Annotated in this window: 105 protein-coding genes, 3 tRNA genes and 1 pseudogene (2 of these 109 running past the window's edge); 58 read left to right on the top strand and 51 right to left on the bottom strand. The window is 62.3% G+C overall.

From position 1 onward, the window contains the following. Positions 1-371 (bottom strand): annotated as a pseudogene (gene ctrA / locus AC72UB_RS06110) (response regulator transcription factor CtrA); it reaches 336 nt to the left of the window's first position. Between the two features lie 94 nt (positions 372-465). Continuing rightward, on the bottom strand, positions 466-744 hold the full coding sequence (sciP, locus tag AC72UB_RS06115; RefSeq protein ID WP_463290521.1) for a CtrA inhibitor SciP: 279 nt from the start codon (positions 742-744) through the stop codon (positions 466-468). 159 nt (positions 745-903) lie between these two features. Between sciP and mnmA the strand changes: the two genes are divergently transcribed. Next, a complete protein-coding gene (mnmA, locus tag AC72UB_RS06120; protein WP_505188987.1) occupies positions 904-2,037 on the top strand; it encodes a tRNA 2-thiouridine(34) synthase MnmA in 1,134 nt (377 codons plus the stop codon). Between the two features lie 54 nt (positions 2,038-2,091). On the opposite strand, the gene lpxB is transcribed toward mnmA, so the two are convergent. The 13 genes from lpxB to pyrH all read right to left on the bottom strand — a co-directional run bounded on the left by lpxB (position 2,092) and on the right by pyrH (position 14,261). After that, a complete protein-coding gene (lpxB, locus tag AC72UB_RS06125) occupies positions 2,092-3,216 on the bottom strand; it encodes a lipid-A-disaccharide synthase (protein ID WP_505188988.1) in 1,125 nt (374 codons plus the stop codon). Beyond that, positions 3,204-3,998, bottom strand: a complete 795-nt coding sequence (locus AC72UB_RS06130) for an LpxI family protein (protein ID WP_505188989.1) — start codon at positions 3,996-3,998, stop codon at positions 3,204-3,206. Before AC72UB_RS06130 ends, lpxB begins: the two co-directional genes overlap by 13 nt. Continuing rightward, a complete protein-coding gene (gene lpxA / locus AC72UB_RS06135; RefSeq protein WP_505188990.1) occupies positions 3,995-4,792 on the bottom strand; it encodes an acyl-ACP--UDP-N-acetylglucosamine O-acyltransferase in 798 nt (265 codons plus the stop codon). The genes AC72UB_RS06130 and lpxA overlap by 4 nt, the downstream gene beginning before the upstream one ends. A 4-nt stretch (positions 4,793-4,796) precedes the next feature. Further along, the gene (gene fabZ, locus AC72UB_RS06140; RefSeq protein ID WP_463290526.1) at positions 4,797-5,255 is read right to left on the bottom strand and encodes a 3-hydroxyacyl-ACP dehydratase FabZ; all 459 of its coding nucleotides are present in this window, start codon (positions 5,253-5,255) and stop codon (positions 4,797-4,799) included. Between the two features lie 98 nt (positions 5,256-5,353). Beyond that, complete coding sequence (locus tag AC72UB_RS06145) at positions 5,354-5,941, bottom strand: OmpH/Skp family outer membrane protein (protein ID WP_505188991.1); 588 nt, start codon at positions 5,939-5,941, stop codon at positions 5,354-5,356. Beyond that, positions 5,941-8,277 carry an outer membrane protein assembly factor BamA gene (gene bamA, locus AC72UB_RS06150; protein ID WP_505188992.1) on the bottom strand — a complete coding sequence of 779 codons (2,337 nt, stop codon included), beginning with the start codon at positions 8,275-8,277 and terminating at the stop codon, positions 5,941-5,943. The genes AC72UB_RS06145 and bamA overlap by 1 nt, the downstream gene beginning before the upstream one ends. 171 nt (positions 8,278-8,448) lie before the next feature. Continuing rightward, the gene (locus AC72UB_RS06155; RefSeq protein WP_463290529.1) at positions 8,449-8,586 is read right to left on the bottom strand and encodes a hypothetical protein; all 138 of its coding nucleotides are present in this window, start codon (positions 8,584-8,586) and stop codon (positions 8,449-8,451) included. Positions 8,587-8,681: 95 nt separating this feature from the next. Then, positions 8,682-10,034: an RIP metalloprotease RseP gene (gene rseP, locus AC72UB_RS06160; protein ID WP_505188993.1), complete on the bottom strand. Its 1,353-nt coding sequence runs from the start codon at positions 10,032-10,034 to the stop codon at positions 8,682-8,684. Continuing rightward, positions 10,034-11,215 carry a 1-deoxy-D-xylulose-5-phosphate reductoisomerase gene (dxr, locus tag AC72UB_RS06165; RefSeq protein WP_505188994.1) on the bottom strand — a complete coding sequence of 394 codons (1,182 nt, stop codon included), beginning with the start codon at positions 11,213-11,215 and terminating at the stop codon, positions 10,034-10,036. The genes rseP and dxr overlap by 1 nt, the downstream gene beginning before the upstream one ends. A 3-nt stretch (positions 11,216-11,218) precedes the next feature. Then, positions 11,219-12,031 carry a phosphatidate cytidylyltransferase gene (locus AC72UB_RS06170; RefSeq protein WP_505188995.1) on the bottom strand — a complete coding sequence of 271 codons (813 nt, stop codon included), beginning with the start codon at positions 12,029-12,031 and terminating at the stop codon, positions 11,219-11,221. Next, positions 12,028-12,705, bottom strand: a complete 678-nt coding sequence (uppS, locus tag AC72UB_RS06175) for a polyprenyl diphosphate synthase (protein ID WP_505189139.1) — start codon at positions 12,703-12,705, stop codon at positions 12,028-12,030. Before uppS ends, AC72UB_RS06170 begins: the two co-directional genes overlap by 4 nt. A 147-nt stretch (positions 12,706-12,852) precedes the next feature. Continuing rightward, positions 12,853-13,416 carry a ribosome recycling factor gene (gene frr, locus AC72UB_RS06180; protein ID WP_463290534.1) on the bottom strand — a complete coding sequence of 188 codons (564 nt, stop codon included), beginning with the start codon at positions 13,414-13,416 and terminating at the stop codon, positions 12,853-12,855. Positions 13,417-13,526: 110 nt separating this feature from the next. Next, positions 13,527-14,261: a UMP kinase gene (pyrH, locus tag AC72UB_RS06185; RefSeq protein ID WP_463290535.1), complete on the bottom strand. Its 735-nt coding sequence runs from the start codon at positions 14,259-14,261 to the stop codon at positions 13,527-13,529. Between the two features lie 133 nt (positions 14,262-14,394). Here pyrH and miaA point away from each other — a divergent pair, with 133 nt between their 5' ends. From miaA to AC72UB_RS06215, 6 genes are all read left to right on the top strand, one after another. Beyond that, positions 14,395-15,264 (top strand): tRNA (adenosine(37)-N6)-dimethylallyltransferase MiaA, encoded by an 870-nt coding sequence (miaA, locus tag AC72UB_RS06190; protein WP_505188996.1) that lies wholly within the window; start codon positions 14,395-14,397, stop codon positions 15,262-15,264. A 159-nt stretch (positions 15,265-15,423) separates the two neighbouring features. Next, on the top strand, positions 15,424-16,221 hold the full coding sequence (locus AC72UB_RS06195) for a helix-turn-helix domain-containing protein (protein ID WP_505188997.1): 798 nt from the start codon (positions 15,424-15,426) through the stop codon (positions 16,219-16,221). Positions 16,222-16,607: 386 nt separating this feature from the next. Then, positions 16,608-18,257, top strand: a complete 1,650-nt coding sequence (locus tag AC72UB_RS06200) for an ABC transporter substrate-binding protein (protein ID WP_505188998.1) — start codon at positions 16,608-16,610, stop codon at positions 18,255-18,257. A gap of 132 nt (positions 18,258-18,389) precedes the next feature. Beyond that, positions 18,390-19,475: an ABC transporter permease gene (locus AC72UB_RS06205; protein WP_505188999.1), complete on the top strand. Its 1,086-nt coding sequence runs from the start codon at positions 18,390-18,392 to the stop codon at positions 19,473-19,475. Positions 19,476-19,487: 12 nt separating this feature from the next. After that, complete coding sequence (locus tag AC72UB_RS06210) at positions 19,488-20,651, top strand: ABC transporter permease (RefSeq protein ID WP_505189000.1); 1,164 nt, start codon at positions 19,488-19,490, stop codon at positions 20,649-20,651. A gap of 81 nt (positions 20,652-20,732) precedes the next feature. Beyond that, the gene (locus AC72UB_RS06215; RefSeq protein WP_505189001.1) at positions 20,733-22,820 is read left to right on the top strand and encodes a dipeptide ABC transporter ATP-binding protein; all 2,088 of its coding nucleotides are present in this window, start codon (positions 20,733-20,735) and stop codon (positions 22,818-22,820) included. Positions 22,821-23,026: 206 nt separating this feature from the next. Here AC72UB_RS06215 and AC72UB_RS06220 read toward each other — a convergent pair whose 3' ends face one another. Next, entirely contained in the window at positions 23,027-23,638 is a 612-nt protein-coding gene (locus AC72UB_RS06220) for a lytic transglycosylase domain-containing protein (RefSeq protein WP_505189002.1), read from the bottom strand. A gap of 225 nt (positions 23,639-23,863) precedes the next feature. On the opposite strand from AC72UB_RS06220, the gene ssb reads away from it, so the two are divergent. The 6 genes from ssb (at position 23,864) to AC72UB_RS06250 (ending at position 28,315) form a co-directional block, all read left to right on the top strand. Then, positions 23,864-24,397: a single-stranded DNA-binding protein gene (ssb, locus tag AC72UB_RS06225; protein ID WP_505189003.1), complete on the top strand. Its 534-nt coding sequence runs from the start codon at positions 23,864-23,866 to the stop codon at positions 24,395-24,397. A 135-nt stretch (positions 24,398-24,532) separates the two neighbouring features. Beyond that, positions 24,533-24,895, top strand: coding sequence for an SUF system Fe-S cluster assembly protein (locus AC72UB_RS06230; RefSeq protein ID WP_463290544.1), 363 nt, complete (start codon positions 24,533-24,535; stop codon positions 24,893-24,895). A gap of 75 nt (positions 24,896-24,970) precedes the next feature. Further along, a complete protein-coding gene (locus tag AC72UB_RS06235) occupies positions 24,971-25,330 on the top strand; it encodes a HesB/IscA family protein (protein WP_463290545.1) in 360 nt (119 codons plus the stop codon). Between the two features lie 77 nt (positions 25,331-25,407). Continuing rightward, positions 25,408-26,151 carry a triose-phosphate isomerase gene (gene tpiA, locus AC72UB_RS06240; protein ID WP_505189004.1) on the top strand — a complete coding sequence of 248 codons (744 nt, stop codon included), beginning with the start codon at positions 25,408-25,410 and terminating at the stop codon, positions 26,149-26,151. Between the two features lie 59 nt (positions 26,152-26,210). After that, a complete protein-coding gene (locus AC72UB_RS06245; protein ID WP_505189005.1) occupies positions 26,211-27,143 on the top strand; it encodes a DMT family transporter in 933 nt (310 codons plus the stop codon). After that, entirely contained in the window at positions 27,143-28,315 is a 1,173-nt protein-coding gene (locus AC72UB_RS06250) for a cytochrome P450 (protein ID WP_505189006.1), read from the top strand. The genes AC72UB_RS06245 and AC72UB_RS06250 overlap by 1 nt, the downstream gene beginning before the upstream one ends. Before the next feature lie 88 nt (positions 28,316-28,403). On the opposite strand, the gene AC72UB_RS06255 is transcribed toward AC72UB_RS06250, so the two are convergent. Then, positions 28,404-28,865 carry an Lrp/AsnC family transcriptional regulator gene (locus AC72UB_RS06255; RefSeq protein ID WP_505189140.1) on the bottom strand — a complete coding sequence of 154 codons (462 nt, stop codon included), beginning with the start codon at positions 28,863-28,865 and terminating at the stop codon, positions 28,404-28,406. A 145-nt stretch (positions 28,866-29,010) separates the two neighbouring features. Between AC72UB_RS06255 and cobA the strand changes: the two genes are divergently transcribed. The 6 genes from cobA (at position 29,011) to AC72UB_RS06285 (ending at position 33,828) form a co-directional block, all read left to right on the top strand. After that, entirely contained in the window at positions 29,011-29,772 is a 762-nt protein-coding gene (gene cobA, locus AC72UB_RS06260) for a uroporphyrinogen-III C-methyltransferase (RefSeq protein ID WP_505189007.1), read from the top strand. Next, the gene (locus tag AC72UB_RS06265; RefSeq protein ID WP_463290549.1) at positions 29,769-30,071 is read left to right on the top strand and encodes a DUF2849 domain-containing protein; all 303 of its coding nucleotides are present in this window, start codon (positions 29,769-29,771) and stop codon (positions 30,069-30,071) included. Before cobA ends, AC72UB_RS06265 begins: the two co-directional genes overlap by 4 nt. 9 nt (positions 30,072-30,080) lie before the next feature. Next, positions 30,081-31,748 carry a nitrite/sulfite reductase gene (locus AC72UB_RS06270; RefSeq protein WP_505189008.1) on the top strand — a complete coding sequence of 556 codons (1,668 nt, stop codon included), beginning with the start codon at positions 30,081-30,083 and terminating at the stop codon, positions 31,746-31,748. Beyond that, positions 31,738-32,487, top strand: a complete 750-nt coding sequence (locus AC72UB_RS06275; protein ID WP_463290565.1) for a phosphoadenylyl-sulfate reductase — start codon at positions 31,738-31,740, stop codon at positions 32,485-32,487. Before AC72UB_RS06270 ends, AC72UB_RS06275 begins: the two co-directional genes overlap by 11 nt. Further along, positions 32,484-32,870, top strand: a complete 387-nt coding sequence (locus tag AC72UB_RS06280) for a DUF934 domain-containing protein (RefSeq protein WP_505189009.1) — start codon at positions 32,484-32,486, stop codon at positions 32,868-32,870. Before AC72UB_RS06275 ends, AC72UB_RS06280 begins: the two co-directional genes overlap by 4 nt. A 145-nt stretch (positions 32,871-33,015) precedes the next feature. Continuing rightward, positions 33,016-33,828 (top strand): ferredoxin--NADP reductase, encoded by an 813-nt coding sequence (locus AC72UB_RS06285; RefSeq protein WP_505189010.1) that lies wholly within the window; start codon positions 33,016-33,018, stop codon positions 33,826-33,828. A 112-nt stretch (positions 33,829-33,940) separates the two neighbouring features. Here the strand turns inward: AC72UB_RS06285 and AC72UB_RS06290 are convergent, their stop codons facing one another. Next, positions 33,941-34,372, bottom strand: a complete 432-nt coding sequence (locus AC72UB_RS06290) for a hypothetical protein (RefSeq protein WP_463290553.1) — start codon at positions 34,370-34,372, stop codon at positions 33,941-33,943. 241 nt (positions 34,373-34,613) lie between these two features. Between AC72UB_RS06290 and infC the strand changes: the two genes are divergently transcribed. Next, a complete protein-coding gene (gene infC, locus AC72UB_RS06295; RefSeq protein WP_463290566.1) occupies positions 34,614-35,102 on the top strand; it encodes a translation initiation factor IF-3 in 489 nt (162 codons plus the stop codon). Between the two features lie 48 nt (positions 35,103-35,150). Here infC and AC72UB_RS06300 read toward each other — a convergent pair whose 3' ends face one another. From AC72UB_RS06300 to rpiA, 9 genes are all read right to left on the bottom strand, one after another. Continuing rightward, positions 35,151-36,131, bottom strand: coding sequence for a hypothetical protein (locus AC72UB_RS06300; protein ID WP_505189011.1), 981 nt, complete (start codon positions 36,129-36,131; stop codon positions 35,151-35,153). After that, positions 36,131-37,132, bottom strand: coding sequence for a molybdopterin-binding protein (locus AC72UB_RS06305; RefSeq protein WP_505189012.1), 1,002 nt, complete (start codon positions 37,130-37,132; stop codon positions 36,131-36,133). Before AC72UB_RS06305 ends, AC72UB_RS06300 begins: the two co-directional genes overlap by 1 nt. Next, positions 37,129-38,103 (bottom strand): XdhC family protein, encoded by a 975-nt coding sequence (locus tag AC72UB_RS06310; protein ID WP_505189013.1) that lies wholly within the window; start codon positions 38,101-38,103, stop codon positions 37,129-37,131. Before AC72UB_RS06310 ends, AC72UB_RS06305 begins: the two co-directional genes overlap by 4 nt. Positions 38,104-38,259: 156 nt before the next feature. Further along, on the bottom strand, positions 38,260-39,705 hold the full coding sequence (locus AC72UB_RS06315; RefSeq protein WP_505189014.1) for a DegQ family serine endoprotease: 1,446 nt from the start codon (positions 39,703-39,705) through the stop codon (positions 38,260-38,262). Between the two features lie 175 nt (positions 39,706-39,880). After that, positions 39,881-40,075 (bottom strand): DUF2065 family protein, encoded by a 195-nt coding sequence (locus AC72UB_RS06320; protein ID WP_463290558.1) that lies wholly within the window; start codon positions 40,073-40,075, stop codon positions 39,881-39,883. Beyond that, positions 40,072-40,968 (bottom strand): protease modulator HflC, encoded by an 897-nt coding sequence (hflC, locus tag AC72UB_RS06325; protein WP_505189141.1) that lies wholly within the window; start codon positions 40,966-40,968, stop codon positions 40,072-40,074. The genes AC72UB_RS06320 and hflC overlap by 4 nt, the downstream gene beginning before the upstream one ends. After that, positions 40,965-42,143 (bottom strand): FtsH protease activity modulator HflK, encoded by a 1,179-nt coding sequence (gene hflK, locus AC72UB_RS06330; protein ID WP_505189015.1) that lies wholly within the window; start codon positions 42,141-42,143, stop codon positions 40,965-40,967. The genes hflC and hflK overlap by 4 nt, the downstream gene beginning before the upstream one ends. Positions 42,144-42,231: 88 nt before the next feature. Then, on the bottom strand, positions 42,232-43,593 hold the full coding sequence (gene gor / locus AC72UB_RS06335; protein ID WP_505189016.1) for a glutathione-disulfide reductase: 1,362 nt from the start codon (positions 43,591-43,593) through the stop codon (positions 42,232-42,234). A 75-nt stretch (positions 43,594-43,668) separates the two neighbouring features. Further along, positions 43,669-44,457, bottom strand: coding sequence for a ribose-5-phosphate isomerase RpiA (gene rpiA / locus AC72UB_RS06340; RefSeq protein WP_463290561.1), 789 nt, complete (start codon positions 44,455-44,457; stop codon positions 43,669-43,671). Here rpiA and AC72UB_RS06345 point away from each other — a divergent pair. From AC72UB_RS06345 to AC72UB_RS06360, 4 genes are all read left to right on the top strand, one after another. Next, positions 44,456-45,316, top strand: coding sequence for a glutathione S-transferase family protein (locus AC72UB_RS06345; protein WP_505189017.1), 861 nt, complete (start codon positions 44,456-44,458; stop codon positions 45,314-45,316). The genes rpiA and AC72UB_RS06345 overlap by 2 nt on opposite strands. A 132-nt stretch (positions 45,317-45,448) precedes the next feature. After that, positions 45,449-46,111: a glutathione S-transferase family protein gene (locus AC72UB_RS06350; protein WP_505189018.1), complete on the top strand. Its 663-nt coding sequence runs from the start codon at positions 45,449-45,451 to the stop codon at positions 46,109-46,111. Positions 46,112-46,130: 19 nt separating this feature from the next. Next, positions 46,131-47,510, top strand: a complete 1,380-nt coding sequence (locus AC72UB_RS06355) for an L-serine ammonia-lyase (protein WP_505189019.1) — start codon at positions 46,131-46,133, stop codon at positions 47,508-47,510. A 298-nt stretch (positions 47,511-47,808) separates the two neighbouring features. Beyond that, on the top strand, positions 47,809-48,729 hold the full coding sequence (locus AC72UB_RS06360; RefSeq protein ID WP_505189020.1) for a DMT family transporter: 921 nt from the start codon (positions 47,809-47,811) through the stop codon (positions 48,727-48,729). On the opposite strand, the gene AC72UB_RS06365 is transcribed toward AC72UB_RS06360, so the two are convergent. After that, the gene (locus AC72UB_RS06365; RefSeq protein ID WP_505189021.1) at positions 48,668-49,345 is read right to left on the bottom strand and encodes a thiamine diphosphokinase; all 678 of its coding nucleotides are present in this window, start codon (positions 49,343-49,345) and stop codon (positions 48,668-48,670) included. The two genes, AC72UB_RS06360 and AC72UB_RS06365, sit on opposite strands and share 62 nt — an antisense overlap. 141 nt (positions 49,346-49,486) lie before the next feature. On the opposite strand from AC72UB_RS06365, the gene AC72UB_RS06370 reads away from it, so the two are divergent. Continuing rightward, positions 49,487-51,886 (top strand): hypothetical protein, encoded by a 2,400-nt coding sequence (locus AC72UB_RS06370; RefSeq protein WP_505189022.1) that lies wholly within the window; start codon positions 49,487-49,489, stop codon positions 51,884-51,886. Between the two features lie 88 nt (positions 51,887-51,974). Here the strand turns inward: AC72UB_RS06370 and AC72UB_RS06375 are convergent, their stop codons facing one another. Further along, positions 51,975-52,211, bottom strand: a complete 237-nt coding sequence (locus AC72UB_RS06375; RefSeq protein ID WP_505189023.1) for a DUF2842 domain-containing protein — start codon at positions 52,209-52,211, stop codon at positions 51,975-51,977. 62 nt (positions 52,212-52,273) lie between these two features. Beyond that, positions 52,274-53,566 carry an adenylosuccinate synthase gene (locus AC72UB_RS06380; RefSeq protein WP_505189024.1) on the bottom strand — a complete coding sequence of 431 codons (1,293 nt, stop codon included), beginning with the start codon at positions 53,564-53,566 and terminating at the stop codon, positions 52,274-52,276. Positions 53,567-53,654: 88 nt separating this feature from the next. Between AC72UB_RS06380 and AC72UB_RS06385 the strand changes: the two genes are divergently transcribed. The 3 genes from AC72UB_RS06385 (at position 53,655) to pyrG (ending at position 56,388) form a co-directional block, all read left to right on the top strand. Further along, entirely contained in the window at positions 53,655-54,044 is a 390-nt protein-coding gene (locus AC72UB_RS06385) for a VOC family protein (RefSeq protein ID WP_505189025.1), read from the top strand. A 194-nt stretch (positions 54,045-54,238) separates the two neighbouring features. Beyond that, complete coding sequence (gene secG, locus AC72UB_RS06390; RefSeq protein WP_505189026.1) at positions 54,239-54,595, top strand: preprotein translocase subunit SecG; 357 nt, start codon at positions 54,239-54,241, stop codon at positions 54,593-54,595. A 149-nt stretch (positions 54,596-54,744) separates the two neighbouring features. Further along, the gene (gene pyrG, locus AC72UB_RS06395) at positions 54,745-56,388 is read left to right on the top strand and encodes a CTP synthase (protein ID WP_505189027.1); all 1,644 of its coding nucleotides are present in this window, start codon (positions 54,745-54,747) and stop codon (positions 56,386-56,388) included. A gap of 67 nt (positions 56,389-56,455) precedes the next feature. Here the strand turns inward: pyrG and AC72UB_RS06400 are convergent, their stop codons facing one another. Next, positions 56,456-57,517 carry a type I restriction endonuclease gene (locus AC72UB_RS06400; protein ID WP_505189028.1) on the bottom strand — a complete coding sequence of 354 codons (1,062 nt, stop codon included), beginning with the start codon at positions 57,515-57,517 and terminating at the stop codon, positions 56,456-56,458. Between the two features lie 97 nt (positions 57,518-57,614). Here AC72UB_RS06400 and AC72UB_RS06405 point away from each other — a divergent pair, with 97 nt between their 5' ends. Continuing rightward, positions 57,615-57,902: a DUF1330 domain-containing protein gene (locus AC72UB_RS06405; RefSeq protein ID WP_505189029.1), complete on the top strand. Its 288-nt coding sequence runs from the start codon at positions 57,615-57,617 to the stop codon at positions 57,900-57,902. A gap of 98 nt (positions 57,903-58,000) precedes the next feature. Here AC72UB_RS06405 and epmA read toward each other — a convergent pair whose 3' ends face one another. Then, positions 58,001-59,035 carry an EF-P lysine aminoacylase EpmA gene (gene epmA / locus AC72UB_RS06410; protein WP_505189030.1) on the bottom strand — a complete coding sequence of 345 codons (1,035 nt, stop codon included), beginning with the start codon at positions 59,033-59,035 and terminating at the stop codon, positions 58,001-58,003. 99 nt (positions 59,036-59,134) lie between these two features. On the opposite strand from epmA, the gene efp reads away from it, so the two are divergent. From efp to AC72UB_RS06480, 14 genes are all read left to right on the top strand, one after another. Continuing rightward, a complete protein-coding gene (gene efp / locus AC72UB_RS06415) occupies positions 59,135-59,704 on the top strand; it encodes an elongation factor P (protein ID WP_463291270.1) in 570 nt (189 codons plus the stop codon). Between the two features lie 63 nt (positions 59,705-59,767). Continuing rightward, entirely contained in the window at positions 59,768-60,541 is a 774-nt protein-coding gene (locus tag AC72UB_RS06420; protein ID WP_505189031.1) for a 23S rRNA (adenine(2030)-N(6))-methyltransferase RlmJ, read from the top strand. 252 nt (positions 60,542-60,793) lie between these two features. Then, entirely contained in the window at positions 60,794-61,228 is a 435-nt protein-coding gene (locus tag AC72UB_RS06425; protein WP_505189032.1) for a tellurite resistance TerB family protein, read from the top strand. Positions 61,229-61,299: 71 nt separating this feature from the next. Further along, complete coding sequence (locus AC72UB_RS06430; RefSeq protein ID WP_505189033.1) at positions 61,300-61,992, top strand: phosphate/phosphite/phosphonate ABC transporter substrate-binding protein; 693 nt, start codon at positions 61,300-61,302, stop codon at positions 61,990-61,992. Between the two features lie 110 nt (positions 61,993-62,102). After that, positions 62,103-62,882: an ABC transporter ATP-binding protein gene (locus tag AC72UB_RS06435; protein WP_505189034.1), complete on the top strand. Its 780-nt coding sequence runs from the start codon at positions 62,103-62,105 to the stop codon at positions 62,880-62,882. 125 nt (positions 62,883-63,007) lie between these two features. Beyond that, positions 63,008-63,760: a transporter substrate-binding domain-containing protein gene (locus AC72UB_RS06440; protein WP_463291275.1), complete on the top strand. Its 753-nt coding sequence runs from the start codon at positions 63,008-63,010 to the stop codon at positions 63,758-63,760. Between the two features lie 68 nt (positions 63,761-63,828). Next, the gene (locus tag AC72UB_RS06445; protein WP_505189035.1) at positions 63,829-64,707 is read left to right on the top strand and encodes an ABC transporter permease; all 879 of its coding nucleotides are present in this window, start codon (positions 63,829-63,831) and stop codon (positions 64,705-64,707) included. A gap of 2 nt (positions 64,708-64,709) precedes the next feature. Then, a complete protein-coding gene (locus tag AC72UB_RS06450) occupies positions 64,710-65,537 on the top strand; it encodes an ABC transporter permease (RefSeq protein ID WP_505189142.1) in 828 nt (275 codons plus the stop codon). Between the two features lie 155 nt (positions 65,538-65,692). Next, entirely contained in the window at positions 65,693-67,030 is a 1,338-nt protein-coding gene (locus AC72UB_RS06455; protein ID WP_463291305.1) for a glutamine synthetase family protein, read from the top strand. Between the two features lie 129 nt (positions 67,031-67,159). Further along, a complete protein-coding gene (locus tag AC72UB_RS06460; RefSeq protein WP_505189036.1) occupies positions 67,160-67,858 on the top strand; it encodes a type 1 glutamine amidotransferase in 699 nt (232 codons plus the stop codon). A 39-nt stretch (positions 67,859-67,897) separates the two neighbouring features. Then, complete coding sequence (locus tag AC72UB_RS06465; RefSeq protein ID WP_505189037.1) at positions 67,898-69,253, top strand: glutamine synthetase family protein; 1,356 nt, start codon at positions 67,898-67,900, stop codon at positions 69,251-69,253. 9 nt (positions 69,254-69,262) lie between these two features. After that, a complete protein-coding gene (locus AC72UB_RS06470) occupies positions 69,263-70,564 on the top strand; it encodes an NAD(P)/FAD-dependent oxidoreductase (protein ID WP_505189038.1) in 1,302 nt (433 codons plus the stop codon). A 104-nt stretch (positions 70,565-70,668) separates the two neighbouring features. Further along, the gene (locus AC72UB_RS06475) at positions 70,669-71,868 is read left to right on the top strand and encodes a DegT/DnrJ/EryC1/StrS family aminotransferase (RefSeq protein ID WP_505189039.1); all 1,200 of its coding nucleotides are present in this window, start codon (positions 70,669-70,671) and stop codon (positions 71,866-71,868) included. Between the two features lie 75 nt (positions 71,869-71,943). Then, a tRNA-Gly gene (locus AC72UB_RS06480) sits at positions 71,944-72,018 on the top strand. A 70-nt stretch (positions 72,019-72,088) separates the two neighbouring features. Here AC72UB_RS06480 and AC72UB_RS06485 read toward each other — a convergent pair. Then, a complete protein-coding gene (locus AC72UB_RS06485) occupies positions 72,089-72,913 on the bottom strand; it encodes a DUF6671 family protein (protein ID WP_505189040.1) in 825 nt (274 codons plus the stop codon). Between the two features lie 345 nt (positions 72,914-73,258). Between AC72UB_RS06485 and AC72UB_RS06490 the strand changes: the two genes are divergently transcribed. From AC72UB_RS06490 to AC72UB_RS06505, 4 genes are all read left to right on the top strand, one after another. Continuing rightward, positions 73,259-73,333, top strand: a tRNA-Gly gene (locus tag AC72UB_RS06490). Positions 73,334-73,435: 102 nt separating this feature from the next. Further along, positions 73,436-74,449 carry an NAD-dependent epimerase/dehydratase family protein gene (locus AC72UB_RS06495; protein WP_505189041.1) on the top strand — a complete coding sequence of 338 codons (1,014 nt, stop codon included), beginning with the start codon at positions 73,436-73,438 and terminating at the stop codon, positions 74,447-74,449. 57 nt (positions 74,450-74,506) lie between these two features. Further along, positions 74,507-74,580, top strand: a tRNA-Cys gene (locus AC72UB_RS06500). Between the two features lie 134 nt (positions 74,581-74,714). Further along, positions 74,715-75,608, top strand: a complete 894-nt coding sequence (locus tag AC72UB_RS06505; RefSeq protein WP_505189042.1) for a DNA adenine methylase — start codon at positions 74,715-74,717, stop codon at positions 75,606-75,608. Between the two features lie 12 nt (positions 75,609-75,620). Here AC72UB_RS06505 and AC72UB_RS06510 read toward each other — a convergent pair whose 3' ends face one another. The 8 genes from AC72UB_RS06510 to tpa form a co-directional block, all read right to left on the bottom strand. Further along, positions 75,621-76,493, bottom strand: a complete 873-nt coding sequence (locus AC72UB_RS06510; protein WP_505189043.1) for a dimethyl sulfoxide reductase anchor subunit family protein — start codon at positions 76,491-76,493, stop codon at positions 75,621-75,623. Continuing rightward, complete coding sequence (locus AC72UB_RS06515; RefSeq protein WP_505189044.1) at positions 76,493-77,227, bottom strand: 4Fe-4S dicluster domain-containing protein; 735 nt, start codon at positions 77,225-77,227, stop codon at positions 76,493-76,495. Before AC72UB_RS06515 ends, AC72UB_RS06510 begins: the two co-directional genes overlap by 1 nt. After that, positions 77,227-80,076: a molybdopterin-dependent oxidoreductase gene (locus tag AC72UB_RS06520; protein ID WP_505189045.1), complete on the bottom strand. Its 2,850-nt coding sequence runs from the start codon at positions 80,074-80,076 to the stop codon at positions 77,227-77,229. The genes AC72UB_RS06515 and AC72UB_RS06520 overlap by 1 nt, the downstream gene beginning before the upstream one ends. After that, entirely contained in the window at positions 80,073-81,164 is a 1,092-nt protein-coding gene (locus tag AC72UB_RS06525; RefSeq protein WP_505189046.1) for an acetate/propionate family kinase, read from the bottom strand. The genes AC72UB_RS06520 and AC72UB_RS06525 overlap by 4 nt, the downstream gene beginning before the upstream one ends. Then, positions 81,165-81,911: a sulfite exporter TauE/SafE family protein gene (locus AC72UB_RS06530; protein WP_505189047.1), complete on the bottom strand. Its 747-nt coding sequence runs from the start codon at positions 81,909-81,911 to the stop codon at positions 81,165-81,167. Next, on the bottom strand, positions 81,908-83,683 hold the full coding sequence (xsc, locus tag AC72UB_RS06535; RefSeq protein WP_505189048.1) for a sulfoacetaldehyde acetyltransferase: 1,776 nt from the start codon (positions 83,681-83,683) through the stop codon (positions 81,908-81,910). Before xsc ends, AC72UB_RS06530 begins: the two co-directional genes overlap by 4 nt. 174 nt (positions 83,684-83,857) lie before the next feature. Continuing rightward, a complete protein-coding gene (pdxR, locus tag AC72UB_RS06540; protein ID WP_505189049.1) occupies positions 83,858-85,324 on the bottom strand; it encodes a MocR-like pyridoxine biosynthesis transcription factor PdxR in 1,467 nt (488 codons plus the stop codon). A 202-nt stretch (positions 85,325-85,526) separates the two neighbouring features. After that, positions 85,527-86,906 carry a hypotaurine--pyruvate aminotransferase Tpa gene (gene tpa / locus AC72UB_RS06545; protein WP_463291291.1) on the bottom strand — a complete coding sequence of 460 codons (1,380 nt, stop codon included), beginning with the start codon at positions 86,904-86,906 and terminating at the stop codon, positions 85,527-85,529. Between the two features lie 196 nt (positions 86,907-87,102). Here tpa and AC72UB_RS06550 point away from each other — a divergent pair, with 196 nt between their 5' ends. Continuing rightward, positions 87,103-87,525, top strand: a complete 423-nt coding sequence (locus AC72UB_RS06550) for a hypothetical protein (RefSeq protein WP_505189050.1) — start codon at positions 87,103-87,105, stop codon at positions 87,523-87,525. Positions 87,526-87,533: 8 nt separating this feature from the next. Here AC72UB_RS06550 and AC72UB_RS06555 read toward each other — a convergent pair whose 3' ends face one another. Next, positions 87,534-88,202 (bottom strand): TetR family transcriptional regulator, encoded by a 669-nt coding sequence (locus AC72UB_RS06555; protein WP_505189051.1) that lies wholly within the window; start codon positions 88,200-88,202, stop codon positions 87,534-87,536. Between the two features lie 198 nt (positions 88,203-88,400). Here AC72UB_RS06555 and AC72UB_RS06560 point away from each other — a divergent pair, with 198 nt between their 5' ends. From AC72UB_RS06560 to AC72UB_RS06570, 3 genes are all read left to right on the top strand, one after another. Continuing rightward, entirely contained in the window at positions 88,401-90,581 is a 2,181-nt protein-coding gene (locus AC72UB_RS06560) for a dehydrogenase E1 component subunit alpha/beta (RefSeq protein ID WP_505189052.1), read from the top strand. Continuing rightward, the gene (locus AC72UB_RS06565) at positions 90,578-91,579 is read left to right on the top strand and encodes an ACP S-malonyltransferase (protein WP_505189053.1); all 1,002 of its coding nucleotides are present in this window, start codon (positions 90,578-90,580) and stop codon (positions 91,577-91,579) included. Before AC72UB_RS06560 ends, AC72UB_RS06565 begins: the two co-directional genes overlap by 4 nt. A gap of 112 nt (positions 91,580-91,691) precedes the next feature. Beyond that, the gene (locus AC72UB_RS06570) at positions 91,692-92,825 is read left to right on the top strand and encodes an aromatic ring-hydroxylating oxygenase subunit alpha (protein WP_505189054.1); all 1,134 of its coding nucleotides are present in this window, start codon (positions 91,692-91,694) and stop codon (positions 92,823-92,825) included. 149 nt (positions 92,826-92,974) lie between these two features. Here the strand turns inward: AC72UB_RS06570 and AC72UB_RS06575 are convergent, their stop codons facing one another. The 3 genes from AC72UB_RS06575 to AC72UB_RS06585 form a co-directional block, all read right to left on the bottom strand. Beyond that, the gene (locus AC72UB_RS06575) at positions 92,975-94,198 is read right to left on the bottom strand and encodes a Tm-1-like ATP-binding domain-containing protein (protein ID WP_505189055.1); all 1,224 of its coding nucleotides are present in this window, start codon (positions 94,196-94,198) and stop codon (positions 92,975-92,977) included. Positions 94,199-94,294: 96 nt separating this feature from the next. Beyond that, a complete protein-coding gene (locus AC72UB_RS06580; RefSeq protein ID WP_505189056.1) occupies positions 94,295-95,782 on the bottom strand; it encodes an aldehyde dehydrogenase in 1,488 nt (495 codons plus the stop codon). Between the two features lie 61 nt (positions 95,783-95,843). Beyond that, complete coding sequence (locus AC72UB_RS06585) at positions 95,844-97,280, bottom strand: APC family permease (protein WP_505189057.1); 1,437 nt, start codon at positions 97,278-97,280, stop codon at positions 95,844-95,846. Between the two features lie 208 nt (positions 97,281-97,488). Between AC72UB_RS06585 and AC72UB_RS06590 the strand changes: the two genes are divergently transcribed. Both AC72UB_RS06590 and AC72UB_RS06595 read left to right on the top strand, forming a co-directional pair. Continuing rightward, positions 97,489-98,274, top strand: a complete 786-nt coding sequence (locus tag AC72UB_RS06590) for an IclR family transcriptional regulator (RefSeq protein ID WP_505189058.1) — start codon at positions 97,489-97,491, stop codon at positions 98,272-98,274. Positions 98,275-98,302: 28 nt separating this feature from the next. Beyond that, positions 98,303-99,655 (top strand): aminotransferase class III-fold pyridoxal phosphate-dependent enzyme, encoded by a 1,353-nt coding sequence (locus AC72UB_RS06595; protein ID WP_505189059.1) that lies wholly within the window; start codon positions 98,303-98,305, stop codon positions 99,653-99,655. 871 nt (positions 99,656-100,526) lie between these two features. Here the strand turns inward: AC72UB_RS06595 and AC72UB_RS06600 are convergent. Together AC72UB_RS06600 and thyX are read right to left on the bottom strand one after the other, a co-directional pair. After that, the gene (locus AC72UB_RS06600; protein WP_505189060.1) at positions 100,527-101,396 is read right to left on the bottom strand and encodes a hypothetical protein; all 870 of its coding nucleotides are present in this window, start codon (positions 101,394-101,396) and stop codon (positions 100,527-100,529) included. Position 101,397: 1 nt separating this feature from the next. Further along, on the bottom strand, positions 101,398-102,303 hold the full coding sequence (thyX, locus tag AC72UB_RS06605) for an FAD-dependent thymidylate synthase (RefSeq protein ID WP_505189061.1): 906 nt from the start codon (positions 102,301-102,303) through the stop codon (positions 101,398-101,400). A gap of 195 nt (positions 102,304-102,498) precedes the next feature. Here thyX and AC72UB_RS06610 point away from each other — a divergent pair, with 195 nt between their 5' ends. The 3 genes from AC72UB_RS06610 to AC72UB_RS06620 all read left to right on the top strand — a co-directional run bounded on the left by AC72UB_RS06610 (position 102,499) and on the right by AC72UB_RS06620 (position 105,423). Continuing rightward, positions 102,499-103,524, top strand: coding sequence for a hypothetical protein (locus tag AC72UB_RS06610; protein WP_505189062.1), 1,026 nt, complete (start codon positions 102,499-102,501; stop codon positions 103,522-103,524). 4 nt (positions 103,525-103,528) lie between these two features. Further along, the gene (locus AC72UB_RS06615) at positions 103,529-104,920 is read left to right on the top strand and encodes a surface lipoprotein assembly modifier (protein WP_505189063.1); all 1,392 of its coding nucleotides are present in this window, start codon (positions 103,529-103,531) and stop codon (positions 104,918-104,920) included. A gap of 74 nt (positions 104,921-104,994) precedes the next feature. After that, positions 104,995-105,423 (top strand): VOC family protein, encoded by a 429-nt coding sequence (locus AC72UB_RS06620; RefSeq protein ID WP_505189064.1) that lies wholly within the window; start codon positions 104,995-104,997, stop codon positions 105,421-105,423. 323 nt (positions 105,424-105,746) lie between these two features. On the opposite strand, the gene ribD is transcribed toward AC72UB_RS06620, so the two are convergent. From ribD to AC72UB_RS06635, 3 genes are all read right to left on the bottom strand, one after another. Beyond that, positions 105,747-106,823: a bifunctional diaminohydroxyphosphoribosylaminopyrimidine deaminase/5-amino-6-(5-phosphoribosylamino)uracil reductase RibD gene (ribD, locus tag AC72UB_RS06625; protein ID WP_505189143.1), complete on the bottom strand. Its 1,077-nt coding sequence runs from the start codon at positions 106,821-106,823 to the stop codon at positions 105,747-105,749. A 14-nt stretch (positions 106,824-106,837) separates the two neighbouring features. Then, complete coding sequence (gene nrdR, locus AC72UB_RS06630; protein ID WP_505189065.1) at positions 106,838-107,305, bottom strand: transcriptional regulator NrdR; 468 nt, start codon at positions 107,303-107,305, stop codon at positions 106,838-106,840. A 261-nt stretch (positions 107,306-107,566) separates the two neighbouring features. After that, entirely contained in the window at positions 107,567-108,787 is a 1,221-nt protein-coding gene (locus AC72UB_RS06635; protein ID WP_505189066.1) for an acyl-CoA dehydrogenase, read from the bottom strand. Between the two features lie 102 nt (positions 108,788-108,889). Between AC72UB_RS06635 and AC72UB_RS06640 the strand changes: the two genes are divergently transcribed. Then, positions 108,890-109,777 carry a LysR substrate-binding domain-containing protein gene (locus AC72UB_RS06640; RefSeq protein WP_505189067.1) on the top strand — a complete coding sequence of 296 codons (888 nt, stop codon included), beginning with the start codon at positions 108,890-108,892 and terminating at the stop codon, positions 109,775-109,777. Here the strand turns inward: AC72UB_RS06640 and AC72UB_RS06645 are convergent. Next, positions 109,767-111,104 carry a flavin monoamine oxidase family protein gene (locus tag AC72UB_RS06645; protein WP_505189068.1) on the bottom strand — a complete coding sequence of 446 codons (1,338 nt, stop codon included), beginning with the start codon at positions 111,102-111,104 and terminating at the stop codon, positions 109,767-109,769. The genes AC72UB_RS06640 and AC72UB_RS06645 overlap by 11 nt on opposite strands. 124 nt (positions 111,105-111,228) lie before the next feature. On the opposite strand from AC72UB_RS06645, the gene AC72UB_RS06650 reads away from it, so the two are divergent. Next, positions 111,229-111,858, top strand: partial view of a glutamine synthetase family protein gene (locus AC72UB_RS06650; RefSeq protein ID WP_505189069.1) — the start only. It continues 726 nt past the right edge of the window; the window shows 630 of its 1,356 coding nt (coding positions 1-630); the start codon lies at positions 111,229-111,231; its stop codon lies off the right edge, out of view.

The following is a 111,858-nucleotide window of genomic DNA, read 5'->3' on the forward strand; positions in this document are numbered from 1 at the left end:
TGGCTGTGCCCCTTGGACCGGCGAATGATGGCGTGAATCCGAGCCACCAATTCCTCACGGTGGAAGGGTTTGGTCAGGTAATCATCGGCCCCAAAGCCGAACCCTTTGATCTTACTGTCGGTATCATCCGACCCGGACAGGATCAGGATCGGGGTTTCGACCCGTGCAAGGCGCAACTGGCGCAACACCTCTTGGCCGGACATATCGGGCAGGTTCAGATCCAAAAGGATCAAATCGTAGTCATAAAGCTTGGCCAGATCGATCCCATCTTCGCCCAGATCGGTGCAAAAGACGTTCAGATTGGCATGTGTCAACATCAGCTCGATACTGCGCGACGTCGTGGGATCGTCCTCAACCAAAAGAATACGCATTGTTTAAAACTCCGTCACAGGCATCTTCGTTAACGACTTTGGCGGCCAATGGTTAACGTGAGGTTACTCTGCCAGAACGAAAGTAGAAAACAATCTAAAGTTGTCTGTATTTCTGCAAAGTGGTTACCCGCAAAGCCTTGTCGCCATGGCGTGCCACGGCGTCGCGCCAAAGGGTAAACTCTTCCTCTGACAGGGAATATCGCTCCAGCGCCTCCGCTTGGGTGATCAGACCAGAGATCACGGCCTTGACGACAATCGCCTTGCGGCTGGCCACCCAGCGGCGGGTGTCGGCGGGCGGCAGGTCGGCGCGGGTCAGGATGCTGCCATCCGGCAAGGTCACCTGTCGCGGACCATCAACGCGTTTGAGAAACATAATCGCTCCGTTTTCCATCGCACCAAGGATGACCCGACGTCCTTAAGCGATCGTGAAGCCAGGGGTTGAGACTGCGCAGCATTTTCCTATATTGCGCAACATCCGCCGTTGTTCCGCATCCCTGCCCTGATCTGCCCCCACCCCCCGAAAGTGCACACCATGCTTGACCAAAGGCTCAACTCGCTTGGCCTGCCCAAACCGCCTTCGGAAACCCGCGTGGTGGTGGCCATGTCGGGCGGTGTGGATTCGTCGGTGGTGGCGGCCATGCTGAAGGACGAAGGCTATGACGTTGTGGGCGTCACCTTGCAGCTTTACGACCACGGCGCGGCCTTGGCGAAAAAGGGCGCCTGCTGTGCGGGGCGCGACATTCATGATGCGGCGCGGGTAGCCGAGGCGATGGGCTTTCCGCATTACGTGCTGGACTACGAAAACACCTTCCGCGAGGCGGTGATCGAAGAATTCGCCGATGCCTATCTGGCCGGGGCGACCCCGGTGCCCTGCATCCGCTGCAATGAGCGCGTGAAGTTCAAGGACCTTTTGGCCACCGCCAAGGACCTCAACGCGGATTGCATGGCCACCGGGCATTACATTCAGCGCAAGATGGGCACCGGGCCAGAACTGCATATGGCGACGGATGCGAACCGCGATCAAAGCTATTTCTTGTTTTCCACCACGGCCGAACAGCTGTCTTACCTGCGATTTCCCTTGGGGCATCTGGGATCCAAGGCAGAAACCCGGGCCTTGGCGGCCAAATACGGGCTGAGCGTGGCGGACAAGCCCGACAGTCAGGACATCTGCTTTGTGCCCAATGGCGACTATGCCGCCGTGATCGAAAAGCTGCGCCCCGGCGCGGCGGATCCGGGTGAGATTGTCGATCTGGCCGGCAAGGTGGTGGGCCAGCATCGCGGCGTGATCCACTACACCATCGGCCAGCGCAAAGGTTTGGGCATTGGAGGCTTGGAAGAGCCGGTCTATGTCGTACGGCTGGAACCAGAAACCCGGCGCGTCGTGGTGGGTCCGAAAACCGCGCTCTCCACCCGCACGATCCCGATCCGCGAGATCAACTGGCTGGGCGATACCCCCTTTGACAGCCGTGCCGAATGGCATCTGAGCGTCAAGGTCCGCTCCACACGCCCGCCACGTCCGGCGGTGATCCGGCCCTTGTCGGCGACCGAGGCCGAGGTGGAGCTGCTGGACCCAGAAGATGGCGTCTCAGCCGGGCAGGCCTGCGTGTTCTATGCCCCCGAAGGCGGCCGGGTGTTTGGCGGCGGCTGGATCTGGCGCGGGCGGTAAGGCCCCAAAAACCTGCGAAGGTTTTTGCAATTTTCTGTAAAGAAAATTGGAAGGTCAGAGCGCCGCAAGCACCGAGCGCGCCGCGCGCAAGCCGGGCGGATCACCACCCTGCCCCAGCCGCTGCATCGTGACTTGCATTGCCTGCGTCTGGCCGGACGGGTCGGCCAGCAGTGCCTCAAGCGCGGGCGCAATCAGATCAGGCCGACAGCGCGCGCCGATAAACTCGGGCACCACACGGGTTTCTGACACAAGGTTGACCAAGGTCACCGTGTCCACCTGTGCCGCGCGGCGCATCAGCCACAGGGTCAGGCGGTTCATATCATAGGCGATCACCATCGGGCAGGCGTTGGCGGCCAGCTCCAACGACACCGTGCCTGACGCCGCCAGCGCCACATCTGCCAAGGCAAACGCCGCGCGTTTCTGGGCCGCATCAGTGATGATCTGCGGTGCCACGGCCCAATCACGGGTCAGCTCGCGCACAAGGGGTTCCACGCCACGCACGGTGGGCAGGGCCACCCTCAACGTCGGGTGCTGGGCCTTAAGCCGCGCGATGGTGGCCCCAAAGACCGGGCACAGGCGGCTGACCTCCCCCTTGCGACTGCCGGGAAGGGCCAGCAGAAGCGGCCCCTCGCCCACCATCACAGCACGCTCCTCAGGGCTGGCCAGCGGCTCACTCACCACCGGATGGCCGACGAAATCGCAGGTCATGCCAGCGGCCTGCATATAGGGCGGCTCAAAAGGCAACAGCGCCAGCACATGGTCGATATCGCGCGCCATCTTGGCCGCCCGACCCGGGCGCCAAGCCCAAACCGAGGGTGCGACGTAATGGATGGTGCGCAGGTCGGGGCGGGACTGCTTCACCAAAGCGGCGACCCGCAGGCAGAAATCGGGGCTGTCGATGGTGATCAGCGCGGCAGGTTGCGCGGCCAGCACATCGGCGGTGGCCTCGGCAATCCGACGCTTTAGGGCACGGTACTTCGGCAAGACCTCCACCAGACCCATGATGGACAGCTCTTCCATCGGGAACAGGCTGACCATGCCTTCGGCCTGCATCAAAGGCCCACCGATCCCGTGAAACTCCACCCCCGGTGACAGGGCTTTCAGCCCCGCCATCAGCGCCGCGCCCAAACGGTCACCCGAGGGTTCCCCTGCGATCAGGTAAAGCCTTAGCGCGCCCACAGGAACAGGCCCAGAGCTTCTGCCTCGGCTTGGCACGCGGGCAGGTCAAGACAGATCACCCCACCGGCCCGCCAGCACAGCCCGCCAAGGCCCGCGGCGGCGGCATTGCGGATGGTCTGCACTCCCAAGGCGGGCAGGTCAATCCGGCGGTCCTGAGCCGGTTTGGGGGCCTTGTAGACCAAACCCTTCACAGGGCGCAGGGCCGCAGGGATTTGCGCCACAAACCCCAGCATGGCATCGGTGCCGGGCAAGGCTTCCACGGCAAGGCACAAGCCCCCCGCCACAACGCAAGCCTGCCCGACATCCACCGCCCCGAGCGCCGCCACGATCGCCTCGGCGCGGGCGGCGTCTTTTTCATCCTGCGGGCCGATGGTTCCGGCGTAAATCCCCGGACCCGGCACCAGATTCGGCGCAATCTCGGCCACGCCTTTCAGTGCAAAGCCGCTTTCCTCAAAAATCGCCAGAACCTCGCGCAGGGTGGCGTCATCGCCCTGCCCCATGGCAGCCAGAAGGCGCGGCACCATCGTGGCCGTTGCGGGATCAAAGACCGAAGGATCAAGCCGCGGGCGCTGCACAGCACCGGCAAAGCAGACTTCGGTCACTCCTTGATCTTCCAGCCAGCGCAGGAAGAGGGCCAGCCGTTCGACGCGGAAACTCTGGTCTGGCGTCAGGCCCGCCGGGGCAAAGCCCTCCAAAGCGCAGATCAATGGGCGGTCAGGACAGGCGGCGACCAGCGCGGCAGGCAGGCCTCCTGCCCCGGCAATGATCGCAAGCTTGGTCATTTTGGCGTCAGGAAGTTGCGGTCCGACGCGCTGAGGATGAAGTCAGTCATCTCGCGCACGTAAGGACTGTCGGTTTCCTCAGCCAGCCTGCGCGCGCGATCGAGGAACGACCCCTCACCCTGTGCCAGCATCTGAAAGGCCGCACGCATGGCGGTGATATCGGCGCGATCCACCCCCCGGCGTTTCAGCCCGACAAGGTTCAGCCCGTCCAAGACGCCGCGCGGGCCTTGGACAAGGCCGTGGGGCAGAACGTCATTGGTCACCATGGTCAGCGCGCCAATGATCGCCCCCTGCCCGATGCGGACAAACTGGTGAATTCCCGACAGGCCGCCGATGATGACGTCATCGCCAATCTGGCAATGGCCCGCGATGGCGACCTGATTGGCCAAGATCACCCGGTTGCCGACATGGGCATCATGGCCGATATGCGCGCCCGTCATCAACAGGCAGTCATCCCCCACCGAGGTCAGCCCGCCGCCGCCTTCGGTACCCGTGTTCAGCGTGGCCCCTTCGCGGATCCGGCAGCGCGCGCCTACGGTCAGCCGGGTGCGCTCGCCCTTGAACTTCAGATCCTGCGGAATCTCACCCACCGTGGCGAAAGGAAACACCACGGTGTCTTCGCCAATCTCGGTCCAACCGGTGACCACGGCGTGTGATTTCAGTGTCACGCCACGCTGCAGCACCACTTCGGCGCCCACCAGACAGAACGGACCGATCTGGCACTCAGGCCCGATGGTCGCGCCCTCCTCAACATAGGCCGAGGGGTGGACAACAGCGGTGGGATGAATGGACATGGGCTTAGGCCTTCGGGACGTCGAACATGGCCATAAACTCGGCCTCGCAGGCCAGTTCCCCTTCCACCATGGCGCGGCCGGCAAACTTCCAAACCCGGCCGCCACCGCGCAGGGCGGTCACATGCAATTCCATCACATCACCCGGCACCACCTTGCGGCGGAACTTCACGGCATCGACGCCCATGAAGAACACATTGGCGTTCTTATCGACCAGATCCATCGACAGACCAACCAGAATGCCCGAGGTCTGCGCCATGGCCTCGATGATCATCACGCCAGGAAACACCGGCATGCCGGGGAAATGGCCCTGAAACTGCGGCTCGTTGAAGGTGACATTCTTGATCCCGATACAGGATTTGTTCAGATGAATGTCGCGCACCTTGTCGACCAGAAGGAACGGATAGCGGTGCGGGATAATGCGCTGGATCAGCGCCAGATCGGCGGAAAGCGGGGCGTCGGTCATGCTGTCTCCTCGGGTGGGGCGCGGCGCGATGGCCCCAAGTCTTGTCGGTTGGCACCCTGACTAGCAAGGCCAGCGCCGCGAGACAAGCCGGGCGGGGCTTAAGGCGCGCCGGGGGTCAGTCGGCCCTCGTCTACGGCCGCATCCAGCCGGGCAATCGCCTCGTCCGTGATGTCGATGTTTTCGAACCCGACAAATACAGCGCGGCTGTCAATGATCGCAACCGCCCCACGCGCGGCCATCACCTCTGCCAGAATGGGCCGGGCGACCTCCAAGAAGCGCTGGCGGTCGCTCTCGAACTTGCGCTGCAGCTCGCGGGTCTTGGCGTCTTGGGCCTTGCGGATGCCTTCGACCTTTTCGTTGAACGCCTCGGAAAGTGGCGCGAATTCCTCGCGCGGCATCAAGGCGCGACGATTGGTCAGATCTTTTTCCTCGGCCTCAAGCGCGGCCTCGATCCGACGGTTTTCATCGATCAGCGCTTTGCTATCGGCATCCTGACGGGCGATGACCGCCTTACCAAAGGCCGAGCCGGTGAACAGTCGTTCATCGTCCAGGGTCAGGATTGCGACTGAGGGCGGCGCGACCAAGGCGTCTTGCGTCACCGCATCTGACGCCTCTGCCTCTTGCGCCACGCCGGGCTGGGCCAAAAGGCACAGCGCGGCGCAGGCAAGGGCAAGCACAAGACGCATCAGAACTTCGTCGAGATCGTCAGATCGAAGTTTTGCTCTTTGTCGTAGGACTCTTTGCGCAGCGCCTTGGAGAAGTTAAAGCGCAAGGGTCCAAGCGGGGTGTCCCACAGCACCGAGACCCCGACAGCCGAGCGAAGCTTGGCGGAATCGTCGACAGTGCCCAAGGTATTGTCCAGCCCCCAAACCGATCCTACATCGAGGAACGCCCCGCCCTTGATGCCGTATTCCTCGGGCAGACCGAGCGGGAAATCAGCCTCGAAGCGCGCCACGGCAAAGATATTGCCGCCCAGCGCATCTTCGTTGGGAGCGTTTTCATCCCGGGGACCGATACCATTGGGATCAAAACCGCGGATCTTACTGTTTCCGAAATAGCGGTCGGTAACACGGCTGGTGTAGCCGCCTGCTGTTGCGATTGCACCGCCTTCGAAAACGGCGCGAAGTGTGACTTCCTCATTCAGGATCTTGGTTTCGGCCACGGCCAAAGCCTCAGTCTTGAGGTATTTTACATCGCCACCCAAGCCCGCGAAATCCTGGCTAAAGCGCAACAGGATGCGGTTGTTAGGGTTCAAGCCCCCGATCTTGTTGTCGTAGCTGTAAGCATAGCCAATCGAGGATCCGATAGGGGAATCCACGGTTCCTTCGGCCTGCAAAATGGCTGAGGAACCTCCGTCCACATTCTTGAGCTGGTCCGAGAACAGCCGATAGCGCAGTTCCAACCGGCCAAAATCGCTGATCGGGAATTCCAACGCGGGCGAAATCGCAAGCGATTGAGTGTCATAGAAGGCGTCGGCGTTATCGCTGGTGCGATAAAAGGCGCCGAACTTCAGCCGCAAATCCCGGCCCAAAAGTGCGGGCTCAACGAAGTTGATCGAACTGTCCACGGTGTCAGCGCCCGTGGTGATGTCGATCCCCACCTTCTGACCACGGCCAAGGAAATTGTCTTCCGAGAAGCCAAGGGTCAGGCCCGCGCCTGAGTTAACGCTGAAAGAGGCGCCGATGTTCAAAGACCCGGTCGGCTGTTCCTCGACGTCGACGTTGACCACCACTTGCTCACCGTCACTGCCGGGGGCCGCTTCGACATTCGCATTGCCGAAATAGCCCAAGGCGCGGATACGTTCAGCGGCCTGCCGGATTTCACGCGGGTTGAAGGGGTCGCCTTCGGCAGTGCGGAATTGGCGACGGATCACCTGATCAAGGGTGGTGGTATTGCCCTCGATGTCGATGCGTTCCACGAACACCCGATCGCCACGCGAGAGCACGAATTCGATGTCCAAAGTCTGATCGCGTTCGTTGCGCGTCAGCACCGGTTCGATGCGCACGAAGTTCAGGCCCTTGTTCAAGGCCAGCGTCTCCATGCGCGCGATGTTGTTTTCAATCAGCGCGGGGGAATAGACAACGCCCGAGCGCAGACGCTGCGCGTCGGCAAACTCCGCCTCGTCCAGACCTTCGATGGTCGAGACCGTGCTGACCGACCCGATGCGATACTGCTGGCCTTCGCGCACGGTGATGGTGACAAAGCTTGCGTCCCGCTCAGCGGCCAACTCACCCGTGGCGTCCAGCACCTCGATGTCGATATATCCGCGCGACAGGTAGAAATCGCGCAAGAGCTGCTTGTCCAACTCCAGCCGCTCAGCCACGAAGGTGTCGCGCCCGATGATCTGGCGCAAAATGCCGGCCTGCTTGGTTTCCAAGACCTGCCGCAGGCGACGGTCGGAATAGGCACGGTTGCCCACGAAGGACAGACGCTCCACCTCAACCGGCTTGCCCTCGTTGATCTCGAACACCAAATCGACGCGGTTGTCGGACCGGCGGATGATCTTGGGGTCAACCGTGGCGGCCAAACGGCCCTCCACCCGGTACGCCTCGGCGATGGCAGCAGCGTCGGCCTCGGCCGTGGCAGGGTTGTAGACGTTGCGCGATTTGGACTTCAACAGGTCCTTCAGTGCCTCATCCTTGAGGCGCTTGTTGCCCTCAAGGTCTACCACGTTCAGCATCGGCAATTCTTTGACAACGATCTTGAGCGTGCCGCCCTGAGGCAGAAATTCCACAGTTTCAAACAGACCAGAGTTCACGATGCGCTGATAGGCGTCGTTCAACTGCCCCGTGTTCAGCGTCTGACCGCGACCGATTCCCGCATAAGACAGGATGGTGGCAGCATCGACCCGAGTGTTGCCTTCGATGGTGACATCAGAAAAGCTGTAGCTTTGCGCCAGAGCCGGTGTGAAGAACGGCACGGAAATGACTGTTCCGCATAGCAGAAGCGCCAAAGCCGCTGGCCGCACAACCCCAAGGAAGCCCGGCTTACCTTTGCCTTTCGCATCTGCAAAATTCCGCATCGCCAGCCCCCGGGTGTCACAAAATCATGTGTTCCTGACTAGCTTGAAGCGCAGGGCTTGTCAAAAGGCCAAAGGACGATCAAGCAGCTTCGGCGGCCCTTTCGCTGCGACATTTTCAAGCGCGGGCCATCCCTGCGCGTGGCACGCCCTGCCTGAGGGCCAGCGAAGGGATCAGGGCTGGAGGAGCGCCGATCCCAAGAAAGCGCCCGCCAAAAGACCGACAAGCACGGTGCCAAGGCTGAACAGCCGGTCAGCATTCAGCCAGACCAGCAGGGAAACGGCCTTATAGCCATTTACGACAGCATCCATCTTTGCGCCCTCAACTGAAGGTGGTGAGCCGTCAGGATGCCCATCGAATATGGCCGTTTTCAGGCGAAACCGTGCCCTTGGGGCGGCAATGGCCCTTAAGGGCAGGTCACGTCATTGGTCAGCGCATAGGCCATGAAGCCCAAGACGATGATCAGCCCCATCGTCATCAGCACCTTCAGCGCCCCATCCGGCGGCGGGCGGCGGAACACGGCCTCATAGGCGTGGAACACGAGATGGCCGCCATCCAGAACCGGGATCGGGAAAAGGTTGATGAGCCCAATTCCCAAGGACATCACCGCCAGCATGGTGATGTAATACTCAAGCCCTTGCGTCGCCGCCTGCCCCATCACCTGCGCCATGCCAATCGGGCCGGAAATATTGCACGAGCTGATGGTGCCTGTGACCACATTCCAAAGCCCCGAGAGCGACATGACACCCGCAAACCAAGCATTCTCGGCCGCAAGGCCCAGCGCCTCGAACACACCGGGCCGACGCAGTTCCGGTTCAAACAACAGCCCCCCCGTCAGCCCGATCAGCCAGCGAGTTTCAAATCCACCCTCGGCCTTCGGCAGATCGCGGCGGTTGGGCGTGATGGTGATGTCAAAGACCTTGCCCGTCTCGCTGCCATCGGCGCGCCAGACCGTCAGTGGCACGGGCGCCCCTGCCAGCCCTTCAACGATGGGGGGCAGCTCGGCAAAGGCGGTGACGGGTTGGCCATTGGCGGCCAAGATCACATCGCCTTCTTCCAGCCCTGCCGCGATGGCGGCGGATTTTAGCTGCACCGAAGCCACCAGCGGCGGCATCGGATGGGCGGCGGTCACCATCTGCTCGGTCCCGTCGCGCAAGATGCGATAGTTGACGCTGGCGGCCGCCGGCAGATCGCGCGCGGCCAGAAGGTAGCTTTCCAGATCCGGTGTCTCGACCCCGTTCAGGGTAAGCACCTGATCCCCCGAGGCCAAGGGCTGGGCTGCGCCCGGCAGCGTGGCAACGGTGCCGATCACCGGGCGCTCAGTCGCGACCCCGGTCCACAGGATCAGGCCCCAATAGACCACGAGGGCCAGAATGAAGTTAAAGATCGGCCCCGCCGCCACCGTGGCCGAGCGCGCCCAAAGCGGCGCACCGTGCATGGTGTGGCGCTTTTCGTTCGCCGAAAGCCCGGCGATGGCTGCGGCATCCTTGCCCGAGGCCGCATCAGAATCCCCTTTGAACTTCACATAGCCGCCCAAGGGAATGGCCGCGATTTGCCAGCGTGTGCCGCGACGGTCGATGCGGTTGAAGAGCACCGGGCCAAAGCCAAGGCTGAACACTTCGGCATGGATCCCGCTCCAGCGGCCCACGATGTAATGGCCGTATTCGTGGACAAAGACGATGATGCCGATGGCCAGAATGAAAAAGGCCAGCGTCCAAAGAAGGCCGCCCGTGCCCAGCAGCGTCGCCAAAATGTCCACTAGCCGATCCTTATCTGTTGGGCCAATTCGCTGGCCCGCACCCGTGCGAGATGGTCCATCGCCAGAACATCTTCAAGGCTTTGGGCGGCATTTCCAAGGCGGGTTTCGGCCGAAAGCCGGTCAAGCGTTGCCTCAACGAGGGCAGCCATCTGCATAAACCCGATATGGCCTGCGATGAACTGATCCAGCGCGATTTCCTTGGCCGCATTGAACGCCGCCCCTGTAAGGCCGCGCACCTCCATCACCTCGCGCGCAAGGCGCAGCGCGGGATAGCGCGTCTCATCGGGGGCGCGGAAGGTCAGTTTGCCCAAGGCGGCAAGGTCCAACTTCGCCACGGGCAAAGGTTGGCGCTGCGGCCAATTCAGCGCATAGCCGATGGGGTGGCGCATGTCGGGCGTCCCCAGATGCGCCATCACCGCGCCATCGGTGAAGCCGACCATGGAATGGATGATGGATTCGGGGTGAATGATCACCTCAATCTGATCCGGGCGCACACCGAAAAACTCACGCGTTTCAATGATTTCCAGCGCCTTATTGAACATGGACGCCGAATCGATGGTGATCCGCGCGCCCATCGCCCAATTCGGATGCGCCAAGGCCTCGGCCACCGTGGCATGGGCCAACCGCTCCAGCGGCCAATCGCGCAAAGCCCCGCCCGATGCGGTCAGGATGATGCGGTCAAGCGCGGTCAGATCCTCGCCCACAAGGGCCTGAAAGATGGCCGAATGCTCGCTGTCCACCGGAAGAATGGTGGCCCCATGCACGCGGGCGGTCGCCAAAAGCAACTCTCCGGCGGTGACAAGGCTTTCCTTATTGGCAAGGGCAAGCGACGCCCCATGTGCCAAGGCACGCATTCCTGGCACAAGGCCTGCCGCCCCGACGATGCCGCTCATCACCCAATCGGCGGGGCGGTCAGCCGCCTCGGCAATGGCCTGCGCCCCGGCGGCGGCGTGAACACCACTGCCGGCAAGGGCCGCGCGCAAAGCGGGCAGGTTTTCCTCATGCGCTGTCACGGCGATCTCGGCGCGCAGGATCACGGCCATTTCCGCCAACCGGGTCACATTATGACCGCCGGTCAGGGCGACCGTGTGGAACGCCTCCGCGCCGCCCATGCGGCAGATCAGATCAAAGGTGCTTTCCCCGATCGAACCGGTCGCGCCAAAAATCGAGATGCGACGCATCGGTCAGCCCTTCACAAGAGGAAACAGCGGCACCAAGACATGCAGCGCCGCCGTGGTAATTGCCGCAAAAGCCAAGGCGTCAAACCGATCCAACAGACCGCCATGACCGGGGATCAGGTTGGAGCTGTCCTTCACCCCAGTGCGGCGCTTGATGGCGCTTTCAGCGATATCGCCCATTTGCCCGGCAAAGGCGACAAAGGGCGAGGCCCACAACAGATGCCAGGCGCCAAACCCTGCCGCCCAAAAGCCATACCCCACGGCCACTGCACCGAGCCACCCGGCTACGGTGCCGGACCAGGTTTTCTTGGGGCTGATGGCAGGCCAGAACTTCGGTCCACCCAGCATCCGCCCGGCGAAATAACCCATCACATCCGACACGATCACTACGGCAAAGACCCACAGCACAGGCGCCAGACCAAGGCTCTCGCGCAGCATGACAAGGCAAAGCCCCGTGGCCATGATGACAAGCGCATAGCCAAAGAACATCTTGCGCTTGGTGTTTTGGATCATCGCACCGGCCACCGCAGGCACCACAAGGCCCACCAGCATCCAAGGTGAAGGCGACCACAGGTTGACCGCCAGCATCCCCGCCGCGAGCGAGCCAAGCCACAGCGACAGATCGCGCCCGGGATCGGCGGTCATCCGCGCCAGTTCCCACATCATGCCCCCGGTCAAGGCCACGACCAAAAGCGCAAAGGGCGCGCCTCCCAGCCAAACCTCGACGCCGCCGATTACCAACATGACAATCGCCGATAAGACGCGCGGCCTTAGGTCGCCCCAATCTACGCCGCCCGCGGCACCTTGGCCTGCTGTCATGCCGTCACTACCCCGCCAAAGCGCCGCTCGCGCTGGCCAAAACGACCTACGATCTCGGCCAGATGCTGGGCGGTAAAGTCGGGCCACAGCGTTTCGGTGAATTCATACTCGGCATAAGCCGCCTGCCAAGGCAGAAAGTTTGACGTCCGCGTCTCGCCCGAGGTGCGGATCACCAGATCCGGGTCGGGCAGATCGGCGGTATCAAGGTGCTGGCTGATCAGCTCGTCGGTGATTTGATCGGCCGTCAGCCGCCCTTCCGCCACGGCGCGGGCAATGTCGCGGGTGGCGCGGGTGATCTCATCACGCCCGCCATAGTTGATGCCCACGGTCAGGTTGAGCCGGTCATAGGTGGCGGTGCGGGCCTCGATCGAGGTTTGCAGCCGCTTCAGCCGCGGGTTGAGCATGGAACGATCGCCAATAAACCGCATACGCACCGATTCGGCGGCCATGCGGTCCGCCTCTCGCTCGATATAGCGCGAGAAGATGGCCATCAGACCCAGAACCTCTTCGGTGGTGCGCTTCCAGTTCTCAGTCGAAAAGGCATAGATGGTCAGCCATTTGATCCCAAGCTCTGGTGCCGCGCTCACGATTTCCTTCACCCGCTCGGCGCCCTTCCGGTGCCCCACCAGCCGGGGCCAACCGCGCTGGGTTGCCCAGCGACCATTGCCATCCATAATGATGGCGACGTGTTGGGCCTGGCGGGGACTTTTGCTATCTGCAGCCACGTCTCGTCTTTCTTTGCTTTGCCCCTAATTGGAGGCGGATCCATCTCAAATAACCGGGATCAGAGGCGCCCGGACGCCTTGAAGGTATTGCTTGGCTTAGATCTGCATGATTTCGGCTTGCTTGGATTCAAGCACCTTATCGACGGCAGCAACCTGCTTATCCGTCATCTCCTGCACCTCGTCGGACCACATTTTCTGGTCATCTTCCGACATCCCGGCGGCCTTGGCCTTTTTGATTTGATCCATGCCATCGCGGCGCACGTTGCGGATCGCCACCTTGGCGCTTTCGGCATATTGCGCCGCGACCTTGGTCAGCTCCTTGCGGCGCTGCTCGTTCAACTCGGGGATCGGCAGGCGGATCAGCGGGCCGTCGGTGACCGGGTTGATGCCAATGCCAGATTCGCGGATCGCCTTTTCAATCTTGCCGATCATCGCCTTGTCCCAGACGTTGATCACCACCATGCGCGGCTCGGGGACGTTCACGGTGCCAAGCTGGTTGATCGGGGTCATCTGACCATAGGCATCGACCTGAATAGGCTCGACGATGGAGGCCGAGGCGCGGCCGGTGCGCAAGCTGGCAAATTCCTGCTTGAGCGCGTTCATCGCGCCATCCATCCGGCGCTGAATGGCATCAAGGTCAATCTCAAGATCGTCGGACATCGGGTCTTCCTTTGGGTCTTAGGGTCTGCGGCCAGACCTCTGCTTTGCGCCCTTCTACTCAATGCTGGGGCGAAAATAAACTGGGGCTTTGAGTGGGAACCGCGCAGACGTCAGTCTTGCACGCGGGTGTAGGTGCCCTTGCCTTCCAGAATTCCGCGGAAGCCACCGGGCTCATCCAACGAGAACACAATAATCGGCAGGTTGTTGTCACGCGCCAAGGCAATGGCCGAGGCATCCATGACGCCGAGGTGCTTTTGCAAAACCTCGTCATAGGTCACATGCGTGTAGCGCGTGGCGTCGGCGTGTTTCTTGGGGTCTTTGTCATAGACCCCATCCACCTTGGTGCCCTTGAAAATGGCCTGACAGGCCATCTCGGACGCGCGCAGCGTAGCCGCGGTATCGGTGGTGAAATAAGGGTTACCGGTGCCGGCGGCAAAGATGCAGACGCGCTTTTTCTCAAGGTGGCGCACGGCGCGGCGGCGGATATAGGGCTCGCAGACCTGATCCATCGGGATGGCCGAGATCACGCGGGTGTAAACGCCGATCTGCTCCAGCGCAGACTGCATGGCCAGCGCGTTCATCACGGTGGCCAGCATGCCCATGTAATCGGCAGTGGTCCGCTCCATCCCTTGGGCCGACCCTGCCAAACCGCGGAAGATATTGCCGCCGCCGATCACCATGCAAACCTCGACCCCCATATCGCGGACCGACTTCACCTCTTGGGCAATCCGCGCCACGGTCGGGGGATGCAGGCCATAGCCCTGATCGCCCATCAGCGCCTCGCCCGAGATTTTGAGCATAACGCGGTCGTATTTGACCCCCGGTTCGGTGGTGGCGTTGGACATGGTTTTTCCCTGTATGTGGGTGTGATCTTGGATTAACGCGCAAAATGTCGCAAAACACGGGAAGGATCAACCGCTGAAACGCCACGGTGGGGGTTTCAGCCCCCTGCCCCCACCTGAGACTAGAATGGGACAGATGAAGCAGATCAGCGGCATTTCGCGAGAGGCCCCGGTGTTGATCGCCGGGCCGACGGCCAGCGGCAAATCTGCCTTGGCGATGGAGATCGCTGCGCGCGATGGCCGGGTCATTGTGAATGCCGATGCGTTGCAGGTCTATGGCTGCTGGCGGGTGTTGACTGCGCGCCCAAGCCTCGCCGATGAGGCCGCCTTGCCCCATGCCCTTTACGGCCATGTGGGGCGGCAAGAGAGCTACTCCACCGGGCGCTGGCTGCGCGAGGTGGTGCCCTTTTTGGCGCAGCCTGTGGTCATCGTCGGTGGCACCGGGTTGAACTTTTCGGCACTGACCGAGGGTCTGGCCGATATTCCAGCCGTTCCGCCCGAGGTGCGGGCCGAGGCCGATGCGCGGGTGACCGCCGAAGGCTTTGCCGCCCTGCGCGGCGAACTGGACGGCGCAACGCTGGCGCGAATTGACCCGCAGAATGGCGCGCGGATCCAGCGCGCTTGGGAGGTTTTGCGCAGCACCGGACGGGGGCTTGCGGCGTGGCAGCATGAGACCCCGGCCCCGGCCCTGCCGCTGACGCAGGCCGAAGCCCTGGTGCTGCGCCCCGAGGTCGGCTGGCTTGATGCGCGAATCAATCGACGCTTTCACGCAATGCTGGAGGCAGGCGCCTTGGAAGAGGCCCGCGCCGCCCTGCCCGACTGGCAGCCGCGCCTGCCCTCATCGCGCGCGATCGGTGGGCCTGAACTGATTGACTTTTTACAAGAAAAATCAACACTCTCCGAAGCGATTGACGCATCCATTCTGGCCAGTCGGCGCTATGCCAAACGCCAACGCACTTGGTTTCGCTCGCGCATGGGCGCTTGGCAGGAGTTTCCCTGCAGCTAAGGCGGATGTCCGCCATCCATGGCTTTGCCCACACTCTTTCTGCGCCAAAGTCTGTGCCAAAGGGTGATTCGGAAAAATCAAGCAATCTTTTTGCTTGGGTCGGACGCAAACCCCTGCCACTGTAGGGAAACACGTGAAAAGACCTGACCGAGCACTCGAATGACAGCCCAGATCGAAGCTTCTCAGACGCGACTCGTCGCTTTACCGCGGCTGGCTGCGGCTGGCCGGTGGCGTGTCGAAGCGATGCGCACGCTGAGTGAGCCGTGCTTGTTGTGGTTCACCAAGGGTCAAGGCCGTATCACCGTGGCGGGCGTTACCCGGGGTTATACAGCCCACAATGCGATCTACATTCCCGCAGGCGTGATGCACGGCTTTGAAGTCGGCCCGCAGGTCTTTGGAACGGCTGTGTTTTTCGGCCGCGACAATGCGGTGACACTGCCCGATCAGCCCCAACATTTGCGCATCCGCGAAGTGCATGCCCAGCAAGAGGTGAATGTCATCCTCGACATGATCCAGCGCGAGATGGACAGCACCACCCCCGCCCATGACCGCGCCGCCGGGCATTATCTGGGGCTTTTGGGCGTCTGGCTCGAGCGTCAAGTCGTGCGCGCCGCGCCCGAGACCGCACCACCCGATGCCGCGCGCCGACTGGTCGCCCGCTTTACCCAACTGATGGAACGCGAGTTCCGCAAAGGTCTGGGCGTGGGCGAGATGGCCGCCAAACTGGGCGTGACACCAACCCACCTTACACGCTGCTGCCGTGAGACCTGCAGCCGTTCGGCGATTGATCTGCTGCAAGACCGCCGGATTTTTGAGGCGCTGCGCCTTTTGTCGGAAACCGACACCCCGGTTGGGCGCATTGGCGAAAGCCTTGGCTTCAACTCACCGGCCTATTTCACCCGCGCTTTCCAAAACATGACCGGTGTCTCGCCCACCGCCTTTCGCCGGTCTTTGTGACCGCCTAAAGCCCGAGGGCCTGCGCCAACCGAACGCCCCCCCCTCGCAGGGGCGGCGGCCTTGGTCTGTAAAGAGGCCCCAGGGCAGAGAATCGATCCGGTTTCTCCGGCCTTGTGGATGCGCCTCCGCCGGAGCGGAAATCGCCTTGCAAAACCTGACACCTGTGTCGTGCACCGATTCACCGTCATTATGTCGTGAACAGAGCGTCATTCGCCGAATCTTGTCGTTGACGCGCGGCGCGAAAAAATGCGGAATACGACAGTGACGATCGCTGCCCTGCACCGTCGGTTAAGTACGCCTTACACAGGCGTGCAGTCCGGAACAGAACAGGGTGTGAAGATTGCAGCCAACTCGAAAACAAGGCTCAGCCTGACAGGGAGACGAAGATGAAAGACACCTTTGAGACCAATACGCTGCATCCCGCAGCGAAGATGTATGCTGAAGAGGTCCGCGCCGGCCAGTTGAGCCGCCGCGAATTCCTCGTCCGCTCGACCGCACTGGGCGTGTCGGCTGTTGCAGCCTATGGCCTGCTGGGCCTCGACGCCCCGGCTCAGGCTCAGGACGCCCCGGCTCAGGGCGGCACCCTGCGCATGAACATGGAAACCAAAGCGCTGAAAGACCCGCGCACTTGGGACTGGTCGGAACTCGCGAACTTCGGCCGCGGCTGGCTGGAATACATGGTGGAATACAACAGCGACGGCACCCTGCGCGGCATGCTGATCGAATCGTGGACCGTCAACGACACCGCCACCGAATTCACCCTGAACGTTCGTCAGGGCGTGAAGTGGTCGAATGGCGATGATTTCACCGCTGACGACGTGGCATTCAACATCAGCCGTTGGTGCGATGGCAACGTTGAAGGCAACTCGATGGCCGGCCGTATGGCTTCGCTGCAGGATCCGGCCACCAAGCTGGCTCGTGAAGGCGCGATCACCGTTGTCGATGCCGCCACCGTCAAGCTGACCACCCAGTCGCCCGACATCACCATCATCGTTGGCATGGCTGACTATCCCGCTGCTGTCGTTCACAGCGGTTATGACGGTGGTGATCCGGCTGCTAACCCGGTTGGCACTGGCCCGTTCAAGCCCGAAACCAACGAAGTTGGCGTCAAGCAGGTTCTGGTCCGCGCTGACAACCCCTGGTGGGGCACTGAAGTCTATGGCGGCCCCTACCTGGACCGCATCGAATACATCGACTTCGGCACCGATCCGGCCGCTGTCGTTGCCGCTGCAGGCGGTGGCGAGATTGACGCCGTTTACGCCTCGACCGGCGAATACATCGACCAGCTGGACGCTCTGGGCTGGACCCGCTCGGAAGCCGTGACCTCGGCCACGCTCGCCGTGCGCTTCAACCAGCAGCAAGAGCCCTACACCAACCGCGACGTGCGTCGCGCGCTGATCAAGGCCGTCAACAACGCTGTTGTTCTGGAACTGGGCTACTCGAACCGCGGCACCGTGGCCGAAAACCACCACGTCTGCCCGATCCACCCGGAATACTTCGCGCTTCCGGCGCTGGTGGTCGATCCGGCTGCAGCCAAGGCAGAAATCGAAGCTGCCGGTCACGGCGCGACCGAGTTCGAACTGATCTCGTTGGATGATGGCTGGCAGGCTCCGACCTGTGACGCTGTTGCGGCCCAAATCCGTGACGCAGGCATCAACATCAAGCGCACCGTTCTGCCGGGCTCGACCTTCTGGAACGACTGGACCAAGTACCCGTTCTCGGCCACCGAATGGAACATGCGCCCGCTTGGCGTGCAGGTTCTGGCGCTGGCTTACCGTTCGGGCGAAGCTTGGAACGAAAGCGCCTTTGCGAACGCTGACTTTGATGCCGCACTGGCCGAAGCTCTGTCGATCGCTGACGTTGAAAAGCGCCGCGCCGTGATGGAAAAGGTCGAGCGGATCATGCAGGACGAAGGCGTTATGATCCAGCCCTACTGGCGCTCGATCTACCGTCACTTCGATCCGAAGGTGAAGGGTGCTGACATGCACTCCACCTTTGAGCATCATCACTACAAGTGGTCGATCGCAGCCGCATAAGGCCAGCAATCGAACCATAATCGGGGCGCGCGGGATATCCCTCGCGCGCCCTTTCTTCTGAGCCAAGCCGCCTTGCAGGCGACCGGTATGGTCCGGTCGTCTCTTGTTGCCAGCCCGGACGGGACCACGCCCATGCTGCTGTTTATCATTCGCCGCCTAGGTGTCATGCTCTTGACCGCCTTTGCGCTGACCTTCATCGTCTTTTACCTGACCAACCTGCCGCCCAACCTTGAAAAGCTTGCGAAATCCGAAGCCTCGGTCCGCATGAGCGACGAGGACGTGGTGAAATGGATCGACAACAATGGCTATTCGACGCCGATCTTGTCGCGCTACGGGCAGTGGCTTGGCGTTTTGCCGGGCTGGGTCAAGACGTTGGAATCGGGCGAAGTGCGCGGCCGCTGCATCGCCAAAGGGCAAGACCCCGCCGAAGCGGAAAGCTTTTGCGGGCTGATGCAGGGTGACTGGGGCAACTCCACAGTCTTCAAAATTCCGGTCACCGATGTGCTGGCCCGTTCGCTGGGCCACACCGGTTGGCTGATGCTCTCGGTCATGCTGGTCATGGTGCCGGCCTCACTCCTCTTGGGCGTGCTGTCAGGCATGCGCGAAGGCTCGCGCACCGACCGCGTGCTCTCCACCGTCGCCATCGTCACGACCGCGACGCCGGAATATGTCTCGGGCGTTATCTTTATCGCCCTTCTGGCCTCTGCCACGGGCGGCATCTCGCCCATGCTGGCGGAATGGGGCTGGATCGAGGGCAAAACCCTGTTCATGGGCACCGCCACCAGCGCCATGGACAATATCACCTTCTGGAATTTCTCCCTGCCCGTCATGACCATCGCACTTTATGGCATTGGCTACATCGCCCGCATGACCCGCGCCTCGATGACCGAGGTGATGACCGCCCAATACATCCGCACCGCGCGACTGAAAGGCGTCAGCTTCCGTCAGGTCGTGATGCGCCACGCACTGCGCAACGCGCTGATCGCCCCGTTCACGGTCATCATGCTGCAATTCCCATGGCTTTTGAACGGCGTCGTGATTGTCGAGACCTTGTTCAACTTCAAGGGCTTTGGCTGGACGCTGGTCCAAGCCGCTACCAACAATGACATCGAGCTTTTGCTGGGCTGTTCGGTCATGGCCGTGGTTCTGGTGCTTATCACACAGCTGATTTCCGATATCGGCTATGTGTTCCTCAATCCCCGCATTCGTTTGTCGTAAGGAGAACGCCTCATGGAACCGCTCTCCTGGCTTGAGATTTTCGCCGCCATGGCTGGCCGCTTTCTGCCGGTCTGGGTGGCGCTGGTTGTCACCTTCGCGCTGTCGATCAGCTTCAAGCGTCGCCTTGGCCTGTACGGCAAACTCTTCGACAGCCCCGTCGGCATGATCGGCTTTGGCATCGTGATGTTTTGGGTCTTCACGGCAATCTTTGCTGATCTCATCGTCACCATGGATCCCTTGGCGCAGTTCTCCGGCTCTAAGAACGCCGTGCCGGGCTCGCCTTTGAAAACCCCTGTCGAGGGGGCCTTTACGCACCTTCTGCTGGGCGCCGACCACGTGGCGCGCGACGTCTTCTCGCGCATGGTCATGGGCTCACGCGAGGTCTTGAAAATCGCACCAGCAGCAACCCTTTTCGCCTTTATGGTTGGCATCACCCTTGGCCTGCCCGCCGGTTACATCGGCGGTAAGTTGGACACGGTGCTGTCCTTCCTTGCGAACCTGGTGCTGGCCTTCCCGGTGATCTTGCTCTTTTACCTGCTCGTGACCCCGGAAATCGTACTGACGGGCATCCCAACCTACTTCGCGGCCTTCCTGTTCCTATTCCCGATAGTGTTTCTGGTCCTGCTCATCAACTCGCGCTTCTTCACCAACCCAATGCAGCGCAACCTCTATGTGGGTGGCGTGCTTTTGGTCGGGCTTTGGGCCTATTCGGGCCTTGCCTTCAACTTGGACCCCTTGGGCGTCTGGTCGATGGGCCCGAACATGCTCAACGTCTTTGTCTCGGTGGTCTTTGTGAACTCACCCGGCGTGTTCCGCATCGTGCGCGGCATGGTGATGGACATCAAGACGCGCGACTATGTGGCCGCCGGCCAGACCCGCGGCGAAGGCGCTTGGTACATCATGCTGTGGGAAATTCTGCCCAACGCCCGCGGGCCGCTGATCGTCGATTTCTGCCTGCGCATCGGCTACACCACCATCCTTCTGGGCACGCTTGGCTTCTTCGGCCTCGGCGTCTCGCCTGAAAGCCCGGATTGGGGCTCCACCATCGACGACGGGCGCAAGCTCTTGTCGATTGTCCCCCACCCCGCGCTGGTGCCCGCCTTTGCCTTGATGAGCCTTGTCCTTGGCCTGAACCTTCTGGCCGATGGCTTGCGCGAAGAAAGCCTGAAAGACTGATGCCTTCAATGTGGCCCAAATATCCCGGGGGTGCGGGGGCTGGCCCCCGCTCCCAAACGCCCAGCCAAAGCGAGATTTGCCATGACTGACACCACCTGGGATCCCTCTAAACCCATCCTTGAGATCGAGAATCTCTCGATCAGCTTCTTCACGCGCCTGCGCGAAATCCCGGCGGTGATGGATTTCTCCTGCACCGTGATGCCGGGCGAAGCGATGGGGCTGGTGGGCGAATCCGGCTGCGGCAAATCCACCGTGGCGCTGGCTGTGATGCGCGATCTGGGCAAAAACGGCCGGATCGTGGGCGGGTCGATCAAGTTCAAGGGCCGCGACCTGACGACCATGGGGGAAGAAGAGCTGCGCCATATCCGTGGCTCGGAAATCGCCATGATCTATCAAGAGCCAATGGCCTCACTCAATCCGGCCATGAAGATCGGCGCGCAACTGGCCGAAGTGCCGATGATCCATCAAGGCATGTCCAAAGACGACGCTTGGGCCTTGGCCCGCCAGATCGTCGCCGATGTGCGCCTGCCCGACCCTGACCGCATCATCAACGCCTATCCCCACCAACTGTCGGGCGGCCAGCAGCAGCGTATCGTGATTGCGATGGCCCTGATGTCAAAGCCCGCGCTGTTGATCTTGGATGAACCGACCACCGCACTGGATGTGACGGTTGAGGCGGGGATCGTCGATCTCGTGAAGGATTTGGGCGAGAAATACGGCACCTCGATGCTGTTCATCAGCCACAACCTTGGCCTTGTGATGGATGTCTGCGACCGGCTTTGCGTGATGTATTCCGGCGAAGCGGTGGAAACCGGCAATGTGGTCGAAGTCTTCGACAAGATGCGCCACCCCTATACCCAAGCGCTCTTCCGCTCCATCCCGCTGCCGGGGGCCGACAAAGCCTCGCGCCCGCTGGTCGCCATTCCCGGCAACTTCCCCCTGCCCCATGAACGCCCCTCGGGCTGCAACTTCGGCCCGCGCTGTGACTATTTCGAAAAAGGCCGCTGCGACGCGGGCGACATTGCCATGTCCACGGTTCCCGAAGGCGACCGCCACGGCTCGCGCTGCCTGAAATGGGCCGAAATTGACTGGGACGCGCCCTTGAAGGCCCGCGTCCTCAAGGAACGTGCCGAGATCGGCCGCGTGGTCCTGAAGATGCAGGATCTGAAGAAGTATTACTCGGTGTCCGGCAGCGCCTTTGGCGGCGGCATGAAGAAAGTGGTTAAGGCCAACGAGACCCTGTCGTTTGAAGCGCGCGAAGGCGAAACGCTGGCCATCGTGGGCGAAAGCGGCTGCGGCAAGTCGACCTTCGCCAAGGTCCTGATGGGACTTGAAACCGCCACCTCGGGCGAGATCATGCTGTTTGATGAAAACGTGCAATCGACCCCGATCACCCAGCGCAGCACCGACACCGTTTCCTCGCTGCAAATGGTGTTCCAAAACCCGTTTGACACGCTGAACCCCTCGATGACCGTGGGGCGCCAGATCATCCGTGCGCTTGAAATCTTCAAGCAAGGCAATTCGGACACCGAACGGCACGAGCGGATGCTGGAACTTCTGGACTTGGTCAAACTGCCGCGCGCCTTTGCCGAGCGGATGCCGCGTCAGCTGTCAGGCGGGCAAAAGCAGCGCGTCGGCATCGCGCGGGCCTTCGCAGGCGGCGCCAAGGTTGTGGTGGCCGATGAGCCGGTCTCGGCCCTCGACGTCTCGGTGCAGGCCGCGGTGACAGATCTTCTGATGGACATCCAGCGCGAGAACAAGACGACGCTCTTGTTCATCAGCCATGACCTCAGCATCGTGCGCTATCTCTCGGACCGGGTGATGGTGATGTATCTTGGCCATGTGGTCGAAATGGGCACAACCGACCAAGTGTTCCAACCGCCCTATCACCCCTATACCGAAGCGCTGCTCTCCGCCGTGCCGATCGCAGACACCAAAGTCGTGCGCAAACGGATTGTGCTGGACGGCGACATCCCATCGGCGGTCAACCCGCCGCCCGGCTGCCCGTTCCAGACCCGCTGCCGCTGGAAGTCTCACGTGCCGGGCGGACTTTGCGACCGCGAGATGCCGCCAGTTCAAGTGCTTGAGGGCGGACATCAGGTTAAGTGCCACCTCTCGGCGGATGTTCTGGCGACCATGGAGCCGGTCATCAAGATCGCCGCCGAATAGGTCCAAAACCCAAAGCTGCGTAGGCTGTCAAACTCAGAAGGGGGGCTGTCTGCCCCCCTCGCCGCAAGCGGCTCACCCCCCGAGAGTATTTGGAAAGGCGCAATGCAAAGCAAAGCCTGCTCCAAGGTTTTGCGCCTTTTACAATACTCTCGGGGGGGTGAGGGCGTAGCCCGAGGGGGGCAGACGGCCCCCCTTTTGCGACAGGATCAGCCGAGGATGGCCTTCACGTAATTCCGCGTCTCGGGAAAGGGTGGGATGCCGCCGTGCCGCTCCACAGCACCAGGCCCCGCGTTATAGGCAGCCAGCGCCAGACGCCAATTGCCGAACTTGGCATACATCATGGCAAGATAGCGCGCGCCGCCATCCAGGTTCTGGTGCGGGTCTTTCGGATCCACCCCCAGCTTGGCCGCCGTACCCGGCATAAGCTGCGCCAGCCCCTGGGCCCCTGCATGCGACACCGCATGCGGGTTCCAGCCAGATTCCTGCTGCACCAGCCGCAAGAACAGATCCTCAGGTATGCCATGCTTGCGCGCCGCCGCCTTGGCCACCTCTAGATAGGCCCCCTTGTAATTGCCTTTATAGCGCGGCAGGGCCGTTGTCTCGACGGAGGCCCCATCCTTGGGCGCGTTGGGCTTCAAGCGGTTGGAGAAGCCGTATTGCTTGGCCAAACGCCCATCCAAAAGCGCGGCCTGCGAGGAGAACAAGGCCGTACGATTTTTCTTTGAACCAGACAGTTTAAGCCCTTCAGCCTGTGCCAAGCCCGCCGTGGTCAAAGAGGCGCTTAGCGTCAGGGCAAAGATCACACGTAACAGCAACATTCGGTGGTCCGTTCCTGAGGTTTTCGGCAATCTACAGGAAATGGTCCCCAATTGGCCAGACCCTAGCGTGTCACATGGCCAGATTCCAAAATGTCTGCCGGTTCAGATGCGGGTTATCCGGCTGTGGGCGCCGGCGTTGGTTGCAGGGCCGGGACTGCGGCCTTATAGGTTTTGTTAACCAGCTTCCGGCACGCTGCCGGACAAACGGGAATCAGGGAGGTCTTCATGGCAGGGTCGGTGAACAAGGTTATTTTGGTCGGCAATCTCGGGCGCGACCCTGAGGTGCGGTCGTTTCCCAATGGCGGCAAAGTGGTGAACCTGCGCATCGCCACCTCGGAAACCTGGCGCGACAAGCAAAGCGGTGAACGGAAAGAGCGTACCGAATGGCATTCGGTCGCGATTTTCAACGAAGCCTTGGGCAAGATTGCCGAGCAGTATCTGCGCAAAGGTTCGACCGTTTATATCGAGGGCCAGTTGGAAACCCGCAAATGGCAGGACCAGTCGGGTGCGGACCGCTACACCACCGAGATCGTGCTGCGCCAGTATCGTGGCGAGTTGACGCTGTTGGGCGGACGTGACGGCGGCGGTGCCGCCGGTGGGATGGATGATCGCGGCTCGGGCGGCGGCTATGATGATTACCAAGGCGGTGGCGGTCAGGGCGGTGGCGCACAGGGCGGCGGTTATGGTGGTGGCCGGAGTGGCGCAGGCGGCGGCGGGGGCGGCGGGCGCTCTGATCTCGACGACGAGATTCCGTTCTGATCTGCACATCTGACGCCTAGGCAGGATGCGGCATGGAAACTGAAGGCGGGCCAGAGGGCCCGCTTTTGCGTTCTGCCACTAGACCTTTGCGGAAAATTCCCTATATATTTGGTCAACTAACCGAATGAGACCGGAATGAACCAGCCGCAGGACCACATGGAAGGCGCGCCCCTGATCCGCCCTTCGACCACCGACCACCCGCTTTACGGCAACGTGGTGGACGCATGTCGCACGGTGTTTGATCCCGAAATTCCAGTGAACATCTTTGATCTGGGTTTGGTCTATACCATTGAGATCACGGATGAAAACGCGGTTTCAATAATGATGACACTGACCGCGCCGGGTTGCCCCGTGGCGGGCGAAATGCCCGGTTGGGTGCAAGACGCGGTCGAGTTGGTGCCGGGCGTCAAGCAGGCGGAGGTCGGCATGACCTTTGATCCGCCTTGGGGCATGGACATGATGTCGGATGAGGCGCGGCTGGAACTGGGCTTTATGTGATCGGCCGCAATTGGCCCCGATCTTGAGAAGTGCTGCCTGAATTCCTATATTCAGGCCAAACCAATGAGGTCCAAGATGTTCGGAATTCCCGGCAAAGCAGCTGTGACCCTGACCCCCGCCGCCACCCGGCAGATCGCGCGGCTGATGGCCAAGCAAGGCTCGGCGGGCTTGCGCATAGGCGTCAAGAAGGGCGGCTGCGCGGGCATGGAATACACCATGGACTATGTGGCCGACCAAAATCCGCTCGATGAGGTGGTGGAGCAGGACGGCGCGAAGGTGTTCATCGCGCCCATGGCGCAGATGTTCCTGATCGGCACCGAGATTGATTATGAGATGGATCTGTTGCAAGCCGGGTTCAAATTCCGCAATCCCAACGTGGCCGAAGCCTGCGGCTGCGGCGAGTCCATCAAGTTCAAGGACGCGCCCGCGGCCTAATCGGGCGGCCCGTTTAGTGGGCCCTTCCCCCTGCACGGCCAAAGCGTTACCTCTGGTGACATCGTCAGGAGGGCATCATGCGCAAACTCGCGGCAGGCAATTGGAAGATGAACGGCACAGTCGCGTCGCTCGCCGAAGTGGCAACCTTGATCGCCGCTCAGCCTGATCCGAGCTGCGAGATGCTGCTTTGCCCCCCTGCCACGCTGATCTCCGCCATGGCACAGGCCGCGCGCGGATCGGGTTTGCAGGTTGGCGCGCAAGACTGCCACCCCAAGGCATCGGGCGCGCATACTGGTGATCTTTCCGCGCCGATGCTGGCCGATGCGGGCGCCAGCCATGTCATCCTTGGCCATTCCGAACGCCGCGCCGATCATGGCGAGACGGATGCCTTGGTGCGCGCCAAGGCCGAGGCTGCAATTGCGGCGGGGCTGGTGGCCATCGTCTGCCTCGGTGAGACCGAAGCGCAGCGCGATGCGGGCACCACGCTGGAGGTGATCGGAGCGCAGTTAATCGGCTCGGTCCCGCCCGCCGCCACCGCCGCCCAGCTTGTCATCGCCTATGAGCCAGTCTGGGCCATTGGCACCGGTCGCACCCCCACCCCCGATCAGATCGCCGAGGTGCACGCCTTACTGCGCGCCCGTCTCGCAGACCATATCGGGGTCGAGGCCGCCAAGGTGCGGCTCCTTTACGGTGGATCGGTGAAACCCTCGAATGCGGCCGAGATCTTTGCCCTGCCCCATGTCGATGGCGCGCTCGTCGGCGGGGCCAGCCTAAAGGCCGCCGATTTCGCCTCCATCGTCGCCGCCCTTTCCGCCGCCTGAGTGGCGTTTCTGTCGCAAACAGCCGCGCGGGACATGCCCGGCCCTGAAAGATTGCCTTCATGACTGACACGCCCCAAACCCGCCAATCCAGCCTTTTGACCGCCAATCTGATCTGCATGGGCTCTATGCTGATCTGGGCGGCAGGCCTGCCTGCGGCGGATCATCTGATCCCACTCTTGATACCAGAGCAGCTGAACGCGCTCCGCATGCTGCTGGCGGGGGGCTTTTTGGTAGTAGTCTGGGCGCTTTTTGAGGGTTTTGCTCCCTTACGCGCCACCAACTGGCTTAAGGGCATTGCGGTGGGCAGCCTGATCGGCCTCGGTGCATGGTTCCTCATCAAGGGGCAGGCGATTGGAGGGGCGGTCACGGCAGCGGTGATTTCGTCAACACTGCCCGTTGTTGGTATCGCGCTGGAGGTGGCACTGGACGGGCGCAAGGTGACGCTCGCGTTGGTCTTGGGGCTGATACTGTCGCTCGCAGGCGGCGTCATGGCGCTGGACTTGGGCGCAGGTGGCGCGGGCGGGGGCCTGTCGCTCGCTTGGGGGGCGTTCTTGTGCTTTGGCTCGGTCGTCAGCTTTACCATCGGCTCGCGCCTGACCGTCACCGCTTTTCCCAAGGAAACTCCGCTCGGGCGGACGGCCGTTACACTGACCGGGGCTGCGATTGCTGCCCTTATCGTCGCGGGCGGTCAGGTTGGCCTTGGGGGCGAGATGCCCTCCTTTGCCGCTTGGGGATGGAAGGAAATCGGGGCGATTTTGCTCTTTTCGGTTGGGGCCTTGGGCATCAGCCAAGTCATGTGGATCATGTCGGTCGAACGGCTCGGCATCGGCCTGTCGGCGCTGCACATCAACGCAGCCCCCTTCTATGTCATGCTGATCCTCTTTGCGTTGGGCGGGCTTTGGAACTGGCCGCAAGCCTTTGCCGCCGCCCTCGTCGGCCTTGGCGTCTTGATCGCCCAAGGCATCCTGCCCCTGCCCTTCGGACGTCGCTGATGGAGACATTGCACCAATCGCCCACCGATCCTGGGTTTGTGCAAAATCCCTATCCGTTCTATGAGACGGCCCGCCAATGTGGCCCCTTTTTCCACTGGGCTGACTATGGGCTGACCTGCACCGGCAATTGGGCAGCCGTCAGCGCCATCTTCCGCGACCGCCGCTTTGGCCGCGAAGTGCCCAGCGAACTGGCCCCTGTGATCCCCGACCATCTGCGCCCGTTCTACGCGGTTGAAGCGCATTCGATGCTGGAGTTGGAGCCACCGCGCCACACGCGACTTCGCTCCTTGGTGCTGCGCGCCTTTACCACCCGCCGCATCAACGCGCTTCAGCCTGAAATCGCCCACCTGTCGCATCAGCTGATCGACGCCTTTCCGCCGGGCGAGTTTGACCTGCTGAAACACTTTGGCCAGAAGTTGCCCGTCATCATCATCGCCCGGCTGTTGGGTGTGCCCGAGGCGATGTCAGACGACCTTCTGCGCTGGTCGAATGCCATGGTCGGCATGTATATGGCCGGCCGCACCCGCGAGACCGAAGACCGCGCCGTGGCCGCGACCGAGGCGTTTGTTGCCTTCCTGCGCCAATATGTCGACGCCCGCCGCAATGATCCGCGCGATGATCTGATCACCGAATTGATCGCCGCCGAGGAAGCTGGCGAGAAGCTCACAACGGATGAGCTGATCACCACCTGCATTCTGTTGTTGAACGCAGGCCATGAGGCGACGGTGCACACCATCGGCAATGGGGTGAAAACGCTTTTGCAGACCGGCCACGGCATCACCGTGGACACTGCCGAAACCACGGTCGAAGAAATCCTGCGCTTTGATCCGGCGCTGCATATGTTCACCCGATATGCCTATGAGGACATCGAGGTGATGGGCCACACCTTCCATCGCGGCGATCAGGTGGGGCTCCTCTTGGCCGCCGCCAACCGCGACCCCGGCCAATGGGACGTCCCGGCGCAATTCCAGCCAAACCGCGCCGTGAAGCCCAATGCCAGCTTTGGCGCGGGTCTGCATTTCTGCGTCGGCGCCCCCTTGGCGCGGCTGGAACTGGCAACCGCCCTACCGATCCTGTTTAACCGCCTGCCGGGGCTAAAGCTGGTGGGCAAGCCGCAGTATGGCGATGTCTATCACTTCCACGGGCTAACGCAGCTGATGGTTCAGGGCTGACGGCGCAGCCCCAAGCTCCTTGAGCACGTCCTGCACGCGTCGCATCCGCCCACGACGCGTGCACGCAGTGCTCAAGGAGTTCGCGGTCCTAAAGCGGCAGCACGGTCGTCGACTTGATCTCTTCCATGCTCAACAGCGCTGTCACGTTGTGAATCTTCACCTCTGAAATCAGCGCCTGATAGAACTGGTCATAGGCCCGCGCGTTCTTGACGCGCACCTTTAGGATATAGTCGATGTCGCCCGCCAAGCGGTGCGCCTCCAAGACCTCGGGGCGGCGGCGCAGCACATCCAAGAACCGGCGCTGCCAGTCGGCCTCATGTTCAGATGTGCGCACCAGCACGAAAAAACACGCCTCAAGACCCAAGGCTTCGGGGTCCAGAATGGCGGTCTGGCGGGTGATGACGCCGGTTTCCTTCATCCGCTTGATGCGGTTCCACACGGGCGTCTTGGAACTGCCCACCTTGCGCGCGATTTCGTCCAGCGACTGGCTGGCGTCGGCCTGCAACTCGGCAAGGATTTTCCGGTCAAGATCGTCAATCCGGTCAGACATTCGCGCGAACCCCATTTTGGCGGAACCCCGTTCCATTGGGCGAGAATATCGGAACAAATGTCCTTATTGGCAAGGGTGTCTGGCGGAAATACGGGAAAATCTCCTATATTCATCCCATAAATCCTAGGGACACCCCGAGACCGCCATGACCGCCCCACAGCCCCTCTCTCCCGTCTTGTTCGTCGGCGCCGGTCCCGGTGCCGCGCGCCATCTGACGCTGGGCGCCTATCAGGCGCTGCAGGCGGCCGAGGTGGTGATCCATGACCGCCTCGTCGGTCCCGAGATCATGGCGCTGATCCCGGCCACCGTGCGCCTTGTGGATGTGGGCAAAGAGGGCTTTGGCCCTTCGACCAAGCAGGTCGAAATCAATGCCGTTCTGGTGGCGCATGCCCTCACCGGTGCGCGTGTTGTGCGCCTGAAGGGCGGCGATCCGGGCATTTTCGGGCGGCTGGATGAAGAGATTGAGGCGCTTGAGGCCAACGGCCTGCCTTATGACATTCTGCCCGGCCTGACCTCGGCCACGGTGGCGGCGGCCTCGATCGGCCAAAGCCTGACGAAGCGCGGCCGCAACGCGGCTTTGCGCATCGTCACCGGGCATGACATGGCGGGCTTTGCCGAACAGGACTGGCGCGGCCTTGCCCGCGCGGGCGAAGTTGCGGCGATCTATATGGGCAAGAAATCGGCCCGATTTATCCAAGGTCGTCTGATGATGCACGGCGCGGCGGGCGACACCCCGGTCACGCTGGTTGAAAACGTCAGCCGCGCCGATCAGCGCGTGCTGGCCACCACCCTCTCCGCCCTGCCCGACACCGTTGCCCTTTGCGACGGCCCCGCCATTATCCTCTACGGCCTCGCCCCGCGCGCCGCCGCCCTTGCCATCCCCGCTTTGAACGAGGCCACCGCATGAGCCGCTTTACCCCCAAAGTCGTCACCGCAAATCGCCTGCGCGAAGGCGATGTGGTCTACCTGACCGCCGATGACCGCTGGACGCCTTTCCACCATGAGGCCGAGTTCATCGAAGACGAGGCCCATGCCCAACTGCGCCTTCTCGATGCCGCCGCGCAAAAGCTGGTGGTCGTGGGCGCTTACCTCGCCGATGCCAAGTCTGGCCCAAGCGGTCCCGAACCCACCCACTTCCGCGAGGCCTTCCGCACCCGTGGCCCGTCGAACTACAACCACGGCAAACAAGCCGATTACGCGATCTAAGGTCCTGAGATGTACAGCTATTCCGACTTCGATGAATCCTTCGTTCGCGCCCGTGTGGCGCAGTTCACCGATCAGGTGACCCGCCGTCTTGACGGGTCCTTGACCGAGGAGGAGTTTCGCCCCCTGCGTCTGATGAACGGGCTTTATCTGCAATTGCACGCCTATATGCTGCGCGTGGCCATTCCTTATGGCACCATCAGCCCGCATCAGATGCGGCAGTTGGCCACCATCGCCGACACGTGGGACAAGGGCTATGGCCACTTCACCACCCGGCAGAACATCCAGTTCAACTGGCCGAAACTGCCCGACGTGCCCGCAATCCTGTCGGCCTTGGCCGATGTCGAGATGCACGCCATACAGACCTCTGGCAACTGCGTGAGGAACGTCACAGCGGATCATTTCGCAGGGGCAGCGGCGGATGAAATCGAAGACCCCCGCCCCTATGCCGAGCTTTTGCGCCAGTGGTCCACCGACCATCCGGAATTCCAATTCCTGCCCCGCAAGTTCAAGATCGCCATCACCGGCGCCCCGAATGACCGCGCGGTGACCAAGGCGCATGACATCGGCCTGCGCATGGTGAAGAACGCAAAGGGCGAGACCGGGTTTGAGGTGATCGTCGGTGGCGGTCTTGGCCGTACGCCCATGGTGGGCATGGTGGTGCGGGACTTCTTGCCCATTGAAGACCTGCTGCCCTACGTCGAGGCCGTGCTGTCGGTCTATAACGTGCTTGGTCGGCGCGACAACAAGTACAAGGCCCGCATCAAGATCACGCTGCATGAAACCGGCAAGCCCGAGATCACCCGCCTGATTGAGGAACGCTTTGACGAGTTGAAGCCCTTGTTCGTCGGACACGATCAGGCGCTTTTGGCCGATATCCGGGCGGCCTTTGCTTCGCCAGCCTTCCGCAACGCGCCTATCGATGCTTATGACGCCTTCTACAAGGCGGACCCTGCTTTCCGGGCTTGGGCCGATACAAACCTCGCACAGCACCGCAACGATCAATACGCCATCGTCACCGTTTCGGTGAAAGCGCATGGGCAAACCCCGGGCGATGCGACATCCGACCAGATGCGCGTTCTGGCGGATCTGGCGGAAACCTATGGCCATTCCGATCTGCGCATTTCGCATGAGCAGAACGTGATCCTGCCACATGTCCACAAATCTGACCTGCCGACGGTGCATGCGGCCTTGGTCAAGGCCGGGCTTGGCACCGCCAATGTCGGGCTGATCTCCGACATCATCGCCTGCCCCGGCATGGACTATTGCGCGCTGGCCACCGCACGCTCGATCCCGGTGGCGCAGGAAATCGCCGTCCGCTTTGATGAGCTTAAGCTGGAGCATGACATCGGCCCCCTGAAGATCAAGATCTCGGGCTGCATCAACGCCTGCGGGCACCACCATGTCGGCCATATCGGCATCTTGGGCCTCGACCGCGCGGGGGTGGAGAATTACCAAATCACGCTGGGCGGCGATGGCAGCGAAGACGCCACCATTGGCGAAAAGACCGGCCCCGGTTTTGCCTATGATCAGGTGGTGCCGGCGGTGGAACGCATCGTTCTGGCCTATCTGGAGGTGCGCCAAGACCCGGCAGAGACCTTCTTGCAGGCCTATCGGCGGCTCGGCATCGGGCCCTTTAAGGCCGCGCTTTACGAGACGGACGCGCAGGATGCTGCTTAGGCTTGAACAGCCCAGCGTCGCCGATCGCGTGGCGGCGCTGAATACGCGCTATCGCCACCATTCGGCGACGGCGGTGCTGGAACATGCCCTCAATGACCCCGAACTCGGTCGGGTGGCGTTGGTGTCGTCCTTTGGCGCGGAATCGGTGGTGCTGTTGCACCTTGTTTCGGTTCTTGCCCCGCAAACCCCGGTGATCTTTGTCGACACGCGGATGCTCTTTCAAGAAACGCTCGACTATCAGCGCGAGTTGGCGGAACGGCTGCACCTGTGCGACATCCGCACCATCCGTGCCCGCAAGACCCGGCTGGATTTCGAAGACCCCGATGGCACGTTGCACCAATTCTCGACCGACGCCTGCTGCAATCTGCGCAAGGTGGAACCCTTGGAGCATACGCTGCAAGGCTTTGATGGCTGGATCACCGGGCGCAAGCGGTTCCAAAACGCGGATCGCGGCACCATCGACTTCTTTGAAAACGAAGGCGATTTTCGCATCAAGGTGAACCCCTTGGCCCATTGGGGCCGCGAGGATCTGGACGACTATATCACCAACAATAACCTGCCCCGTCACCCGCTGGTGGCCAAGGGCTACCCCTCCATTGGCTGCGCGCCCTGCACCAGCCCTGTCAAGCCCGGCGAAGACCCGCGCTCGGGCCGCTGGCGTGGGCAGGCCAAAACCGAATGTGGCATCCATTTCGTGGGCGGAAAGCCCGTGCGAACGACAAAGGACAATGCGCTATGAGCGTTCTCGTGACCGACACCGGGTTTCAGCCCGTCCCTGCCCTGCCCGCCTCTGGCGTGGCCGATTTGGCCCATACCGATGATCCGGCCAGCCTTGATCTGGCGGGCCTCACACTGATCCGCGTGCATGTGCCCGCCTTCAACGATGGGCGCGGCTTTACCGTGGGCCGCCGCTTGCGGATGCTGGGATATAATGGCGAGTTGCGCGCCGTGGGTCCGATGATTGCCGACCAATACCCGATGGCCCGCCGCGTGGGCTTTGACGCGGTTGAGATCCCCGATGACATCGCCGCCCGCCAGCCCGAGGCGCAATGGCGCGCGCGGGCCGATTGGCAAGCGCATGACTATCAGGCGCGTCTGGGCCACGCCCGCACCCGCGCCTGAGGGGTTTTGGCCCCTTGGCCCGGCCCGCGCTGGACCGGGCGCTGAAGAACTTGTAGCTATAAAACCGAAATCTGCCGCAGCGGCGCGGGCTTTCCCAGATGCCGTTTCTGCCCTATGACCATCGGGTCACCAGACGGAGCTGACGATGAACGCCCCCGCACCTGCCACTGCCAAGCCCCATTTGCCCGACGCCCAGATCGTCACGCAGGTGACCCATTGGACGGACCGCCTCTTTTCCTTTCGGGTGACACGACCGCAATCCCTGCGCTTTCGCTCGGGCGAGTTCGTGATGATCGGGCTGATGGGTGACACCGGCAAACCGCTTTTGCGCGCCTATTCCATTGCCTCACCCGCTTGGGATGAGGAGTTGGAGTTCTATTCGATCAAGGTCCCCGATGGCCCGCTGACCTCAAAGCTGCAGCATATTCAGGTCGGCGACGAGATCATCCTGCGCCCCAAGCCCGTGGGCACGCTGGTGCATGACGCGCTTTTGCCGGGCAAGCGGATTTACTTCTTGTCCACCGGCACCGGCTTTGCCCCCTTCGCCAGCCTTCTGCGCGAGCCGGAGACTTATGAGAAATACGAACAGGTCATCATGATGCACACCTGCCGCGAGGTGGCCGAACTCGAGTATGGCCGTCAGCTGGTGGAAAGCCTCAAGGATGATCCCCTGATCGGTGAGATGGTGGGCGACAAGCTGAAGTATTACCCCACCACCACCCGCGAGGCGTTTCACCACATGGGCCGGGTGACGGACAATCTGTCCTCGGGCAAGGTGTTCGCCGATCTGGGCCTGCCGAAGATGAACCCTGAAGAGGACCGCGCGATGGTCTGCGGGTCCTTGGCCTTCAACGTGGATGTGAAAGCCATTTTGGAAGGCTTCGGTCTGGTCGAAGGCGCGAATTCTGACCCCCAGCAATTCGTGGTGGAAAAGGCCTTCGTCGGCGACGGGATCTAAGTCAGGCTCATCGTGCCCCTTTGCAAGGGGCCTCTTCGCGAGTGCATCCCCCAGACATGAAAAAACCGCCGTGGATCGCTCCACGGCGGTTTTTCTTTGGCTTTACAGCCGATTACATGCCCATTGCGGCTTTGACAGCGTCAATCGCGCCCTGCACCAGTGCGGGGTTGGTCGCAGCGGCATCCACGCCGGCCTTCAACGTTGCCTTGGTGGCATCGTCCAAAGTCGAGGCGGCGATCATGGCGTTGATCTTGGCAGCGTCGAAGGCGGCCGGGTCCAGCACGGCGGCGGCTTCGGCAGCGGCAGCTTCGGCAGCAGCCGCAGCTTCGGCGGCAGCAGCAGCGGCTGCGGCAGCGGCGGCAGCGGCCTCTTCCTCAGCGGCCTTGGCGGCAGCGGCGGCGGCCTCTTCGGCAGCTTTGGCTTCGGCAGCAGCAGCTTCGGCAGCGGCGGCAGCCGCTTCCTGTGCGGGTTTCACAGAAAACTGGTAATAGCCGCCAGCGGCAGCAGCAATCAGCACGAGGCCGATGAGAATATTCTTGTTCATGTCATTTTCTCCCATGACCGAAACACTCGGTTGCCGGCGGTATGCCAGAATCAACCGCAGAAGAAAAGAGCCCGCCTGCGGCAGCGCAGCAACGCGCCGATCCTCACGCAGCAGCACGGTTGATTCCGGTTGAAGCCCGGCGCGCCAAGCCTTAGATTGCGCCAGTCTCAACTGAACAAGGACCACGACCATAGCCCGTCGCCCACACAACGCCCCGCCGCAACGCGAAACCGGCCCGCGCATCAACGATCGCATCCGGTCCCCGGAAATCCGCCTGATCGGGGCGGATGGCGAGAATGTCGGCGTGGTGACCCCCGCCCGTGCCATGGCCATGGCTGAAGAGGCCGGACTTGATCTGGTGGAAATCTCGCCGAACGCGGAGCCGCCTGTTTGCAAGATCATGGACTTTGGCAAGTTCAAATACGAGACGCAAAAGCGTGAGGCGGAAGCCCGCAAGAAGCAAAAGATCATCGAGATCAAGGAAATAAAGTTCCGTCCCGGAACCGACACCCATGACTATGACGTGAAAATGCGCTCGGTTCTGAAGTTCTTGGGTGAAGGCGACAAGGTGAAGGTCACCCTGCGCTTCCGCGGTCGCGAAATGGCGCACCAGGATCTGGGGTTGGAGCTGTTGAACCGTGTCGCCGCCGATGTGGTGGAGCATGGCAAGATCGAAGCCATGCCCAAGCTTGAAGGCCGTCAGATGGTGATGATGATCGGGCCGAAGTAAGGCTGATCTGACGGAATGACCAAACAAAGGGGCCTGCGGGCCCCTTTTCTATTTCAACCCGCTGCGCTCTTCGGCACCGCGTTGAAGCAAATCCGCCAGACATTGGTCCATCAATGCCGGACCCTGCGGGTCGGGGTCTGGCAACAGTCGGACAAAGGCGGCCTTGCCCTGCGCCGAGGTGACCCAGCGGTCCGGGGCAATCAGCGCCTCGGCGGGTGGGCCAAGATCAGCCAGCCCCCACCAACCGCCCAGCATATCGAGTGCAGCCGCCAGCCGTTTGGCGCGCGTGGCGGCGTCACCGGAGTTCGGGCACAGCGCCACCAGATGGCGGTCCAACATCCCCAGCGCCGGGTCGGTTTCGGCCAGTGCCAAAAGCGCCAAAGGATCGGGCTGATACGGCCCAATCAAGGCGCGGCCCGGTTCGGCAAGGGGCAACGCCTCTTGCGCGGCCTCGGCGCGCGCGGGATCAGTTTTCTGCCAATCGCGAATGGCCAAACCCATAGCAAATAGGGGAAAATCCGGGTCATCGGCCAGCGCACCAAACCCTTTGGCATCGCGCCGGGCCAAGCGCTTGGCCGCGGTGCGCGTGGCGCTCTCCTCACCCAGACGGGTGAAGTAGAGCATCACCCCGGCTTTGGCATTGCCATCCCAAAGCTGCACCCAAGCTGCGGCCAGCGGTTCATCTGCGGCGGCTGCGCGGAGCCAATTCTGTCCCGAAACACCACTTGATCCGACGGACGACGCGCGCATCAGCGCGACGCGCTCGGGTCGGGGCAACGCATAAAGCCAGCGGCCCTGATACTGCGGGGTCACGTCGATCAGGCCCAAAAGCACCTGCGCCGCCCGGTTGTCTGCGGCTGCCAAACCGGCCAGCACCGGCAAGGCCTTTGCCTCATCGTCCGACAGCCACACCTCCAGCGCGCCCTGAAAGGCTGGGTCCCGTTGTCCAGCCAAGGGCCGGACCTCGGCCTTCAGCGGCAAGGCCAGCGCCATCAGGGCGGCAATCGCCCAGAGCGCCAGCCGGCCCATCAGCGCGGCTCGCGCAGTTGCGGTCGGCTGGGGATTTCCTTCAAAAGACCCCCCACCCCCATGGCCGCGATGTCATCGCCCGTCACCGCCACCCCACAGGCCAACCGCTCCAACACCCAATCCGCGCCGTTGAGCGCGGGCGAGCGGGCGCAGCCGGGCAGGCCCAGCACCGGGCGGCCCGCCTGTTCGCCCAAGAACAAAAGATTGCCAGGGTCCACCGGCATGCCAAAGCGCGCCACGGTTCCACCTGCCGCGCGCACCGCCTGCGGTGCGGTGTCGTAAAGATCCGATGTCGCGCTGCCGGTCAGGATCAGCGCGATCTCCCCCGGCAGATCACGCAAGGCACCTGCCAGTGCCGCCTCGTCATGCGGCACCTCACGCACCGCCTGCAATGGGATACCCAAGGCCGACAGGCGCGCCTCAATCACCCGGCGGCCTTTGGCGTTAAGCTTGGGGTCTTGGCCGGGCACGGCCGTCAGGATCAGCCCGGCATGGCGCAAAACCACCGGGCGCACCGTCAGCGCCGCGCAGGCAAGCGCCGAGGCGCGCTCAACCGCAGCCCCCGCCACGCCATAGCTGATGATCTTGACCGTCCCCACCAAAGTGCCCGCCTCAACCCGGCAAAAGCGCGGCAGGGTAGCCAGTGTGATGGCGGGATCCACCCGGTTCAGATCATGGATCGCTGCGGCGTCGAGATCGACAATTCCGGGGCCGGTGGCGTTCAGGTTCACCCGTCCGGTGAAGGCGTCAGAGCGGTTGAGGCCCTGCGCCACCGGGTCAGGCACCAATGCCTCGGCCAGACGTGCGGCGGCGGTGTTTTCGTCCAGATCCCCCGGCTCCAGCCGCGCTACCACTACGCTGGAACAACCCTCAGCGGCCAAGGCGGCCAGATCGGCGGCCTCCAGCACGCGGCCCTTGCGCAAGCGCCCTTCAGCACCGGGGTGCGAATGGGCCAAAATCGCGCCCAAAGCCGTGTCCAAGGGGACAGGGCCGAACTTCATCCCGGCCTCCGCAGGACTTGGGTGATCTGGGCGAGCACCGAAAGCGCAATCTCGGCCGGGGTCTTGGCCCCGATATCCAGACCCACGGGCGCATGGATGCGGGCGATTTCAGCCTCGGAATACCCCGCCTCATGCAGCCGCGCGACCCGGCTGGCATGGGTCTTTTTCGACCCCAGACAGCCGAGATAAAACACCGGCGAGCGCAGCGCATACCGGATCGCAGGATCGTCAAGCTTGGGGTCATGGGTCAGCGTGACGATCGCCGTCCGGCTGTCCGGCGCAAGGGCCGCAAGCGCCGCATCGGGCCAATCATCGAGCACCGTCTCTCCCGGAAAGCGGTCGGCGGCGGCGAAGGTGTCGCGCGGGTCAATCAGCGTCGGGGCATAGCCGCAGGCGCGGGCCATGGCGACCAAGGGCTGCGCGATGTGCACCGCGCCCACCACGATCAGCCGCAAGGGCGGATTGTGCGGCGCGATAAAGCGGCCATCTTCTTCAAACCCGGCCTTGTCAGAGCGCAGCCGCAGATCGGCTGACCCATCCTGACCGGGCCGATACAGCGCCCGCGCCCCGGTTTCGGGATGCACGGCATAGGCCACCGGATGATGCGCCGCGCGTGCAGCCACCAGATCGGCCAGCATATCTTCGGGAAGTGCCTTACCCACGGGTTCCACCAGCACGCGGATCGTGCCGCCACAGGCGAGGCCTACGGCAAAAGCGGTCTCGTCGCTGACGCCAAAGGACAAAAGCCGCGTGGCACCATCCTCCATCGCCTCAAGCGCCTCGGTGACCACCGCGCCCTCAACACAGCCGCCCGAGACTGACCCCATGATCTGCCCCTCGCCGGAAATCGCCAATTGGCTGCCGGGCTGCCGAGGGGCTGAGCCCCAAGTTTCCACAACGGTGGCCAGCGCGGCCTTACGTCCGGTGCGGTGCCATTCCAGCGCAATCTCGGGAATTTGGTCGTGGTCCATGGGTCCTCCTGTTGCCCCCATCATGGCTGAGCGGGCTGAGTCTTACCATTGTCCAATGGTCGTGAAGGCAAAAGAAGGCATCGGAATTGAAAGAATAGCGGCAAAAGAAAAAGGCGGCAGGTTGCCCTGCCGCCCCAAACTGTCATTCCATTGGCTTTACTCGACCGACAGCGCCACAAAGCGCGGATCACCATCCCGGCGCACGAGCAAGAGCATCGACTTGCGCCCGCCGGCCTTGGCCTCTTCGATGCGGTCGTTCAGGTCCTTGAGGCTGGTGACAGGGCGCTGCCCGGCCTCCACGATGATATCGCCGCGCGACAGACCCTTGGCTGCCGCCTCAGACGCGGCATCGACATTGACCACAGCCAGCCCCTCGCTGCCCGCAGGCAGGCCCAATTCTTGGGCGGTGGGACCATCAATGGGCTTCAGCGTCATGCCCAGCACTTCGGACTGCACCGGCGCTTCGGGAACCGCACCCAGTTCGCCCTCGGCCTCTGCCTCGCCTTCGGCGGTCTCGCGACGGCCAAGCGTGACATCAATGGTCATCTCATTACCTTCGCGCAGCACAACCACCGGCACAGCTTCGCCAATCGGGCTGTCGGCCACGGTGCGGGTCAGATCGCGCACATCGGTGATGGTCTTGCCGTTGAAGGTGGTGATGACATCACCCGCGAGCAGCCCCGCATCCTTGGCCGGACCTTCGGGCACATCGGTGATCAGCGCCCCTTGGGCGACCGAGAGGTTCATCGCCTCGGCCACATCCGGGGTCACATCCTGAATGCGCACACCAAGCCAACCGCGCCGGGTTTCGCCGAACTCTTTCAGTTGGGCGACCACCTTGGTCACCACATTCGACGCCATCGAAAAGCCAATGCCGATCGACCCCCCGGTGGGCGACAAAATGGCGGTGTTCACCCCCACCACCTCACCGTCCATGTTGAACAAGGGGCCACCCGAGTTGCCCTTGTTGATCGCGGCATCGGTTTGCAAAAAGTCATCATAGCTGCCCGACAATTCACGCCCGCGGGCGGACACGATGCCGGCCGAGACCGAAAAGCCCTGACCCAAGGGGTTGCCCATGGCCATCACCCAATCGCCCACCCGCATGGTGTCGCTGTCGCCAAAACGGACAAACGGCAGTTCCGCGTCGCTTTCCACCTTCAAGAGCGCAATGTCGGTCTTGGGGTCGCGGCCGACCAGCGTCGCCTTCAGCCGCGTTTTGTCGAAGAATTCGATCTCGATCTCATCCGCGCCCTCGATGACGTGGTTGTTGGTGACGATAAAGCCATCAGCCGAAATCACAAACCCAGACCCCAGCGCCTGCTGGCGCTGCGCCTCATTGCCGCCCTCACCTTCGGGCACCATGAAATCACGGAAGAAATCCTCAAAGGGCGAGCCTTCGGGCACAATCGGCCCGCCGCCCGTTGGGGCGGCCACCACGGCCGATGTGGTAATGTTCACCACCGACGGGCTGACATCAGCGGCCAGATCGGCAAAGCTTTCGGGCGCGCCGCGCGCAAAGGCCTCACCGACTGGCGACAACGCCAGCGTCAGGCCAAGCCCAAGTGCTGCGACCAGCCGCAGCGGTCTTGGTCGGGTCATGCGAAGGGGCGAGAAAAGATCAAGCACGGATCAAACTCCTGTTGCGGGAACGGCGGAACGGCCGGACCCGTCGGGCCTCAGACACCCCATGAGGTAGTCAGCCATGCGCGCAATGCAATGCCGGATCGCGTCGCTCAACCGCTTGTGAGAAACATGTCACCCGCCGTGCGCGGCATCAAGCACCAAAGTGACGGGCCAGCAGAACCAAGCCGACGCCCAGCGCCACAGTGACAAGACCCAGCATCCGCCGCTGATCGCGGCTTAATCCTGCCAGCGCCTGCAAGAGTTGCTCCAGACGCAAAGGGGCCAGTGCAAGCACCAGCCCCTCGATCACCAAGACAAGGCCAAGGCCCAAAAGCAGGGTGATCATTGCCCTGCCACAGGGGCCGCCACCTCGGGAGCCTGATCGCTGTTCATATAGTCAAAGAACTCAGACTCCGGCGACATCACGATCGAGGAATTCCCGGCCTGCAAGGACCGCTCGTAGGAGGTGAGCGAGCGGGTAAAGGCAAAGAATTCAGGGTCTTTACCAAAGGCTTCGGCATAGATCGCGTTGCGCTCGGCATCAGCCTCACCTCGGACGATTTCGGCGGTCTTGCGCGCCTCGGACGTGACCTCAACCACCTCGCGGTCGGCAGAGGCCCGCACGCGTTGCGCCGCTTCATTGCCGCGCGCAACCTCATCGGCCGCCTCGCGCTGACGCTCAGCGCGCATCCGAGCAAAGGTTGCTTCAAGGTTCTGCTCGGGCAAGTCGGTGCGGGTCAGGCGCACGTCAATCACTTCGACACCCAAGCTGCCGGATTCCCGACGCGCCAAATCGCGGATCTGGTTCATCAGCGCGGTGCGGTCTTCGGACAGCACGGCGGTGGACGGCACGCCGCCCATCACTTCGCGGATGGCGGCGTTGATGATCCGGTCCAGACGCTGACGCGCCGTGTCTTCGCCGCCCGAGCCAACGGCCTGCCGGAACTGCACCAGATCGACGATGCGCCAGCGCGCAAAGGCATCCACCACCAGACGACGGTCATCGGCGGGGGTGACTTCGATGGGGTTGGTCGGCAGGCCAAGGATGCGGTCTTCGTAATAGACCACGTCCTGAATGAAGGGGATCTTGAAGCCGAGACCGGGTTCACGAACCTCTTGCTTGACCTGACCGAATTGCAAGACGAGGGCCTGCTTGCGTTCATCGACGATGAACACAGAGGACACAACCACAGCGCCCAGCACAAAGAGAACCGGAAGAATCAAAGCGGCGCGCATCAGTTCGTCCCCTCGGTTGCGGCTGCACCCGTGTTCATGCGGCCCAATTCATTCAACGGCAAGAACGGCACGACACCCTGCCCGCCATCACCTCCGACGACACCGTCCAGAATGACCTTATTCATGCCACCGAAGACTTTCTCCATCGTTTCCAGATACATGCGCTTGCGCGTCACCTCTGGGGCTTTCACATATTCCGCGTAAACCGACAGGAAGCGGCTCGCCTCACCCTGGGCGTTGTTCACGACCTGGGCGCGGTAGGCTTCGGCCTCTTCCAAAAGCTGTGCGGCCTGACCGCGTGCGCCCGCCGTCACCCGGTTGGCATAGGCATCGGCCTCTTTCTCAAGACGGTCGCGTTCCTGCTGGGCGGCCTGCACTTCGCGGAAGGCGTCGATCACCTCGCGCGGGGGGTCGGCCTTGGCCAAGTTGACGCGGACCACGTTGATCCCGGCGTCATAGGTATCCAGCGTGCCTTGCACCTGCGCCAGAAGATCGGTCGAAATCCGGCCCCGATCGCGGTTCAGCACGGGGGCGAGTTCCGACCGCGCGATGATATCGCGCATCGCGCTTTCCGAGACGGCACGGATCGTGTCATTCGGATCGGCCAAGTTGAACAGGTATTTCGAGGCATCCTCGATGTTCCAGACCACTTGGAATTCCATATCCACAATGTTTTGATCGCGCGTCAGCATCAGGCCGGTGTCCATCTCGCCCCCCGCGCCCGTGCCGACCTCGGTCGTGCGTTCGCCGGTGACCTGGACGATCTCGGCCGAAACCAAGGGCCAAGGCGCAAAGTTCAGACCCGGATTGCCGATGGCGCTAAACTCGCCAAGGAACAGCTCAACCGACTGTTCTTCAGGCTTGACGGTGTAGAACGAGGCATAACCCCAAAGTGCCACCGCCGCAAAGGCGCCCAACGCAAGGCCCTGCTTGGAAAACAAGTTGGGCCCCTGCCCGCCGGCACCGCCACCGCTGCCACCCGGCGGACGCTTGCCGCCACCGCCCATCAGCACGCGGAGCTGCTCTTGCCCTTTGCGCACCAGCTCGTCGATTTCCGGAATCTGCGGTCCATCGCCCGGACGACGCGGACCGCCCTTGCGACCCTCGTCCCGGCCTTCGCGCCCATCATCATCCTGATTGCCGCCACCGCTGCCCCAGGGCCCACCGCTTCCCGCCATTAGGAGAACCTCACTTGAATTTCCGTTCCTCCCTGACTTGGGGCGGATGAGGCCGGAAATCAAGCCGCGAATTGGCGCAGTTTTCGGCTTAGACCACGCGCGTTGGCTTTCGCATCGTGACCAACTCTTCGGCCATGGTCGGATGCACGGCGACGGTGCGGTCAAAATCCTCTTTCGTGGCCCCCATGCCGATGGCGATGGCGACCAGCTGGATCATCTCACCCGCACCCGCGCCGACGATGTGACAGCCCAAAACCTTGCGCGTCTCAACGCTGACCAGAAGCTTCATCAATACCCGATCCTGACGCCCGGCGAACAGGGTTTTCATCGGGCGAAAGGCCGCGACATAAACCTCGGTCGGCCCAAGGGCGCGGGCCGCCTCTTCGGTCAGGCCGATCGTGGCGAGTTCGGGTTGGGTAAAGACGGCACTGGCGATGTCTTCATGATCAAACCGCGTCGGCACGCCACGAAACACCGTATTGGCAAAGGCATGGCCTTCCCGAATGGCCACAGGGGTCAGATTGACGCGGTCGGTCACATCGCCCACGGCAAAGATCGACGGGACGGCGGTTTGCGACCAGTCATTCACCTTGACCTCGCCATTGCGGCCTAGAGCGACGCCCAAAGCCTCAAGCCCGAGCCCCGCGCTGTTGGGTTTGCGGCCCGCGGCATAAAGCACCAGATCAAACTCTGCCTCAGACCCATCCGTGGCCAGGGCGCGAATCCCGCCTTGGGTCTTTTCCAGCCGCATCACATCGGTGCCGCAGTGAATGGCAATTCCAGCCGCCTGCATGGCATTGGCCACATGACCGCGCGCTTCGTCATCAAAGCCGCGCAGAATTTGCGCGCCGCGATAAAACTGGGTGGTCTGAACGCCCAACCCATTCAGGATACAGGAGAATTCGGATGCGATATAGCCCCCGCCCACCACAAGCGCACGCTTGGGGAGGGTCTCAAGGTGGAACATCTCGTTCGAGGTCACCACAAGCTCTGCCCCCGGCACATCGGGCACAAAGGGCCACCCGCCTGTGGCGATGAGGATGTGCTTGGCGGTGAACCGCTCGCCCGTGGCAAGCTCTACAGTGTGCGGATCCCGCACAGTGGCGCGGGCGTCATGAATGCTCACACCCGCGTTTTTCAGCGTACCGCGATAGGCCGTTTCCAGCCGCGTCAGTTCCGCCTCCAAAGTCCCACGGAACTTTGCCCAGTCAAACCCGTGCGCCTGCACATCCCAGCCATAGGCGCGGGCGTCCTCGATTTCACCGGGAAATTCGCTGGCATAGACCATCAGCTTTTTCGGAACACAGCCCCGGATCACGCAGGTGCCACCCATCCGGGATTCTTCGGCCAGCCCAACGCGCGCGCCCCCTTCGGCCGCCGCGATCCGGGCTGCGCGCACACCGCCCGAGCCGCCGCCGATGACGAAAAGATCATAGTCGAATTGGGTCATTGGTCGCGCCTTGTGGATGGCAGCGGACCGGGGGCCAGCCCCCCGGATCCTCGGGACAGTTCGGAACAGATGAAATCAGTCGCCCAGATCGGCAAAGATATTGTCGGTGGGCGCAAAGTGGATCCGGTCATCGGTCTGCGTACCGTTGTTGATGTCGCGCACCTGCACGCGCCCATCACCATGGCCGATGATGACAATATCGCAGATGTCGATGAAGAGACCGTTTTCCACCACCCCGGGGATCTGGTTCAACACCAGCGCCAATTGGCGCGGATTGCCAATGCGCTTGAGGTGAAGGTCAACGATGTAATTGGCCTCATCGGTCAACAAGGGCTTATCGCCATTCATCCGCAGGCTGACATCGCGGTCCAAGACATCCATCGAGACCAGCATTTCCTCGATCAGCGCCTTGGTGGTTTGCCAGCCGAAGGGGATAACTTCCACCGGCAAGGGAAAGGCGCCCAATTGTGCCACTTCCTTCGCGGCATCGGTGATCACAATCATCTGATCCGAGGCAGTCGCCACAATCTTTTCTTGCAAAAGCGCCGCCCCGCCGCCCTTGATGAGCGACAGATTGGGGTCAAACTCATCGGCCCCATCAATCGTCAGGTCCAGCCACTTGGCATCGTCCAGGCTGGTGACCGGCACCCCCAGTTGACGCGCAAGTTCCGCCGTGCGGGTTGAGGTCGGCACACCAACCACGCGCAGGCCCTCTTCCTTGATGCGTTCCGCAAGGCAGCGCACCATCCAAGCGGCGGTTGACCCGGTGCCAAGGCCCAGTTTCATGCCGTCTTCGACAAATTCCACCGCACGTTTGGCGGCAACAAACTTGGCCTTGTCGATCGGGGAAAGCTCGGCGGGCATGGCAGATTCCTTTGGTCTGGACGCCCTGCTTATAGGGCTTTCGCAAAGGGGCGGCGAGGGGGTTTGTGCGGCCCCCGGCCCCGGCATCGCGGCGACATCCCAGCCCGCGCCCGATGTCGCAATCTGGCGAGACCTTGGCGTGCAATGCGCCAGCATGGCGGAAAAACCGGGAGGGGTGAAAATGTACGTTTTGCACGGAGTGCACGATTGGGGTTCGCAGGTGATCCACATGGCCTTGGCCGAACTGGGCGTGCCGTTTCAGTTCAACGCGCTGGATTTTCAGGCTGGCGATTTCGACGCGCCCAGCTTTCGCGCGCTGAACCCCTTTGGCCGCGTGCCCGTGCTGGAAACCCCCGACGGCCCGATCTTCGAGACGGCAGCGATCCTCCTATATCTCAGCGAACACCATGACGGGCTGGCCCCGCGCAGTGATGCGCCCGATCGCGCCCGCTTCCTGATCTGGTTCATCTTTGTGACCAACGGCCTGCATCCCGCTGCAATGACGCTTTTGCATCCCGAACGCCCGGCCGGTGAGGCACCGCAACGCGCCGTGGCCGAGGCGACCTATGATTTGCTGCGCAGCCAACTTGCGGAACTTGACGGTGTCGCGCGGACCGGCCCTTGGTGGCTGTCGCCCGACCGCCCGTCGGCCTTGTCCCTCTACATCATCATGCTCTTGCGCTGGATCAAGGCGTTTCCGGCCTATGCCGACCACAGCATCGCCAGCGCCGATTTCCCGGCCTTGCATGCCATGGCCAAGGGGCTAGAGGCGCGCCCAGCGATCCGGGCCGTGCTGACCACCGAAGGGATATCGGGCCTGGCCTTCTCGGACCCGCCCTGCGACACCCCAGCGGACTGACGCCAACCCACGCTTTGCCCCTGCATTGGACCCGGACGACGGCTGCAAGGCCGTCACAGGTTGGATCATGTCGCTTTTCGCCTGCCAAAGCCCACGCGGCCTGCCATAGTCGCCCCCAAAGGAGCGCTAACCATGTATGTGCTGCATTACTATCCTGACACGGCTTCGCTCGCGCCGCGCATGGTGCTGGCCGAGCTTGGCGTGCAACACCGCTGCGCGCTGATTGACCGCGACGCGGGCGTGCTCTCCAGCCCCGCCTATCGGGCCCTGCACCCCTTGGGGCAGATCCCGGCTTTGGAAACGCCGGACGGGCCGATGTTCGAAACCGCCGCGATCTTGCTTTATCTCGCCGACCGCCACCCCGGTCTGGCACCTGCCCCGGATGCGCCCGCCCGCGCGGCCTTCCTGTCGTGGCTCTTCTTCACCTCAACCAATATCCACACCACGCTCTTGCAGCTCTTCTACCCCGACCGCAGCGCCGGAGAGGCCTGCGTGCCCGCCGTGCAAAGCCATGCAAGGGCCCGGATGGCGCTGTATCTGCAAAACCTGGACCGGGCGGCAACCGGCAACCCAGACTGGTTGCCCAACGACCGGCCCTCGATTTTGGGCTATTACATCGCCATGCTTCTGCACTGGCTGGGCCAGTTCGGCGCCGATCATCCGCTGCAAGTGAACTGCGCCGATTACCCGGCGCTGCACAAAGTCCTGGTGATGCTGGAAGCCCAGCACGCCACCCAGATCATCGCCGAGGACGAGGGCCTTGGCCCCACCCCCTTTACCGCCCCGCTCGCCTGAGCGCATCTGAGAGACCCTGATGTTCCTTTCCGTCTTCGACATGTTCAAAGTGGGCGTCGGCCCGTCCTCGTCACACACGATGGGGCCGATGGTGGCGGCGGCCCGGTTTCTCGACCGGATGCGCGCAAGCCCCTTCCAGTTCCACGGGCTGCGCGCCTCGCTGCATGGTTCCTTGGCCTTTACCGGGGTTGGCCATGCCACTGACCGCGCGACGATCTTGGGTCTCGCCGGGTTCGAACCTGCGACCTATGACGCGGCCAAGGCCGAGGCGACCCTTGCCCTGATCGAAGAAACCCATCAGATCAATGCCCCCGGCCTGCCGCCTTTGGCCTTTGACCCGAAGAAAGACCTGATCTTCGACTATGGCCCGGCGTTGCCCGGCCATGCCAATGGCATGATCCTGAAGGCCACCGACGCCCAAGGCGACGTGATCATGGAGGAAACCTACTACTCCATCGGCGGCGGCTTTGTGCTGACCGCAGGCGAGATGGCCGAGGCGGGGGGCACCAAGTCCAAAGCGCGGGCCGATGTGCCCTACCCCTTTGAAACGGCCGCTGAAATGCTGGAGATGGCTGAAAAGTCGGGCCTCACCATCGCCCAGATGAAACTGGCGAATGAACTCAAATTCCGCAGCCGCGCAGAGATCGACAAGGGCATGGCCCGGCTGTGGGAGGTGATGAACGCCTGCATCAGCCGAGGCATGCAGACCGATGGCATCCTGCCGGGCGGCCTGAAAGTGCGCCGCCGCGCCAAGGGCATCCATGAGGCGCTGATGGCCGAACGCGGGCTCAACATGACAGCCCCGCACACCATCAACGACTGGATGAGCCTCTATGCGATGGCGGTGAACGAGGAAAACGCCGCGGGTGGGCAAGTGGTGACCGCCCCCACCAATGGCGCGGCGGGGGTCCTGCCCGCCACCATCCGCTATTGGCTTGACCATGTGCCGGGGGCAAGTGTGTCGAAGGTCGGGGATTTCTTGCTGACCGCCGCCGCTGTTGGCGGGCTTTGCAAGCACAACGCGTCGATTTCCGGCGCTGAATGCGGCTGTCAGGCCGAGGTCGGCTCTGCCGCCGCCATGTCGGCCGCAGGGCTGTGCGCGGTGATGGGCGGGACCGTGATGCAGGTGGAAAACGCCGCCGAAATCGCGCTGGAGCATCATCTGGGCATGACCTGCGACCCGGTGAAGGGGCTTGTGCAGGTGCCGTGCATCGAACGCAACGGGCTCGGTGCGATCAAGGCCGTCTCGGCCGCCAGCCTCGCCCTGCGCGGCGATGGCATCCACCTTGTCAGCCTGGATGCCTGCATCGAAACTATGCGCCAGACCGGCCATGATATGCACGAGAAATACAAGGAAACCTCGCTCGGTGGCCTTGCGGTGAACGTGCCGAACTGCTGAGGTTCACGCAAGACCTACGGGAGCGCAAGGCGGGGGTTTCACACCCCCGGGCCGGTTTCGTGCCGAAACCAGCCTCCCCCGTGGAGTATTTCAAAAGGCGCAAGCCAATGATCACGGCGCCTGAAGGTCTTGCGCCTTTCCAAATACTCACCTTGCGCGCTCATCCCCCGCAGCACCGCTTCAGACCTGCTCCGCGCCAGCGCGCGGGCGCGTGGGGGCTCAATGCCCCCCAAGCCCGCCCGCCCTTTAGGTCGCATTCAGACGGTTCTGCGACGCTCAAAACGGCTAGCCAAAGCCCATGACCCATGACCGCCCCCTTCTCGGCATCGGCCTCATGCTCGCGTTCTGTGTGCTGGCCCCTTTGCTCGACACCGCCTCGAAACTGGCCACAGAGACCATTCCCGTCGGACAAATCACCGCCGCGCGGTTTTTTGTGCAAGGGGCGCTTATGGTGCCGGTGGCCCTGTTGATGGGCTATTCTTGGCGGCTTGGGCGGCGCGATGCTGGGCTTTTGCTGGCACGCGCGGTGTTCCTGCTCGCCTCGACCTATGGCTTTGTTGCGGGCGTGCAGGTCATGCCGATTGCCGACGCGCTGGCCATTGTGTTTGTCGAGCCCTTCATCCTCTTGATCCTTGGCTATCTGATCTTTGGCGACCATATCGGTCCGCGCCGGATCATTGCCTCGATCGTCGGCTTTATCGGCGCGCTCTTTGTCATCCAGCCCTCAATCACTGCTTTTGGGTTGGTGGCGCTCTTCCCACTGTTGTCGGCCTTCTGCTTTGCCGCATATATGTTGATCACCCGCGCCATGGCGAGTTCCGTACCGCCGGTGATGCAGCAACTGCACACCTCAATCGCGGGCAGTTTAATCTGTCTGCCGATCATTGCCATCGCCGATGTCACCCATTGGCCGACGCTCGATCCGGTAATGCCGCAGGGCTTTGCCTGGCTATGGCTCTTTGGCGTCGGGTTCTGGGCGGCGGTCAGCCATATCTGCGTGACCATGGCGCTGAAGCTTACGCCGGCCTCAACCCTCGCGCCGATCCAATACCTTGAAATTCTGCCCGCCATCCTCTTGGGCTATCTGGTCTTCGGCGATTTCCCCAACACACTCACCTGGATTGGCATTGTCATCATCGTGGGCTCGGGCCTTTACATCATCCACCGTGAACGGTGGGTTGCAGCCCGCATCCATGCAGCGCGGCCCGCAGATACCTAACCGGCAAAATCACCAGCATCTTGGGCGCCTGCATCCGCAAGTGAACCGGGCCTGACACCTCGTTTGAGGTGCCGACCATGCCGTCAGGGGCAAAGTCCAGCCCAGAGAGCGGCCAGCGCAGCCCCTCGCTGTCGCCTTGCACCAGCCCCATGGGGAACAGTGACAGCCGCGTGCCGCGCGGCAGATCCAGCTGCAATTCGGGCGGACACAGAAAGATCACATCGCGCGCACCGATGATAAAGCAGCGCCGGTCAGGGTGGCGCACCAGAGTGTTCAGCACCGCCAGCCCGTGATCGACGCGCGCGCCTGCGAATCCCAGCCCCAGCACGAAAGGCGCCGCAATCAGCCGCAGCGCCTTGTCAAAATCCGTCGTGTCTTGTTCGGCAATCGGAAACAGTCGGTCAGCCAGCCGCACCCGCGCGGCCGCACTCAGCGAATCCAGATCGCCGATCACCGCCTCAGGCGTCACCCCCAGACGCAACAGCCGGTCCGCCCCGCTGTCAGCCCCAACAATCCTTGGAGCCAAGGCCCGCGCCTTGGCCAACGCCATGGCGCTGACCGGTCCGCCGCCCACCAGCGTGACTCCCTGCAAAGAGTCGACAATTGGGTGTTTCATGCCGATACTGTTCTTTCAATTGCGGCAAATGCCTGTTCCTCGGACACAATCAATCCTTCAAATCACCCTGATCTGTCCACGGATTCGATCAGGATCACAGCCAGATTAAGCCCATCGAGTATTGCAGAAGGCGAGCATCCGATGACCGGTGCGAGTAAGATTTTAACCGTTTCCTATGGCACCTTCTCTTGCACATTGGAGGGGTTTGACGACCCTTTCAACACGATGAAAGCGATTGCGGAGTATTTCCGCGATCTGGCCGCTGGAGACCGCTATTTCGGGGCCGAACCGCCGACACCCGATGCCGCCATGCTGCACCGCATTGCCGAGCGCGAGATTCAACGCCGGGTGGAAGCCAAGATTCAAGACAATGGGGTGATTTTGCGGGCTGGCGATGCCGCCGAGGCCCCCAGCGCCGAGCCTGTCGTGCGTGCGCCCTTGCTGGACGCCCCGGCACCTTTGCCCGAGGCAGGCACTGAAAGCGTCGCCGCGCGCTTGCAGCGCATTCGGGCCCGCCATGCCCAAGCCGCACCGATGGCAACCGCGGCTCAGGCCATGATGCCAGATGCGCCCGTGATCCCCCAAAAGACCTTGGTCGATGAAGCTTATAACGAAGATCAGCATGCCGATGAGCTGCAGGCCTCCGTGCAGGTTGCAATGCCCAATTCCGGTCGAGATGCACCGCAGATCGAGCCTTTCGATCAGGCTGACGTCATGGGCGGCTTTGCCGATGCCACCTTTGACGTGCCCGAGGCACTGATCACCGACCGCCTGCTGCCAGACGCGGACGCGCCTTTGGTCGCCGCGGCAGATCTGCACCCCGCCGAACATGCTGCAATCGTGATCGAGGATGACGATCAGGACTTCGAACCTTCGGCCGAGATCGACTATGCCATGCTGGCAGGCCTGACATCCGAGCAGCCCGATGACGTTGCCGCCGAACCCGCAAGCGATTTGCCCGAGGACCAAGACAGCGCCGAGGCTGAGCCGCTTGCTCTAATCTCCGGCACCGACCCAGTTGACCTGCCCGAAGAAATCGCTGCGCACGTGGTGACAGGGGCTGCCGAGTTTGACGATACCGCCCTGCTGTCGCATCTGAACGTGGCGGAGGACGTGCCTGCCGCCACCGCGGACGATCTGTCCGAGGCAGACAAAGAACCCGTCGACGCACAAAATGTCGCGAGTTGGGCGGCACTTGGAACGGCCACGGAGCCTTTCCCTGCCGAGACAGCGGATTTTGACGACGCCGAGGACCTGACGCTGGAGGCGCTGCCGGATACACCGCGCGAGACCGATCTCGCGGCCGAGGCAGACAAAGCGCCGCAGATGATCGAAGAACTCGATCAAGCGGCGCCGGATGAGGTGACAGACGACAGTGCCGATCCAGCGCCACCGCTGCCGACCGAACCGGCGGCCCCCCTCGCAGAGGCCGCACCACGCGCCCGGGCCCGCGTTATTCGCATCCGCCGAGCCGCACCGCCCGAAGCCGAAGCCCCAGACGCTGAAACCCCGGACGCTGAAATCGCGGGAGAGCCTCCGGTCCAACCCGCCACGGCCGGCATCCTTTCGGATGAGGCCGAGGCTGCGCTGCAGGCCGAACTTGCTGCTTTGGAGGCAGAACTCGGCGGCACGCTGACCGATGCCGAACCTGAGCTCACTCACGATATCGCCCCAGAGCCCGCGGCCGCCGCTACCGCATCCGACCCCACCGCCGAACCGCGTCCGATCAACGTTCCCGCCGAGGATGAGGCCGTCAGCCGCCTGATGGCGCAGGCCGCCACGCAAATGGGCGGCGAGGAAACCCGCCGCCGCCAGTCAGCCATTGCCCATCTCAAGGCCGCAGTGGCCGCGACCGAGGCCGACCGCGCCGTCACGGGCGGGCGTTCGACGCAGGGCGAAGAGCGGATGGAGCCCTATCGCGACGATCTGGACCGCGTGGTGCGCCCGCGCCGCCCACAGGCCGAGGCCACAACGCCGCGCCCTCCAGCGGTGCCCGACCCGGCTGCGCGCCCGACCCCGCTTGTGCTGGTGTCTGCCCAGCGCATCGATCAGCCGCGCCCAGCAGCGCCTCCCCCTTCCACCACGGGTTCCATCGCCTCCCGGGTGGTCATGCCGGTACGTCCGCGCCGTCCGGCGCTGGGGCAACCCAGCGCCGCGCCGCAGGCCATGATGCAAGACACCGATCAGGCTGGCCTTGACGATGACGACGCGCTCACCCCAGAAGAGGCCGAAAACCTCTTCTCAGATGCCACCAGTTTTCAGGATTTCGCCGATCAACTCGGTGCCGAAGCCCTGCCCGACCTTCTCGAGGCTGCCGCGGTCTATTGCGCCGAAGTGCTGCAGCGCCCGGAATTCTCGCGCCCGCTGGTGATGCGCCAAATCGCAGCTTTGCCGGGCCAGTCCCAAACCGCGCGCGAAGATTATCTGCGCAGCTTTGGCACGCTCTTGCGGCAAGGCCGCATCACCAAGGTCAAGCGCGGCATGTTCGCGCTGACCGACCGCTCGCCCTATCTGGCCGAAGCGCGCAAACTCGCGGGTTAAGAACCAAGGCCGGGCTGCCTCCCGGACCTGAGAGCAGGTGGGTCGCCCCTGGGGCTTGACCCGCCTGTTTGCGTTTCATCCCTTCGGGTCAGTCGTCCGAGGGCGGAGCTGGCTGGTCAGGATCGGCCTGGCCAATGCCCGAGAACACCGCCTTAAAGGGCAAGATCCAGCCAAAACCCAACAGGATGTACACCGGCACCTCAGCCCATAATGGCAGGCGCGGCAAAGCGTTCATCACGGTGACCGCCAAGACCACATAGGCCGGCATGCCAACCAAAAGGACCAGCAAAGACAACCGCTTGCGGGCCTTGTAACTCAGCGCCATCGTCCCGCCTCCCTATGCCGCGCGGTCTCTCAGGGCGATGGCCCCAAAAGACAGCCGAACCGTCAATCCGCGAACGGATCGGTCACCAGAATGGTGTCGTCGCGTTCCGGAGAGGTAGAGAGTAGCGCGACCGGGCATTGGATCAACTCTTCAATCCGCCGCACATATTTTATCGCTGCCCCCGGCAGATCGGCCCAAGACCGCGCGCCAGCGGTCGTTTCCGACCAGCCATCCATCTCTTCATAGATCGGCGTGCAGCGCGCCTGTTGGTCGGCGGCGGTCGGCAGATACTCCATCCGCTTGCCGTCCAGCTCATAGCCTACGCAGATTTTCAGCGTCTTGAACCCGTCCAACACATCCAGCTTGGTCAGCGCAATGCCCGACACACCGCTGGTCGCACAGGTCTGGCGCACCAGCACCGCATCAAACCAACCACAGCGGCGCTTGCGGCCCGTGACAGTGCCAAACTCATGCCCCCGTTCGCCCAGACGCTCGCCATCGGCGTCAAACAACTCCGCCGGGAACGGGCCTTCACCCACGCGGGTGGTATAGGCTTTGACGATGCCCAAGACAAAATCAATCGCGGTCGGCCCAAGGCCCACGCCCGTCGCTGCCTGTCCAGCAATCACGTTCGACGAGGTCACATAGGGATAGGTCCCGAAATCAATATCGAGCAAAGACCCCTGCGCGCCCTCAAACAAAATCCGCTTGCCCGCACGCCGCGCATCCGTCAGCACCTTCCAGACCGGCCCAGCGTAAGGCTTGATCTTCGGCGCGATCTCCAAAATCTGCGCCTTCAGCGCCACCGGATCCACCGGCTCCAGCCCCAGACCTGCGCGCAAGGCATTGTGATGGGTCAACAAACGCCCAATCCGAGTGTCCAGCGTGGCCTCGTCAAAGATATCGGCCACCCGAATGGCGCGCCGGCCCACCTTATCCTCATAGGCCGGACCAATGCCCCGCCCCGTTGTGCCGATCTTCGCCACACCCGTCTGCGCCTCACGGCCCCGGTCCAACTCGCCATGAATCGGCAGGATCAGGCTGGCGTTCTCGGCCAGAATCAGATTCTCGGGGCTGATGTCCACGCCTTGGCCGCGCAGCTTGTCGATCTCGGTGACCAGATGCCACGGATCCACCACAACACCATTGCCAATGACCGACAGCTTGCCGCCGCGCACGATGCCACTGGGCAACAGGCTCAGCTTATAAACCTTGCCATCAATGACCAACGTATGGCCCGCATTGTGACCGCCCTGAAAGCGCGCGATCACATCAGCGCGCTCGCTCAGCCAGTCAACGATCTTTCCCTTCCCCTCGTCCCCCCACTGGGCTCCGACGACGACGACATTGGCCATGGGATATCCTTGCGCTTTGGAAAAACCGTGGCTCCTATAGCGGTCAGGCGCGGCCAGCGAAACAGCAAAATGGCCGCAAGGAGGGAAGATGCTGCTTTATGTTACACTGGGCACCAATGATCTGGCCCGCGCGATGCGGTTTTACGATGGGGTGATGCCCTGTCTCGGGCTGGAACGGCGTTTTGCCAATGACGCGGAGGCCGGCTATGGCGAGCCTGCCCCGACGCGCATCCGGCTTTGGGTCACCCAGCCGTTCAATGATCAGCCTGCGACCGTTGGGAATGGCTCCATGGCTGCGCTCAGCGCCCCGAGCCGGGCTGCGGTCGACGCCTTTCACGCCGCCGGGCTGGCGTCTGGCGGCACCGATGAAGGCGCCCCCGGCCTGCGCCCCTATGCGCCAGGCTTTTACGCCTGCTACCTGCGCGACCCCGACGGCAACAAACTCTCGGCGGTCTTCATGGACCCGACACCAGCCTGACCCAGCCCACGGGCCTGGTTTCATCTTGGCCCAAATACTCCCGCCGGAGGCATCCCAAGGCCAGCCGCCACCGCGTCGGCTGGCCCAGCCTCTCCCATGGCGAAGAGTGCCCGCAGGGCTCGATGAGCCTCCCAAGCCCCTTGCGCGGCCCCGCCCTTCCGCCTAGATAGGCGCGTCAGCTGTGCGAAGGCCCCATGGAAAACGTTGTTCTCACCATCCACCTCATCCTTGCGCTTCTCTTGATTGGCGTTGTCTTGCTGCAACGCTCCGAGGGTGGCGGCCTTGGCATGGGCGGCGGTGGCGGGGCCATCTCGGCACGTGGTGCCGCGACGGCTTTGGGCAAGATCACATGGGCCTTGGCAGCAGCCTTCATCTGCACCTCGCTGACGCTGACCATCCTTGCCGCTGGCGAAGGAAAGACCGGTTCGGTCGCGGACCAGATCGGCATCGAGGCCCCCAAAGCCGCCGAGCCGGAACTGCCCGCCGCGTCAGATCTTCTGCCGCCCGCCCCCGCAGACGCCCCGGCAACGCCCCAAAAAGCCGAAGACTGATCCCCAACCTGTTGCGGTTTTCGCAGAATTTCAAACAGCATCTTGCGGTGCGGTTGCGTCCCTGGCCGGTCTAGGCTAAGGATCAACTCCCGTGATGCTGCGATTCTCGAACCGCGAATCGACACACTGAAATACACGGGAGACCCCACATGGCACGCTACATTTTCATCACCGGCGGCGTGGTGTCCTCGCTTGGCAAAGGGCTGGCCTCAGCCGCCCTTGGGGCCTTGTTGCAGGCGCGGGGCTATACGGTGCGCCTGCGCAAGCTTGACCCCTATCTCAACGTCGATCCCGGCACGATGTCGCCCTTTGAACATGGCGAAGTGTTCGTCACCGACGACGGTGCAGAGACTGATCTCGACCTTGGGCATTACGAACGTTTCACCGGCGTGCATGCCCGCCAGACGGATTCCATCTCCTCGGGTCGTATCTATTCCAACGTGTTGGAAAAGGAACGCCGGGGCGATTATCTGGGCAAAACCATTCAGGTCATTCCGCATGTGACCAATGAAATCAAAGACTTCCTGCGCGTCGGCGACGAGGAAGTGGATTTCATGCTGTGTGAAATCGGCGGCACGGTCGGCGACATCGAAGGCCTGCCCTTCTTTGAATCCATCCGCCAGTTCATCCACGAACGCCCGCGCGGCCAGTCGATCTTGATGCACCTGACGCTCCTGCCCTATCTGGCGGCCTCAGGAGAACTCAAAACCAAGCCCACCCAGCATTCGGTCAAGGAACTGCAATCCATCGGCTTGGCGCCCGATGTGCTGGTCTGCCGCTCCGAACACCCGATCCCCGAGCGCGAGCTTGAGAAGATCGCGCTCTTCTGCAACGTCCGCAAAGACCACGTCGTTCCCGCCTATGATCTGAAAACCATCTACGAGGCCCCGCTGGCCTATCACCGCGCGGGGCTCGATCAGGCCGTGCTTGATGCCTTTGGCATCACCCCGGCCCCGAAACCGAACCTCAGCCGCTGGGAAGACGTGATGGACCGCATCACCCACCCTGAAGGCGAAGTGCGCGTCGCGATTGTCGGCAAATACACCCAGCTGGAAGACGCCTACAAGTCGATCGCCGAGGCCCTGACCCATGGCGGCATGGCCAACCGCACCAAGGTGCGCGCCGAATGGATTGACGCGGAAATCTTCGAACGCGAAGACCCCGCCCCCTATCTGCAAAACTTCAACGCCATCCTCGTCCCCGGCGGCTTTGGCGAACGGGGGACCGAAGGCAAGATCAAGGCCGCCACCTTCGCCCGCGAAAAGAAGATCCCCTATCTGGGCATCTGTCTGGGCATGCAAATGGCCGTGATCGAGGCCGCCCGCAATCTGGGCGGGGTCGCCAATGCCGGGTCGGAAGAGTTTGACCATGAAGCGGGCGAGAAACGCTTTACCCCCGTGGTCTATCACCTGAAGGAATGGGTGCAGGGCAACCACACCGTGCGCCGCAAGGCCGATGATGCCAAGGGCGGCACGATGCGTCTGGGGGCCTATACGGCGAACCTGAAGGCAGGCTCGCGCGTGGCGCAAATCTACGGCTCCACCGTGATCGAAGAACGCCACCGCCACCGCTATGAGGTGGACGCCAAGTATATCGAGGGTCTGGAAAAGTGCGGGCTGATCTTTTCGGGCATGAGCCCCGACGGCCGCCTGCCCGAGATCGTCGAGATCAAGGACCACCCCTGGTTCATCGGCGTGCAGTTCCACCCGGAATTGAAGTCCAAACCGTTTGCGCCCCATCCGCTGTTTGCGGACTTCATCCGGGCAGCGAAAGAGGCTGAGCGGTTGGTGTAGCATCCCGGGGCTAAACAGCGCCGCCCTTGCCCGGAAACTGAAGCGCGGCCCACAAGGCCGCGCTATGCTAGCAGTAAGACTTTATCATTGCCTCGATTTGAGGTGCATACTCAAATATCTTGCCCAAATCATCAATCGCATGGCGCGTTTCGTTCTTCTCAGAATCAAATATCCCAATTGATTTCGTACTCTTCGAGTTAAAGTAGAAACGGCAAACAGGTTTTCTATTGTTATCGTCCACAAACACGCTGCAATAGGACTTGGCATCCCGCATCGTTATTCTGTTAAGCGGGATCAATCTCGCGCCAATAGCTCTGACAATCAGGAAGGCCTGAATTTCTTCCTCTGTCGTAGCGACTTCAGGTTTGTCAGCATCTTCACGAGTTGACTGCCCTGTTTCAGCCTGAGTGGTCGCATCTGGCTTGAAGGCAATGTTGAGTTTGTCCTGAATTCTCTCACGGATCATTTCATCAATTGCTTTGGGAATGACCGGCCGTATCTGTTCGATGACCGCCTTGGTGATCGAGCCATCAACCATCTGGCGGGCAATCAGGCGAACAAACTCATCTGATGGATTGTCTATCTGTTCCCTAAAAAAGTCGGCGGTTGCAGTAACAAACTTCAAGTTACTGGCAGCTTCCAACACCGCATCGATGTTGAATACACTTTTGTGAAACCGAGATAGATCCTTAACCTTTGCTTCATCAAATGACTGCAAATCGAAAATAAAAAATGGTTTCTTGTCCATCTTGTTAGGTTCATCAGTATCCGAGAAGAACCAAATCTCGCGACCATTCGTCAAAATCGCCAATCGCGCATCCGCCACCGAAAAATACCTGAAAAGCTGTGAATACTGGGCGGCGCTCAGAGAGGTGGAAATTGGTTTGGCCTCTACCAAGATAGCCGGTTTGCCGTCAATTCTAAGGACAAAATCAACTTTTTCACCCTTCTTTGTGCCAATGTCAGAGACAAACTCTGGCGTCACTTCGTTCAAATTGAAGATGTCGAATCCGAGTGCCTGAATAAGTGGCAGTATTACCGATGTCTTGGTCGCTTCCTCTGTCAGCGCATGCTCAGATGCGTGTTTCGATCTTTGCGCCAAGTCCTTAACACGTTGTGCGAAATCCATTATCATTCCCTCATGCAACCCTTTGGTGCAACATGAGTCTACTTTAGATGGATTTTCAAGCATTTTTGCACAAAGGTTAACCCAAAGGATAAGCCCCATGCCCGCCTACTGGATCGGCCACGTCACCATCTCTGACCCCACCGCCTATGAGGCCTATCGGCAGGCCAATGCAGTGGCCTTCACCAAATATGGCGCAAGGTTTCTGGTGCGGGGCGGCGCGCAGGAGGTGGTCGAAGGCACCATCCGCCCCCGCACGGTGGTAATTGAATTTTCCGATCTGAAAGCAGCGCAGGATTGCTACTACAGCCCCGAATATCAGGCCGCCAAGGCCAAGCGCGATGGCGTGTCGCTGGCGGATTTGTGCATCGTCGAAGGGTATGAGTAAACGCGACATGACCCGGCCCGCGAAGGCTTTCGCGGGCGTTCGGCGCTGAAAACGCTTCACTGGAGCGTTTTCTCCCCGGGCAGGCCCGGGGCCGCGCCTCACCCAACCGGCGCCCAGATCACGTCGTCGATGTTCGGCGCGCCCGTCGCCAGCATCACCAGCCGGTCAAAGCCCAGCGCAATGCCCGAAGCCTCGGGCATCAGCGCCAGCGCCGCGAGGAAATCTTCGTCCAACGGATAGCGCTCGCCATAGACGCGCTGTTTCTCGTCCATCTCAGCCTCAAACCGCCGCCGCTGTTCCACCGGGTTGGTCAATTCGCCAAAGCCATTGGCCAGTTCCACCCCGCAGGCATAAACCTCAAACCGCTCCGCCTCACGCGGGTTATCGGCGCACACACGGGCCAGCGCAGCCTCGGCCGCCGGGTAGCGATCCAGAATGGTGATCCGCCCCTGCCCCAGATGCGGCTCGACCCTTTCCGACAGCACGCGGGAAAAGATATCGGACCAGACATCATCCCCCGCCACCCGCAGCCCGGCAGCGATAGCTTGGGCGGCGAGCGCATCGCGGTCGGTTGCCGCGCCGTCCAGCGTCGAAAGAAGGTCAATCCCGGCATAAAGGCGAAACGCCTCGGCCACCGAAAGGCGCTGCGGCTCTTGCGCGGGATCACAGATCATATCGCGGTGACGCAAGGTGCCCCCGCCTGCTGCCAGCCGCAGGAAGGCCAAGGTGTCATCCATCAGCACCTCATAGGGCTCGCCCACCCGGTACCATTCGAGCATGGTAAATTCCGGGGAATGGCGGGCCCCACGTTCGCGGTTGCGCCAGACATGGGCGAAGGAAAAGATCCGCCGCTCCCCCGCCGCCAACAGCTTTTTCATCGCGAATTCGGGGCTGGTGTGCAGATAGCGCGGCTGGCCCTGCCCATCATTCCCGATGGCGGTGCAGGTGAAGGCGTGCAAATGCGTCTCATTGCCGGGGCTGACTTGCAGGGCCGACGGATCAACCTCCAGAAACTCGCGCTCTGCAAACCACCCGCGAATGCCCGCCTGCAGCCGATTGCGCGCCAAAAGCGCCGGACGGCGGTCCGCGTGGCGGCTGGGGTACCACCACGGCACAGAGATATCGGCTTTCATCTGGCGAAACCTTCCAAACTGCGCTAAGGGCAGCGCCATACCGCAGCCCGGATCTCACCGGGTCGCTTTGGCACAGCCCGGATACGGAAACAAGAAACCATGGTCAAAGTCATCGCCTCGTCCCTGCGCAAGGGCAATATCGTTGAACTCGACGGCCGGCTTTATGCCGTGCTGAAATCGGAAAACTTCCACCCCGGCAAAGGCACGCCGACCACGTCGGTCGACATGCGCCGCATTTCGGACGGGGTGAAGGTGGCCGAACGCTGGCGCACCACCGAGATGGTGGAAAAGGCCACGGTGGATGAACGCGAATATGACTTCCTCTATGAGGACGGCGAAGGGTTCCACTTCATGAACCCCGAAACCTATGAGCAAGTGGCCGTGCATCCCGATGTGCTGGGCGACGACAAGGTGCTTCTGGCCGACGGCATGAAGTGCTACCTGCGCACCCATGAGGGCGTGGCAATCTCGATCGAGTTTCCGCAAAAGATCGTGGTGGAAATCGCCGAGACCGAACCCGTCACGAAAGGCCAGACCGCCTCGTCCAGCTACAAGCCCGCCGTCTGCACCAATGGCCTGCGCGTGCTGGTGCCGCCCCATATCGGCGCGGGCACCCGGATCGTCATCAACACTGACGACTATTCCTATCAGGGCCGCGAAAAGGACTGATCCTTTCGGGCAGAGGTTTTGAGGCGGGCCGGTTTGGCCCGCCTTTTTTCATCGGGGCAAGGTATGCTTTCCTATCAACACATCTACCACGCCGGAAATCTGGCCGATGTGCAAAAGCACGCGCTTTTGGCGTGGATGCTGGAGTACCTGACCCAAAAGGACAAGCCGCTCAGCTACATCGAAACCCATGCCGGGCGGGGGCTTTATGATCTGGGATCCGACGAGGCGCTGAAAACCGGCGAGGCGCAGGCAGGCATTGATCTGGCCGAAGGCTGGTTTCCCGCGGATCACCCTTACATCCAACGACTGACCGAATGCCGCGCCATGTTCGGACCGCGCGCCTATCCCGGCTCGCCGATGATCGCGGCCTTGGGCCTGCGCGAAACCGACACGATCCATCTGGCCGAACTCCACCCGCAGGAAAACGCAGCCCTGAAGGCCAATCTCGGCGATTTCGGAACAAACATCCAAAAACGCGACGGGTTTGAGATGGCGCTGGCGCTGACCCCGCCCACCCCGCGCCGGGGGTTGTTGCTGATCGATCCGTCTTATGAGGTCAAAGACGATTACCTGACGATCCCCAAGGCCCTGAGCCAGATCGCGCGCAAATGGAACGTCGGCATTCTGGCCCTGTGGTATCCGATCCTGCAAAGCGGCGCGCATGGGCCGATGCTGGCCGCCCTTGCCGCGCAGTTTCCCGACGCGCTTCGCCATGAGCTACGCTTTCCCCCGGTTCGTGAGGGCCACAAGATGATCGGCACTGGCATGTTCATCGTGAACCCGCCCTACGGGATTGAGACCGAGACCAAGCGCCTCAGCGCCTGCTTTCCGACCTAACGCGCTCTGCCCCCGGATACGGCGCAAAGCCTTATCGTCGCAGGGGGGCCGTCTGCCCCCCTCGGGCTGCGCCCTCACCCCCCGAGAGTATTTGGCAAGGCGCAAGACATTAGGCGCCGCTCTCTTTTCAGTTGCGCCTTTTGAAATACTCTCGGGGGGTGAGCCGCTTGCGGCGAGGGGGGCAGACGGCCCCCCCTCTTCGGCCCAGATCGGGGCTTTCCTTAATCCGGCCAGAGCCTTATCTTGCGCCGCATGATCAGCCTTTTGCAGCGCCTTTTTGGCCCCGACCCCGCTCCGCTTGCCCGCACCGATGCCGATCTGGCTTTGGCCGCCCTTTTGGTGCGCGTGGCGCGGACTGATGGGCTTTACGCCTTGGAAGAAGTCGAGCGGATCGACCGGGTGTTGATGGCCCGCCATGGCTTTGGCAGTTTCGAGGCTGCCGCCCTGCGCGCCGAGGCCGAGAAGGTCGAGGCCGAGGCGCCTGACAACATCCGCTTTACCCGCGTGTTGAAGGATGCGGTGCCGCTCGAAGACCGGATCGCGCTGGCTGTAGCGTTGTGGGAGGTCGCCTTGGCCGATGGCCAGCGCGACGCCCATGAGGATCATGAGTTGCGCGTGATGACCGGGCTTCTGGGCCTGACGGCGGTGCAATCGGCCGAGGCGCGGCAGAGGGCGTCAATTCCGTGATTGCGTCACTGGGCATGTATGACCGGGCCGAAACAGCGGGCCCGAATGATCGCTTCTGGGCGCGAATTGCAATGGCATTGCGCGCACAAGGTCTCACGGCACCAGAGGCCCTGACACGCGGGCCTGCGGCCTATTGGCCAGCTTGGGAAGCGCCCTCGCTTGTCTTATCGCAGACCTGCGGCTTTCCGTTTCGCGCCCGGCTGAGAGACCGCGTGGCGCTGGTCGCCACCCCTGACTATGGGATCGAGGGCTGCCCTGCGGGCTATTACGCCTCGGTCCTTGTGGCGCGGGCGGAAGACGCCCGCACCCTGCCCGAGTTTCGCACCGCCCGATTTGCCTTTAACGAAGGCCTCAGCCAATCGGGCTGGGCTGCGCCGCAAAACCATGCTGCAACCATGGGCTTTCAGTTCCACCCCAGCCTTGAGACCGGTGCGCATCTGTTGTCAGCGCTGGCCGTGGCCGAGGGGCAGGCCGATCTGGCCGCCATCGATGCGCTGACATGGCGGATGATCCAACGTTGGGAGCCGATGGCGGCCAACCTGCGCGAGGTCGCGCGCACCGCACCCACGCCGGGCCTGCCCTATATCGCCGCCAAAGGCGCGGATAGCGAGGCGATCTATCAAGCCTTGGTGACCGCCGCAGACCGGCTTTCGCCCGAGGACCGCGACGCGCTTTCGCTGCGCGGCATCGTGCGAATCGCGGCCGAGCGATATCTCGCCGTGCCAATCCCCCCCTCGCCTGAGCACATCGCCCGGTCAGATTAGCCAAATCGCCCAAATCCCTGCGCGAAAGGGCCAGAAAGCCCGTTGCAAAGCCAACCGATCTGCGCCCTATTTGACCACCACTTGATCCCACTGCCCGGAAGAAAGCCCCCATGACCGACGCCCAAAACACGCCCGTCATCGAGATTCGCGACCTGCACAAAAGCTATGGCCAGCTTGAGGTGCTGAAGGGCGTTGATCTCGTCGCGCCGCGCGGCGCGGTCGTGTCGTTGATCGGCTCGTCCGGGTCAGGGAAATCAACGCTTTTGCGCTGCTGCAACCTTTTGGAAGAAAGCCAGCAGGGCGAAATCAAGTTTGAGGGCGAAACGGTGCGTTGGCGCGGCGAAGGTCACAACCGCCACCCGGCAGACCGTGCGCAGGTCACGCGGATGCGCACCAACCTGTCGATGGTGTTTCAGCAGTTTAACCTGTGGTCGCATATGACCATCTTGCAAAACGTGATGGAGGCGCCGGTGACGGTGCTGAAGCGCGATCCCAAAGAGGTGGAAGAGGCGGCGCGGGGCTATTTGGCCAAGGTCGGCATCGCCGACAAGGCCGACGCTTGGCCTGCCATGCTGTCGGGCGGCCAGCAGCAGCGGGCCGCGATTGCGCGCGCCTTGTGCATGGAGCCTCGGGCTTTGCTCTTCGATGAGCCCACAAGCGCGCTCGACCCTGAGTTGGAGCAAGAGGTGGTCAGGGTGATCAAGGCCTTGGCCGATGAGGGCCGCACCATGCTTTTGGTGACCCATGACATGAAGCTCGCCGCCGATGTGTCGGACCATGTGATCTTCCTGCATCAAGGCCGCATCGAAGAGGAAGGTCCGCCTGCCCAGCTGTTCAGCAATCCACAAACCGACCGGTTGCGCGGATTTTTGTCCGCCACAGCGGCGTGACTTGGCCGAACAGGGCAGATGACCGGCGCATACAGCGATGGCCCCATTGACGAATTTGCCGCGCGGTGGCTTTAGTTGCCGATCGGAATTAACGGAATAACCAAACCAAACGGGAGATGATCCACATGAAAAAACTGCTTCTTGCGACGGCTCTGGCTGGCCTTGCCGGCACCGCAATGGCCCAAGACGTCGTGCGTCTGGGCACCGAGGGCGCCTACCCTCCCTACAACTTCATCAACGACGCTGGTGAAGTTGCAGGCTTTGAGCGTGAGCTGGGCGATGAGATGTGCAAGCGCGCTGGCCTGACCTGCGAGTGGGTCACCAACGCTTGGGACAGCATCATTCCGAACCTGCAGTCGGGCAACTATGACGTCATCATCGCCGGCATGTCGATCACCGACGAGCGCGAAGAGGTCATCGACTTCAGCCAGGGTTACCTGCCGCCGACCAAGTCGGCCTACCTTGCCGCAACCGCCGACGTCGATCTGAAGTCGGGCCCGGTGGCAGCACAGACCGGCACCATTCAGGCCGGTTACGTCGCCGAGCAGGGCATGACGCTGTTGGAATTCGCAACCCCGGAAGAAACCGTGGCTGCGGTGAAGAACGGCGAGGCTGTGGCCGTGTTTGCGGATCGTGACTATCTGGTCCCGATGGCCGCAGAATCGGGCGGCGCGCTGGTGCTTTTGGCTGAAGAAGTCGCCCTCGGCGGCGGCGTCGGCCTTGGCTTCCGTGACAGCGACGACGATCTGCGCGGCAAGTTTGACGCAGCGATCAAGTCGATGAAGTGCGATGGCACCTTGGATGCGATGATCGTCAAAGAAGAATACTTCGGCGCGGCCGCCGTCACCTGGGGTGATGCTGGCAAAGAAGGCTGCTAAGCCATTGATCGGGCGGAGGCTTTCATAGCCTCCGCCCTTTTTCTGACCTCCGATCCGAAGGGCCGCTCATGTTTTCAATCTGCGCCGATCCCAAGTCGATCGAGGGGTTTCAATGGCTGGCCTGCTATCTGACCTCGGGCAAGCACATTGATTTCTACTGGTCCTTCCTGACAGTTCTGAGCCTTGTCGCGATCACCGCACCCTGCGCAATGGCCTTTGGCTTTGGCGGCGCGACGGCGGCGCGGTCGCAGTTTTGGCCCGCGCGGATGCTGGGCAAGGTCTATGTCGCCATGGTGCGCGGCGTGCCGGACATCGTGTTCTTTCTGTTCTTCGTCATCGCGCTGGATCAGGGCATCGAATATGCCAAAAGCCTGATGGTCTGCCCTGATGGCGCTTGGCCCTGGCAAGGGCTGGAATTCCGGGTCTGCCAAGAGGCCAAGGTGCCTTTGGCGAAATCTGATGCGTTCTGGCATGATGCTTATGGCTTTTTCCTTGCGGTGGTGACCTTTTCCATCGTGTTTGGCGCCTTTGTCGCCAATGTGCTTTTTGGCGCGATGCAGGCGGTGCCGCGTGCGCAGCTGGAAACCGCGGAGGCCTATGGCATGAACCAGCGGCAGGTCTTTCGCCGGATTTTGGTGCCGCAGATGTGGGTCTATGCCCTGCCCGGCCTGTCGAACCTGTGGATGATCCTGCTCAAGGCGACGCCGCTTCTGTTCCTTCTGGGGATTGAGGACATCGTCTATTACGCGCGCGAATTGGGGGGGTCGAAAACCCAAGCCTATGAATACCCGCACCCCGACTGGCGGCTGTGGTACTTCTTGGCGCTTTTGTGCTTTTACCTGCTGATGACAAAGCTGTCCGAGGGCGTTCTGGGCCGGTTGTCGGCGCGCCTGTCCAAGGGGCAGGCCACCGCCGCGGGTGAAGCGATGCGAAAGGCTGCCGTATGACCATGACGTGCTGGGAAACCGTGCAGGCCTATGCCTTCCGCTCGATCGGCTATGGCGAGAACCTGTTGCCGAAAACCGACTTCACGCTGTGTCAGCATTTCACGCTGATCGGGTCCGGCATGATCTGGAACGTCTATTTCGGCGCTTTGGCGCTGGGACTGGGGTTCTTTTTTGCCAATGCGCTGGCCTTGGCCAAGGCCGCGCAGAACCCTTGGCTGCGCAAGCCTGCTGATTGGTTCATCTTTGTCTTTCGTGGCTCGCCCTTGTTCATCCAGTTCTTCATTGCCTATGAAATGCTGGTGCTCTTGCCGCGCACGGGGATTGATGTCTTCGGCATCACGGTGCAGACGGGCTGGTTGACCAAGGCTTGGGCTGGGGCTTTGTTGGTGCTGTTCTTGAACACCGCCGCCTATTCGGCCGAGATTTTCTATGGCGCGCTGCGCTCGATCCCGAAGGGCGATCTCGAGGCCGCCGATGCCTATGGCATTTCCGGCTGGCAAAAGTTCCGCCGCATCCAGTGGCCGACCATGCTGCGGCTGGGCTGGCCTGCCTACACGAACGAGGCGATTTTCCTGTTTCACGCCACCACGCTGGTGTTCTTTGCCAGCTTCCCCGCGTTCCGGCAGATGGGCGATGCGCTTTACTACGCCAACTATTTTGCCGACAAAACCTTCAACCCCTTCATCCCTTACCCCATCGTCGGCTTCTATTTCATCTTGCTCACGCTGGTGGTCATTTGGGGCTTTGGCTGGGTCAACCGTAGACTCAACCGGCACTTGCCCAAAAACCAACGGGTCAGAAACCGCTTGCGCATAAACCTGATCCGGTAGTATCCTGAATTTGATCAAATTAGGGCCGGGCCGCGATGGTCCCCTTGCGTTGATCGACAAACAGGGAAAGGATCAAGGGCATGATCCGCTAACCTGCCTGCTGGAACCAATTGGTCTGGCGCGGGGGAACGTGGCCTTACCTCACGTTGAACATGATGAAAGATTGGCTGAGAAAGCACCCCGACGTCCGCACCATTCGGGTTGCGGCGGCGGATTTGAATGGTCAGGCCCGTGGCAAGCGCGTGCCCACAAGATTTGCTGAAAATGTGGTTAAGAACGGGACGCGGTTTCCGTTTTCGGTTCTGAACCTCGACATTTGGGGCGAAGATATTGACGACAGCCCCTTGGTTTTTGAACAGGGCGACCAAGATGGCGTGCTGAAACCCACGGAGCGCGGCTTTATGCCCATGCCGTGGCTGGAGGCTCCGACGGCACTGCTGCCGATCTGGATGTTCCGCGAAAACGGCACACCCTATGAAGGTGACCCGCGCCATGCGCTGAACACCATCGTCCAGCGGTTCAAGGCGCGCGGGCTGACCCCGGTCTGCGCCATGGAGCTGGAGTTCTTCCTGATCGACGACTCTGGCAAGACGCTGCAAGTGCCGCCTTCGCCCCGCTCGGGCAAGCGACGCAAGGCGGCGGAAACCCTGTCGATCCGGGCGCTTGATGCCTTCGACACCTTCTTTACCGACCTTTACGACGCCTGCGAGGCGATGGACATTCCCGCCGACACCACCACCTCGGAAACCGGGCTTGGTCAGTTCGAAGTCAACCTGATGCATTGCGATGACCCGCTCCGGGCTGCCGACGATGCCTGGCTTTTCAAGATGCTGGTCAAAGGCTTGGCCCGGCGACATGGCTTTGCGGCCAGCTTCATGGCCAAACCCTACCCGGAATACTCCGGCTCGGGGCTGCACACCCATTTCAGTTTGGTCGACGAAAGCGGCGACAACGTGTTTGACAGTGGCGGGCCGAAAGGCACGGCAATGCTGAAAAACGCAGTGGCGGGCTGTCTGCATGCGATGCGCGATTCTGCGCTGATCTTTGCCCCGCACCAAAACAGCTATGAGCGGCTGGTACCGGGCAAACATGCCCCAACCTCAATCGCTTGGGGCTATGAAAACCGCACCACGGCGATCCGGATTCCGGCAGGCTCTCCCAGTGCGCGGCGGATCGAACATCGCGTCGCAGGGGGGGATGTGAACCCCTATCTGATGCTGGCCGCAATCCTTGGCGCCGCCTTGGACGGGATCGAAAACCAGATGGAGCCCGCAAGCCCCATCGTCGGCAACGCCTATGCCCAAGAGGGGCTGCCGCAAATTCCGGCGACATGGGAAGATGCGATTGATGCACTGGAACAAAGCACCATCGTGCCGCGCTTCTTGCACCCCGAGCTGATCAAAAACCTGATCCAGACCAAGCGTCAGGAATTGCACTATATCGGCGAATTGACCCCGCAAGAGCGGATCGATCTTTATCTCGATACGGTGTGACGCCAAAGGTCGAAAAGCGCCGATGTTGCCTTGCAATACATCGCCGCGCGCCAAAACCTGCAGCTTCCCCCCTTGACCAACCGGGGGGGCGCTGCGCTAGGCTTCCCCGCAGGATATCTTGGAATTTCCATGCAGATCGGCATTTTGCAAACGGGCCTCGCGCCCGAGATGCTCGCCCAAAAAATGGGCGACTACCCCGACATGTTCGCCCGGTTGCTGGACGGCAACGGGTTCACCTTCCGCACTTACAGGGTGGTGGAGGGCGAATTTCCCGACAGCGTGACCGACTGTGACGGCTGGCTGATCACCGGGTCGCGCCACGGGGTCTATGAAGATCATCCGTGGATCCAACCTTTGGAAGAGTTCATCCGGCAAAGCTTTGCGGCCCATGTGCCGATGGTGGGCATCTGCTTTGGCCACCAGATCATCGCGCAGGCGATGGGCGGCCGGGTGGAGCGCTATGCTGGCGGTTGGGCCGTGGGGGCGACCGACTATGATTTCGGCGGCCAAACCCTGACGCTCAACGCATGGCACCGCGATCAGGTGATCGAGGCGCCGGTTGGGGCCAAGGTGATTGCGTCCAATGAATTTTGCACCAATGCAGCTCTTTTGTATGACGATTATGCGCTGACGGTGCAGGCCCATCCCGAAATGCGCCCCGAGTTTGTGGATGGCCTGATGCAGACCCGGGGCAAGGGTCTGGTTCCCGACGAGGTGATGGCCAAGGCCGCCGCCAAGCTGGATCAGCCTCTGCATGACAAGACCATGGCGGCCCAAATTGCCGCCTTCTTCAAGGCCCCCCGGTCCCGCGCGCCTGCCAAGGCCTGATGGTGTCCGGGGTCAACCCGAACAAACAAAGTGTGACACATGTCCAAATGGACCGACCAGCTGCCCGAGGCAGCCCGCGAATACATCGGCAACCGTCGTGTGGATGAGGTGGAATGCGTGATCGGCGACATTGCCGGTGTGGCGCGGGGCAAGGCGATGCCTGCCGCCAAGTTTGCCAAGCAAACCAACTATTTCCTGCCGAATTCCATTTTCCTGCAAACCATCACCGGCGAATGGGCCGACAACCCGTTTGACGCCTTTACTGAACCCGACATGATCTTGGAACCGGATTGGGCCACCGCCACCGCCGCACCTTGGACGGCGGATGTGACCTTGCAGGTCATTCATGACGCCAAGGACCAGCAGGGCAATATGGTGCCTTATTCCCCGCGCAACGTGCTGCGCCGGATCGTGGACCTGTACGCCGCCCAAGGCTGGAAGCCGGTCGTGGCGCCCGAGATGGAATTTTTCCTGACCGCGCGCAACATCGACCCCAACCAGCCGGTCATCCCGCCCATGGGCCGCTCGGGCCGCCGCGCGGCGGGCAAGCAGGCCTATTCGCTGTCTGCCGTGGATGAATACGGCAAGGTGATTGACGACATCTATGACTTTGCCGAAGCCCAAGGGCTGGAGATTGACGGCATCTTGCAAGAAGGCGGTGCGGGGCAGATTGAGCTTAACCTCGCCCATGGTGACCCCGTGCGCTTGGCCGATGATGTGTTCTTCTTCAAACGCCTGATCCGCGAAGCGGCGCTGCGGCATGATTGCTTTGCCACCTTCATGGCCAAGCCGATTGCCGATGAACCGGGATCGGCGATGCATATCCACACCTCGGTGGTGGACAGCCGCACCGGCAAGAACATCTTCTCCGGCCCAAAGGGGGTGGAGACCGAAGCCTTCCACCATTTCATCGGCGGCATGCAAAAGCATCTTGGAGCGGCGGTCGCGCTCTTTGCACCTTACGTCAACAGCTATCGCCGCTACGTCCCCGATTTTGCCGCCCCTATCAATCTGGAATGGGGCCGCGACAACCGCACGACTGGCATCCGCGTGCCGATTTCCTCGTCTGCCGCGCGGCGGGTGGAAAACCGGCTGCCGGGGATGGACACAAACCCCTATCTTGGCATCGCGGCCACGCTGGCCTGCGGCTATCTGGGGCTGATGAACAAGGTGGCCCCGCGCCCCGAGTTTTCGGGCAATGCCTATATCGACAGCGACGAGATTCCAACCACCTTAGGCGATGCGCTGGACATGCTGGAAGAGGATGCCGCCTTGGTCGAGGTGATGGGCCCCGATTTCTGCAAGGTCTATGACAGCGTCAAGCGCAATGAATACAAAGAGTTCCTGCAAGTCATCAGCCCGTGGGAGCGTGAGCACCTGCTGCTGAACGTCTAAGGGGCAGCGATGAACCTTTTGCATGTGAATGACAGGGCGGGGGAATATCCCCCGTCCTATTACGCCGCCACTCGGACCGAGTTTGCCCCCTGCCCTGCCCTGCGGGGCGAGGTCCGGGCCGATGTCTGCATCGTCGGCGCAGGCTACACGGGCTTGTCGGCGGCGCTGCATCTGGCCGAAAAGGGCCTGTCAGTGGTGGTGCTTGAGGCCCATCGCGTGGGCTTTGGCGCCTCGGGGCGTAATGGCGGGCAGGTCGGATCTGGCCAGCGGCAAGATCAGGTCTGGCTGGAAAAGACCGTGGGCCGCGAGGATGCCCATAAGATGTGGGCCTTGGCCGAAGACGCCAAAACGCTGGTCAAGGATCTGGTCGCGCGCCATGCCATGCCCGTCACCTATCACCCCGGCATTGCCCATGCCTGCTGGTCCGACGCCGAGGTGCGCGAAACCCATGCCTATGCCGAGAAACTCCACCGCGATTACGGCTATGATCAGTTGGAGCCTTTGGACCGCGACGGCATTCACCGCCTGATCGGCTCGAAGGTCTACAAGGGCGGCGAGATGGACCGGGGCGCGGGCCATCTGCACCCCTTGAACTATGCCATCGGGCTGGCGCGGGCCGCACAAAAGGCGGGCGCGGTGATCTGCGAGATGTCCGAGGTGACGCGGCTGGATCCGGGCGCAAAGCCCTTGGTTCACACCGCCCAAGGCCGCGTGATCTGCGATCAAGTGCTGCTCGCAGCCAATGGCTATCTGGGCGATCTGGAGCCGAAAGTGGCGGCCAAGGTCATGCCGATCAACAATTTCATCGTCGCGACCGAGCCTTTGGGCGACCGCGCGGCCGAGATACTGGCCGAACCTGTGGCGGTGGCCGATACCAAGTTTGTGGTGAATTACTGGCGCCTGTCCGAAGACAACCGCCTGTTGTTCGGCGGTGGGGAAAGCTATGGCTACCGCTTTCCCGATGTCATCCGCACCGTGTCAAAGCCGATGCTAGAGGTTTATCCGCAGCTTAAGGGCACCCGCATCGACTATGCTTGGGGCGGCACGCTGGCCATCACGATCAACCGGATGCCCTGCTTTACCCGGCCCGGTATGAATGTGATGTCAGCCTCGGGCTATTCGGGGCACGGGGTGGCGATGGCCACGCTGGCGGGCAAGCTGATGGCCGAGGCGGTGGCGGGCAATGCGGGCGGCTTTGACCTGATGGCCAGCCTGCCGCAGCCGCGCTTTCCGGGTGGCGCGGCACTGCGCTGGCCGCTCTTGGTGCTGGCGATGACCTGGTATTCGATGCGCGACCGTATCGGAATTTAACGGCTAATTTCGGCGGATTTTGCCAAGGCGGGAAAAACGTCACTGGCCTGTTACCAAAGAAGGCTTTACACCTTTCCTGAACAAGAGTTTCAGGAAAGCTTCAAATGGCTGCTGACGGTCAACCCATTGCCCCCAATGTTTATGACGCCGAACCCATCCCTGAAGCGGCGCGCGCCGAGATTGACCGGCTGCTCGCCTCGGGTGATCTTTTCCGCTACACCGCGCCCGAAGGCGCGCCGGTGGCGCTTTTGGAACAGGAATTCGCCGATCTGATGGGATCGAAATACGCGTTGGCAGTGGCGTCTTGCTCGGCCGCCCTGTTCCTGTCGCTTAAAGCCTTGGACCTGCCACGCGGGGCCAAGGTTCTAATCCCGGCCTTTACCTTTGCCGCCGTGCCCTCGGCCGTCGTGCATGCCGACTGCGTGCCGGTTCTGGTGGAAGTGGGCGAGAATTACCGCGTCGATATGGCCGATTTCGCGGCCAAGCTGGACGATGCGCAAGCAGTGCTGATCAGCCACATGCGCGGCCACACCAGCGACATGGACGCGATCATGGCGCTCTGCGATGCGCGGGGTATCCCGGTGGTCGAAGATGCGGCGCACAGCTTGGGCACCGAATGGCATGGCCGCAAGATCGGCACCATTGGCAAGATCGGCTGCTTTTCGTTTCAGTCCTACAAGCTGGTGAATGCGGGCGAAGGTGGGATCCTCATCACCGATGACCCGGAACTCGCGGCGCGCTGCGTCATCATGTCGGGCGCTTACGAATCAAACTGGAAGAAGCATCCCGGCATGCAAAACAGCTACATGCTGTGGCAAAACAAGCTGCCGCTTTACAACATGCGCATGCAGAACCTCTCCGCCGCCGTGATCCGTCCGCAATTGCCGCTGGTGGCTGAACGGGTGGCCAAAGGCCGCGCCGGTCATGATCGGGTGGCCGATGTCCTGAACGTCTGCGCGCATCTGACGGTGCCCCCTGCCCTTGCCCCCGAAGACCGCGCGCCCGATTCCATTCAGTTCAATCTGGCGGGCGACTGGTCGGACGCCCAAGCGCTGGCCTTTCAGGCCGAGGCTAAGAAACGTGGCGTCTCGGTGCAGGTCTTTGGCCTGTCCGAAGGCAATGCCCGCGCCTTTTGGAACTGGGAGTTCCTTGGCCCGGCACCAGACCTGCCCGGCACCCGCGCTATGCTGATGCGGGCCTGCGATGTGCGCCTGCCGACGCGGCTGACCGAGGCCGAGCTGGATTTCATCGCCGCCGCCATCGTCGCGGCTGCCGACAGCGTGAAGTCGCGGCTGGCGGCATAAATCGCTGCGCGGCCTGCGGTTTTGCCCTTGCGAAGGGCGCGGTGATCTCTTATCTCACCGCCATCTGATCGGAGTGCGGGCGTAGCTCAGGGGTAGAGCATAACCTTGCCAAGGTTAGGGTCGTGAGTTCGAATCTCATCGCCCGCTCCAATCAGCCAAACAGGGCGCCTTTGGGCGCCCTTTTGCTTTTCTCTGCGCCTTGACGGCAAAACAGCCGGTTTCAAGGGTTGCAGCTGGGGCAATGGCCGGGGTCAGCAAAACCGTCGCGGGGCAGAGACTGCTCGGCACCGCAGGCGGTGCAGCCATGAATCTCGGCCGCTATAAGCCCCGTCTCAACCCCACAGTCCCGGCAGGGCAAGCCGGGAAGGCTGCGCAGTCGCCCAAACCCCGGCGCGGCACAAGTCGGGCACGGCATCGCCAAACGCTTGGCCAGACGCTGAGCCAAACCCGCAATCACCGACATCCGGCGCGGGTTCATATGGGCGCGCATATCGGTCTGCAGGTGCGCAGAACCCCTCAAGCGAAACGCATCGTCGAGCATGGCATTGAGCTCGGTTCGATCTGTCACGCCCTTGGCAAGCGGTGGCGCAGTGACGGCGGGCTGCACAATCACCGCTGTTTCGGGAAATCCGATTCGGGTCAGAAAGGCCTTGGCTGCGGTCAGATCAGCGACCGTTTCCTGATCATAGCTTGGCTGCATATCCGTCGTCATTTCAACGACTTCCTGCCCAGTCCTGACGTCCAGCCACAAAAGCAATTCTTGGCCAAAGGGCAGGAAGGCGAAATGGGGATGCGGCCCATAGGCGCCTTCGCTCGCAAGGCCCACGGGCAGCCCGGTCGCGGCAATCGCCGCTTGGGCCTTGGCGCGCGCAGCCTCGATCATGCTGCCCGCGCGTGGCACGTCACCCGAAAAGGTACCAAAGCGGTCAGTCTCCACCTCGGCAAGCACCACCGTGACCCCAAGCGCGGCCAAAGGCGGCACGATCACGGCCTCTTTGCCATGCATCGTGCCAAGGGCAACGCGATCAGGAAGCGGTGCGGCCATGGTCAAAGCCGCTGCCAAACCAGCAGGGCAGCTGCCGCCGTGGCAAACCCGCTGACGCGGGCGATGTCCTTGCCTTGGCATTTCGCCGTCATACCCATCTCCAAGAAGAACACCCCCAACGCCCCCCAATCTGACCATCCGGCGTGGCAGGACAATCCGCCCGAAGGCCTGAGCCGCAAGGATACCTTGCTTTGTCAGCGCGACAAGCCCGGTCGCATCGCGCTGCACCGGCGTGGGCCACCATATTCTGAACTCGGCTCCTTGCGCATCGAAACAGAGGCGAAAAACAGCGACAAGGCCCCTTGCACCCCGCCCCGGCTTTGGCTAAACCCCGTCCTACGGAGTGCGGGCGTAGCTCAGGGGTAGAGCATAACCTTGCCAAGGTTAGGGTCGTGAGTTCGAATCTCATCGCCCGCTCCAACACAAAAGGGCGTGCCTTCGGGTGCGCCCTTTGTCTTTGGCGGCTTGCCCTGCTTCGCTCGCTGATTTACGCCTTTGGCACTGAGCAAAAAGGCATTGAGCATGCGGCGGGCATTCATCACCGGAACATCGGGGTTCATCGGCTTTCATCTGGCGCGGCTGATGCTGGATCAGGGCTGGCAGGTGCATGGCCTTGATGGGATGACCAGCTATTACGACATCGCGCTGAAACGCGCGCGATTGGCGCTTTTGCAGCAAAATCCGGGCTTTACGCAAACCGAGGCGATGCTCGAAGATGCTGACGCCGTGATGCAGGCCGCACAAAACGCCCGCCCTGACGTCATCGTCCACCTCGCCGCCCAAGCGGGCGTGCGCTATAGCCTTGAGGCCCCACGCGCCTATATCGACAGCAATCTGACCGGCACCTTCAACGTGATGGAGGCGGCACGCGTGTTGAAGGTGGGCCATTTGCTGATGGCCTCGACCAGTTCGGTCTACGGCGCGAATGAGGAGATGCCGTTTCGCGAGACCGACAAGGCCGATCATCCGCTGACGATCTATGCTGCCACCAAAAAGGCCAATGAGGCGATGGGCCATGCCTATGCGCATCTGCACGATCTGCCAGTGACCATGTTCCGGTTCTTTACCGTCTATGGCCCTTGGGGCCGGCCCGACATGGCACCCTTCAAGTTCACCAAGGCGATTTTGGCGGGCGAACCCATTGATATCTATAACAATGGCGAGATGTGGCGCGATTTCACCTATGTCACCGATCTGGTGCAAGGGATTTTGGGGTTAATCGATGCCGTGCCCCTGCGCCCCGCGACCCGTACCGAGATCGCCGAAGGCGACAGCCTGTCGCCCGCCGCCCCGTTCCGTGTGGTGAACATCGGCAACGGCCAGAAGGTGCGGCTGATGAACTTCGTCGAGGCCATCGAAGCGGCCACGGGCCGCACCGCGATCCGCAATTTCCTGCCGATGCAACAAGGCGATGTGCCCGCAACATGGGCCGATGCAAGCCTTCTGAACCGCCTGACAGGCGGCTGTCCAGTCACCGATGTGCGCGACGGAATGCGCGCCTTTGTCGAGTGGTATCGCGGGTTTTATCGGGTCTGAGCCTGCGCTTATCAGCTTGACGTTCCCCCCTGCCTTGCCTACATGAGGCGTCAGGACGGCGGGTGGGCAGGCAGGCTATGCGCTGGATTGCAAATCCATGTAGATCGGTTCGATTCCGATACCCGCCTCCAAATCTTCCCAGTATCTCGCCGTGATTTCACTGTCTTTGGCCTGCTTCTGTCGGGTGAAAAGCGGCCCTAGCTTGTCTTGGAAACCCTTTGGTTTTGCGGCAGGTTGGGGGAACATCCCAAAGCAGGACCCATGAATGACCGACGATCCGGGCGGCACATCGACAGATCGGGTGGCGTGTATCGGCCCCGTGGCGCCGTTCAAGACGCAGCTTTTGAAATGGGTGGGCAGCAAACAGAAGTTTGCTCATGAGATCATTGCCCATCTGCCGCGCGACTTTGGGGCCTATCATGAGCCGTTTTTGGGCGCGGGTGGGGTGATGGCGGTCTTGGCCCCAGCGCGGGGGTTTGGGTCTGACACCTACCCGCCCTTGATGGAGATCTGGACCACCCTCTCGCGGGAGCCGGACCTCTTGAAAACATGGTATCAAGACCGCTGGACCGCCTTTCAGAACGGCGACCGCGTCGCGGTGTATGAGGCGATCAAGGCACGCTTCAATGCCGCCCCCAATGGCGCGGATTTCCTGTTTCTGTGCCGCAGTTGCTATGGCGGCGTGGTGCGGTTTCGCCGCTCAAACGGGCATATGTCCACGCCCTGCGGCGCGCATCCGGCGATTCCGCCCAAGGCCTTTGCCAAGCGGGTCGATCTTTGGCACCAGCGCCTGCGGGGCGCGCAGTTTGACCTTTTTGATTACCGCGACGCGATGGACCGCGCGGCGCCGGGCGATGTGATCTATTGCGACCCGCCCTACAGCTTTTCGCAGTCGATCCTCTATGGCGCGCAAAGCTTTCAACTGCCCGCTCTCTTTGAGGCCATTGCCAAGGCCAAGGCGCGCGGTGTGTGGGTGGCGCTGTCCATCGACGGCACCAAGAAATCGGGCGGCACCTATTGCGATTTGCCGCTGCCCGAGGGGTTGTTTGAGCGCGAGATCATGCTGAACGTCGGCCGGTCGATGCTGCGCCGGTTCCAGATGGGCGGGCAGACGATGGAGGCCGAAGAGGTCAAGGACCGGCTGTTGCTGACCTATTAGCGCGTGCTCCGATCAGCGCTTTCCGTAGTAGAGGCCCACCACATGCTCGGCTTGGGCAAAGAACAGCCAGCGCGCGGCGAAAGCGCCGATCAGGTGGATCACAACGGCGGCGGCTGTGGTCATGGGATGGGCGGGCAGCATCAGGACCAGCGCGGGGATCAGGCAGGCGAGGATCAGCGCCAGCACCCGCAGCTTGGCCACATGTTTGCGCCCGACGACAAAGATCATCTCGCGCATCAGGTAATTGCCCGCCGTATGGGCCGGATCAAAGACCGACACCGCACCCAGATCGCCGAGACCTGTGGCGCTGCCCATGGTGGCGCCGACTTCGGCAAAGCGGCGATCGCCAAAGTGCCAATGCGCGGCCAAGGCTGCGGCCAATAGGGCCAGCAAAACAATCGCCGCGCCCCCCTGCCCGGCCAGCATTGCACCGCCCGCCAGCGCAAAGGCAAAGAACTGCGCGGGCGTGGTCCAATGGTTCCAGCGCGGCACGGTTTTCAACTGGGCATAGATCATCGAGGTCGTGGCGATGGTTGCCAGCGCCAGCACCGCACCCACCACCCCCGGCAGGCGCGACAGGCCCAAGCCCAGCCAATCTGACAGCGCCACGGGTGCCAAGATCACCAGCGTCGCCACCGCCGCAATGCCCTCACGGCTGAGCCAGCTTGACCGCCATTGGCTGAAGGCGCGCCAGGCGCGATCAGGTCGGCCCAGATGGGTGGTCGAAGCCAGAAGCCCGCCCACGGTCAGCCCATAGCCCAAGCCCCACAGCGCAAAGGCCGTCCAGCCCGCAGGCTGCACCAGACCCAGGCCCAAAGCGGCCAGAAAGCCAAAACCAAGGCCCGACAGCACGGTGAAAAGAAGAACGGAAGGTGCCGGATTCATCAGATTTTTCCCAAAACGCGGTCAAGCCAACCGGCAAAGCCCGTTGCCTTGATGTCCAACAAAGGGGCCAAGGGGCTGGCGTCCAGCGCGTCTTTCTTGCGCGGTGGCAGATAGCGGTTGACGGGGTTGGTGCCCATCTCGGGCATCAGGGCAAAGCCGCCGCGTTCGGCGCTGAGGCGGCTGACCTTACTGTCCGGGTCGGCGAAATCGCCAAAGTGGCGCGCACCCGTGGGGCAGCTGCGCACGCAGGCGGGTTCACGGTCTTCCTCGGGCAGGTTTTCGTTGTAGATGCGGTCGACGCATAGCGTGCATTTCTTCATCACCCCGGCCGAGGCATCCAACTCGCGCGCGCCATATGGGCAGGCCCAGGCGCAGAGACCGCAGCCGATGCAGGCATCCTCGTTCACCAGCACGATCCCGTCCTCGCTGCGCTTGTAGCTCGCGCCGGTGGGGCAAACGGTGACGCAAGGTGCATCATCGCAATGCAGGCAGGAGCGCGGGAAGCTGACAGTGATGGCGGCGGCGGCCTTGGGCTGCACCTGATAGCTGTGCACCCGGTTGAGAAACGCGCCAGACGGGTCGGCGCCATAGGGGTTTTGGTCCGACAGAGGCGCGCCATAGCCTTGATCGTTCCAACCCTTACAGGCGGTCACGCAGGCGTTGCAGCCGACGCAGGTGTCAAGGTCGATGGCGAGACCCAGCTTTTTGTCAGTTTTTGCAGGCAAGCAGGTCATTATGGTTTCCCTCCCTCACGCGTCGTCGGCTTCGCCGCTCCTCGTGGGTCCACCGACGAGGTGCGAGAAGCATCCGAGGAGGGATGCGCGCGGTCTTGGCCCTGCGGCACCACGCGGGGGATGGCGCTGAAAGCGGGTTCGGAGTGGTCACGCGGTCCAACCCGTTCGATCTTGACGCGCAAATCGAACCATGCCGCTTGGCCCGTCACCGGGTCAGAGTTTGACAGCCGCCCGTCTCCGGGCAGACATTCTGGGATCAGGTGGTTAAGCAAAAAGCCCGTCGTCGCCTCGGACGCATCCTCATCCAGCGCCCAAGCGCCCTTACGCTTGCCGATCGCGTTCCACGTCCAGACCGTGTTTTCGTTCAGCGCGGCCATATGGGCCACGGGGGCCACGATCTCACCGTTCGGGCTGGTCAGGCGGGCAAAGTCGCCCTCGGCAAAGCCGTGTTCGGTCCAGATTTTGGTGGGCAGATAGAGGTAGTTCTTGCCCCGGATCTGGCGCAGCCACGCGTTCTGGCTGCCCCATGAATGGTACATATCCATCGGCCGCTGGGTCAGCGCATGGATCGGGTATTCGGCGGCGGTCTCCTCGCCAAAGGGCGGATACCACGTGGGCAGCGGGTCCATTGCCTGTTTCAAGCGGTCGCGCAGATGGTCGGGCGGCTGGATTGCCCCCAAACCCTCGGCGGCGGCCTGAAAGCGGCGCATCGGTTCGGACCAGATGGAAAAGAGATAGGGCTGCGGGGTTTCATAAAGCCCGATCTTGACCGCCCAATCCTGATAGGCGGCGTTCCATGGTTTGAAGAACGCCCCCTCCTCCGGCACATGGGCCTGATAAAAGCCGCCATTTTCGATATAGCGGTCGAGCTGTTCGGGGTTCGGCGCGCCGCGCCCCTCCTCAGTCCCATCGCCACGCCAACCGATCAGCGGGCCCACGCCGGGGCGGCGCTGGTGGTTGATGATGTAATCGGCGTAGTCCTTGAACTTTGCGCTGCCATCTTCGTTCACCATGCCGGGCAGACCCAGCCGCGCGCCAAGATCCAACAGCACCGACTGGAAGCCACGCACATCGCGGTCAGGGTCCACCACCGGCCAGCGGATGCTGTCCCCTGCTGCACCGGGTTCCGAGATCGGCCGGTCCAGCAAGCTGATGCAATCGTGGCGTTCAAGATAGGTGGTGTCGGGCAGGATCAGGTCGGCATAGGCCACCATCTCGGACGCATAGGCATCCGAATAGATGATGCGGGGAATGACATAGTCACCGCTGTCATCCTTGTCGGTGAGCATCCGCATCACCTCGGCCGTGTTCATCGACGAGTTCCACGCCATGTTGGCCATATACAGAAACAGCGTGTCGATGCGGTAGGGATCGCCCGCATGGGCGTTGGGGATCAGCATATGCATCAGCCCATGGGCCGACAGCGGGTTTTCCCACGAAAACGCCTTGTCGATCCGCAAAGGATTGCCCGCCGCATCAATCGCCAACTGCTCTGGCCCGCGCACATAGCCCAGATGCGGCCCGGGCAAGGGTTTGCCGGGGGTGGAGATCGCATGGGGCGTCGGATGCGCCTCAACCGGTTTGGGGTAAGGTGGTTTCAGACGGTAGCCGCCGGGCACCTCCACCGTGCCCAGCACGATCTGCAACACGTGCAACGCGCGGGCGGTCTGAAAGCCGTTGGAGTGGGCGGAAATTCCGCGCATGGCGTGGAAGGACACCGGGCGGCCGGGCATCGAAGCGTGATGGTTGCCGCGAAAATCAGTCCAGGGCTGATCCAGCACAAAGGCCTCGTCAAAGGCGACACGGGCAAGCTCGGCGGCCAGGCTGCGGATGCGAGGGGCTGCGATGCCGCAGCGCTCGGCCACCGCTTCGGGCGCGTATTCGGGCGAGAGATAGCGTTCGGCCATGTGTTGGAACACCGTGCGATGGCCTTGATAGGTCGCACCAAGGTCAGGCTCCACCCCCTTGCCATCCCACGGTGCGGGCTGGCCGGTGCGGCGGTCAATCACGAAGGGCTGGCTTTCAGCATTCTTCAGGATCATGCCCTTGTCGGGACCATCACTCACCACCAAAAGCGGCGCATTGGTGAACTGTGCCAGATACTCGAGATCGACCTTACCCGCCTCCAAAAGGCAGTGGATCAGTGACAGGATCAGCAACCCATCGGTGCCGGGCGTGATGCCAAACCAATCATCGGCCACCGCGTTATAGCCCGAGCGGATCGGATTAACGCCAATCACCTTGCCGCCCCGGCCCTTCAGCTTGCCAAGGCCGATCTTGATCGGGTTGGAATCATGGTCCTCGGCCACACCGAAGAGGACAAACAGCTTGGTGCGGTCCCAGTCGGGCTGGCCAAACTCCCAAAACGCGCCGCCAATGGTGTAGATGCCGCCTGCGGCCATGTTGACCGAACAGAACCCACCGTGAGCGGCATAGTTCGGCGTGCCATAAGCCTGCGCCCACCAGCCGGTAAGCGATTGGCTCTGGTCGCGCCCGGTGAAAAACGCGAGCTTTTCGGGGGCTGTGTCGCGCAGGGGCTGCATCCATGAGACAGCAAGCGCAAGCGCCTCGTCCCAGCTGACTTCCTCAAACGCGCCCGATCCCCGGGGCCCGACGCGCCGAAGTGGCGCGCGGAGGCGCGACGGCGCGGTGACCTGCATGATGCCAGAAGCGCCCTTGGCGCAGAGCACACCCTTGTTGACCGGATGGTCGCGGTTGCCTTCGATGTAGCTGACGCGCCCATCGGTCAAATGCACGTTAATGCCGCAGCGGCAGGCGCACATATAACAGGTGGTGCGCCGGATTTCGTCGGACACCTTGGGCGAGGTGTTCAGCATTGGCTGGGTCATGCCCGGCCCTCCCTTAGGGTCATCGCCTCAAGAGCAATCTGACGCTCCTCGTCGGCGGGAACTATCCAGATTGCGACATGTGAATGTGTTTCTTGTAACCGGGCCGCAGCTTGCGCATTGCGGGTGGTGTCATAGTGGACCCCAGCATAGGCCAGACGGTCCAGAATGGCGGCGCGGATGGCGGCATCTTTCTCGCCAATGCCGCCGGTGAACACGATGGCATCGAGCCCGCCCATCGCCACGATCAGGCTGCCGGCATGGCGGGCGGCCCAATAGGCGAAATGGTCACGGGCAAAGGTGGTGTCGGGGGTGGCGGATGTCTGCAAAGCGCGCATGTCGGCAGCCCCGGCAAGGCCCAAAAGCCCGCTCTCGCGGTTCAAAAGCCGCGCCGTGGCATCAACGCCGTGGCGCGCGACAAGGTCCAGCACCACGGCCGGATCCAGACCGCCCGCGCGGGTCCCCATGGTCAACCCGTCCAGCGGCGAATAGCCCATGGTGCTGGCAACCGACTGGCCGTTCTGGATGGCGCAGGCAGAGGCACCATTTCCCAAATGGAACACCAAAAGCCGATCTGGCAGGTCATTTTTCGATATTTCTTTCACTTTTCGAACAATTGCCGCATAGGACAGACCATGAAACCCATAGCGGCGCAACCCGCGCGCGCGCTCATCCGCGGGCAGCGCGTAGGTGGTGGCAAGGGCTGGGTTCGTGGCGTGAAAGGCCGTGTCGAAACTGGCGTATTGCGGCAGCTCCGGCGCAAGTACGGCCAGCGCGCGGATGCCCATCAGGTTGGCCGGGTTGTGCAAAGGGGCAAGCGTGGCGCAGGCCTCGATCTGTGCCTCCACCGCCGCCGTGATACGGCAGGGCGCGGTCAGGGTCGCGCCGCCATGCACCACCCGGTGCGCGGCGGCGGTCAGATCACTCGCGGTAATTCCCATCTCGGCCAGCCCTGCCTGCAGAGCGGCCCGATGATCTGCCGGACCGCCAGTGCCAATGCGCTCGGCCCGTGCCTGCGCCACCTCGCGCAGGCTGGCGTCAAACACTGCAAGTTTCAGCGAGGATGATCCGGCATTGACCACCAACAGCATTCAGATCACCGCCTTCAAAAGGCCCATTCCCGCCAGCCCCGCCAGCAGCAGAATGGCAAAGCGGCGGAAATCCTGCGGATCAGTGTTGAAGAAATGCCGCCCACCCAGCCAATTGCCCAAGAAGGTCAGCGGCAGGATGATCAGGCTGGCCCAAAGCGTGTCCCACGTCACAAGGCCGTGCCAGAAATAGAGCGGCGCGGAGTAGAGATCGAGGATCGGGAAATAGGCGACCAAGGTGGCGCGAAAGGTGGTCGCGCTCATCGGTTGGGCGGCAAAAAACGCGGCCACGGGCAACCCGCCCATGCCCGGCGCGTTGGCCAGTCCCGAGACGACGCCGGTGGCAAGCGTGCCGCCTGCCCCCACTTCGCTTTTCAGCCGCCAACCCCAGAGGAGGATGAGGCACATCGTCAGAACATAGGTCGAAATCACCGCCCGCGCTGCATCTTCGGAAATCGTGGACAGCGCCCAAAGGCCCAAGGGCAGCCCCACGACCGCGCCCATCAGCAGCCATTTCACCCGCCGCCAGTCCACCTCGGGGCCGACACCGCGCCAGGACTGCGCCGTCATCGCGGCCTCGGCGATGATCACAACGGCCACAAAATTCAACGGGTTGGTGACAAGGCTGGAGGCAGCAATGACCATCGCCGAATAGCCGAACCCAGAATAACCCCGGACAAAGGCCGCCACCAAAGTGGCGACCCCCATCCAGACCGCGCCCCATAGGCCGATGTCAAAGGGCAGCGTCATACCTTCTGCGGCCGCATATCGGCCTTAGAGATCCCCGCGACGGCAACCGGCTTTTTCATTGCATCCCGGCGGAAGGGCTCGCCGAGTTCCTGATTGATCAGCGCCTCGATCAGGGTGGTTTTGCCGTGGTTCATCTGATCGTCGATCGCCTTGTTCAGAACCGCCGTTAGTTCTTCCATCGTCTTGGCCTGCACACCCTGCAAGCCGCAGGCGCGCGCGATGCCGGCGTAGCTGACGCCGTCATCCAACTCAGTCCCAACGAAGTTGTCGTCATACCACAGCGTCGAATTGCGCTTTTCCGCACCCCACTGATAGTTGCGGAACACCACCATGGTGATGGCGGGCCATTCCGACCGTCCGATGGCGGTCAGTTCGGTGACGGCAATGCCAAAGGCGCCGTCGCCCGCAAAGCCAACCACCGGGGTATCGGGGCAGCCGATCTTGGCACCGACGATCGACGGCAAGCCATAGCCGCAAGGACCGAAAAGACCCGGCGCAAGGTATTTGCGGCCCGATTCAAAGGTGGGATAGGCGTTGCCGATAGCGCAGTTGTTGCCGATGTCGGACGAGGTGATGACATCTTTGGGCAAGGCTGCCTGAATGGCGCGCCATGCCATGCGCGGGCTCATCCATTCCGGCTTGGCCTTGCGGGCGCGCTGGTTCCAGGTGGTGCCGGGATCATCATCCTCATGGTCCATGCTGGACAGGGCCTGCGCCCAAGCAGATTTCTTCTGCGCGATCATCGTCTTGCGGTCAGATCTTCCCGCGTCACCCGCGGTTTTGGTCAAGCGTGCAAGAATGCCCTCGGCCACTTTCTTGGCGTCGCCGACGATGCCGACGGTGACTTTCTTGGTCAGACCAATGCGGTTTGGGTTCAGATCAACCTGAATGATCTTGGCCTCTTTCGGCCAGTAATCCAGACCATAGCCCGGCAGGGTCGAGAACGGGTTCAACCGGGTGCCTAGGGCCAGCACAACATCGGCCTGCTGGATCAGTTCCATCCCGGCTTTGGAGCCGTTGTAGCCCAAAGGACCGGCAAAAAGCGGATGCGAGCCCGGGAAGGCATCGTTGTGCTGATAGCCGACGCACACGGGCGCATCGAGACGTTCGGCCAAGGCCATCGAGGCCGGAATAGCGCCCGCCAGCACCACGCCTGCGCCGTTCAAGATCACCGGGAACTTGGCCGAGGACAGCAAGGCCGCCGCTTGCGCGATTGCCTCATCGCCGCCCGAGGGGCGCTCAAACTCGACCATCATCGGCAGGTCGATGTCGATGACTTGGGTAAAGTAATCGCGCGGGAAGTTGATCTGGGCCGGGGCCGACTGGCGCTTGGCCTGCAAGATCACGCGGTTCAGCACCTCGGCCACGCGCGAGGGGTCGCGCACCTCTTCCTGATAGCAGACCATGTCCTTGAAAAGGGCCATCTGCTCAACCTCTTGAAAGCCGCCCTGACCGATGGTCTTGTTGGCGGCCTGCGGGGTCACAAGCAAGAGCGGGGTGTGGTTCCAATAGGCGGTTTTCACGGCGGTCACAAAGTTGGTGATGCCGGGGCCGTTCTGGGCGATCATCATCGACATCTTGCCGCTGGCACGGGTGTAGCCGTCCGCCATCATCCCGCCCGAGCCTTCATGCGCGCAGTCCCAAAAATGGATACCCGCCTTGGGAAAGAGGTCGGAAATCGGCATGAAGGCCGATCCGATAATGCCAAAGGCATGTTCGATCCCGTGCATCTGAAGCACTTTCACAAAGGCTTCTTCGGTGGTCATCTTCATGGCGAAACTCCTGTCACGTCTGGGCAGCCCGGCATCCGCGGGCATGGGTCTGATGCCCTGTGTAGCGCCGTGACGCGGCCCTGCTTAGGGCCAGTCGATTCAGCCCGTTATCGCCAGATCAGGATGCCGCGTCGCAGCAAAATTCGTCTGAATTTATGTCAGAATTTCAGAAACTTACCCCAGACCGCGCTGGATACCTGAGGCGATCTTGGCCACGCCATCCGGAATTCGGACGGGCGTACTGGAGGAATAGGCAAGACGATAGTGGTTGCGCACTGGGCGGGCCGGATCAAAGAAGGCCCGGCCGGGTTCCAAAAGCACACCCTCGGCGCGCAACCGTTCGGCCAGAACCTCGGTGTCCACCGCCTCGGGCGCTTTCATCCAGAAACTTGACCCGCCAAAGCCGCCCTGCCCCGCGACCGTCAGGCCATGGGCCAAGATCGCCTCTTCCATCACCTGCCGCCGCCGCCGATAGGCGTTGCGCATCCGGTTGATCAGGCTGTCATAGTGCCCCAGCGACAGGAAATAGGCCATGGTCCGCTGAATATGCCCCGGCGGGTGGCGCAGCATCATGAGCCGCAGCGCCCGCGCGGCCTTGATGAACGAGGGCGGGCCGACGAGATAGCCAAGCCGCATGCCCGGAAACACCGATTTCGAAAACGAACCGACATAGACCACCCGACCTTCAGTATCGAGCGACTTCAGGGCCGGAGAGACGGGTTTGAGGAAGGACATCTCGAACTCGTAATCATCCTCGACAATCACAAACCCCTCGCGCCCGGCGGCCTCCAAGAGCGCCAAACGGCGGTCCAGCGGCATGGTGGCATTTGTCGGGCATTGGTGGCTGGCGGTGGTAAAGACCACATCCACCCCTTTGGGAATGGCATCGGGCGGCAACCCATCGGTGTCGATGTCGACCGAGACCGCCTCGGTGCCCGAAGCAGCCAAGATGCCGCGCAGGCCGGAATAGCCGGGGTTTTCAATCACCCCGCGCCGCCCTTGGCCCAAGAGAACCTGCGTTGTGATCCAAAGCCCGTTTTGCGCGCCCATGGTCAGAAGAACCTCATCCTCGCCCGCAGCAATCCCTCGGCGCGGCAAGATGGTGCGTAACACATGCTCGATCAGCAAAGGATCGTCGCGGTCATAGTAATCTTGGGTAAGTGCCGCAAAATCCTTGCGCCCCAAGGCGCGGACGGCGCAGAGCCGCCAGTTTTGGTGGTCAAAAAGGCTGGGATCGGTCTGGCCATAGATGAAGTTGTGGGCATAGCCCTCCCAGTCGGCGGGGCGGTCGATCTGGGCAAGGCCCTGAAACCGCCCGGCGATCAAGCGCTGAAACTCGCCACTTTCGACGCGCGGGGCGCGCAACGGCACTTCGGGCGCGCGCGGCGCGCTTTCAGAGACGAAATAGCCCGAGCGACCACGCGCGGTAAGGTAATCGGAGCTGACCAGTTCGGCATAGGCCAGCGTCACGGTGATGCGGCTTATGCCCAGATGCTGGGCCAGACCGCGCGATGAGGGCATCTTTTGCCCCGCGCGGAACCGGCCCGCAAGAACCCCTTCGGTGACCATCTGGCGAATGCGCTGCTGCAAGGACCCGCGCGTGGCGGGGGGCAGGACAAAGGCTTCGGGGGGGATCGACATTCTGGCCTCAAATCGCCGATGCGGCTGGACCTATCCTGCAAATGGGGGCGGCGGTGTCAAGCGCCGGGGGCGCTTCGCCCCCCGGACCCCCAGAGGATATTTGTGCCGCATTGAAGGCAAAGGGGATGGTGGGAGGAAGACCTCAAAATGAAAAACCCGCGCCGAATCTCGGGGCGCGGGTTCTTTTTGGCTTAGCTAGAGTTTAGCCGAAGACCTTGGTCAGCGCCTTGTCGATGGCACCAGTGATGGCGTCGATGTCATCGGCGGTGGCAATCAAAGCGGGCGATAGGCACAGCGTGTTGTTCAAGCCCGGCAAGGACCGGTTGGTCATGCCGATGATCACGCCTTGGGCGTTGCATTCGGCGACCACGGCCGCGACTTTCTTTTCGTCCATCGGCTCTTTGGTCTGGCGGTCGGCCACAAGCTCGGCGCCGCAGAAGAGGCCCGCGCCGCGCACATCGCCGATCACTTTGTGCTTTTCCATCAGCGCGCGCAGGTTGTCGGTGGTGCGTTTTCCCATGCGCAGGGTGTTGTCGAGAAGGTTCTCATCCTCGATGATGCGCATGTTTTCCAAAGCCGCCGCGGGGCCAGAGGTGCAGCCGCCGAAGGTGGAGATGTCGCGGAAATAGCTCATCGAATCCGAGGCATCGTCCTTGAACATGTTGAAGATTTCCTCGGTCGTAACCGTGCAGGAAATCGCCGCATAGCCCGAGGCCACACCCTTGGCCATGGTCACGAAGTCGGGCTTGATGCCATAGTTCTGATAACCGAACCACAGGCCGGTGCGGCCGACGCCACAGACCACTTCGTCGATGTGCAGAAGGATGTTGTACTTCTTGCAGATTTCCTGAACCCGCTCCCAATAGCCTTTGGGCGGTACGATGACGCCGCCGCCAGCGGTGACGGGTTCCAAAACCAGCGCGCCGATGGTGTCAGCGCCTTCGCGCAGGATCACCTCTTCGATGGCATCCGCGGCCCGCTCACCGTAGTTTTCCACATCCCACTGCTTGCGATATTCCAAGCAGTGCGGGACCATGACAAAGCCGTCGGGATAGGGGCCATACATTGCCGCCCGTTCGGCCTGACCCGAGGTGGCCAAGGCGCCGATGGTGGTGCCGTGATAATCCCGCTCGCGGTACAAGATTTTGTATTTCTTGCCTTTGTGGTGACGGTGCGAGATCTGGCGCACCATCTTGTAGACCTTTTCATTCGCCTCGGAGCCCGAGTTCGAATAATAGACGCGGCTCATGCCCGGCATCTTGGAGATCAGCTTTTCGGCGAACAGGGCGCCGGGGATCGAGCCGCCAACGCCTGCGAAATAGTTCATCTTGATGAGCTGGTCACGCACCACATTGGCGATGGATTCGCGGCCGTAGCCCACGTTCACCGTCCAGACAGCACCTGACACCGCGTCAAGGTATTCCTTGCCCTTGGCGTCCCACACGCGAAGGCCTTTGCCCTCGACGATGACACGGGGGTCGACGGTTTCGAACATCTTGTGCTGGATCAGGTGGTGCCAGACGTGCTTTTTGTCGGCGGCAATGACCTCATTCAGGTCGTTGACGGATGCATAGCCTTCCATGGCGTAACCTCGTGCGAAGGGGGCCGCCCGATGCGGCCTGAGACCTGTGCATCATCAAGGAAAGCCCGGATTTGGCTTAGGGCCAGAGTATTTCCGATGTTAGGTCCAGTGGGAACAGCCCCCTGTTTGGTTGCACCAGAGCGTTTGGTTGCATGGCGGGGCGAGGCTGGGTAGGAGGGACAAAGAGGACCGCAATATGACCGATTTCCCCCCGCCAACCGTCGACCCTTCGGGCTTTTTGCGCGCCGTGATAGCGGCTGCGCCCAGTGGCGAGGCCGCGCGCAGCTTTGCGGCGACGGCAGGATATGTGGTGCATGATCTGGGCGCAGGAGTGGCCCAGAGTGCGGCGCTGCATGCGGCCGGGGCGCGTGCGCTGGCGGCAACGCTGGCGCGTGGGACCGCGCCGATGCTGTTAATGGCGGAGGTGGGACCCGAGGGCGCCGGTTATGCCGAAGCATTGGCGCAGGGGTTGATGGGCTATGAACGCATCTTTGCGCTGGTCAGCGCCGAGGCCGGAGCATCGGGGGCGGTGCAGGTGATGGCGAACCCTGCGGGCGGCGGTTTGGCGCTGATCTTAATTCTGCCTCCGGTCGAGGTGAACCGTTACTGGGGAAGCTGAGGCGACGGTCAGGCAGGGCCAATCAGGCCTTGTGCATGGAAATGGCTGGGGAAAAACGCGGCCGCGGCGCAATGCACCGTCGCCAGCCCCTCTTCGCGGCTGTAGGGGCGGGCCATGGTCACAAGGTCCATCCAGACGCCTTCGGTCACCAAGCGCAGGGCGCGGCTGATGCGGGCGGCGTCGCCGCGATAGCCACCTTGGCGGATCAAGGCCGCGCAAATCTCTTCTTTGCGGCGCGCGTGGTCGTCATCTTTGGCGCCGCATTTTTCCTGATAAAGCGGGCGGCTCTGCGCCTCGCCCCAAAAAGCCACCCAAGCGGCAAGGCGCGCGGGGGTGAACAGCGCAGGCGAGAAATCGGCGCGCAGGAGGGCGTCAAGTTGGCTGGCCGGATCGGTGGCCGCCGAGGCGAGCGCCTGCGTCCAGCTTTCGCGGTATTCGTCCGAAAGCGCGCCCAGCGTTTCCTCCAGCAAAAGCTCTTTGCTTTGGAAATGAAAATTCACCAGCCCATGCGAAAGGCCAGCCTTGCGCGCCACATCTGACAAGGTGGTGCGGGCATAGCCGCGCTCGGCCAAAACCTCGATCGTGGCCTCGATCAACTGCTGGCGCCGGGCCGCGCGGGTGCGTTTGCGCGGGCCGGGCGGGGCCGGATCGGGGGCGGGCACTGAGACGTCGGACATCACCACCTCGCAGGGTTACAGGCTAGTTCTACCGCAGCGCCGCGCCGATGAGAACGGCCATTCACCGTGTCGATTTGTTCGGCCGCCCAGGAGTTTGCACCGCAAGCTGCCCTGCGGATGCACCATTTCGCCGGTGCAATTGCGGTTCAGCCCGCGCCGGGCTTGGGGTAATGTGCGTCAAGCGCAAAGGGAAAGACCATGGACCGCTCGACGATTGTGCACGAAAACCTGCTTGCCCGGGTCGCGTCTGGGGATTTGCCGCAGGGCAAGCCGCCAAGCGGCCCGCTCTCGGCCGAGGGGGCCGTGACGCTGTGGCAAGCGGCCTGTCTCACGCGGGCGCTGGACCGCCAAAGCCGTGTGATGCAGCGTGCGGGTCAGGGGTTTTACACCATCGGATCCTCGGGGCATGAGGGGATGGGTGCTGTCGCCTTGGCGCTTCGGCCCACGGACATGGCGTTTCTGCATTACCGCGATGCCGCCTTTCAGATTGCGCGCGCAAGCCAAGTGCCGGGGCAGAACCCGACGTGGGATATGCTCTTGTCCTTTGCCTCATCGGCCGAAGACCCGATTTCGGGCGGGCGGCACAAGGTTTTGGGGTCAAAGGCGCTGAACATTCCGCCGCAAACCTCGACCATCGCAAGCCATCTGCCCAAGGCGGTGGGTGCCGCCTATGCCATTGGTGCCGCGCGGCGGTATCGGCCCGAACATGCCGAATTGCCGGACGACGCGATTGTGATGTGCAGCTTTGGCGATGCCTCGGCCAATCATTCCACCGCCCAAGGCGCGTTCAACGCGGCCGGTTGGACGGCGTGGCAATCGATTCCGCTGCCGCTTTTGTTTGTTTGCGAGGACAATGGCATCGGGATTTCGACAAAGACGCCAAAGGGTTGGATCGAGGCAAATTTTTCGTCTCGACCGGGCTTGCGCTATTTCAAGGCCGATGGGCTGGATTTCTACGACGCGTTCAAAGTGGCCCAAGAAGCCGCCGATTTCGTGCGCCGCCGCAAGAAGCCGGCAGTTTTGCACATTCGTACCATTCGACTTTACGGCCATGCCGGGGCCGATGTGCCTACCACCTACCTGCCGCGCGAAGAGGTTGAGGCGGAAGAGGCGCAGGATCCTTTGCTGCACATGGTGCGGCTGATGGGTCAGGCCGGCGTGATGACCCCTGCCCAAGCGCTTGAGATCTATACCGAAACCAATGCCCGTGTGGTGCGCGTGGCGGATGAGGTGGTGACCCGCCCGCGCCTGAGAACCGCGACCGAGGTGATGGCCAGCATCATCCCACCTGCCCGCCCCAATCGGCCCACCAATGGCCCCACACCCGAGGCGCGGGCTGCCGCCTTTGGCAGCGATCTCAAGGTAATGGACGAGCCGCAAATCATGTCGCGCCTCATCAACTGGGCGCTGACCGATCTGATGCTGGAGCATCCCGAGATCGTCATGATGGGCGAGGATGTGGGCCGCAAAGGCGGGGTTTATGGCGTCACGCAAAAGTTGACCCAGCGCTTTGGGTCGGGCCGCATGATCGACACGCTTTTGGACGAACAGACCATTCTGGGTCTCGCCATCGGCATGGCGCAAAACGGCTTTATCCCGCTGCCGGAAATTCAGTTTCTGGCCTATCTGCACAACGCCGAAGACCAGATCCGGGGCGAGGCCGCAACCTTGCCCTTCTTTTCCAACGGTCAATACACAAACCCGATGGTGCTGCGGATTGCGGGCCTTGGTTATCAAAAGGGCTTTGGCGGGCATTTCCACAATGACAACTCGGTCGCGGTCCTGCGCGACATTCCGGGGGTCATTCTGGCGGTGCCGTCGAACGGTGCCGATGCCGCGATGATGCTGCGCGAATGCGTGCGTCTGGCGCGCGATGAGGGGCGCGTGGTGGTATTTTTGGAACCGATCGCGCTCTATCCGATGCGCGATCTGCATGCCGAGAAAGACGGTGCTTGGATGCGGCACTACCCCGATCCCTCGCGCCGGATTGGCTTTGGGGAGGTTGGGGTTGAAGGCGACGGCACCGATCTTGCGATTGTCAGCTTCGGAAATGGTATTTATATTTCAAATCAATCTTCTGTGGCGCTTAGCTCACACGGAATATCAACTCGGATCATCGATGCGCGCTGGCTATCACCTCTGCCCAAGGCGGCGCTGACCGCCGCCGTACAGGGCTGCAAGCACATTATCATCGTCGATGAAACCCGCCATTCCGGCGGCGTGGCCGAAGCACTTATGGCGCATTTTCATGAGACCACATCGGCCAAACTGGCGCGAGTCACTGCCGAGGACAGTTTCATCGCCACAGGGCCTGCCTATGCCGCCACCATGCCCTCAGCCGAAAGCATCACCAAGGCTGCGCTGGAGCTGTGCAAATGAAAACCGCCGTGCTGATCTGCCCCGGTCGCGGCAGCTATACCAAGGCGGAACTCGGCAGCCTTGCACGTTTTCCCGACCGCGAGTTGCTGGCACGCTTTGACGCGCGGCGGCGGGCCGAGGGGCAAGAGACGTTGGGCGATCTCGACAGCGCCGCGACCTATTCGGTCGCGCGCCACACCCGCGGCGACAATGCAAGCGCGTTGATCTATGCCTGCTCACTGGGCGATGCCATGGCGCTGCGGGGTGTCAAACTGGTGGCGGTGACCGGCAATTCGATGGGCTGGTATTCCGCGCTGGCCTGCGCGGGGGCGCTCTCTCCCGAGGCGGGGTTTGAGGTGGCCAACACCATGGGCCGGTTGATGCAAGAGCATCTGATCGGTGGCCAGCTGATCTATCCTTTCATGACGTCAGACTGGACCGCGGCCCCTGCCCGCAAGGCCGAACTTCTTGCACTGACGTACAACATCAACGCGCGGCCCAATCATGTGCTCGCCCTGTCAATCGATCTGGGCGGCCTCTTGGTTTTGGCGGGCAACGAGGCGGGGCTTGCCGCCTTTGAGGCCGCCGTGCCGCCGGTTGAGGGGCGCTTTCCCATGCGGCTGGGCAATCATGCCGCGTTCCACACCACCTTACAGGCCCCCATCGCCGCACTTGGGCGCGCGGCCCTGCCCGCGACGCTGTTCACCCGCCCCCAACTGCCGCTGATCGACGGCCGCGGCCATGTCTGGTGGCCGGGGGCGGCGACGCGCACAAGCTTGCACGCCTACACGCTGGGCCACCAAGTGACCGAAACCTATGACTTCACCGCCGCGATCCGCAGCGCGGCGCGCGAATTCGCGCCAGATCTTTTCATCATCGCAGGCCCCGGCAGCACGATGGGCGGGGCGGTGGCGCAATCGCTGATCTTGGCGAACTGGCAGGGTTTGGCCTCAAAAGCCGATTTCCAAGCACGGCAGACGGCAAACCCGATTGTGATCTCCATGGGCCTGCCCGAGTAGCGCGCGCTGGTGACAGATTAGGCCACGGCTTGGCAGCGTCATGAAATTTCGTCATGGTCCTTGCCAACCCTTGGCGGCATGAAGCCAAGAGGATCACGTCACGAGGACCCATATGACCGCCCATGACCGCATCAGCCCCGCGCGCGAATTGCACCTGAACGTCTCGGTGCCCTTTGAACGCGCCCATGCCATGCCGAAGTCGGTCTACACCAGCCCCGAGTTTCTGGCGCAGGAACAGCGCCATATCTTTGCGAAAGACTGGATCTGTGCCGGGCGCGCCGAAACCCTGCCCAACCCCGGCGATTACCTGACGCTGACGCTGGCCGAAGAGCCGGTGATCGTGCTGCGCGACCGCGATGGCAGCATCAAGGCGATGTCCAACGTCTGCCGCCACCGGATGTCAACGCTGCTGGAGGGGCGCGGGCATACCCGCGCCATCGTCTGCCCCTATCACGCCTGGACCTACAACCTGGACGGCTCTTTGCGCGGCGCGCCGGCCATGACGCTGAACGAGGGGTTTTGCAAAGACACCATCGCCCTGCCCCGCATCCGCTGCGAGGTCTGGCAGGGTTGGATTATGGTCACACTGAACCCAGACGCCCCGGCCCCCGAACAGGCGCTGCAAGGCGTGCGCGACCTGATCCCCAATCTCGATATGTCGACCTATACCGAGACCTACCGCGAAACCTTCCGCTGGGCGACCAACTGGAAGGTGCTGGCCGAGAATTTCATGGAAAGCTACCACCTGCCCGTGTGCCATGCCGGCACCATCGGCGGGGCCTCAAAGCTGGAAGAAATGGTCTGCCCCGAAGGGACCGAGGCGTTTAACTACCATTGGATCTTGAAGAATGACTCCGTGCCCTTGGCGCTGGCGCATCCGTCGAATACCACGCTTGTGGGGGATGACCGGCGCAAGACCTGGCTTTTGGCGATCTATCCCTCCCTCCTCATCACGCTGACGCCGGGGTATTTTTGGTACCTGTCCCTGACACCGGACGGGCCGGGCCATGTCACGGTGCTCTTTGGCATGGGTATGTCCGCAGACTGGCTGGCCGATCCGGCGGCCGAACAGCATCTGGCGCGCGTGAAGGCGCTGTTGGATGATGTAAACGTCGAGGACAAAGGCTGCACGGAAAAGGTCTATGCCGGGCTTTTGTCGGGCATGGCCGAACCGGGCCCGCTGTCGCATCTGGAGCGCCCGAACTTCGAGTTTGCACAATATCTGGCAAGCCGCATCCCGGCCTGAGGCTGCGCGGCTGAAATCCAGAAATGATGGTATTTGCAAAGGCGCAAGACCATCACCCTTCCGCCTTTGGATTTGCGCCTTTTGAAATACTCCCGCCGGAGGCATCCGACCTGTGCCAATGGCGGGCCGTGGGCAGAACGCCGCTGCCGCTACAGCGCGCCCGCCTTGACCCAAGCATCAAAGACCTGAAGCGCGGCGTCGTGGAAGGCCGGGTCGTTGATATGGGCGTCAAGCTCGATCAGCTGCACATTCGGCGGGCAGGCGTGGCGCATCTCGTCGACAAAGGCGGCCAGCGCCTCGGGGTCAGACAAGGGGCCACCGGGGCGGTCCCATTCGTTGCCGCCTTGGGTTGGCAACAGAAACACCACCGGGCCTTGAGCCTTGGCCAACTTGGCACAGAAGACGCGAGCAAGATCGCGGCGCTGGTTGGCGGTTTGCACGACGCTGGTCAAGAGCCGGTTATGGGCATGGGCCGGGGTGTCCTTGAACGCCTCGGGCAAGGGTTTCCAGCCGACGAAGTCGATGAGGTCATAGCAGCCGATTGAGACGATCTGCGGGATGCCCTTGGCCCCCGCATTTTCCATCCGGTCGGCGCCTGCGCTGATGGCTGAGCCGAAAAGATGGTTGGCCACCTCTTGCGGGGCGAAGTCCATCACTGCGGCGAAGGCGCCTTCGGCGGCAAGGGATTCAAAGGCGCGCCCGCCCATGCCGGTGGCGTGAAACACCGCCACCTCATAGCCGCGCGCCTCGAGCGCGGGCTTGAGCGTGGTCATGTAGCGCAGGACCGTCTTGCCGAACGAGGTCATGCCGATCAGCGGGCGATCGCGCCGTGGCGGCTCCACCGCGCGCGCAGCGCCCAACACGGCACCAGCGGCTTGGCTGAGCGAGGCTTTGCAGACCGAGTTCAGCCCATAAAGCCCGCCTGCCCAAAGGATCATCTGGGTATCCGCTGCCAGCCGTTCCGGCGGGATCATCGGCGAGAAGCTGACAGTGGAGACGATGTATTTCGGCACGCCCAAAGGAAGGGCCCCGCAAAGATCAAGGGCGAGGTCGGTGCCCATTGAGCCGCCCAGCACAAGCACCCCGTCAAACTGCCCTTCGCGGTAGAGCCGGGCGGCCAGTGCCGCAGAGCCCCGCGCCATGGCCTGCATGGCGATGTTTTCATCCTGCGATCCGATGATGGCGTCAATGGTCGTGCCCGCAGCGGCGACCACATCATGCTTGGACCAATCGGTCGGAGCGGTCGGGTTGCCAAGGACCGAGACATCCATGGTCAAGGCGACGCCGCCCTGCCCGGCGATCACGCCCGAGATATAGGTCAGTTCGTCGTCCTTAGTGTCATAGGTGCCGACGATCAAAATGCGGTTGCCCATGGGCTGGTCCCCCGAATGCAGGTCCTTGGTTTGACGGCGGAGCGGGGGTTTCACACCCCCGCGCCCCCGTGGGATATTTCCACCACGTTGAAGGCGTTAGAGTTGGATCCACGCGGTTTTAAGGTCTGTGTATTTGTCGAGTGCATGCAGGGATTTGTCATGCCCATTGCCCGATTGCTTCATGCCGCCCAAAGGCACGGTGTTGTCGGCCCCGCCATAGGTATTGACGTGGACAACGCCCGAGCGGATGGCGCGCACCATGCGGTGGGCGCGGCTGAGGTTTGATGTCCAGACACCCGCAGCGAGGCCGAAGTCGGTGGCATTGGCGAGTTTGGTCGCCTCATCCTCGGTGGTGAAGGGGGTCACGGCGAGGATCGGGCCGAAGACCTCTTCGCGGAAGAGGCGATGGGTCGGTTGGACGCCTGCGACGACTGTTGGCTCCATGTAATAGCCGCCGGTGTCGGTCATGGCGCGGTTGCCGCCAAGGACCACCTCGCCGCCATCGCGGCGGGCATCGGCCACGAAGCCAAGGTTGCCCTCAAGCTGCCCCTCAGAATTCACCGCGCCGATTTGGGTTACAAGGTCCAAGGGGTTGCCGAGTTTCATGCCTTGAGCGGCCTTAGCAAGGGCAGCCACGAACTCGTCATGCACCGAGGCCTCGACCAGAAGGCGCGAGCCTGCGACGCAGACTTGGCCTGCGTTGCGGAAGATCGCGGTGGCGGCGGCCTTGGCAGCAGCCGTGAGGTCAGGCGCGTCGGCAAAGACGATGTTGGGGGATTTTCCGCCAAGTTCCAGATAGCAGCGCTTGAGGTTGGATTGCGCGGAATACTGCAACAGGCGCCGCCCCGTGGGGCCAGAGCCGGTAAACACCATCACATCGACATCCATCGACAGGGACAGCGCCTCGCCGGTGATGCGGCCCGGCCCGGTGACGACGTTGAACACACCCGGCGGTATGCCCGCCTCAAGTGCCAGTTCCGCCAGCCGGATCAGCGTGAGCGATGCAGTTTCGGCCGGTTTCAGCACGATTGAATTGCCCATCGCCAAGGCAGGTGCGATCTTCCATGCGCCGATCATCAGCGGGAAGTTCCACGGCACGATGGCGGCCACCACGCCCACGGCTTCGCGGTGGACAAGGGCCAGAATGTTCTCGGCGGTGGGGGCGATTTCGCCGTACACCTTATCGATGGCCTCGGCGTAATAGCGGAAGGTTCCGGCGGCCGATCCAGGTTCCGCCTTCAGCGCCATACCGATGTCGGTGCCATTGTCGCGCACACCCAAGACGGCCAGTTCAAGCGCGTGTTTGTCGATCAGATCCGCCAGACGAAGGAGCACGGCCTTGCGCGCGGCAGGCGCCATGCGCGACCAGCGGCCGCTGTCAAAGGCCGCGCGGGCCGAGGCAACCGCGCGGGCCACATCTTCGGCGCTGGCCGCAGCGGTGGTGGTCAGCTTTTGCCCATTGATGGGCGAGAGCACAACGGTTTCGCCGCCTTGCCCTTCAACCCATGCGCCATCAATCAACAGCTTTTGCGGTGCCACTGGGGCAGAGGCGAGGCGGTCAATCTCGGCTTGGGTGACGGCCATGGCGGCACTTCCTTTTGGACATGAAAACGGGCGGCCCGTCACAGGCCGCCCGCAGTTTCTCTTAGGCCTTGGTGTTGCCAAGGGCCTTAAAGCGGGCCGGATCACGCGCGGCCAGCATCGAGGCCAAGGCAAAACCGATCAGCGCAAACAGCGGCACCAGCGCCGGGATCATCCAGCCCAAGTTGCCCTCGGTGCCGGTCAGGGCGCCAAAGTCACGGAAGATGATGATGAAGAGATACCCCATCACCAACCCGGTGATCAGCGGCAGCACCTTGGTTGCCAGCACGCTTTCGCCCATCGCGTCCTTCATGAAGAACATCAGCACCGAAAGCGAGGTCAGCGCCATGAGCCCCAGAATACCCAAAGTGCCCATCTGGCTCATCCAGACGAAGAGGTTGAGCACCGGATCCAGCCCGTTGACCAGGAACAGCGTGACCACAGCAAAGGCCACGATGGTCTGGATCACCGAACCGCGATGCGGCGACTGGTGGGTGGCATGGGTTTGGCCAAGCGAATCCGGCAAGATGCCTTCGCGCCCTGCCACGAACTTGTAGCGCGCCACCGCATTGTGGAAGGCGAGCACAGCGGCAAAGATCGAGGTCATGAACAAGATGCCCATGATCATGGTGAAGGTGGCGCCAACATAGGTTTCACCGAGCATGAACAAGAACCCCGACGGGTCGCCCATTTCGGTCAGCGTCGGCAAAAGCTTGTCCACGCCAATGCCCATGGTCATCAGCCAAGCGGTCAGCGTATAGAAGATGCCGATCGACAGAACCGAGATATAGGTGGCCTTCGGCACGGTGATCGGCGCGTCTTTGGCCTCTTCGGAATAGATTGTGGTGGCCTCAAAGCCAATGAAGCCCGCAAAGCAGAACAGGAACGCAATCGACGGCACGCCGCTGGTGATCTGGCTCCAGGTGAAGGGTTGCAGGTTCAGACCGTCGGCACCGCCCGTGAACAGGATCGAGGCCAGGAGGATCAAGACGATGCCAAACTCAGCCAGCACCAGCCACATCAGCACCTTGGCCGAAAGGTCCACCTGACGGTAGCCAAGGACGGCAACCAGCGCGATGGCGATATAGGTCCAGATGTACCAAGGCAGATCCAACCCGAACTGGGCGAAGGTGCCCGAGGCGACCGCGCCGAGAAGGCCCATCAGGCCAACTTGCATGGCGTTATAGGACAGGATGGCGACCATGGCCGCAGCCCCACCCATGCGCCCGCCCAGACCTTGGGCAGCAAAGGCATAGAAGGCGCCCGCGTTTTTCACATGACGGCTCATCGCGACATAGCCGACCGAGAAGGCCAGCAGGATCAGCGTCACGATCAGAAAGCTGCCCGCGATGCCTGCGCCGTTGCCGAACAGCATTGACGGCGGAATGCCCCCGCCTGCGCCGGTCAGCGGAGCAGCAGCCGATACCACCATGAAGGTGATGGCCGCAACGCCGAGGGTGTTTTTCTTCAACTGATTGGTGGGGGTACCGGCGTCAGCCATGCTGCGCCCCCCGGATGATGGTGGAAGTCATTGTGATGTCCCCTTCCTGATGGTGGATGACGCGGATGTTCATCATCCGTCGTTCGGTTTGATATTTGAACCGATGGTTCGAAAACATTTGACAGCCTCTGCGACAATCTGTCAACTGAAATGCAGCGCCGGCCGGGATATCGGACCAGCAGCCGATCGGAAAATCCGCAGGGCCATCATGGGAACCGTTAGCAAAGCCTTGGAACTCTTGAACCTTTTCACCCGACAGCGCCCGCTGATCGGGCTGTCCGACTTGGCGCGGCTGGCCGAGTTGAACAAGGCGACCTGCTATCGGCTGGTGACCGAACTGTGTGACTTCGGTCTGGTGGAACAGGTGGGCAGTGCGCGCGAGTATCGGTTGGGGCCTGCGGTTTTGCGGCTTGCCGCCTTGCGCGAGGCGCAGGTGCCAACGCGCGAGGCGGCGATGCCGGTCTTGCAGGCTTTGGCGCAGAAAACTGGCGAGACGGCGCATCTTTCGATGCTGATGGGCGGGGCTTTGCACACGCTGGGCTTTGCCTATGCCACCACCCACATGACCCGCGTCACGATGGAGGACGCCGAGGTTTTGCCGTTTCACGCCACATCGTCCGGGCTTGTGGTGCTGGCCTTTCAGCCCGAGGCCTTCCGCGAGGCCGTGCTGGCGCGGCCCATCCCACGCTTGACGGGCCAAACCGAAACCGCGCCCGAGGCGCTGCGCGCGCGGCTCAGCGAAGTGCGCCACCGGGGCCTGGCCGAAAGCCGGGGCGCCTTTCAGGCCGAGGTGCATTCCATGGCCGTGCCGCTGTTCAACGCGCTGGGGGCTTGCGTGGGGGCGGTCGCCGTCGCAGCCCTTGCCAGCCGCATGACCGAGGACCAGCGCCGCCTGATCCGCTTTGCCCTGACCGAGGCCGGCTCTGAAATCACCACCCTGTGGGGCGGCAGCCTGCCCGCCGATATTGCCACGCTCTGGCAGCTTGCCGCCTAAGGCGCGCCAGAGACTGAAAGGACAAGACATGAAAGACGAGAACTTCCTCAAGGCCAACAATGCGCGCAGCCTGTGGCACCCGATGACGGCGCCTGCAGACAGCCTGAAGAACCCGCCGGCCATCATCACCAGCGCCAGCGGTGTGCGGATCAAGGACATCGACGGGCATGAGGTGGTGGATGCCGTGGGCGGGCTGTGGAACGTCAACCTTGGCTATTCCTGCCAACCGATCAAAGACGCCATCGCGGCGCAGCTGGATGCGCTGCCCTATTACTCGATCTTCCGGGGCACCTCGAATGACAAGGTGATCGAGCTGGCCGAGGAGCTGCGCGACTTCTTCGCGCCTGACGGGCTGACGCGGGCCTTCTACACCAGCGGCGGGTCGGACTCGGTCGAGACCGCCCTGCGCCTGTCGCGGCAGTATCACAAGATCAAGGGCGAGCCGGGGCGGATCAAGTTTCTGTCGCTGAAAAAGGGCTATCACGGCACGCATTTCGGCGGCGCCTCGGTCAACGGCAACGCCAATTTCCGCACCGCTTATGAGCCCCTTTTGGCCGGCTGCCACCACATCCCGGCCCCCTACCCCTATCGCAACCCCTTCAACGAGACCGATCCGGCCAAGCTGGCGCAGCTGTGCCTGCAGGCTTTGGAGGATGAGATCGCCTTCCAAGGTGCAGGCACCATTGCGGCCTTTATCATGGAGCCGGTCTTGGGCGCGGGCGGGGTCATTCCGCCGCATGAAAGCTTTATGCCCGGTGTCTCCGCGATCTGCCGCAAGAACGGCATCCTTCTGATTGCCGATGAGGTGATCACCGCCTTTGGCCGCACCGGGGCTTGGACCGGGTCGCGCCTGTGGGGGGTGCAGCCCGATTTCTCTTGCACCGCCAAGGCGATCACCAACGCCTATTTCCCCTTCGGCGCGGTGATGATCGCCGAGGGCGTGGCGCAGGTGTTTGAGCGTGACGAAACTGGCAAGGCGGCCATTGGCCACGGCTATACCTATTCCGGCCATCCGGTGGGCGCAGCGGCGGCGCTGGCGACGCTGGCGGAAACCAAGCGGCTGCGGGTCAATGAAAACGCCGCCGCACGGGGGGCGCAGCTTTTTGACGGGCTGAAGGCGTTGAAGGCCAAGCATTCGGCCATCGGCGATGTGCGGGGCGGGCATGGGTTGATGCTGGCGATCGAGATGGTGGGCGACCGCACCACGAAATCCGCGCCGGACAAAGCGGTGCCAGCCTTGGTGCAGAAGGTGGCTTACGAGTCCGGGGCCATGGTGCGGGTGTCGGGGCCGAACATCATCCTGTCGCCGCCCTTGGTGCTGACCGAGGCGGACGCAGCGGTGATCCTGAGCGCCTTGGACAAGGGGTTCTCGGCGCTGTGATGCAGGGGGGGCAAACGCCCTCCTTCCCTTCCTTCCCTTCGCCCGGAATCAAGGCGCTTTAGCGCCGCCGGGCCGCGCCCGCCCTCCCCCCGGGAGGGCGCGTTTGCAACGGTTGCTAGCAGAACTGCGGTGGGAGGGGTTGAGAGATAAAGCGCCTAGAACCAGCGGCGGCGCGCCGTCCCGAGGTCGGGCGCGGCCCTTGGTGGGGTGAGGGACGGCCCCGCGCCCTTGCGCGGGGAGAAAACAGTCCAGTGGACTGTTTTCAGTCCCGAACGCCCGCGCCCGCCTGCGCGGGCCGGGGGACGGATCAAACGATTTGACAGTGTAGCGTGCGCACTCATTGCGCACCATGCTTGACGGCGGCAATGGTGCGCAATGAATGCGCACCCTACGCTTGCTTTCTGAAATCAGCTATCAGTTATCGTTAACTGCAAGAACAGCTTCATACACCTAACAAAATTGGAAACAGTCAGTCCAGTTAGCAGAAATCCAAGAAAAACGCTAGCACTTTCGACATCCAACCTCCACACACATTCCCAGTTGGCCACGGGTGCGTATCCCGCTAAGAAGAATATAAAAATTATGGAAAGGAAGGACAATTCCAAACTGGCTTTGGTTAATCTAAGAAGGGAATCGAATGTCTTCGTGTTTTCAATTTTTGACAGAAAAACATTACCCCTAGAAGCAACAAAAAAGTAGAAAGATGCGACGAACCCCGAAAATATTGAAAGCAACGCCATTAAATTGGAAAAAAGGGCACCGACATTTTTCTCTCGAGATTCAGAGACATGCAGCCAAAACATAAACAGTACAGCAGTCAAAAACAAGCCGAACGGAAGGCTCCTAGTAGAAAAGAGGTGGCGAAAATCCTTCATCCCGATTGCATTGGCTGGAACAGTGCTTGTAGCTCGTCAATCCGACGATCAAACGCACTTTCGAGGAAATCATGCCGGAGCGTATAAGACTGTTCTATATCATTGTTATCCAGATCTAAGGTCCCAACTTCGACTATCTGTTGACCGAAAAGATCGATTGGAATCTGTTCCTCAAGTGTCTGCACTGTAAGCTTTTTGACCTGGCTCCGGTTCTGTGATCCCCAACGGAAAATACTCAATATACCGTCCAAGTTCAGGGATTCATTTCTGTCCCCTCGATTCATTCCAATTTCCAGAGTTATGACGCGACCATCTACGATGCTTCTCAAGTTTTCAATACTAGTTTCGATGTCATTTGGTCCACCCTCAATCAATCTCAAATCCTCTGGGACAGCAACTCGCATTTGAATTTTACGTGGCGTGCCATCCCTGAGTTGCGCCAGAGCGTCAGCTGTAAGGCATGGATCAAAATAGTAACCAGAGTGACCCCTAAATCTAGCTTTTAGGAATGCATTGAAACGCGATGGAGAAATACCAGTTCGATTGACCTCCATCGCTACCACGTTGATATCAGCCTTGTACCTAAACGCGACTCGATGACCGAGAGGTGTGTTGTTTGGCTCAAGTGGCCCGGCACCTCTCGCAATCGCAGGTAAATTATCCGTCTGTTGGCGAACCAATTCTCCGGTCAGATACGATCCATTAGACATGACTCTCTCAATCCGAACCTTTACCCCTTGAGTTAACTCCACATACTGTTGCACGTCCGGCATGTTGCTGCACGCAGTGAGTGCTTCAAATAAACCCGATTGTGAAGGCGTTACATTATGAGCCTGGTAAAAATTAACTCGAATATTTTTGTCCATCCTATCCCCAAATATCACAAAACTCCCGCCACTCGCCCTTCGACATGCCGGACTCTTCCTGCGTCACCGTCTCACCTTTAAGTTGCCGTTTCAACACCGAAATCGCCTTGGCCGAGAGCGTGGCCCCGCCCATCCGGTAATCCTCAAACGCCGCAAAGGCCAGCGGGACCCAGTCGCGCACGCAGGCCGCAATCGCCTCGGCATAGACGCGGATTTCATATTGCGCGTGGGCGTCGGCGCGCAGGCGCAGGAAGTGGAAGAGGTTGTGCAGGTCCACCTTCCAATACCACTGGGTATAGATGTTCATCGGCAGGTTCATGCGGGCCAACTCGCGGGCAAGGCCCTGTTGGCCGTCTTGGGACAGCATGGATTCGTAATTGTCATAGCACTGCGCCGCGTCGCGTTTCAGGATGTCCAGCACGCGGGCGGATTCCGCCCCCGTCAGCACCTCGCCCCGGCCTTGGTTGTTGACCACCGATTGGGCGGCCAGCTGTTCGGGCTGGGGGATGTAGAACTCACGGTCCAAGATCGAATAGCGGGCGGAGTATTCGTTGACGTTGGCGGTACGGTGGCGGATCCACTGGCGGGCCACAAAGACCGGCAGTTTGACGTGAAGCTTGATCTCGCACATCTCGAACGGGGTCGAATGCCAGTGGCGCATGAGATATCGGATCAGCCCTTCGTCGTTTTGCACGTGCTTGGTGCCCGCGCCATAGCTGACGCGCGCGGCCTGCACGATGGCGGCATCGTCGCCCATATAGTCGATGACGCGGATAAAGCCGTGATCCAAGACCTCATGCGCGCGGTAGAGATGCGCTTCCATCCCCTCAGAGACAGCGCGCAAGGTCGGGCGGGGCGTGGCCCGTGCGGCTTCGATTTCGGCGCGTTGGTCAGGGGTCAGCGGCATGGGATGGCCTTTCGGGGCGGGGAATGAGTCGGGGTCCACTATATCTTGCGGTGGGCGGCGAAGGAAACCGCTAGCTAAGGCGTGATGCGAGGCTGCATCATAAGCGAGGGCAAAATGCTCCTTTGTGGATAACTTTTGACATTATATATACTTATGGTCATTTATTTCTCTAAAGATAGAAACGTGGGGCAGATTATGGTTCGGTATCGGGCAGCTTTGGCTGCGCTTTTGGTCGTCGCGGCCTGCGGTGGGAATCCATTCTTGCCTGAACCGGTGGATCCGACGCCGCCCGATCCGAATGCGCCCCAGCCCTCGCCCGATCAGGACAATGCGGTCGAGGATCTGCGCGGCTTTCGCTATGACGGGACCACGCTGGAGATCGACATGGCCGGGGTCAGTTCCTCGGGGCGATACGGCCTCTTCCGGCGCAAGGCCGAGATGGACTTCCCGAGGCATGGCGGGCACCCGCGATATCTGGCCTACGAGTTCCAGGAAACCAATATGACGCGGTCCTATCTGGCCTATGTGGCCGAGAATGACCGCGGCACGCTGCTGTCGGTGGCCAGCGCCGATGGCGGGCAGTTCAACGAACATAATGGCGGCGGGGGCTGGGTACGGCTGACGGGCTATTCGCGGCCCGACATCGCCGCCTCCCCCTCTCCTGAAGGGACGGAAGAGGGAACCTTCTCGTATTACGGGGCCTATGCGGGGGTCTTTGTTCCGGGGTTCAATGACCCGGGCGGCCCGCCGCGCCCTGACCCCTTGCAGCCCGGAGAGCCTTTGGGGGTGCGCGGTGTCATTCAGGTGAACGCGCAGTTCACCAACCGGACCTCGGGCCATCCGGAGGTGGTGGAGGGTGAAATCACAAACCGGAGGCTGTTTGACCGCGATGGCAACCCGGTCACCTCGATCAACATCGCGGATGGCAATGGTGGGGTGCGCACCATCGACACGTCACCGATGCCGGGCCTAGTGCTGCGCGAGACTGAGATTTCTGAAAACGGCACCTTTCTGGGCACGGTGGAATATGAGGGCTCTCCGGACAGCGAGGCGGGCAGCTTTGATGGGGCCTTTGGCGGCACCGGGGCCAGCGATGTGGCCGGTGTCATCTGGGTAAACCCGATTGATGGCGAAACCGGGATTCACGAATATGGCACCTTCAACCTGCCGCGCTGCGATTTGCCCGGTGCCTCGCCGTCACCGATCTGCACGCCGCGCTAAGGCCATGTTGGCTCACCGCCTGCGGGCCTTGGCGCTGCTCCTTGGCTTGGGTCTGGCGTGGCAGGCCCCCGCCCCGGCGCGCGCCGAAGTGCTGAGCCTGACCCCGGATGAGGCGCTGATGACGGCGCGCGCGGCCTATCTTGCGGGCGATGTTGCCGTGGCGGGCCATATCGCGCGGGCGCTGGCGGCGGTAGAGCCGGACAATCCGCGGGTACATCTTTTGCTGGCGGCGACCGAACCAAAGCTCGGCCGCGCCGATGCCGGGCTGATCGCGGGGCGCACAGCGTGGAAGCTGGCACCGCGCGGGCCGGACAACCAGACTCTGCGCTATGAAATTGCCCGCAACACCGCCAAGGCCGCATTGGACGCCGGACGCCCGATGCTGGCGCAATTCTGGCTGCGCCGGTCGCTCGATGTAGCACCAGATGCACTGGCCCTTGCCGCCTCTGGCCGAGATCTGGGGCTGGTGCGCAATCGCACGCCCTGGCGCTTGACCTTTGATCTCGAGGCCGGGCCAAGCGACAACCTGAACGGCGGGGCGGACAGTGCGGTGTTCCGGATTGGCGGTTTCGTGTTGGGAGATTTGTCGAACGGCGCGCAGGCCCTGTCGGGCGCGCGGGTAAGCCTGCGGATCGCGGCAGAGCGCGCCTTGCCCGGCAGCGACCGGGCGCAGACGGTGCTGACCCTGTCGGGTGAGACCGTGGCGAACGAGATCGATGCCAGCTCTCGGGTGGCGGCAGGGCGTGTCACCTCGGGTGATCTGAACCGCTCTCGCCTTGCCTTTGGCCTGCGCCGTGATCTGCGGGTCGGCGCGGCAGGGCTGCCGTTGAGCCTGTCGATCGAGGCGGGTCAGAATTGGGCCGGTGGCGCGGTGCTGGGCCCGACCTTGGCCCTTGGGGCCGAAAGCATGATCTGGAAAGGCGATGGTGCATCCATCTGGCTGGGCGGCAGTGTCGAGCGGTCCTGGGAGGGGGCGAACTCCGGCGCTGATCTTTATGAGATGAGCCTGACTGGCCAGCGGTTCTTTGGCACAACCCGCGCCTCGCTGCGGGTGACGCTGGAGGCGGCGCGCAGCGGGTTTCAGAATTCAACCTATGACGCAGCGCGGATTTCGCTGAAGGTCAGTCCGGAATGGCAGTTGGCGGGGGCGGCGGTCTCTTTCGGGGCGACCGCGGGCTTGCGGGATTACGACAGCTTCACCCTTGGCTTTGCCAATGTCACGGGCGGGCGCGAGGACAAATCGCGGGGCCTATCGATGGATCTGTCCTTTGACGATCTGTCGGTGATGGGCTTTGCCCCGGTCTTGTCTTTGCGCCACGGCAAGACGCAGTCGAACATCAGCCGCTATCAGACCACGACCACCGCCGTGAGTTTGGGGATTTCTTCGGTGTTCTAAGGTGATTGCCAAGGCTGGTCTTTCCCCCCTGCCCAGCCTAGGTTTGGGCCGCACGCACTTGAAGGGGGCATCGGATGAAACTGCGCTATCTGCACACCATGGTTCGGGTTCTGGATCTGGAGAAGTCCATGGCGTTTTATGCGCTGTTGGGTCTGCAAGAGATCCGCCGGTATGAAAGCGAACAGGGGCGGTTCACGCTGGTCTATCTTGCGGCTGAGGGCCAGCCCGAGACGCCGTTGGAGTTGACCTATAACTGGGACGGCGATGATGGGCTGCCGAATGACAGCCGCCACTTCGGGCATCTGGCCTATGAGGTGGAAGACATCTACGCCGTATGCGCCCATTTGCAGGCCCATGGCGTGCTGATCAACCGCCCGCCGCGCGATGGGCGGATGGCCTTTGTGCGCAGCCCCGACAATATCTCGATCGAGTTGTTGCAAGCGGGTGGGGCCTTTGCCCCGGCAGAGCCTTGGCTGTCGATGGGCAACACCGGGCACTGGTGAGCCTGAGGCCAGAAAAATTCTTGGCACAAGAATTTTTGGGGGGCTGTCTGCCCCCCGCGGCCGCAGCCCGGGGCTGCGGCCTTCCCCCCGAGAGTATTTCGCAAGGCGCAAGCCTATCGCGCGGGGTCGGGCGTTTAGAGGCGGCCTTCGGAGAGCTTGCCGGGGATTTTGATCGGCGAGATGGCATTGCGTTGCGGCGGGCGGCGAAGTCAGCCCTTCAAATGGGCCATGAGGCGGAACAGCCTGCAGCTTGGGTGATGTTCAGCGGCCATCAAGCACCATAAACAGGCGCGCGCTTTAAGTCGGCGCGAAGGTTGAGTATTTCAAAAGGCGCAAGACCACAGGGCGTAGGCATCGCCGCCGAGGGTTTGACGTTCGCGCAAGGTCAGGCGCGGGGCTTCGGCCAGGGTCTTGAGACCAAGGGCCGCAAGGGCTGGGCGGCCATCGGCTCCGATCAGGGCCCCGGCGTGATAGGTGGCCAGATCATCGATCAGCCGCGCGGTGACAAGGCTGGCGGCCAACTGGCCGCCGCCTTCGCACAGGATGCGCGTAAGGCCGCGGGTGGCGAGGGCGTTCAGGGCAGAGGTAGGGTCAACTTGGCCAGTAGGGCTGGCTGCAACCTCGATCAGCGTGGCACCGGTGGCGGCCCAGGCGGCGCGGGCGGCCTCGGGCGCTGCGGCGGTGTGGACCATCCAGACCGGGGTTTGGCGGGCGCTCTGACCAAGGCGGCTGGTCGGGGCATGGGACAGACGGCTGTCGAGCACGACACGCAAGGGTTGGCGGGCCGCGCCCATGTCGCGCACGGTCAGATCCGGATCATCGGCGCGGGCGGTGCCAGCACCGACCATCACCGCATCATGCGTCAGGCGCAACAAGTGTGTGTGACGGCGCGCGGCGGGTCCGGTGATCCAGCGGGATTCACCTGTGGCAGTGGCGATGCGGCCATCCAGCGTGGTGGCAAGTTTCAGGGTCACGAAGGGCAAGTTGCGCGTGACGCGTTTCAGAAACCCCGCGTTCAGACGGCTGGCCTCAGGCGCGAGAACGCCTTCGGTCACGGCGACACCTGCGGCACGCAGCATCGCGTGTCCCCGGCCCACGACGCGCGGGTCAGGATCGGTCAAGGCGGTGACAACGCGGGCGACACGGGCCGCAATCAGCGCCTCAGCGCAGGGCGGGGTCTGGCCATGATGGGCGCAGGGTTCGAGCGTAACATAGGCGGTGGCGCCTTGGGCCAAGGCGCCCGCTTGGGCCAGCGCGCGGGTTTCAGCATGCGGGCGGCCGCCGGGTTGCGTCCAGCCGCGTCCGACGATCTGGCCGTCACGCACCAAGACGCAGCCCACCGCCGGGTTGGGCCAGACAGCGCCAAGGCCCCGCGCCGCAAGGCGCAGGGCGTGGGCCATGTGGATCTCGTCGCTCACTCTTCCGAGTTTGCGCCAGGGCGCAGTTCGCTGACGAAGCGGTCAAAGTCATCCGCCGCTTGGAAGTTCTTGTAAACGCTGGCGAACCGGACATAGGCCACGGTGTCGATCCGCGCGAGGCTTTCCATGACAATCTCACCGATGGTTTTCGATGGGATGTCGGTGTCGCCAAGGCTTTCCAGCCGACGCACGATCCCCGAGATCATCTGATCAATGCGATCAGGGTCGATGGGGCGCTTTTGCATGGCGATGCGGATCGAGCGTTCCAGCTTGGAGCGGTCAAAATCTTCGCGTTTGCCAGAGGATTTCACGACAACAAGGTCGCGCAGCTGCACGCGTTCATAGGTGGTAAAGCGGCCGCCGCATGCGGGGCAAAAGCGGCGGCGGCGGATGGACACATGGTCCTCGGCCGGGCGCGAGTCTTTCACTTGCGTATCGACGTTACCGCAGAATGGGCAGCGCATCGGCTCCCTCCTTGCTTGTTATTATCTGTCCTGCCTCAAGCCCGGGGGTGTGCCCCCGTGATCTTTGGGCAACTATAGGGGGGCACACGCTATGTCGGGTAGCGGAAAGTGGCCGATACCGCATCTGGGGGCAGACCTGTTGCGGGCAAGACTCAGGTGTCTGAGAAGGGAAAGGCCCGAAACCTTGTGAGGTTCGGGCCTTTCTTGAACGATTTCAATATATTGCAGCAAATATTGGGTTACGCCCCACCAGTTCCGGCCTTAGAAGAAGGCCTGCAGTCCAGTGATGGCGCGCCCTAAGATCAGGGCATGAACGTCATGGGTGCCTTCATAGGTGTTCACGGTCTCAAGGTTCACCATGTGGCGGATGACCTGATAATCTTCCTGAATGCCGTTGCCGCCGTGCATGTCACGCGCCCAGCGTGCCGCATCCAGCGCCTTGCCGCAGTTGTTGCGCTTGATGATCGAGATCATCTCGGGCGCGGCATTGGCCTCATCCAAGAGACGCCCGACACGCAAGCTGGCCTGCAGGCCAAGCGAGATTTCGGTCATCATATTGGCGAGTTTCAGCTGATAAAGCTGGGTCTGGGCGATGGGTTTGCCGAACTGCTTGCGGTCAAGGCCATATTGGCGGGCGGCGTGCATGCAAAACTCAGCCGCGCCCATGACGCCCCAAGAAATGCCATAGCGGGCGCGGTTGAGGCAGCCGAAGGGGCCCTTCAGACCCTCGACATTGGGCAAGAGCGCGTCTTCGCCAACCTCGACATTGTCCATAACGATCTCGCCGGTGATCGAGGCGCGCAACGACAGCTTGCCACCAACCTTGGGAGCCGTCAGGCCCTTCATGCCCTTTTCAAGGACAAAGCCCTTGATCTTGCCGCCATGCGCTTCGGATTTGGCCCAGACTACAAAGACATCGGCAATGGGCGCGTTCGAGATCCACATCTTGGCGCCGTTCAGCACATAGCCATTGGCCGTTTTCTTGGCCACGGTCTTCATGCCTGCGGGGTCCGAGCCCGCATCGGGTTCGGTCAGACCAAAGCAGCCGATCCATTCGCCAGTGGCGAGTTTCGGCAGGAACTTCTGGCGCTGCGCTTCGGTGCCATAGGCGTAGATCGGATACATGACGAGCGAGGATTGCACCGACATCATCGACCGATAGCCGCTGTCGACGCGCTCAACTTCGCGCGCGATCAGGCCATAGGCGACGTAAGACGCGCCCAACCCGCCGTATTCCTCGGGCACCGTGACGCCCAGCAGGCCCATCTCACCCATTTCACGGAAGATCGAGGGGTCGGAGGATTCCTCACGAAACGCCTTGATGACACGGGGTTGCAGCTTGTCTTGGGCATAGGCGCGGGCGGCGTCCCGCAGCATGCGCTCTTCGTCGGTCAGCTGGTCGTTCAGGCGGAAGGGGTCTTCCCAATCAAACCCGCCCAGATCGGGGGCATCCTTGGCTTTCAGCTTGGGGGTGTCGAGCATCGGTACATCTCCTGAAACAGCATGAGCTTTGCGCAAGTCTATTGCACGAATCTGCACAGGCCACTAGCGAAACAGGGACAGGATTTAATGAGGAAAACTCATATGCTGGTTTCGCGTCGCTATCTGCCTTCGATGCCGTCGCTCTTGGCCTTGGAGGCGGTGGACCGTCTGGGCAGCGCCTCGGCGGCGGCCGAGGAGTTGAACCTGACCCAAGGCGCGGTCAGCCGACAGTTGCAGGTTCTAGAGGGGCAATTGGGTGTTGCGCTCTTCATCCGCGAGAAGCACCGGTTGCGGCTGACCCAAGGGGCGCGGGACTATTGCCGCGAGGTGCGGCGGATGCTGCAGGGGATTGGTCAGGCGACGCTGACCTTGCGGGCCAATCCGGGGGGCGGGGCGCTGAACTTGGCCATTCTGCCTGCTTTTGGCATGCATTGGCTCGCCCCGCGTCTGGCGCGCTTTGCGGGCCAGCATCCGGAGGTGACCGTGAACCTGTCCACGCGGCTGAAGCCCTTTGCCTTTGAGGCCACGCAGTTTGACGCAGCAATCCATTACGGGCGGCAGGATTGGCCGGGGGTGGAGTATCTGCCCTTGATGCAAGAAGAGATGCTGGCGGTGGCCGCGCCCGCGCTGGTGGCGGCTACCCTGCCCCGGGCGGAGGATGTGCTCACGCTTCCCCTGTTGCAATTGGAAAGCCGCACCGGGGATTGGGGCCGTTGGCTCGCCCATCACGGGCTGCCCGGCCTGCGCCCCCCGGCGATGCTGTTTGACCAGTTCGCCACCATGATGCAGGGCGCGATCCATGGGCTGGGCGCAGCCCTGATGCCGACCTTCCTGATCGAGCGTGATCTCGAGGCCGGCCGCTTGGTGCCGATCTTTGGCGGGCCAATTGCCTCGGCCGGAAGCTACCATCTGGTCTGGCCGAAGGAGAGCCCAGCCCGCGCACCACTCGTCAGTTTTCGCACTTGGCTGACGGGTGAGATCAACCCGTGATCTGGGCCGCTGCCGTCCGGCCTGACAAAAGCGCGCCATGGGCAGTGCCCCAATAGTCAGGCTCGCAAGCCTCGCCCGCAAAGATCAGCCGCCCCTCCCAATCGGCCCCGGCAAGGGCTGTGCGGGTGTCTGGCGTGGTTCCGATGGCGTTGAAGGAATAGGCGCCGCGGGTGAATTGGTCTTGCCCCCAGCGGGTGATCTGCGCCGCAATCGGCGCGGGGAAATCGCGGCCGAACATGGTTTTCAGCGCCGCATGGGCCTCGGCGACCATCTCGGCATCGCTGAGCTGTTCCATCTGCCGTGCCTGATCGCCCGCGTGAAAGGCCAAAAGCACCGGTGCGCCTGTGGCTTGGGCAAGGCTGACCCATTGCGACCAGATGCCATCTTTCGGCCCCACCCATTCGATCCAATCGACATCGGCGGGCCATGCAATGCGATCAAAGCGCAGCCAGCATTTGTTCAAAAGCCCCATGCCAAGGGTTTCGATCGCGGCCCGGCGGGCCGGGGCGAGCGGGGGCTCAAAGGCGATGTCGCCGGACTTGAGCACGCCCAAAGGCACGGTGACGACCACATGATCGGCCTGCAAGACCTCACCATCGGTCAATGTGACCTGCACGCTGTCCTCGGCTTGGACCACCGAGGCCACGACCGCCCCGGTGCGGATGGTCAGGCCCGTGGCAAGGTGATCGGTGATCTGGTCATAGCCTTTGGGAAAAAGCTTGTCACCGCCGCCGAACTCCACCGCCTCGTCATAATGCCAGGCCGAGACCTCATCCCATGCGCCGCCATATTCGGCCTCGACGCTGCCGTTGACGACTTGGCGGATCAGGCGGCGGGTGGGGTCATCGGCCTCTGCCCATGACGGTGTGGCAAGGATCGCCTCTTTCAGAGATTGATCTCTGGCGCGGGTTTCAGACTTGGCGCGGGCGGCGGCGATAGTCTGTTCCGCAAAGTCATAGGCAGGGGAAAGATCAACCTCGCGGCCTTGGGCATCCAGCGCCATGGCGCTGTCGTACGAAGTTGGCCGCCGCACAGCCCCGGCCTGATCGGCCAGATCTGTCAGCGGGTTACCGGTGACGCCGTGAATCCAGCTTGCCCCCATGTCCATCGGCATGTCAGCCCAAGCCCGCGAGGTCCAGATGCGCCCGCCAATCCGGTCACGGGCCTCAAGCACCGTGACTTTGGCCCCCGCAGAATGCAGATCGCGGGCAGCGGACAGCCCGGCAAGCCCGGCCCCGATGACAAGCACCGAAGAACTGCTGGCGCGGGCGGGGGTGGCGGCCAGCGCGGCGATACTTGCCAAGAGATTGCGGCGGGTCATGGGCATGTGGCACCGAGATAAGAGGCAGGAAATGGCAAAGACTTTTGATCATATTCTGCGTCATTCTGGCTTGAAAAGCTGCATAAAAATGCAAGGGTAGCGGTGGAAACCTGCACGAAGGCCGCTGACCATGACCGCCCCTGCCGAGCTTGTCGCCTATCTGGCCCGCCACCCCGAGACGCGCTTTGTCGATGCGGTGCTCTATGATCTTTGCGGCACGGCGATTGGCAAAAGGGTGCCAGCGCGCGATGCGGAAAAGCTGTGGTCCTCAGGTGTAGCGTTCTGCGCTGGGATCACCACGCTGGACGCCTTGGGCACCTGCTGGGATGTGAACGGCATCGGCTTTTCCGATGGTGATCCGGACGCCACCAGCTACCCCCTGCCCGACACCTTGGTGCCTGTGCCTTGGGCCGAGGTGCCGACCGCGCAGGTGCAGATCGCGCCCGCCCCGCCCGAGGGCGAGGCCGCGTGGTGGTTCGATCCGCGCGCGATCCTTCAGGCAGTGGTTACGCGCTTTGCCGAATTGGGTCTGCGGCCCGTGGTGGCCAATGAGTTGGAATTCTACTTCGTCGACCCAAAGCGCGACGACAAAGGGCGCATCTCTCCTGCCCTGCCCGCCCGGTCGGGCCGCGCGCCCGAGGCGCCGCGGGTTCTGGCTTTTGACAAGCTGGATGAATGGGCCGGGATCTTGGCCGAGATTGATGCGGCCTGCATCGCCCAAGGCGTGCCTGCAGGGGCGGCCACGGCGGAATATGGCGGG

Origin of the sequence: Allotabrizicola aquatica (SeqCode) (assembly GCF_965194375.1) — a bacterium.
In the GTDB taxonomy this organism is placed as follows: Bacteria; Pseudomonadota; Alphaproteobacteria; order Rhodobacterales; family Rhodobacteraceae; genus Tabrizicola_A; species Tabrizicola_A aquatica.

Excerpts from the sequence above, each read along its gene's own strand:
- sciP (WP_463290521.1), bottom strand. The coding sequence starts at position 744 with ATGTTTCTCAAACGCGTTGATGGTCCGCGACAGGTGACCTTGCCGGAT.
- mnmA (WP_505188987.1), top strand. The coding sequence starts at position 904 with ATGCTTGACCAAAGGCTCAACTCGCTTGGCCTGCCCAAACCGCCTTCG.
- AC72UB_RS06130 (WP_505188989.1), bottom strand. The coding sequence starts at position 3,998 with ATGACCAAGCTTGCGATCATTGCCGGGGCAGGAGGCCTGCCTGCCGCG.
- lpxA (WP_505188990.1), bottom strand. The coding sequence starts at position 4,792 with ATGTCCATTCATCCCACCGCTGTTGTCCACCCCTCGGCCTATGTTGAG.
- fabZ (WP_463290526.1), bottom strand. The coding sequence starts at position 5,255 with ATGACCGACGCCCCGCTTTCCGCCGATCTGGCGCTGATCCAGCGCATT.
- AC72UB_RS06145 (WP_505188991.1), bottom strand. The coding sequence starts at position 5,941 with ATGCGTCTTGTGCTTGCCCTTGCCTGCGCCGCGCTGTGCCTTTTGGCC.
- bamA (WP_505188992.1), bottom strand. The coding sequence starts at position 8,277 with ATGCGGAATTTTGCAGATGCGAAAGGCAAAGGTAAGCCGGGCTTCCTT.
- AC72UB_RS06155 (WP_463290529.1), bottom strand. The coding sequence starts at position 8,586 with ATGGATGCTGTCGTAAATGGCTATAAGGCCGTTTCCCTGCTGGTCTGG.
- dxr (WP_505188994.1), bottom strand. The coding sequence starts at position 11,215 with ATGCGTCGCATCTCGATTTTTGGCGCGACCGGTTCGATCGGGGAAAGC.
- AC72UB_RS06170 (WP_505188995.1), bottom strand. The coding sequence starts at position 12,031 with ATGACAGCAGGCCAAGGTGCCGCGGGCGGCGTAGATTGGGGCGACCTA.
- uppS (WP_505189139.1), bottom strand. The coding sequence starts at position 12,705 with ATGGATGGCAATGGTCGCTGGGCAACCCAGCGCGGTTGGCCCCGGCTG.
- frr (WP_463290534.1), bottom strand. The coding sequence starts at position 13,416 with ATGTCCGACGATCTTGAGATTGACCTTGATGCCATTCAGCGCCGGATG.
- pyrH (WP_463290535.1), bottom strand. The coding sequence starts at position 14,261 with ATGTCCAACGCCACCACCGAACCGGGGGTCAAATACGACCGCGTTATG.
- miaA (WP_505188996.1), top strand. The coding sequence starts at position 14,395 with ATGAAGCAGATCAGCGGCATTTCGCGAGAGGCCCCGGTGTTGATCGCC.
- AC72UB_RS06195 (WP_505188997.1), top strand. The coding sequence starts at position 15,424 with ATGACAGCCCAGATCGAAGCTTCTCAGACGCGACTCGTCGCTTTACCG.
- AC72UB_RS06200 (WP_505188998.1), top strand. The coding sequence starts at position 16,608 with ATGAAAGACACCTTTGAGACCAATACGCTGCATCCCGCAGCGAAGATG.
- AC72UB_RS06205 (WP_505188999.1), top strand. The coding sequence starts at position 18,390 with ATGCTGCTGTTTATCATTCGCCGCCTAGGTGTCATGCTCTTGACCGCC.
- AC72UB_RS06210 (WP_505189000.1), top strand. The coding sequence starts at position 19,488 with ATGGAACCGCTCTCCTGGCTTGAGATTTTCGCCGCCATGGCTGGCCGC.
- AC72UB_RS06215 (WP_505189001.1), top strand. The coding sequence starts at position 20,733 with ATGACTGACACCACCTGGGATCCCTCTAAACCCATCCTTGAGATCGAG.
- AC72UB_RS06220 (WP_505189002.1), bottom strand. The coding sequence starts at position 23,638 with ATGTTGCTGTTACGTGTGATCTTTGCCCTGACGCTAAGCGCCTCTTTG.
- ssb (WP_505189003.1), top strand. The coding sequence starts at position 23,864 with ATGGCAGGGTCGGTGAACAAGGTTATTTTGGTCGGCAATCTCGGGCGC.
- AC72UB_RS06230 (WP_463290544.1), top strand. The coding sequence starts at position 24,533 with ATGAACCAGCCGCAGGACCACATGGAAGGCGCGCCCCTGATCCGCCCT.
- AC72UB_RS06235 (WP_463290545.1), top strand. The coding sequence starts at position 24,971 with ATGTTCGGAATTCCCGGCAAAGCAGCTGTGACCCTGACCCCCGCCGCC.
- tpiA (WP_505189004.1), top strand. The coding sequence starts at position 25,408 with ATGCGCAAACTCGCGGCAGGCAATTGGAAGATGAACGGCACAGTCGCG.
- AC72UB_RS06245 (WP_505189005.1), top strand. The coding sequence starts at position 26,211 with ATGACTGACACGCCCCAAACCCGCCAATCCAGCCTTTTGACCGCCAAT.
- AC72UB_RS06250 (WP_505189006.1), top strand. The coding sequence starts at position 27,143 with ATGGAGACATTGCACCAATCGCCCACCGATCCTGGGTTTGTGCAAAAT.
- AC72UB_RS06255 (WP_505189140.1), bottom strand. The coding sequence starts at position 28,865 with ATGTCTGACCGGATTGACGATCTTGACCGGAAAATCCTTGCCGAGTTG.
- cobA (WP_505189007.1), top strand. The coding sequence starts at position 29,011 with ATGACCGCCCCACAGCCCCTCTCTCCCGTCTTGTTCGTCGGCGCCGGT.
- AC72UB_RS06265 (WP_463290549.1), top strand. The coding sequence starts at position 29,769 with ATGAGCCGCTTTACCCCCAAAGTCGTCACCGCAAATCGCCTGCGCGAA.
- AC72UB_RS06270 (WP_505189008.1), top strand. The coding sequence starts at position 30,081 with ATGTACAGCTATTCCGACTTCGATGAATCCTTCGTTCGCGCCCGTGTG.
- AC72UB_RS06275 (WP_463290565.1), top strand. The coding sequence starts at position 31,738 with ATGCTGCTTAGGCTTGAACAGCCCAGCGTCGCCGATCGCGTGGCGGCG.
- AC72UB_RS06280 (WP_505189009.1), top strand. The coding sequence starts at position 32,484 with ATGAGCGTTCTCGTGACCGACACCGGGTTTCAGCCCGTCCCTGCCCTG.
- AC72UB_RS06285 (WP_505189010.1), top strand. The coding sequence starts at position 33,016 with ATGAACGCCCCCGCACCTGCCACTGCCAAGCCCCATTTGCCCGACGCC.
- AC72UB_RS06290 (WP_463290553.1), bottom strand. The coding sequence starts at position 34,372 with ATGAACAAGAATATTCTCATCGGCCTCGTGCTGATTGCTGCTGCCGCT.
- AC72UB_RS06300 (WP_505189011.1), bottom strand. The coding sequence starts at position 36,131 with ATGGGCCGGCTGGCGCTCTGGGCGATTGCCGCCCTGATGGCGCTGGCC.
- AC72UB_RS06305 (WP_505189012.1), bottom strand. The coding sequence starts at position 37,132 with ATGAAGTTCGGCCCTGTCCCCTTGGACACGGCTTTGGGCGCGATTTTG.
- AC72UB_RS06310 (WP_505189013.1), bottom strand. The coding sequence starts at position 38,103 with ATGGACCACGACCAAATTCCCGAGATTGCGCTGGAATGGCACCGCACC.
- AC72UB_RS06315 (WP_505189014.1), bottom strand. The coding sequence starts at position 39,705 with ATGACCCGACCAAGACCGCTGCGGCTGGTCGCAGCACTTGGGCTTGGC.
- AC72UB_RS06320 (WP_463290558.1), bottom strand. The coding sequence starts at position 40,075 with ATGATCACCCTGCTTTTGGGCCTTGGCCTTGTCTTGGTGATCGAGGGG.
- hflK (WP_505189015.1), bottom strand. The coding sequence starts at position 42,143 with ATGGCGGGAAGCGGTGGGCCCTGGGGCAGCGGTGGCGGCAATCAGGAT.
- gor (WP_505189016.1), bottom strand. The coding sequence starts at position 43,593 with ATGACCCAATTCGACTATGATCTTTTCGTCATCGGCGGCGGCTCGGGC.
- AC72UB_RS06345 (WP_505189017.1), top strand. The coding sequence starts at position 44,456 with ATGGCAGATTCCTTTGGTCTGGACGCCCTGCTTATAGGGCTTTCGCAA.
- rpiA (WP_463290561.1), bottom strand. The coding sequence starts at position 44,457 with ATGCCCGCCGAGCTTTCCCCGATCGACAAGGCCAAGTTTGTTGCCGCC.
- AC72UB_RS06350 (WP_505189018.1), top strand. The coding sequence starts at position 45,449 with ATGTATGTGCTGCATTACTATCCTGACACGGCTTCGCTCGCGCCGCGC.
- AC72UB_RS06355 (WP_505189019.1), top strand. The coding sequence starts at position 46,131 with ATGTTCCTTTCCGTCTTCGACATGTTCAAAGTGGGCGTCGGCCCGTCC.
- AC72UB_RS06360 (WP_505189020.1), top strand. The coding sequence starts at position 47,809 with ATGACCCATGACCGCCCCCTTCTCGGCATCGGCCTCATGCTCGCGTTC.
- AC72UB_RS06365 (WP_505189021.1), bottom strand. The coding sequence starts at position 49,345 with ATGAAACACCCAATTGTCGACTCTTTGCAGGGAGTCACGCTGGTGGGC.
- AC72UB_RS06370 (WP_505189022.1), top strand. The coding sequence starts at position 49,487 with ATGACCGGTGCGAGTAAGATTTTAACCGTTTCCTATGGCACCTTCTCT.
- AC72UB_RS06375 (WP_505189023.1), bottom strand. The coding sequence starts at position 52,211 with ATGGCGCTGAGTTACAAGGCCCGCAAGCGGTTGTCTTTGCTGGTCCTT.
- AC72UB_RS06380 (WP_505189024.1), bottom strand. The coding sequence starts at position 53,566 with ATGGCCAATGTCGTCGTCGTCGGAGCCCAGTGGGGGGACGAGGGGAAG.
- AC72UB_RS06385 (WP_505189025.1), top strand. The coding sequence starts at position 53,655 with ATGCTGCTTTATGTTACACTGGGCACCAATGATCTGGCCCGCGCGATG.
- secG (WP_505189026.1), top strand. The coding sequence starts at position 54,239 with ATGGAAAACGTTGTTCTCACCATCCACCTCATCCTTGCGCTTCTCTTG.
- pyrG (WP_505189027.1), top strand. The coding sequence starts at position 54,745 with ATGGCACGCTACATTTTCATCACCGGCGGCGTGGTGTCCTCGCTTGGC.
- AC72UB_RS06400 (WP_505189028.1), bottom strand. The coding sequence starts at position 57,517 with ATGGATTTCGCACAACGTGTTAAGGACTTGGCGCAAAGATCGAAACAC.
- AC72UB_RS06405 (WP_505189029.1), top strand. The coding sequence starts at position 57,615 with ATGCCCGCCTACTGGATCGGCCACGTCACCATCTCTGACCCCACCGCC.
- epmA (WP_505189030.1), bottom strand. The coding sequence starts at position 59,035 with ATGAAAGCCGATATCTCTGTGCCGTGGTGGTACCCCAGCCGCCACGCG.
- efp (WP_463291270.1), top strand. The coding sequence starts at position 59,135 with ATGGTCAAAGTCATCGCCTCGTCCCTGCGCAAGGGCAATATCGTTGAA.
- AC72UB_RS06420 (WP_505189031.1), top strand. The coding sequence starts at position 59,768 with ATGCTTTCCTATCAACACATCTACCACGCCGGAAATCTGGCCGATGTG.
- AC72UB_RS06425 (WP_505189032.1), top strand. The coding sequence starts at position 60,794 with ATGATCAGCCTTTTGCAGCGCCTTTTTGGCCCCGACCCCGCTCCGCTT.
- AC72UB_RS06430 (WP_505189033.1), top strand. The coding sequence starts at position 61,300 with ATGGCATTGCGCGCACAAGGTCTCACGGCACCAGAGGCCCTGACACGC.
- AC72UB_RS06435 (WP_505189034.1), top strand. The coding sequence starts at position 62,103 with ATGACCGACGCCCAAAACACGCCCGTCATCGAGATTCGCGACCTGCAC.
- AC72UB_RS06440 (WP_463291275.1), top strand. The coding sequence starts at position 63,008 with ATGAAAAAACTGCTTCTTGCGACGGCTCTGGCTGGCCTTGCCGGCACC.
- AC72UB_RS06445 (WP_505189035.1), top strand. The coding sequence starts at position 63,829 with ATGTTTTCAATCTGCGCCGATCCCAAGTCGATCGAGGGGTTTCAATGG.
- AC72UB_RS06450 (WP_505189142.1), top strand. The coding sequence starts at position 64,710 with ATGACGTGCTGGGAAACCGTGCAGGCCTATGCCTTCCGCTCGATCGGC.
- AC72UB_RS06455 (WP_463291305.1), top strand. The coding sequence starts at position 65,693 with ATGAAAGATTGGCTGAGAAAGCACCCCGACGTCCGCACCATTCGGGTT.
- AC72UB_RS06460 (WP_505189036.1), top strand. The coding sequence starts at position 67,160 with ATGCAGATCGGCATTTTGCAAACGGGCCTCGCGCCCGAGATGCTCGCC.
- AC72UB_RS06465 (WP_505189037.1), top strand. The coding sequence starts at position 67,898 with ATGTCCAAATGGACCGACCAGCTGCCCGAGGCAGCCCGCGAATACATC.
- AC72UB_RS06470 (WP_505189038.1), top strand. The coding sequence starts at position 69,263 with ATGAACCTTTTGCATGTGAATGACAGGGCGGGGGAATATCCCCCGTCC.
- AC72UB_RS06475 (WP_505189039.1), top strand. The coding sequence starts at position 70,669 with ATGGCTGCTGACGGTCAACCCATTGCCCCCAATGTTTATGACGCCGAA.
- AC72UB_RS06485 (WP_505189040.1), bottom strand. The coding sequence starts at position 72,913 with ATGGCCGCACCGCTTCCTGATCGCGTTGCCCTTGGCACGATGCATGGC.
- AC72UB_RS06495 (WP_505189041.1), top strand. The coding sequence starts at position 73,436 with ATGCGGCGGGCATTCATCACCGGAACATCGGGGTTCATCGGCTTTCAT.
- AC72UB_RS06505 (WP_505189042.1), top strand. The coding sequence starts at position 74,715 with ATGACCGACGATCCGGGCGGCACATCGACAGATCGGGTGGCGTGTATC.
- AC72UB_RS06510 (WP_505189043.1), bottom strand. The coding sequence starts at position 76,493 with ATGAATCCGGCACCTTCCGTTCTTCTTTTCACCGTGCTGTCGGGCCTT.
- AC72UB_RS06515 (WP_505189044.1), bottom strand. The coding sequence starts at position 77,227 with ATGACCTGCTTGCCTGCAAAAACTGACAAAAAGCTGGGTCTCGCCATC.
- AC72UB_RS06520 (WP_505189045.1), bottom strand. The coding sequence starts at position 80,076 with ATGACCCAGCCAATGCTGAACACCTCGCCCAAGGTGTCCGACGAAATC.
- AC72UB_RS06525 (WP_505189046.1), bottom strand. The coding sequence starts at position 81,164 with ATGCTGTTGGTGGTCAATGCCGGATCATCCTCGCTGAAACTTGCAGTG.
- AC72UB_RS06530 (WP_505189047.1), bottom strand. The coding sequence starts at position 81,911 with ATGACGCTGCCCTTTGACATCGGCCTATGGGGCGCGGTCTGGATGGGG.
- xsc (WP_505189048.1), bottom strand. The coding sequence starts at position 83,683 with ATGAAGATGACCACCGAAGAAGCCTTTGTGAAAGTGCTTCAGATGCAC.
- pdxR (WP_505189049.1), bottom strand. The coding sequence starts at position 85,324 with ATGTCGATCCCCCCCGAAGCCTTTGTCCTGCCCCCCGCCACGCGCGGG.
- tpa (WP_463291291.1), bottom strand. The coding sequence starts at position 86,906 with ATGGAAGGCTATGCATCCGTCAACGACCTGAATGAGGTCATTGCCGCC.
- AC72UB_RS06550 (WP_505189050.1), top strand. The coding sequence starts at position 87,103 with ATGACCGATTTCCCCCCGCCAACCGTCGACCCTTCGGGCTTTTTGCGC.
- AC72UB_RS06555 (WP_505189051.1), bottom strand. The coding sequence starts at position 88,202 with ATGTCCGACGTCTCAGTGCCCGCCCCCGATCCGGCCCCGCCCGGCCCG.
- AC72UB_RS06560 (WP_505189052.1), top strand. The coding sequence starts at position 88,401 with ATGGACCGCTCGACGATTGTGCACGAAAACCTGCTTGCCCGGGTCGCG.
- AC72UB_RS06565 (WP_505189053.1), top strand. The coding sequence starts at position 90,578 with ATGAAAACCGCCGTGCTGATCTGCCCCGGTCGCGGCAGCTATACCAAG.
- AC72UB_RS06570 (WP_505189054.1), top strand. The coding sequence starts at position 91,692 with ATGACCGCCCATGACCGCATCAGCCCCGCGCGCGAATTGCACCTGAAC.
- AC72UB_RS06575 (WP_505189055.1), bottom strand. The coding sequence starts at position 94,198 with ATGGGCAACCGCATTTTGATCGTCGGCACCTATGACACTAAGGACGAC.
- AC72UB_RS06580 (WP_505189056.1), bottom strand. The coding sequence starts at position 95,782 with ATGGCCGTCACCCAAGCCGAGATTGACCGCCTCGCCTCTGCCCCAGTG.
- AC72UB_RS06585 (WP_505189057.1), bottom strand. The coding sequence starts at position 97,280 with ATGGCTGACGCCGGTACCCCCACCAATCAGTTGAAGAAAAACACCCTC.
- AC72UB_RS06590 (WP_505189058.1), top strand. The coding sequence starts at position 97,489 with ATGGGAACCGTTAGCAAAGCCTTGGAACTCTTGAACCTTTTCACCCGA.
- AC72UB_RS06595 (WP_505189059.1), top strand. The coding sequence starts at position 98,303 with ATGAAAGACGAGAACTTCCTCAAGGCCAACAATGCGCGCAGCCTGTGG.
- AC72UB_RS06600 (WP_505189060.1), bottom strand. The coding sequence starts at position 101,396 with ATGGACAAAAATATTCGAGTTAATTTTTACCAGGCTCATAATGTAACG.
- thyX (WP_505189061.1), bottom strand. The coding sequence starts at position 102,303 with ATGCCGCTGACCCCTGACCAACGCGCCGAAATCGAAGCCGCACGGGCC.
- AC72UB_RS06610 (WP_505189062.1), top strand. The coding sequence starts at position 102,499 with ATGGTTCGGTATCGGGCAGCTTTGGCTGCGCTTTTGGTCGTCGCGGCC.
- AC72UB_RS06615 (WP_505189063.1), top strand. The coding sequence starts at position 103,529 with ATGTTGGCTCACCGCCTGCGGGCCTTGGCGCTGCTCCTTGGCTTGGGT.
- AC72UB_RS06620 (WP_505189064.1), top strand. The coding sequence starts at position 104,995 with ATGAAACTGCGCTATCTGCACACCATGGTTCGGGTTCTGGATCTGGAG.
- ribD (WP_505189143.1), bottom strand. The coding sequence starts at position 106,823 with ATGGCCCACGCCCTGCGCCTTGCGGCGCGGGGCCTTGGCGCTGTCTGG.
- nrdR (WP_505189065.1), bottom strand. The coding sequence starts at position 107,305 with ATGCGCTGCCCATTCTGCGGTAACGTCGATACGCAAGTGAAAGACTCG.
- AC72UB_RS06635 (WP_505189066.1), bottom strand. The coding sequence starts at position 108,787 with ATGCTCGACACCCCCAAGCTGAAAGCCAAGGATGCCCCCGATCTGGGC.
- AC72UB_RS06640 (WP_505189067.1), top strand. The coding sequence starts at position 108,890 with ATGCTGGTTTCGCGTCGCTATCTGCCTTCGATGCCGTCGCTCTTGGCC.
- AC72UB_RS06645 (WP_505189068.1), bottom strand. The coding sequence starts at position 111,104 with ATGCCCATGACCCGCCGCAATCTCTTGGCAAGTATCGCCGCGCTGGCC.